General features: G+C 39.8%; 107 protein-coding genes, 15 tRNA genes, 3 rRNA genes and 3 pseudogenes (2 of these 128 running past the window's edge). 91 read left to right on the top strand and 37 right to left on the bottom strand.

Translation table 11 applies throughout. The features are described from left to right. The 3 genes in view from A5N88_RS12060 to trpA are tightly spaced (at most 2 nt apart) and all read left to right on the top strand, a layout consistent with a single transcriptional unit that may run on beyond the window. Positions 1-580: the 3' portion of a phosphoribosylanthranilate isomerase gene (locus A5N88_RS12060; RefSeq protein WP_066266318.1), read on the top strand. It extends 56 nt beyond the left edge of the window; only the last 580 of its 636 coding nucleotides appear in the window; its start codon lies off the left edge, out of view; the stop codon is at positions 578-580. Then, positions 577-1,785: a tryptophan synthase subunit beta gene (trpB, locus tag A5N88_RS12055; RefSeq protein ID WP_066266317.1), complete on the top strand. Its 1,209-nt coding sequence runs from the start codon at positions 577-579 to the stop codon at positions 1,783-1,785. The genes A5N88_RS12060 and trpB overlap by 4 nt, the downstream gene beginning before the upstream one ends. A 2-nt stretch (positions 1,786-1,787) precedes the next feature. After that, entirely contained in the window at positions 1,788-2,576 is a 789-nt protein-coding gene (trpA, locus tag A5N88_RS12050) for a tryptophan synthase subunit alpha (protein ID WP_066266313.1), read from the top strand. A 274-nt stretch (positions 2,577-2,850) separates the two neighbouring features. Here the strand turns inward: trpA and A5N88_RS12045 are convergent, their stop codons facing one another. The 3 genes from A5N88_RS12045 to A5N88_RS24370 form a co-directional block, all read right to left on the bottom strand. Further along, on the bottom strand, positions 2,851-4,122 hold the full coding sequence (locus A5N88_RS12045) for a helix-turn-helix domain-containing protein (protein ID WP_066266311.1): 1,272 nt from the start codon (positions 4,120-4,122) through the stop codon (positions 2,851-2,853). An 801-nt stretch (positions 4,123-4,923) separates the two neighbouring features. Continuing rightward, complete coding sequence (locus tag A5N88_RS12040) at positions 4,924-5,082, bottom strand: YfhD family protein (protein ID WP_232317573.1); 159 nt, start codon at positions 5,080-5,082, stop codon at positions 4,924-4,926. An 89-nt stretch (positions 5,083-5,171) separates the two neighbouring features. After that, positions 5,172-5,294, bottom strand: a complete 123-nt coding sequence (locus A5N88_RS24370) for a YfhE family protein (RefSeq protein WP_083953132.1) — start codon at positions 5,292-5,294, stop codon at positions 5,172-5,174. Positions 5,295-5,639: 345 nt separating this feature from the next. Between A5N88_RS24370 and recX the strand changes: the two genes are divergently transcribed. Continuing rightward, positions 5,640-6,455 carry a recombination regulator RecX gene (gene recX, locus A5N88_RS12035; protein ID WP_066266309.1) on the top strand — a complete coding sequence of 272 codons (816 nt, stop codon included), beginning with the start codon at positions 5,640-5,642 and terminating at the stop codon, positions 6,453-6,455. 179 nt (positions 6,456-6,634) lie between these two features. Here recX and A5N88_RS12030 read toward each other — a convergent pair whose 3' ends face one another. Then, positions 6,635-7,315: an SDR family NAD(P)-dependent oxidoreductase gene (locus A5N88_RS12030; protein WP_066266307.1), complete on the bottom strand. Its 681-nt coding sequence runs from the start codon at positions 7,313-7,315 to the stop codon at positions 6,635-6,637. A 276-nt stretch (positions 7,316-7,591) separates the two neighbouring features. On the opposite strand from A5N88_RS12030, the gene A5N88_RS12025 reads away from it, so the two are divergent. Next, positions 7,592-7,915 carry a YfhH family protein gene (locus A5N88_RS12025; protein ID WP_066266304.1) on the top strand — a complete coding sequence of 108 codons (324 nt, stop codon included), beginning with the start codon at positions 7,592-7,594 and terminating at the stop codon, positions 7,913-7,915. Between the two features lie 228 nt (positions 7,916-8,143). Here the strand turns inward: A5N88_RS12025 and A5N88_RS12020 are convergent, their stop codons facing one another. The 4 genes from A5N88_RS12020 to A5N88_RS12010 all read right to left on the bottom strand — a co-directional run bounded on the left by A5N88_RS12020 (position 8,144) and on the right by A5N88_RS12010 (position 10,508). Further along, complete coding sequence (locus A5N88_RS12020; protein WP_083953301.1) at positions 8,144-8,785, bottom strand: GNAT family N-acetyltransferase; 642 nt, start codon at positions 8,783-8,785, stop codon at positions 8,144-8,146. 239 nt (positions 8,786-9,024) lie between these two features. Further along, positions 9,025-9,180, bottom strand: coding sequence for a YpzG family protein (locus A5N88_RS24365; protein ID WP_083953131.1), 156 nt, complete (start codon positions 9,178-9,180; stop codon positions 9,025-9,027). Between the two features lie 46 nt (positions 9,181-9,226). Further along, positions 9,227-9,400, bottom strand: a complete 174-nt coding sequence (locus tag A5N88_RS12015; RefSeq protein WP_066266299.1) for a small, acid-soluble spore protein K — start codon at positions 9,398-9,400, stop codon at positions 9,227-9,229. A gap of 127 nt (positions 9,401-9,527) precedes the next feature. Beyond that, positions 9,528-10,508 carry a metal-dependent hydrolase gene (locus A5N88_RS12010; protein WP_066266294.1) on the bottom strand — a complete coding sequence of 327 codons (981 nt, stop codon included), beginning with the start codon at positions 10,506-10,508 and terminating at the stop codon, positions 9,528-9,530. Positions 10,509-11,062: 554 nt separating this feature from the next. On the opposite strand from A5N88_RS12010, the gene mutY reads away from it, so the two are divergent. Continuing rightward, positions 11,063-12,175, top strand: a complete 1,113-nt coding sequence (gene mutY / locus A5N88_RS12005) for an A/G-specific adenine glycosylase (protein WP_066266292.1) — start codon at positions 11,063-11,065, stop codon at positions 12,173-12,175. Between the two features lie 290 nt (positions 12,176-12,465). Here mutY and A5N88_RS12000 read toward each other — a convergent pair whose 3' ends face one another. After that, positions 12,466-13,911, bottom strand: coding sequence for a glutamate synthase subunit beta (locus tag A5N88_RS12000; protein WP_066266290.1), 1,446 nt, complete (start codon positions 13,909-13,911; stop codon positions 12,466-12,468). 54 nt (positions 13,912-13,965) lie between these two features. Beyond that, the gene (gene gltB / locus A5N88_RS11995) at positions 13,966-18,558 is read right to left on the bottom strand and encodes a glutamate synthase large subunit (RefSeq protein WP_066266288.1); all 4,593 of its coding nucleotides are present in this window, start codon (positions 18,556-18,558) and stop codon (positions 13,966-13,968) included. A 133-nt stretch (positions 18,559-18,691) separates the two neighbouring features. On the opposite strand from gltB, the gene gltC reads away from it, so the two are divergent. After that, positions 18,692-19,597: a glutamate biosynthesis transcriptional regulator GltC gene (gltC, locus tag A5N88_RS11990; RefSeq protein WP_066266284.1), complete on the top strand. Its 906-nt coding sequence runs from the start codon at positions 18,692-18,694 to the stop codon at positions 19,595-19,597. 464 nt (positions 19,598-20,061) lie between these two features. Here gltC and yfhS read toward each other — a convergent pair whose 3' ends face one another. Continuing rightward, positions 20,062-20,247 carry a mother cell protein YfhS gene (yfhS, locus tag A5N88_RS11985; protein ID WP_066266278.1) on the bottom strand — a complete coding sequence of 62 codons (186 nt, stop codon included), beginning with the start codon at positions 20,245-20,247 and terminating at the stop codon, positions 20,062-20,064. A gap of 336 nt (positions 20,248-20,583) precedes the next feature. Here yfhS and fabL point away from each other — a divergent pair, with 336 nt between their 5' ends. The 5 genes from fabL (at position 20,584) to A5N88_RS11955 (ending at position 25,551) form a co-directional block, all read left to right on the top strand. Further along, a complete protein-coding gene (gene fabL / locus A5N88_RS11980; RefSeq protein ID WP_066266277.1) occupies positions 20,584-21,333 on the top strand; it encodes an enoyl-[acyl-carrier-protein] reductase FabL in 750 nt (249 codons plus the stop codon). A 326-nt stretch (positions 21,334-21,659) separates the two neighbouring features. Continuing rightward, a complete protein-coding gene (locus tag A5N88_RS11975) occupies positions 21,660-21,953 on the top strand; it encodes a gamma-type small acid-soluble spore protein (protein ID WP_066266276.1) in 294 nt (97 codons plus the stop codon). A gap of 317 nt (positions 21,954-22,270) precedes the next feature. Beyond that, on the top strand, positions 22,271-22,522 hold the full coding sequence (locus A5N88_RS11970) for a YgaB family protein (protein WP_066266275.1): 252 nt from the start codon (positions 22,271-22,273) through the stop codon (positions 22,520-22,522). 532 nt (positions 22,523-23,054) lie between these two features. Continuing rightward, positions 23,055-23,585, top strand: coding sequence for a nucleoside tri-diphosphate phosphatase (ntdP, locus tag A5N88_RS11960; RefSeq protein ID WP_066270474.1), 531 nt, complete (start codon positions 23,055-23,057; stop codon positions 23,583-23,585). Between the two features lie 217 nt (positions 23,586-23,802). Further along, a complete protein-coding gene (locus A5N88_RS11955; protein WP_066266269.1) occupies positions 23,803-25,551 on the top strand; it encodes an ABC transporter ATP-binding protein in 1,749 nt (582 codons plus the stop codon). 62 nt (positions 25,552-25,613) lie between these two features. Here the strand turns inward: A5N88_RS11955 and A5N88_RS26280 are convergent, their stop codons facing one another. From A5N88_RS26280 to A5N88_RS11935, 5 genes are all read right to left on the bottom strand, one after another. Further along, positions 25,614-25,859, bottom strand: a complete 246-nt coding sequence (locus A5N88_RS26280) for a CBO0543 family protein (protein ID WP_302467003.1) — start codon at positions 25,857-25,859, stop codon at positions 25,614-25,616. A 423-nt stretch (positions 25,860-26,282) separates the two neighbouring features. Beyond that, positions 26,283-26,492: a hypothetical protein gene (locus tag A5N88_RS11950; protein WP_066266267.1), complete on the bottom strand. Its 210-nt coding sequence runs from the start codon at positions 26,490-26,492 to the stop codon at positions 26,283-26,285. A gap of 120 nt (positions 26,493-26,612) precedes the next feature. Continuing rightward, positions 26,613-27,101 (bottom strand): hypothetical protein, encoded by a 489-nt coding sequence (locus A5N88_RS11945; protein WP_066266264.1) that lies wholly within the window; start codon positions 27,099-27,101, stop codon positions 26,613-26,615. Between the two features lie 150 nt (positions 27,102-27,251). Continuing rightward, the gene (locus tag A5N88_RS11940; RefSeq protein WP_066266262.1) at positions 27,252-28,334 is read right to left on the bottom strand and encodes an FUSC family protein; all 1,083 of its coding nucleotides are present in this window, start codon (positions 28,332-28,334) and stop codon (positions 27,252-27,254) included. A gap of 241 nt (positions 28,335-28,575) precedes the next feature. After that, the gene (locus A5N88_RS11935; RefSeq protein WP_066266259.1) at positions 28,576-29,862 is read right to left on the bottom strand and encodes a glutamate-1-semialdehyde 2,1-aminomutase; all 1,287 of its coding nucleotides are present in this window, start codon (positions 29,860-29,862) and stop codon (positions 28,576-28,578) included. Between the two features lie 176 nt (positions 29,863-30,038). Between A5N88_RS11935 and A5N88_RS11930 the strand changes: the two genes are divergently transcribed. From A5N88_RS11930 to perR, 5 genes are all read left to right on the top strand, one after another. Beyond that, positions 30,039-30,461 carry a potassium channel family protein gene (locus A5N88_RS11930; protein ID WP_066266257.1) on the top strand — a complete coding sequence of 141 codons (423 nt, stop codon included), beginning with the start codon at positions 30,039-30,041 and terminating at the stop codon, positions 30,459-30,461. Between the two features lie 62 nt (positions 30,462-30,523). Further along, on the top strand, positions 30,524-31,006 hold the full coding sequence (bcp, locus tag A5N88_RS11925) for a thioredoxin-dependent thiol peroxidase (RefSeq protein ID WP_066266249.1): 483 nt from the start codon (positions 30,524-30,526) through the stop codon (positions 31,004-31,006). Between the two features lie 304 nt (positions 31,007-31,310). Next, positions 31,311-32,261 (top strand): D-2-hydroxyacid dehydrogenase, encoded by a 951-nt coding sequence (locus A5N88_RS11920; protein ID WP_066266247.1) that lies wholly within the window; start codon positions 31,311-31,313, stop codon positions 32,259-32,261. 2 nt (positions 32,262-32,263) lie between these two features. Beyond that, on the top strand, positions 32,264-32,812 hold the full coding sequence (locus A5N88_RS11915) for a cob(I)yrinic acid a,c-diamide adenosyltransferase (RefSeq protein WP_066266243.1): 549 nt from the start codon (positions 32,264-32,266) through the stop codon (positions 32,810-32,812). A gap of 98 nt (positions 32,813-32,910) precedes the next feature. Further along, a complete protein-coding gene (gene perR, locus A5N88_RS11910; RefSeq protein WP_066266241.1) occupies positions 32,911-33,354 on the top strand; it encodes a peroxide-responsive transcriptional repressor PerR in 444 nt (147 codons plus the stop codon). A 224-nt stretch (positions 33,355-33,578) separates the two neighbouring features. Here the strand turns inward: perR and A5N88_RS11905 are convergent, their stop codons facing one another. Next, on the bottom strand, positions 33,579-33,935 hold the full coding sequence (locus A5N88_RS11905; protein WP_066266240.1) for a YgzB family protein: 357 nt from the start codon (positions 33,933-33,935) through the stop codon (positions 33,579-33,581). 148 nt (positions 33,936-34,083) lie between these two features. On the opposite strand from A5N88_RS11905, the gene A5N88_RS11900 reads away from it, so the two are divergent. From A5N88_RS11900 to A5N88_RS11805, 21 genes are all read left to right on the top strand, one after another. Next, positions 34,084-34,959, top strand: coding sequence for a nucleotidyltransferase-like protein (locus tag A5N88_RS11900; RefSeq protein WP_066266238.1), 876 nt, complete (start codon positions 34,084-34,086; stop codon positions 34,957-34,959). A gap of 255 nt (positions 34,960-35,214) precedes the next feature. Then, positions 35,215-36,767, top strand: a 16S ribosomal RNA gene (locus A5N88_RS11895). 176 nt (positions 36,768-36,943) lie between these two features. Continuing rightward, positions 36,944-39,881: ribosomal RNA gene (locus A5N88_RS11890) — 23S ribosomal RNA — on the top strand. Positions 39,882-40,147: 266 nt separating this feature from the next. Then, positions 40,148-40,264 (top strand): 5S ribosomal RNA (gene rrf / locus A5N88_RS11885). Together the 16S, 23S and 5S rRNA genes with 15 tRNA genes alongside form the textbook arrangement of a ribosomal RNA operon. A gap of 9 nt (positions 40,265-40,273) precedes the next feature. Further along, positions 40,274-40,348 (top strand) — tRNA-Asn (locus A5N88_RS11880). Positions 40,349-40,355: 7 nt separating this feature from the next. Continuing rightward, positions 40,356-40,447: transfer RNA gene (locus A5N88_RS11875), tRNA-Ser, on the top strand. A gap of 12 nt (positions 40,448-40,459) precedes the next feature. After that, positions 40,460-40,534: transfer RNA gene (locus tag A5N88_RS11870), tRNA-Glu, on the top strand. Positions 40,535-40,558: 24 nt separating this feature from the next. After that, positions 40,559-40,634: transfer RNA gene (locus A5N88_RS11865), tRNA-Val, on the top strand. A 9-nt stretch (positions 40,635-40,643) separates the two neighbouring features. Next, a tRNA-Met gene (locus tag A5N88_RS11860) sits at positions 40,644-40,717 on the top strand. Between the two features lie 3 nt (positions 40,718-40,720). Beyond that, a tRNA-Asp gene (locus A5N88_RS11855) sits at positions 40,721-40,796 on the top strand. A gap of 31 nt (positions 40,797-40,827) precedes the next feature. Next, positions 40,828-40,903 (top strand) — tRNA-Phe (locus A5N88_RS11850). Between the two features lie 5 nt (positions 40,904-40,908). Then, a tRNA-Thr gene (locus A5N88_RS11845) sits at positions 40,909-40,984 on the top strand. A 9-nt stretch (positions 40,985-40,993) separates the two neighbouring features. After that, positions 40,994-41,077 (top strand) — tRNA-Tyr (locus A5N88_RS11840). Positions 41,078-41,081: 4 nt separating this feature from the next. Further along, positions 41,082-41,155, top strand: a tRNA-Trp gene (locus tag A5N88_RS11835). Between the two features lie 8 nt (positions 41,156-41,163). Beyond that, positions 41,164-41,239 (top strand) — tRNA-His (locus A5N88_RS11830). Between the two features lie 35 nt (positions 41,240-41,274). Next, positions 41,275-41,346 (top strand) — tRNA-Gln (locus A5N88_RS11825). A 26-nt stretch (positions 41,347-41,372) separates the two neighbouring features. Then, a tRNA-Gly gene (locus tag A5N88_RS11820) sits at positions 41,373-41,447 on the top strand. 5 nt (positions 41,448-41,452) lie between these two features. After that, a tRNA-Cys gene (locus A5N88_RS11815) sits at positions 41,453-41,526 on the top strand. A gap of 9 nt (positions 41,527-41,535) precedes the next feature. Continuing rightward, positions 41,536-41,617, top strand: a tRNA-Leu gene (locus A5N88_RS11810). Positions 41,618-41,750: 133 nt separating this feature from the next. Beyond that, positions 41,751-41,909: a hypothetical protein gene (locus A5N88_RS24930; protein WP_157090669.1), complete on the top strand. Its 159-nt coding sequence runs from the start codon at positions 41,751-41,753 to the stop codon at positions 41,907-41,909. Positions 41,910-42,408: 499 nt separating this feature from the next. Continuing rightward, positions 42,409-42,906, top strand: coding sequence for a DinB family protein (locus tag A5N88_RS11805; RefSeq protein WP_066266236.1), 498 nt, complete (start codon positions 42,409-42,411; stop codon positions 42,904-42,906). On the opposite strand, the pseudogene A5N88_RS24355 reads toward A5N88_RS11805, so the two are convergent. Next, positions 42,906-43,132 (bottom strand): annotated as a pseudogene (locus A5N88_RS24355) (transposase); the annotation flags it as partial. The gene A5N88_RS11805 and the pseudogene A5N88_RS24355 sit on opposite strands and share 1 nt — an antisense overlap. A gap of 81 nt (positions 43,133-43,213) precedes the next feature. Here A5N88_RS24355 and A5N88_RS26140 point away from each other — a divergent pair. From A5N88_RS26140 to A5N88_RS11755, 12 genes are all read left to right on the top strand, one after another. After that, on the top strand, positions 43,214-43,345 hold the full coding sequence (locus A5N88_RS26140) for a hypothetical protein (protein WP_260525555.1): 132 nt from the start codon (positions 43,214-43,216) through the stop codon (positions 43,343-43,345). A 103-nt stretch (positions 43,346-43,448) separates the two neighbouring features. After that, positions 43,449-43,961 (top strand): GNAT family N-acetyltransferase, encoded by a 513-nt coding sequence (locus tag A5N88_RS11800; RefSeq protein ID WP_066266232.1) that lies wholly within the window; start codon positions 43,449-43,451, stop codon positions 43,959-43,961. 1,388 nt (positions 43,962-45,349) lie between these two features. Then, on the top strand, positions 45,350-45,607 hold the full coding sequence (locus A5N88_RS24925) for a hypothetical protein (RefSeq protein WP_157090668.1): 258 nt from the start codon (positions 45,350-45,352) through the stop codon (positions 45,605-45,607). Positions 45,608-45,664: 57 nt separating this feature from the next. Next, a complete protein-coding gene (locus A5N88_RS11790) occupies positions 45,665-46,147 on the top strand; it encodes a hypothetical protein (RefSeq protein ID WP_066266230.1) in 483 nt (160 codons plus the stop codon). A 434-nt stretch (positions 46,148-46,581) separates the two neighbouring features. Next, on the top strand, positions 46,582-47,664 hold the full coding sequence (locus A5N88_RS11785; protein ID WP_066266227.1) for an alpha/beta fold hydrolase: 1,083 nt from the start codon (positions 46,582-46,584) through the stop codon (positions 47,662-47,664). A gap of 693 nt (positions 47,665-48,357) precedes the next feature. Next, a complete protein-coding gene (locus tag A5N88_RS11780; RefSeq protein WP_066266226.1) occupies positions 48,358-48,903 on the top strand; it encodes a hypothetical protein in 546 nt (181 codons plus the stop codon). A gap of 409 nt (positions 48,904-49,312) precedes the next feature. Further along, a complete protein-coding gene (locus A5N88_RS11775; RefSeq protein WP_083953128.1) occupies positions 49,313-50,704 on the top strand; it encodes a glycosyltransferase family 2 protein in 1,392 nt (463 codons plus the stop codon). A 432-nt stretch (positions 50,705-51,136) separates the two neighbouring features. Beyond that, positions 51,137-52,540 (top strand): glutamate decarboxylase, encoded by a 1,404-nt coding sequence (gene gad, locus A5N88_RS11770; RefSeq protein WP_066266225.1) that lies wholly within the window; start codon positions 51,137-51,139, stop codon positions 52,538-52,540. A 275-nt stretch (positions 52,541-52,815) separates the two neighbouring features. Further along, on the top strand, positions 52,816-53,052 hold the full coding sequence (locus tag A5N88_RS11765; protein ID WP_066266223.1) for a hypothetical protein: 237 nt from the start codon (positions 52,816-52,818) through the stop codon (positions 53,050-53,052). A 180-nt stretch (positions 53,053-53,232) separates the two neighbouring features. Further along, entirely contained in the window at positions 53,233-53,364 is a 132-nt protein-coding gene (locus tag A5N88_RS26135) for a hypothetical protein (RefSeq protein ID WP_260525554.1), read from the top strand. 71 nt (positions 53,365-53,435) lie between these two features. Next, the gene (locus A5N88_RS11760) at positions 53,436-53,642 is read left to right on the top strand and encodes a hypothetical protein (protein WP_066266217.1); all 207 of its coding nucleotides are present in this window, start codon (positions 53,436-53,438) and stop codon (positions 53,640-53,642) included. Between the two features lie 127 nt (positions 53,643-53,769). Further along, a complete protein-coding gene (locus A5N88_RS11755) occupies positions 53,770-55,044 on the top strand; it encodes a M20/M25/M40 family metallo-hydrolase (protein WP_066266216.1) in 1,275 nt (424 codons plus the stop codon). Positions 55,045-55,148: 104 nt separating this feature from the next. Here A5N88_RS11755 and A5N88_RS11750 read toward each other — a convergent pair whose 3' ends face one another. Then, positions 55,149-56,327 (bottom strand): ROK family transcriptional regulator, encoded by a 1,179-nt coding sequence (locus A5N88_RS11750; protein ID WP_066266212.1) that lies wholly within the window; start codon positions 56,325-56,327, stop codon positions 55,149-55,151. A gap of 193 nt (positions 56,328-56,520) precedes the next feature. On the opposite strand from A5N88_RS11750, the gene uxaC reads away from it, so the two are divergent. Next, positions 56,521-57,930, top strand: a complete 1,410-nt coding sequence (gene uxaC / locus A5N88_RS11745; RefSeq protein WP_066266210.1) for a glucuronate isomerase — start codon at positions 56,521-56,523, stop codon at positions 57,928-57,930. Positions 57,931-58,226: 296 nt separating this feature from the next. On the opposite strand, the gene A5N88_RS24920 is transcribed toward uxaC, so the two are convergent. After that, positions 58,227-58,433: a hypothetical protein gene (locus A5N88_RS24920; RefSeq protein WP_157090667.1), complete on the bottom strand. Its 207-nt coding sequence runs from the start codon at positions 58,431-58,433 to the stop codon at positions 58,227-58,229. Between the two features lie 360 nt (positions 58,434-58,793). Next, positions 58,794-60,041: an AraC family transcriptional regulator gene (locus tag A5N88_RS11740; RefSeq protein ID WP_066266208.1), complete on the bottom strand. Its 1,248-nt coding sequence runs from the start codon at positions 60,039-60,041 to the stop codon at positions 58,794-58,796. Positions 60,042-60,216: 175 nt separating this feature from the next. Between A5N88_RS11740 and A5N88_RS11735 the strand changes: the two genes are divergently transcribed. The 15 genes from A5N88_RS11735 to A5N88_RS11665 all read left to right on the top strand — a co-directional run bounded on the left by A5N88_RS11735 (position 60,217) and on the right by A5N88_RS11665 (position 78,980). Further along, positions 60,217-61,107: a sugar phosphate isomerase/epimerase family protein gene (locus A5N88_RS11735; RefSeq protein ID WP_066266206.1), complete on the top strand. Its 891-nt coding sequence runs from the start codon at positions 60,217-60,219 to the stop codon at positions 61,105-61,107. Next, complete coding sequence (locus A5N88_RS11730) at positions 61,107-62,267, top strand: Gfo/Idh/MocA family protein (protein ID WP_066266205.1); 1,161 nt, start codon at positions 61,107-61,109, stop codon at positions 62,265-62,267. The genes A5N88_RS11735 and A5N88_RS11730 overlap by 1 nt, the downstream gene beginning before the upstream one ends. A gap of 64 nt (positions 62,268-62,331) precedes the next feature. Beyond that, a complete protein-coding gene (locus A5N88_RS11725; RefSeq protein ID WP_066266203.1) occupies positions 62,332-63,342 on the top strand; it encodes a Gfo/Idh/MocA family protein in 1,011 nt (336 codons plus the stop codon). Position 63,343: 1 nt separating this feature from the next. After that, a complete protein-coding gene (locus tag A5N88_RS11720) occupies positions 63,344-64,207 on the top strand; it encodes a sugar phosphate isomerase/epimerase family protein (RefSeq protein ID WP_066266199.1) in 864 nt (287 codons plus the stop codon). Positions 64,208-64,565: 358 nt separating this feature from the next. Beyond that, the gene (locus A5N88_RS11715) at positions 64,566-65,834 is read left to right on the top strand and encodes a nickel pincer cofactor-dependent isomerase, group 22 (RefSeq protein WP_066266197.1); all 1,269 of its coding nucleotides are present in this window, start codon (positions 64,566-64,568) and stop codon (positions 65,832-65,834) included. A gap of 19 nt (positions 65,835-65,853) precedes the next feature. Next, positions 65,854-66,624, top strand: a complete 771-nt coding sequence (locus A5N88_RS11710; protein WP_066266194.1) for an SDR family oxidoreductase — start codon at positions 65,854-65,856, stop codon at positions 66,622-66,624. A 71-nt stretch (positions 66,625-66,695) separates the two neighbouring features. Continuing rightward, positions 66,696-67,505: an ATP-dependent sacrificial sulfur transferase LarE gene (larE, locus tag A5N88_RS11705; protein WP_066270470.1), complete on the top strand. Its 810-nt coding sequence runs from the start codon at positions 66,696-66,698 to the stop codon at positions 67,503-67,505. Between the two features lie 190 nt (positions 67,506-67,695). Next, a complete protein-coding gene (gene larB, locus A5N88_RS11700) occupies positions 67,696-68,469 on the top strand; it encodes a nickel pincer cofactor biosynthesis protein LarB (RefSeq protein WP_066266190.1) in 774 nt (257 codons plus the stop codon). Next, on the top strand, positions 68,450-69,364 hold the full coding sequence (gene larC, locus A5N88_RS26130) for a nickel pincer cofactor biosynthesis protein LarC (RefSeq protein WP_066266189.1): 915 nt from the start codon (positions 68,450-68,452) through the stop codon (positions 69,362-69,364). Before larB ends, larC begins: the two co-directional genes overlap by 20 nt. Positions 69,365-69,396: 32 nt before the next feature. Further along, the gene (gene larC2 / locus A5N88_RS26125) at positions 69,397-69,873 is read left to right on the top strand and encodes a nickel pincer cofactor biosynthesis protein LarC2 (protein WP_066266187.1); all 477 of its coding nucleotides are present in this window, start codon (positions 69,397-69,399) and stop codon (positions 69,871-69,873) included. A 92-nt stretch (positions 69,874-69,965) separates the two neighbouring features. Next, complete coding sequence (locus A5N88_RS11685; RefSeq protein ID WP_066270468.1) at positions 69,966-70,970, top strand: HoxN/HupN/NixA family nickel/cobalt transporter; 1,005 nt, start codon at positions 69,966-69,968, stop codon at positions 70,968-70,970. A 434-nt stretch (positions 70,971-71,404) separates the two neighbouring features. Further along, positions 71,405-75,079, top strand: a complete 3,675-nt coding sequence (locus A5N88_RS11680; RefSeq protein ID WP_066266185.1) for an alpha-amylase family glycosyl hydrolase — start codon at positions 71,405-71,407, stop codon at positions 75,077-75,079. A 161-nt stretch (positions 75,080-75,240) separates the two neighbouring features. Then, complete coding sequence (locus A5N88_RS11675) at positions 75,241-76,203, top strand: bile acid:sodium symporter family protein (protein ID WP_066266183.1); 963 nt, start codon at positions 75,241-75,243, stop codon at positions 76,201-76,203. Between the two features lie 410 nt (positions 76,204-76,613). Further along, positions 76,614-78,146 (top strand): PAS domain S-box protein, encoded by a 1,533-nt coding sequence (locus A5N88_RS11670; RefSeq protein ID WP_066266181.1) that lies wholly within the window; start codon positions 76,614-76,616, stop codon positions 78,144-78,146. Positions 78,147-78,206: 60 nt separating this feature from the next. Beyond that, a complete protein-coding gene (locus A5N88_RS11665) occupies positions 78,207-78,980 on the top strand; it encodes a TatD family hydrolase (RefSeq protein ID WP_066266173.1) in 774 nt (257 codons plus the stop codon). A 575-nt stretch (positions 78,981-79,555) separates the two neighbouring features. On the opposite strand, the gene A5N88_RS11655 is transcribed toward A5N88_RS11665, so the two are convergent. Beyond that, complete coding sequence (locus tag A5N88_RS11655; protein WP_066266165.1) at positions 79,556-81,010, bottom strand: MFS transporter; 1,455 nt, start codon at positions 81,008-81,010, stop codon at positions 79,556-79,558. A gap of 125 nt (positions 81,011-81,135) precedes the next feature. On the opposite strand from A5N88_RS11655, the gene A5N88_RS11650 reads away from it, so the two are divergent. The 5 genes from A5N88_RS11650 to A5N88_RS25540 all read left to right on the top strand — a co-directional run bounded on the left by A5N88_RS11650 (position 81,136) and on the right by A5N88_RS25540 (position 85,758). Then, on the top strand, positions 81,136-81,549 hold the full coding sequence (locus A5N88_RS11650) for a MarR family winged helix-turn-helix transcriptional regulator (RefSeq protein WP_066266163.1): 414 nt from the start codon (positions 81,136-81,138) through the stop codon (positions 81,547-81,549). Between the two features lie 216 nt (positions 81,550-81,765). Continuing rightward, positions 81,766-83,148, top strand: a complete 1,383-nt coding sequence (locus tag A5N88_RS11645) for a purine-cytosine permease family protein (RefSeq protein WP_066266156.1) — start codon at positions 81,766-81,768, stop codon at positions 83,146-83,148. A gap of 267 nt (positions 83,149-83,415) precedes the next feature. Beyond that, a complete protein-coding gene (locus A5N88_RS24915) occupies positions 83,416-83,580 on the top strand; it encodes a hypothetical protein (RefSeq protein ID WP_157090664.1) in 165 nt (54 codons plus the stop codon). 473 nt (positions 83,581-84,053) lie between these two features. Next, entirely contained in the window at positions 84,054-85,535 is a 1,482-nt protein-coding gene (gene xylB / locus A5N88_RS11640) for a xylulokinase (protein WP_066266154.1), read from the top strand. Positions 85,536-85,599: 64 nt separating this feature from the next. After that, on the top strand, positions 85,600-85,758 hold the full coding sequence (locus tag A5N88_RS25540) for a hypothetical protein (RefSeq protein ID WP_198160250.1): 159 nt from the start codon (positions 85,600-85,602) through the stop codon (positions 85,756-85,758). Between the two features lie 104 nt (positions 85,759-85,862). On the opposite strand, the gene A5N88_RS11635 is transcribed toward A5N88_RS25540, so the two are convergent. Beyond that, the gene (locus A5N88_RS11635; RefSeq protein WP_066266151.1) at positions 85,863-86,579 is read right to left on the bottom strand and encodes an SDR family oxidoreductase; all 717 of its coding nucleotides are present in this window, start codon (positions 86,577-86,579) and stop codon (positions 85,863-85,865) included. Between the two features lie 433 nt (positions 86,580-87,012). Here A5N88_RS11635 and A5N88_RS11630 point away from each other — a divergent pair, with 433 nt between their 5' ends. Together A5N88_RS11630 and A5N88_RS11625 are read left to right on the top strand one after the other, a co-directional pair. Then, positions 87,013-87,783, top strand: a complete 771-nt coding sequence (locus A5N88_RS11630; protein WP_066266149.1) for an alpha/beta hydrolase — start codon at positions 87,013-87,015, stop codon at positions 87,781-87,783. 63 nt (positions 87,784-87,846) lie between these two features. Beyond that, on the top strand, positions 87,847-88,629 hold the full coding sequence (locus A5N88_RS11625) for an alpha/beta hydrolase (protein WP_066266145.1): 783 nt from the start codon (positions 87,847-87,849) through the stop codon (positions 88,627-88,629). Between the two features lie 94 nt (positions 88,630-88,723). Here the strand turns inward: A5N88_RS11625 and A5N88_RS11620 are convergent, their stop codons facing one another. The 5 genes from A5N88_RS11620 to A5N88_RS11600 all read right to left on the bottom strand — a co-directional run bounded on the left by A5N88_RS11620 (position 88,724) and on the right by A5N88_RS11600 (position 92,550). Next, positions 88,724-89,263: an NAD(P)H-dependent oxidoreductase gene (locus A5N88_RS11620; RefSeq protein WP_066266141.1), complete on the bottom strand. Its 540-nt coding sequence runs from the start codon at positions 89,261-89,263 to the stop codon at positions 88,724-88,726. Between the two features lie 152 nt (positions 89,264-89,415). After that, positions 89,416-90,063, bottom strand: a complete 648-nt coding sequence (locus A5N88_RS11615; RefSeq protein ID WP_066266138.1) for an SDR family oxidoreductase — start codon at positions 90,061-90,063, stop codon at positions 89,416-89,418. Between the two features lie 53 nt (positions 90,064-90,116). After that, the gene (locus tag A5N88_RS11610) at positions 90,117-90,548 is read right to left on the bottom strand and encodes a MarR family winged helix-turn-helix transcriptional regulator (RefSeq protein WP_066270467.1); all 432 of its coding nucleotides are present in this window, start codon (positions 90,546-90,548) and stop codon (positions 90,117-90,119) included. Positions 90,549-90,760: 212 nt separating this feature from the next. Continuing rightward, a complete protein-coding gene (locus tag A5N88_RS11605; RefSeq protein WP_066266134.1) occupies positions 90,761-91,501 on the bottom strand; it encodes an acetoacetate decarboxylase in 741 nt (246 codons plus the stop codon). Between the two features lie 164 nt (positions 91,502-91,665). Then, positions 91,666-92,550, bottom strand: a complete 885-nt coding sequence (locus tag A5N88_RS11600; RefSeq protein WP_066266133.1) for a LysR family transcriptional regulator — start codon at positions 92,548-92,550, stop codon at positions 91,666-91,668. A gap of 148 nt (positions 92,551-92,698) precedes the next feature. Between A5N88_RS11600 and A5N88_RS11595 the strand changes: the two genes are divergently transcribed. Further along, positions 92,699-93,463 (top strand): 3-hydroxybutyrate dehydrogenase, encoded by a 765-nt coding sequence (locus A5N88_RS11595; protein ID WP_066266128.1) that lies wholly within the window; start codon positions 92,699-92,701, stop codon positions 93,461-93,463. 161 nt (positions 93,464-93,624) lie between these two features. Here the strand turns inward: A5N88_RS11595 and A5N88_RS26395 are convergent, their stop codons facing one another. Then, positions 93,625-93,765, bottom strand: coding sequence for a TetR-like C-terminal domain-containing protein (locus A5N88_RS26395; RefSeq protein ID WP_198160349.1), 141 nt, complete (start codon positions 93,763-93,765; stop codon positions 93,625-93,627). 692 nt (positions 93,766-94,457) lie between these two features. On the opposite strand from A5N88_RS26395, the gene A5N88_RS11590 reads away from it, so the two are divergent. From A5N88_RS11590 to A5N88_RS11580, 3 genes are all read left to right on the top strand, one after another. Next, a complete protein-coding gene (locus A5N88_RS11590; protein ID WP_066266126.1) occupies positions 94,458-94,847 on the top strand; it encodes a CidA/LrgA family protein in 390 nt (129 codons plus the stop codon). Then, the gene (locus A5N88_RS11585) at positions 94,822-95,523 is read left to right on the top strand and encodes a CidB/LrgB family autolysis modulator (RefSeq protein WP_066266124.1); all 702 of its coding nucleotides are present in this window, start codon (positions 94,822-94,824) and stop codon (positions 95,521-95,523) included. The genes A5N88_RS11590 and A5N88_RS11585 overlap by 26 nt, the downstream gene beginning before the upstream one ends. Positions 95,524-95,957: 434 nt before the next feature. After that, a complete protein-coding gene (locus A5N88_RS11580) occupies positions 95,958-97,040 on the top strand; it encodes an alpha/beta hydrolase family protein (RefSeq protein WP_066266122.1) in 1,083 nt (360 codons plus the stop codon). A gap of 355 nt (positions 97,041-97,395) precedes the next feature. Here A5N88_RS11580 and A5N88_RS11575 read toward each other — a convergent pair whose 3' ends face one another. Further along, positions 97,396-98,001: a TetR/AcrR family transcriptional regulator gene (locus A5N88_RS11575; RefSeq protein WP_066266121.1), complete on the bottom strand. Its 606-nt coding sequence runs from the start codon at positions 97,999-98,001 to the stop codon at positions 97,396-97,398. Between the two features lie 181 nt (positions 98,002-98,182). Between A5N88_RS11575 and A5N88_RS24910 the strand changes: the two genes are divergently transcribed. Continuing rightward, positions 98,183-98,362 carry a hypothetical protein gene (locus A5N88_RS24910; RefSeq protein WP_157090663.1) on the top strand — a complete coding sequence of 60 codons (180 nt, stop codon included), beginning with the start codon at positions 98,183-98,185 and terminating at the stop codon, positions 98,360-98,362. A 420-nt stretch (positions 98,363-98,782) separates the two neighbouring features. Beyond that, positions 98,783-100,126 carry a GntP family permease gene (locus A5N88_RS11570; protein WP_066266118.1) on the top strand — a complete coding sequence of 448 codons (1,344 nt, stop codon included), beginning with the start codon at positions 98,783-98,785 and terminating at the stop codon, positions 100,124-100,126. 254 nt (positions 100,127-100,380) lie between these two features. On the opposite strand, the gene A5N88_RS11565 is transcribed toward A5N88_RS11570, so the two are convergent. Both A5N88_RS11565 and A5N88_RS24345 read right to left on the bottom strand, forming a co-directional pair. Beyond that, positions 100,381-100,902, bottom strand: coding sequence for a GNAT family N-acetyltransferase (locus tag A5N88_RS11565; protein ID WP_066266115.1), 522 nt, complete (start codon positions 100,900-100,902; stop codon positions 100,381-100,383). A 209-nt stretch (positions 100,903-101,111) separates the two neighbouring features. Then, positions 101,112-101,632, bottom strand: a pseudogene (locus tag A5N88_RS24345) (transposase); the annotation flags it as partial. Positions 101,633-101,900: 268 nt separating this feature from the next. Between A5N88_RS24345 and A5N88_RS11555 the strand changes: the two are divergent. The 7 genes from A5N88_RS11555 to A5N88_RS11525 all read left to right on the top strand — a co-directional run bounded on the left by A5N88_RS11555 (position 101,901) and on the right by A5N88_RS11525 (position 107,872). After that, a complete protein-coding gene (locus tag A5N88_RS11555) occupies positions 101,901-102,581 on the top strand; it encodes a response regulator transcription factor (protein ID WP_066266110.1) in 681 nt (226 codons plus the stop codon). Then, complete coding sequence (locus A5N88_RS11550) at positions 102,578-104,047, top strand: sensor histidine kinase (protein ID WP_066266107.1); 1,470 nt, start codon at positions 102,578-102,580, stop codon at positions 104,045-104,047. Before A5N88_RS11555 ends, A5N88_RS11550 begins: the two co-directional genes overlap by 4 nt. 318 nt (positions 104,048-104,365) lie before the next feature. Then, complete coding sequence (locus A5N88_RS11545; protein ID WP_066266105.1) at positions 104,366-104,746, top strand: VOC family protein; 381 nt, start codon at positions 104,366-104,368, stop codon at positions 104,744-104,746. Between the two features lie 337 nt (positions 104,747-105,083). Next, positions 105,084-105,530, top strand: coding sequence for a GNAT family N-acetyltransferase (locus A5N88_RS11540; protein ID WP_066266103.1), 447 nt, complete (start codon positions 105,084-105,086; stop codon positions 105,528-105,530). A gap of 24 nt (positions 105,531-105,554) precedes the next feature. Further along, a complete protein-coding gene (locus A5N88_RS11535; protein WP_066266102.1) occupies positions 105,555-106,136 on the top strand; it encodes a GNAT family N-acetyltransferase in 582 nt (193 codons plus the stop codon). Positions 106,137-106,257: 121 nt separating this feature from the next. Next, entirely contained in the window at positions 106,258-107,088 is an 831-nt protein-coding gene (locus A5N88_RS11530; RefSeq protein WP_066266098.1) for a hypothetical protein, read from the top strand. A gap of 94 nt (positions 107,089-107,182) precedes the next feature. After that, positions 107,183-107,872 (top strand): DUF2711 family protein, encoded by a 690-nt coding sequence (locus A5N88_RS11525; RefSeq protein ID WP_066266095.1) that lies wholly within the window; start codon positions 107,183-107,185, stop codon positions 107,870-107,872. Positions 107,873-107,947: 75 nt separating this feature from the next. Here A5N88_RS11525 and A5N88_RS11520 read toward each other — a convergent pair whose 3' ends face one another. Beyond that, complete coding sequence (locus tag A5N88_RS11520) at positions 107,948-108,547, bottom strand: O-methyltransferase (protein ID WP_328006904.1); 600 nt, start codon at positions 108,545-108,547, stop codon at positions 107,948-107,950. 416 nt (positions 108,548-108,963) lie between these two features. Here A5N88_RS11520 and A5N88_RS25840 point away from each other — a divergent pair. From A5N88_RS25840 to A5N88_RS11500, 3 genes and pseudogenes are all read left to right on the top strand, one after another. After that, positions 108,964-109,826 (top strand): annotated as a pseudogene (locus A5N88_RS25840) (AraC family transcriptional regulator). 412 nt (positions 109,827-110,238) lie between these two features. After that, on the top strand, positions 110,239-110,397 hold the full coding sequence (locus A5N88_RS24905) for a hypothetical protein (RefSeq protein WP_157090662.1): 159 nt from the start codon (positions 110,239-110,241) through the stop codon (positions 110,395-110,397). 500 nt (positions 110,398-110,897) lie between these two features. Beyond that, complete coding sequence (locus tag A5N88_RS11500) at positions 110,898-111,122, top strand: hypothetical protein (protein WP_066266089.1); 225 nt, start codon at positions 110,898-110,900, stop codon at positions 111,120-111,122. Between the two features lie 230 nt (positions 111,123-111,352). Here the strand turns inward: A5N88_RS11500 and A5N88_RS24900 are convergent, their stop codons facing one another. Beyond that, on the bottom strand, positions 111,353-111,496 hold the full coding sequence (locus A5N88_RS24900; protein ID WP_157090661.1) for a hypothetical protein: 144 nt from the start codon (positions 111,494-111,496) through the stop codon (positions 111,353-111,355). A gap of 302 nt (positions 111,497-111,798) precedes the next feature. Here A5N88_RS24900 and A5N88_RS11495 point away from each other — a divergent pair, with 302 nt between their 5' ends. Continuing rightward, positions 111,799-112,320 carry a DUF6241 domain-containing protein gene (locus tag A5N88_RS11495; RefSeq protein ID WP_066266083.1) on the top strand — a complete coding sequence of 174 codons (522 nt, stop codon included), beginning with the start codon at positions 111,799-111,801 and terminating at the stop codon, positions 112,318-112,320. A gap of 196 nt (positions 112,321-112,516) precedes the next feature. Continuing rightward, positions 112,517-113,155, top strand: a complete 639-nt coding sequence (locus A5N88_RS11490; protein WP_066266080.1) for a pyridoxamine 5'-phosphate oxidase family protein — start codon at positions 112,517-112,519, stop codon at positions 113,153-113,155. A gap of 105 nt (positions 113,156-113,260) precedes the next feature. Here the strand turns inward: A5N88_RS11490 and A5N88_RS11485 are convergent, their stop codons facing one another. The 3 genes from A5N88_RS11485 to A5N88_RS11475 form a co-directional block, all read right to left on the bottom strand. Further along, entirely contained in the window at positions 113,261-113,503 is a 243-nt protein-coding gene (locus tag A5N88_RS11485; protein ID WP_083953127.1) for a spore germination protein, read from the bottom strand. Between the two features lie 221 nt (positions 113,504-113,724). Beyond that, on the bottom strand, positions 113,725-114,624 hold the full coding sequence (locus tag A5N88_RS11480; RefSeq protein WP_066266077.1) for a hypothetical protein: 900 nt from the start codon (positions 114,622-114,624) through the stop codon (positions 113,725-113,727). 603 nt (positions 114,625-115,227) lie between these two features. Beyond that, positions 115,228-115,343: the 3' end of a YeiH family protein gene (locus A5N88_RS11475; RefSeq protein WP_066266076.1), read on the bottom strand. The gene runs 922 nt beyond the window's last position; 116 of the gene's 1,038 nt are visible here — the last part of the coding sequence; its start codon lies off the right edge, out of view; its stop codon occupies positions 115,228-115,230.

Genomic DNA, 115,343 nt, shown 5'->3' with positions numbered 1-115,343 from the left:
GGCAGGAGCAGATTTTATCGGGTTTGTTTTTGCAGAGAGCAAACGCCGTCTATCACCTGAACAGGCTGCCGAAATTGGAAGGGTCATTCCAGCTCATGTGAAAAAGGTTGGTGTGTTTGTAAATGAGTCTCCTTCAGTTATCGAAGAAATTGCCGGTACAGCGGGGTTGGATGTAATCCAGCTGCACGGAGATGAAACAAAGGAGTTTCAAGAAAAAATATCGCTTCTCACAATAAAGTCCTTTGAAATGAGTGAGGACAAAGATCTTAAAAAAATAGAGGCATTTTCCCCAACATATTATCTGCTGGACAGCCCGGTCGGCAAGTACCGAGGAGGAAATGGAACCGCATTTGAATGGAGTCTGACAGAGCAGCTGTCTATACCAAAAGAAAAAATAATGTTAGCCGGAGGGCTAACAGTCGAGAATGTAGCTGATGCCATTCTTACAGTAAAGCCTGGTGCAGTAGATGTTTCTAGCGGAGTCGAAACAAACGGAGAGAAGGACTTGGAGAAAATTAAAGCGTTTATAAAAAATGCAAAGCAATCTTTTCAACTTTTAAAGGAGAGTGAAGGAAAATGACAACAACTGCTTCTACTTATTCACAACCGGATGCTAAAGGGCATTATGGCGCTTTTGGAGGCCGATATGTACCTGAAACTTTAATGCCAGCTGTTTTAGAATTAGAAAAAGCTTATACAGAAGCGATGGCTGATCCAGCGTTTAAAAAGGAATTAAACTATTATCTCACTCAATACATCGGCCGTGAAACACCGCTTTATTATGCGGAAAACCTCTCAAAGCACTTTGGCGGCCCAAAAATCTATCTTAAGAGGGAGGATTTGAACCATACTGGTGCTCATAAAATCAACAATACCATCGGGCAGGCGCTTTTAACACTTAGGATGGGAAAGAAAAAGGTAGTGGCAGAAACGGGAGCTGGCCAGCACGGCGTAGCAACTGCAACTGTTTGTGCACTTCTCGGCCTGGAATGTGTGGTCTTTATGGGGGCTGAGGATATTAGAAGGCAAAAGCTGAACGTTTTCCGTATGGAGCTATTAGGGGCAGAAGTCCGCAGCGTGGAGCAGGGAAGCGGAACATTAAAGGATGCAGTAAATGAAGCACTCCGCTACTGGGTAACACATGTGGAAGATACACATTATATTTTAGGTTCGGTCGTAGGACCTCACCCATTCCCGCAGATTGTCCGTGATTTCCAGAGTGTCATTGGAGAAGAGACACGCAGGCAGATGCTTGACCAAACAGGAGAACTCCCGGATGCAGTCATTGCCTGCATTGGAGGCGGAAGCAACTCAATGGGGATGTTTTATCCTTTTATAAAAGATGAAACGGTTAAGCTTTATGGCGTTGAAGCTGGAGGATCCGGCATTGAGAGCGGAAAACATGCAGCTGTGCTGACGGACGGAAAGCTTGGTGTCCTTCATGGGACTATGACGTATTTGCTGCAGGATAACCACGGTCAAATTCAGGAGGCGCACTCTGTTTCTGCAGGATTGGATTATCCGGGCGTTGGTCCTGAACACAGCCATTTAAAGGAAATTGGACGTGTCCACTATACATCAATTACAGATACTGAGGCACTGGATGGATTTAAATTGCTGGCACAAACCGAAGGGATTATCCCTGCTCTAGAAAGCTCTCATGCCATTGCGTATGCACAGAAACTGGCGAAAGAAATGAACGAGGATGAAACGATTGTCATTTGTCTATCAGGACGCGGTGACAAGGATGTCGAAACGGTAAAAGGCTTATTGGGAGGGAATTGAAAATGGGAAAAAACCGAATTGATCGAGCATTTCAAGCAGTGTTGGACCGTGATGAAAAAGCATTTGTCCCTTACATTATGGCAGGGGACGGAGGCCTTGAGATATTGGGAGAAAGGCTTACGTTTTTAGAGGAAAGCGGAGCGACAGTGGTGGAAGTGGGGGTTCCTTTTTCCGACCCTGTTGCGGACGGCCCTACGATCCAGGCTGCTGGAATTCGTGCACTTGAAGCAGGAACAACCCTGAAGGGCATACTGGCAGAGCTTACGGCTAGTAAATCCACTAGAAGCATTCCTATTGTCATGATGAGTTATTTTAATCCTATTTATGTGTATGGAGCGGAGATATTTGCGCAGGAATGTGTAGAAGCAGGGGTGGATGGTTTAATTATTCCAGACCTGCCGTATGAAGAGGAGGAAATTATTGCAGATGAACTGGATAAATATGGTATCTCCCTTATCCGATTAGCTGCTATTACCAGCCCGGATGAACGCTTAGAAAAACTGGCTAAACAAACGGAAGGGTTTTTATACGCAGTAACTGTGACTGGAATTACTGGGGCCAGAACGTCCATTCGTGAAGGAATTGCACTCTACTTGAAAAAGCTTAAGCAGTACTCGAAAGTCCCAGTTCTCGCTGGATTTGGAGTATCCACACCAGAACAGGTCAGGGAGCTTGGAGATGCCAGTGATGGAGTTGTGGTAGGAAGCAGAATCATTGAGTTGTTTCAAAAGAATGATCTCGAAGCCATTCAGGCATTGATTCAGGCATCGAAAGGACTTGAAGTGAAATAAGGGTGAAACTGTCTTTATCGCAATAGTCAAGATTGAGGAGTTTTGCGGATTAAAGTACTAAAGGGGTCTGACCCCTTTTGTGCTTTAAAGCAATAAAAAGGATCCTTGCTTTTAAAATGCAAGGATCCTTTTTTATCATCATTTTCTTTCAAAAATTGATTCCTTCACCGTTAATTGGTGGATACTGCTCTTCCCATCCAAGTTGGTATGTCTCTTTTTTCCCTAGGGCATGGAAGTTAACAACTGCTTTTTTACCTTTCAATGTCCCAGCCTCCTAAAGTGCAAGTATTTTTTCATATGCTGAATTTGCAAGTGCAAAGGATGCAGCCGCCTCTTTATACAATTCCCGATTATTATAATAATCCCCCAGTGTTTTTGAATAGAGGATTAGGAGATGATATTTCTTTATTTCTTTAAAATACGGAATTGCTTCTTCCAACACAAAAACATCAAAACCAGAAGGAAAACCGTCGGCAATATACTTGTAAAATTTCAGTTCAATCATTTGCTGTTTATAGTCCTCATGGTCCAGCACATGCCGGAAACCTTCATCCAGCCACTTGTTTACTTGTTCAAAACAGCCAATAATGTAGTATTCTTTAATGATATTAAGAATAGTATTCAAGGTATCCTGTCTTTTAGGACGCTTAGGATCAGATGGATGCTCAAGGCTTCTTAGAAAGAAAGAAATGGCCTGGCTGGAGTTTCCTTCTTGTGACTTAAGGATGCCCAGGTTGTTATCAATTTTAGGAAGAATAGACATATATCCAGTAGATTCAGCCAGCTCCCTGGCCCAGTTATAATGTTTTGCAGATTCAAAATAATCCTGAACTCTTCTATAAGCCAAGCCCAGTAAGAGGTGGCAATCGGTGCAGCGTTTGAATTGGTAGGTCCCTTGAAATAAGGAGAGCGCCTCTTCAATATAATAGATGGTCAGCGTATTCTTTCTCATCCTCGATAGTACCAGACCATACATATAGTAAAGATCAGCCTGCTCTTCTTTTAAATGGCTTCGAATTGAAATTAAATACTTTTTAGCATGGCTAAAGGCTTGAACTGCTTTTGTATACTTTTGGTGATAATAAAAATAATTTCCGCAGCATTTATGAAAGGCAAATTTCAATTCATCAGGCAAGTCAAATTGAAAAGGCTTTAATTGCTCGATTAGTTCAAGGGCCTCTTCCAGATTGGAATGAATGAGATGGTAACGAATTAAGTAGGTATGGTACGTTAAGATAAGTTTGAATTCATCCTGGTCAGAAATGGATTTGAGAATAGACTGATGCAATTCATCTGCCTTTTCTTTATGATTAAGGACCAAATATCGCCTCCATCTCTCTAACAGTTCTATTAAAGTTTCATTTACATTTGTCATAAAGGGAATCTCGAGCTTATCGCAAAGACCGCTCATTAATTCAATAGGTGGGGTCTGCTCATTTTTTTCTATTGATTTGAGGTATGCGACGGTCGTAATGCCTTCTGCCAGCTCGGCTTCAGTCATTCGTTTTTTAAGACGGTAAAAGTGTATTCTAGTGCCAATGTTCATAATACTAGCTCCCTAATATAGACTGCCCTTTTATTATAATTAAATTTTTTAAAAAGTGGAATAAGTTTCAAGTAGGCAAATAGTCCGAAAAATAAGTTTAAAATAATTGGCGAATGAAAGGAAAAAGACGAAGATTCAAATAAATATTTCATTTGCTTTCGACAAATACTTATCCACAAATAAAACGACCAATTTTTAAAAATTTGAACAAATAGACTTTTCTAAATTGATGTTAATAACAGTATCCACATAGTTATCAACAGTTTTGGTGGTTAAATCCCTTGGTTTTGATTAGTTATACACAGTATTAACAAGTGAAACGTGCGACTTATCCACCATTTCAAAACGCACCTTTATAAACAAAAACTAATGAAATTTACAAGTTTTTGTCGCAAATTATCAATTTCTACCATAGAAATTTATCTTGATTTTAAAAGTCCCATGTCCTAATTATAGGGAAATTGGTTGATATAGCAGTAGGAAATGATGCTGAAGCTAGAAAGAGACTACATTGGTAAATTTCTTATTTTCTATGATCTGTTCATTCTGCTGGGTTGATTTCTACTGAAGGAATTCGCTTTCCACGAGCTTCCTGGTCGCATTATTCTGCGGGGTCTCCTCTAATACGCTTTTCTAAGCAGCAGTCTCGTGTATTCACTCTTCCAATCAACATAGGTTTACAATTAACAGTGTTCTTTAATAACAGAGGCATTTTAAAAAAGAAACGCCCCTGAAAACAGAATTCAGGGGCGACTCTTTATACCGTTTTTAGTACACTGTTCCAAAAGATTCATACAGACACTATTGTTTTCTTTTTTTAGCGCGTTTATCTGCGGCTTCAGAGCGAGCCTGGGCTTCGAGGTCATCGTGATCGGCCAGCTCCTGGGAGTATTCTACATCCCGTCCGTCCGACTTTAAGTTCTTGGGTACTTGAGGAAGGCTTCGTTTATCTTTTGCCAAAGGAAAAACCCCTTTCAAGTATAGTGCGATAACCTGTAATCGGTCCGCACTAATAGAGTACTCTTGAAAGGGAATTTTCAAACAGGTAATTATTTGCGATAATCGTCAGCGTACCCGCCTGCACGGTCAGCTTTTTTAAACTCATGGGAATATGTAACGGATTGCATAGCAGTTAAGTTGCTTTTACTTTTTACTCTTTTGTCTTTTGGCATTTCTATCATCCTTTCAGCACAGATTCATCTTCTAGTATTTCCTATGGAAAGTGAAAAATACTTTAAAAAAGCCTAAAATAGAGCTTCTTTTTATAAAGGATCTTTTCGTAACCTTTGTTGATATATGACACACTGAAAAATGATTGAAAATCCAGGTTCAGTAATAGCTCGTGACTAGTTGCGACAAGATGCCACGAAGACAGATAATATATGGAATTCCACTTTGTACGTAAAGCAACAATCTATGTGGAAACATTATTTTTACAACCTGGCTGTTAATGAAGCTAAAGGAAGCATTAATAAGAACCATTCATGTTAAAATAGAGAATGAAGGGGGAAGGTGAAATGCCGATCATAACCAAAATTTCTGCTCAGAAAACTAATACAGAACGTTTTAATCTTTTTATCGATGAAAAGTATGCATTTAGTGTGGATGCCGATGTACTGGCAAGATTTCAATTGTCAAAAGGGAAAGAATTAAGTGCCCTGGATTTAACAGAAATTGAATACCAGGATGATATCCGCAAAGGGGTAAACAGTGCTATTCAATTTCTTTCCTTTCGTATGAGGTCAGAGAAGGAAGTGCGGGATTACTTAAAGAAAAGTGAACTGGATGAAGCCATTATTCAAGAGGTTATTCACAAGTTATTCAAACGAAACTATTTAAATGACTTGGAATTTGCAAAAGCATATGTCCGTACTCAAATGAATACCGCTAAAAAGGGACCGGTTATCCTTAAACAGGAACTGCAGGCAAAAGGGATAAATGTGCATGAAATTGAGCTTGCACTAGAAGAATATTCAAACGAACTGCAAGTAGAGAATGCAATGGCTCTTGCAGTAAAAACGATAAAGCAAAATCGAAAGCTTGCTGAAAAAATGGTTCAGCAAAAAATGGAACAGGTGCTTGTACGCAAGGGCTTTATGCATCATACCATAAACATTGTCCTTGAAGAGGCAGCATATGAAAAAGGAGAGGATGAACAATGGGAGGCTATAATGGAACAGGGGAGAAAGGCTCATCGCCGATTTCAAAAGTTCGAGGGCTTTGAGTATGCACAGAAAATGAAACAAGCTCTTTATCGCAAAGGCTTCCCTATTGAATTGATCGAACGTTTTATTGAAGAAAATGCTCAGGTGGATGACCGGGAGGTAGATTAAATCCCCAGAGCCATTGCTGATCATGCAAAGGCTCTGGTAAGGCATCCAATATCGAGGCTAAAAGGCTACCGGACATCCCATTTATACACTTCGCAGCTTCCATATCAAATTTTACTTCCCCTTACGTCTGTTTTTCCCTGACCAGATTGTCTTATTCTCATTCAGCAGTAGACATCCTCTCATTTTTTCGATTCAATGACTATTTCATCCGTCACTTGACTTTGCTCATATATTAATTGGGCAACTTCTGATGGTGAACGAAGACGGCTTTTGTCTGAGATGTGATCATTTGTATCCCAAAAAGGAGTGTCCATTCCGCCCATATAAGCAGGGATTATCCGTAAATCTGTTTCTTCTAGTTCTTTTTTCAGGCTTTCTGTAAAGCCTCTTACAGCAAATTTACTCGCCGCGTAAAGGGATTCATTTTTTTTCCCTCGCAGTCCAGCTGTAGAGATAATATTAAGTATGGTTCCTTTGTTATTCTTCTGCATAATAGGGAGAATTGCTTTCGTCATGTAAATGGTTCCGAAAGTGTTGGTTTCAAACAAGAGTGTTAAATCCTCTTCCTTTGATTCCAGAAAAGGGCCAAAGCGGCCTGCTCCTGCGTTATTAATAAGAAGGGTAACATCATGGTCCTGAGGAATCGACTTTACAAAATTTTCAATCGCTGTCATATCTCTGATATCAAGAGAAACAGCTGCTGCAGAGCCTGTATTTTCTGTTTTTATTTCCTCACATACAGTGTCGAGGCTTGACTTCGTTCTCCCTATAAGATAGACAAAGAAGCCTTCCTTTGCATAAAGCTTTGCCAGTTCAGCTCCCAGACCTGTTCCTGCGCCTGTTACAATTGCTGTCTTCATCGTGTTAAACTCCTTTAGTTAAGTCGTTTTTACTGTTTTAATTTTCCGTGATTTTTCAAACTCGCCCAGTCTGTCCGCCGCTAAACGGCATCTTCCACTTTTCTCTGTCCAGCTCCAAGCGCCACCGGCTCTAGGTCATAAGCCAGCCTGGCCAGAAGGTTAAAGACCGAACCTTCCAGCCAGGCTGTCTTATGCTGGTCGCCGGTAATCGGGCGCTTTCCGCTTTTCTATTACCGCAGAGTTCATTATACTAGAAGAGGACAAGGTGGTGTCAAAATGGAAAGAGAAAAAAGATATAGTGAAATGTCGGAATATGAATTAACACGAGAAATTGCAGGTTTAACTGAAAAAGCCCGCAAGGCGGAACAACTGGGCATTGTGAATGAGTATGCAGTGCTTGAAAGAAAAATTATTATGGCAAAATCATACCTGCTTAATCCGGATGATTTTCATGCTGATGAAGTGTATCGGATAAAAGGGGACCCAGGAGCATACTTTAAAATTGATTATATCGATGGTGTTTTTGCCTGGGGCTACAGAATGACCGGCGGACAAAACCAGGAAGCTTTGCCGATATCGATGCTTATAAAATTAACATAACCAGATAAGCCAGAAATAAAAGGCAGTCATTGCTGACAGTGTGAAAATTATTTTTTATTAATTGTGTTAAATTTTAGTGTTGATAACTGCTCGTTTTTTAGCTCATTCGTGTGAAACGGCCGTTTCATACGAATGAGCTAAAAAACAACAGTGTCCATTAAGCCTTTTTATTAGATAAAAACTTGGTAAAGATTGTTTAACAACACAAAGCATGGAGGGGGGAATCCTCTATTCTGCTTTGTGTTGTTTACTGATTAGCGTATTCGAGGAAAACAGAGACCGAATGGCATGATTTTTACAACTCCACTTATCTTGGTTCCATTTGATTATTTTTTTCCACTCTGGCTGTAAAAGTGAAAAGATGAGGGCATCATTTGAACGATTATGCTGATAAAGGTATCCCCTTAAAAGTCCTTCCTGTTGAAAACCAAGGCGGATGAGAAGAGATTGTGAAGCATTGTTTTCCGGAAAGGTCACAGCGCCAATCCGATATAAATCTAAATCCGAAAAAGCGTATTGCAAAATGGCTTTTACTGCTTCTGATGTATATCCTTTTCTCCAATAATCAGGATGGAGTTCATAGCCGATTTCTGCCCTTTTATTTTTCAATTGCAGATTATTCAATCCAGCAGTACCTATAAATTCATTCGTTTCTTTTAAAAAGATACCAAAGCGTATGGCCCGATTTGCTTCGTATAATTCAGCGAGCGATTGAATGAGTGCAGCAGCTTCTTCTTCTGTTTTTAAACTTTCCATTCCATAAAACTGAGTTACAGCATCCAGTTTCATTATATTGAAGTAGGCTTTTGAGTCCTTCAGAGTAATCTCCTTTAAAAGGATTCTGTTTAAATGAAATTCAGGAAATTCCATACTATTACGCTCCTTTGGTTTTTTATTTATCTGTGTATGTATCCCCTGATACTCCTCGTTCAAGGGCATTAGATTTCGAATCCTCCTCTTTGTAAAATCATTTCCTATGATCAAACACTTTTTGATAATGTCTAAAAATTCTATGGAGTATTTAAATTAAGAATAATTCGATTATTTGAGTTTGTACAGAAAAATAGAAAAAGGAACCGGAGAAATGTCCGATTCCTTTTCTAACCCTTTTACGCTTGTTTTCGTGTTTGACGCTTGAGGATAATCAAGTTTTGTGTCTGGGTTGTTTGGCCATTTGCCTGTGAATACCCGTGCTTTGGCCTGTACCATCCCCTGTTAAAAGGACTGGCACTTCTGTTTAAGTGAGTGTTTTGCTCTCTGCCCATTGCAAAAGCCCCTTTCCATCAAGTGTGTAAGTTCTTCGGAAAATACTTAAAAAAGATCTGCCGAATCTTGATCACGCTGGCTGGATGCTCTCATGCGTTCCTGAGGATGGGTATTGATGGAACCATCTGCCCGTTTGGATGCATACTCTGCTTTTGCACGCGGCTCGCCTTCAAACTTGTTATCGTTCCCATATGGAAAGCCCTTAGCTTTGTTCCTCATGAAGAAACCTCCTAAAAGTTTATCCATATCGCGAAAAGGCGGTTGCATTGACACCTTTCCGCGTAAAAATAGTATTTGCATTTAGGGCGAAATTCTACCCGTACAGTTTTTGGACGATTTGGCAGAATTAACGCGGTGCAACGTCAAGTTTTTTCTTCAGCTTATCGGAATTATAGATCCAGCCTGTGTAAGAGCCGGTTATAGTTAAATCCTCATTCAAATTGACTACAGCGACAAATGGGTAATGGCCGTTGCTTCGATAGCGCAAATCAATAAATCGTACTTCATACCCATCCTTCCGTTCATTTACTTCCCATCGGTAAACAGGGGAGAAGGATAAAAAAGCTGAAATATTTTTGTCTTTTTTTGCTGCTTGAAAAATAGGGGTGTTCGGAACGGGCTTTCGCTTAAAGGTATCCAAAATCGTAACAGATTCTTTATAGCCCCTTCCAACGTAAAAAGTATCTTTTGACGTAACTGCAATTCTCCAGTGGGAATATCGCATCGTCGGTGCAATGATTATGGTTTCTGCCTCAGGAATAATCTCCAGTACTGACAGCCGTATTTTTGATTGAAAATAAAAACGGGACAGATAATATAAGAAAATAATGAAGTACATGACCAAGAAGGTAATTCCGGGATTTGCGCCCTCAATCCACAAAAACAGTCCTACAACATGGATGCTGAAGATGTAAGGGTCAAAGGTATTAATTACACCCAATGCCACCCACCTGGAGGAAAAAGGGCGGAGAGCCTGTGTTCCATAAGCATTAAAAATATCAACAAAGACATGTAAAAATACTGCGATAAAAGACCACATCCATAGATGGGCAAAGTTTGCTTCCGGCACAATCAAATGAATAAAGATTGAGATTAAGATTGGCCATAAAAGCACTGCAGGTACGGAGTGAGTGACCCCTCGATGATTTCTTATATAAACTGCATTGTTTTTAAATTTTAAGACGGTATCAATATCTGGAATTTGCGAACCAATGACAGTTGCAGCGAGAACAGCATGGAAATTCACCGTACTGTCAGCAATAACAGGATCTAACGTTGCCAGGCCGCCTAATGCAAATCCCATAACCAAATGGGTTCCTGTATCCAAGGTAGTTTCCTCCCTTATTTAGCATCCCTATTTAATCCTTATTTAAGAATTTTCAATTTCAGGTAAGGCTCTTTTTGTAAACTTTGTTGTTATTTGAGTCAAAATGCCGCGAACACAGACAACATACTAATTATTCTTTGTATGTAAAGCAGCAATGCAATAGCAGCCTTATATAAAGCGAAAAGGACCATTCTAAATTATTTATTCACTGTAAGAATGCTGGTTATTAAATGATTCCCTGTTAAGGAGAATGACAATCCTTGTATAATAGTGCATTTATCTTGTTTTCGACTAAAAACATGTTATGGTAATAAGGTGATAAACGCGACACTTTTTTATTTCTGTTATCTGGCTGGAATCGCCTTGATTTTAACATTAATAAAGTTTCGTATCCACTTAATTTTTATATTCAGCCTGTTTAGAAAAGGGATGAATCAATTTAAAACATATCCTTGTAAATAAAAGGACATATAGGTTCTTTAAAATGTTCAATTTCAAGGATACTAAATATTATTCCCAAAAAAACAGGCCTTCTAACATATGGAGGAATGTTTGTGTCCAATACACCGTTAAACCATTTACAGGATTTTAATATAACAGCCTTTCAAAACGATTTAATTGGATGGTTCAGCAGGGAACAGCGGGACTTACCATGGAGAAAGGACAAAGATGCCTATAAGGTGTGGGTATCTGAAATTATGCTTCAGCAAACAAGAGTTGATACAGTGATTCCTTATTTTGAACGATTTATGGAAAAGTTCCCTACAATTGATGACCTTGCCCTTGCGGATGAGGAAAGCGTTTTGAAGGCATGGGAGGGTCTTGGCTACTATTCACGTGTCAGAAATCTCCATTCAGCAGTGAAAGAAGTCCGCGAACTTTATGGAGGGATGGTTCCTGATTCACCAGCCGAGATCTCCAGGCTTAAAGGGGTAGGTCCTTATACCGCAGGAGCCATTTTAAGCATTGCTTATAGCAAAGCAGAGCCTGCAGTAGATGGAAATGTAATGAGGGTGCTGTCGAGGATATTATCCATTTGGGAGGATATAGCCAAGCCTTCTGTGAGAAAGGTCTTTGAAGAAGCAGTACGTGCTCTTATTTCACATGAAAATCCTTCTCATTTCAATCAGGCATTAATGGAGCTGGGGGCATTAATTTGTACGCCAACATCACCATCCTGTCTGCTGTGCCCGGTGCGCGAACATTGTCATGCGTTTGAGGAAGGAACGACTGGAGAGCTGCCTGTAAAAACGAGAAAGAAATCAACCAGACATGTGGATTTGATAGCAGGGGTGCTAAAAAATGATGAGGGGAAAATTTTAATTCATAAGCGTCCCCAAAACGGCCTTTTAGCGAATCTGTGGGAATTCCCCAATGTGGAAAAAAACACGATTATTTCGCCGCGAACAACTTTAAAAGGCTATTTATCAGATGAATATAAAGCAGATACAAAGATTGAAACAGGCTCTTTCACAAGTATTGATCATGTATTTTCGCACTTAACCTGGAATATTGAAGTTTTTGCGGGTACATTGCAGGGGGACGTGGAAGAAACGGATACCGTGAAGCTTGTTACACCGGATGAATTAACAGAGTATGCCTTTCCAGTCTCTCATCAAAAGATGTGGAGAGCCTATCAAGCACTTCAATTGGAAATGCCGTCATAAAAGATTTAAAAAAGCTTGGTTTGGCCAAGCTTTTTTAGTAAATCTGACTTTTGGATAAGAATGAAATTCTTTATTAAAGGCTTTTTTTAAGGCCTCTTTTTGTTCAGTTTTAACAGAGAATTTTAATAGTCTGGCTCCAGCTCCTATTGGCCAGCTGGTTTAACGAAGTTATTCTATCAGTATTATATAAAAAAAGTACGAAACGAGCTTTTAACCCGGCTCACAAACATATAACCTTTTTAAAATGTCACTTTGTTAAAGGCTCTTTTCGTATTATTTAACATAACAATCTATGCGAGAACAGTCTTGTTAAAAAGGAACTCTTCCATTTCCTGTGCTGCTTTTTTCCCTTCCTGCATGGCCCATACGATTAAACTTTGCCCTCTGCGTGCATCACCTGCAGCGAAAACACCCTCTACGTTTGTCTGATAACTGTTGTCAGCTGTTTTAATTCGATTGGATCGCGTTTCGATAGCCGAAAGGTTTTCTGATACAGTCCCTTCAAAGCCAATAGCAATAAGAACAAGTTCAGCTTCCCAAATACGGCTTGCAGCATCGGACGTATCAAATCGATTAAACGGAATTGTTTCCAGAGCGGCAACTTCGCCATTTTCGTTTCCGATAAAGGCTTTTGTTTGAATAAAATACTGGCGGGGATCTTCTCCCAAGACGTCCTTTGCTTCTTCGTAAGCATAATCAAGCGTAAAGACCTGGGGGTTTTCGGGCCAAGGGTTATGTGCTTCCCTGGTGGTGGAAAGCTGGCCGTATTTACCAAACTGTGCAACGCTTTTACAGCCTTGTCTAATCGCCGTTGCCACGCAATCTGCACCAGTGTCCCCGCCGCCTATTACCACCACTCGCTTTCCTTTGGCGCTGATAGCCGGCTCTTCTTCGGACTTGTTTAAATAATGCTTTGTGCTTAAAGTTAAATAATCCATAGCCGCATATATTCCTTTTAAATGGCTGCCTTCTATGCTTAACTCGCGGGGTTTTTCTGCTCCAATACATAAAAGAACAGCATCGTAAGCAGTCTGTAATTCTTCAAGCGAAATGTCCTTGCCAATTTCAGTGCTGCCTATAAATTGGATTCCTTCCGCTTTTAAAAGCTCTATGCGGCGCTCAACTGAGTTTTTATCAAGCTTCATATTGGGGATGCCATACATAAGCAGCCCGCCAAACCGGTCTGCTTTCTCATAGATAGTGACAGAATGACCTGCCTGATTTAAATCATCTGCTGCTGTTAAACCGGCAGGTCCGGACCCGATGACAGCAATTTTTTTGCCTGTTTTCAGCTTTGGCTGTCTGGGAGTGACCCATCCTTCTTGAAAAGCCTTATCAATAATGGCTTTCTCAATACTTTTAATGGTCACTGGATCGCTCGCCAGGCCGGCAGTACAGGAGCCTTCGCAAGGAGCAGGGCAGGCCCTTGATGTAAACTCAGGGAAATTGTTGGTTTTGGCAAGCCTGAGATAGGCTTCGTGCCATTTGCCTTCATTTACAAGCTGGTTCCACTCGGGTATCAGGTTATAAAGAGGGCATCCGCTTGTGCCGGACTGCAGGACAGTGCCCATCTGGCAGAAGGGAGTGCCGCAATCCATGCACCTGGAAGCCTGCTGCTGCAGTTTGAAGGCAGGCAGAAGTTTTTGATACTCCAGCCAATTCTGTACACGTTCCGCGGGAGGAGCTTCCTTGAAATTTTCTCTTTTTATGTCTAAGAAGTTCGTATTCGCTGCCAATTTCTTCACTCCTTTATTAGGTTAAAGCCAGCTTGCAAGGAACATCCCTGCAAACTAGCCCTTCAGTTCTGTACTGAGGCTTTCAGCTTCTTCAACCGGATCCAGAACAACATTGCTTTGTTTTAATCGAAAAGCCTCAAGCTCAGCTTCTGATGCGGACAATCCACGGTTGTGAAGGATATCGATCATATTCGTCATACTCTTATATTCAAGTGGAATCACTTTTAAAAATTGGTTTAAGGCTGTACTCCAATTTCTCAAAATTTCACCGGCTATGGGGCTGGAGGTATAGTGGTAATGCTTTTCAATCATTTGATAGAGTTCAACGCAATCCTGATCCGTTAAGCTGTCCTCAACGCTGACCATCTCACGGTTAATTTTATCAAAAGTGTCACCAGCTTCTTGGCCTGTATAAATATAAGCGACTCCGCCGGACATACCTGCAGCAAAGTTCTTGCCGACAGGGCCCAGGACAGCAACACGGCCACCAGTCATATATTCGCATCCGTGATCGCCGACCCCTTCTACAACTGCGTATGCACCACTGTTTCTAACACAGAAGCGCTGTCCTGCACCTCCGCGTATATAGGCTTCGCCTGATGTCGCTCCGAAAAAGGTCGTGTTTCCAATGATGGTATGGGCATGAGATAAGTCCCACTTGCTTCCAGGCTTGATAATAATTGTTCCGCCGGACAGCCCTTTCCCTACATAATCGTTTGCATCGCCTTCAAGGATAATGCTCAAGCCTTTTGGAATAAATGCCCCAAGACTCTGCCCTGCTGATCCTTTTAAAACCAGTTCAATCGTATCCTTTGGAAGGCCGGCTGCTCCAAATGCCTTTGAAATGCTATATCCCAGAGTGGTACCGATTGTCCGGTCCGTATTTCTGATAGGGAAGGTGAATACTGCCTTTTGTCCGCTTGATATCAGTTCTTCACAAACAGGAAGGAGGTTTCTTTGGTCAAATCGTGTATCCAGTTGATGCTCTTGCTCCTGGGCTTTATAGTAAAAGCTTCCTTCTTTTAAAAGAGGCTTGAAAAGCAAATCCTCAAGGTTCAAATGTTTCGCTTTCCAATGTGATTGTACTTCATCTTTTATGCGGAGGAGCTGAGTCTGCCCTACAAGCTCGTTTAAGCTTCGATAACCCAATTCAGCTAACAGCTCACGAATTTCTTCTGCAATAAACGTTAAATAATTTACAATATGGTCAGGACTGCCCATAAATTTTTCCCTCAGCTTAGGATTCTGTGTAGCAACACCTACTGGACATGTGTCCAAGTGGCAGGCTCTCATCATGATGCAGCCCAATGCAACGAGAGGAGCAGTTGCAAATCCATATTCCTCAGCACCAAGGCATGCAGCGATGAGAACATCCCGTCCTGACATGAGCTTTCCGTCGACTTCAAGGGTAACCCGATCTCGCAGGCCATTTAACACCAGCGTCTGGTGAGCCTCTGCCAGCCCGAGCTCCCAAGGTACACCTGCATGCTTTATGCTGGAACGAGGGGAAGCTCCTGTGCCTCCATCATGGCCGGAAATTAAAATGGTATCAGCCAGCCCTTTTGCTACGCCTGCTGCAATGGTTCCAACACCAGCCTTTGCCACAAGCTTTACACTGATGCGTGCGTATGGGTTGGCGCTTTTCAAATCATGAATCAGCTGAGCAAGGTCTTCAATTGAGTAAATATCATGGTGGGGAGGAGGGGAGATAAGCCCTACTCCTGGTGTGGATCTCCTTACTTCAGCAATCCAAGGATATACTTTGCTTCCGGGGAGCTGGCCGCCTTCACCCGGCTTTGCTCCTTGTGCCATTTTAATTTGAATTTCATCGGATTCTGTTAAATAGTGGCTTGTAACACCGAAACGGCCCGAGGCAACCTGTTTAATGGCACTCCGTCGAGAGTCTCCATTTTCATCGAGTGTATAACGGCTATCCTCTTCGCCGCCCTCGCCGCTGTTACTTTTTCCTCCGATTCTGTTCATTGCGATGGCTAATGCTTCATGTGCTTCTTTACTTAAAGAACCATATGACATCGCTCCTGATTTAAAGCGTTTAAAAATGACTTCAATCGACTCTACTTCCTCCAATTCGATTGGCTGTCGGCTGCTCTTTAAAGTAAGTAAGCTGCGGATGGTCGTAAAAGGACCGGTTTGCTGCATCTCTGTAAATTTCTTATAAACTTCTTTATCATTGGTACGTGCGGCACGCTGCAGTGTATGAATGATTAAAGGATTGAATTGATGATGTTCGCCTTCCTTCCGCCATTGAAGCTCGCTTCCTGTTTCTAATGCTGGGTCAGCAATTTTAAAACCATTTAAAGCCTGCTGATAGCGGGAGAGTGATTCGGCGGCAATTTCATTCAATCCAATCCCGCTTATTTGGCTCGGGGTTCCTGTGAAATAGAGTTCCGTAACTTCGCTTGATATTCCAATGGCTTCAAAGGTTTTAGCACCACGATAGCTTTGGATGGCCGAAATGCCCACTTTGGACATAATTTTTACAACACCGTTTAATACAGCATGGAGATAATGCTGTACTGCCTCTTTGTACGAACAGGACAAGTGCTTCTCCTGGACAAGACTTCTAAGTGTTTCAAACGCTAAATAGGGGTGGATGGCATCCGCTCCGTATCCAAGCAGCATGGCCATATGGTGTGGATCGCGGGGCTCCCCGGAATCCAGAATTAAGCTTGCCTTTGTCCGTAATCCTTTTTTTATTAAATAATGATGGAGGGCAGATGTTGCAAGTAAAGCCGGCATTGGAACGTCCAGCGTATCATTCAGCCGGTCTGATAAGATAAGAAGGGCAGCGCCTTTTTCAATCGCTTCTTCTGCCTGCGTAAAGAGCTCTTCTAATGCAGTTCTTAAACGGGTTTCTCCATCAGCTGCTGAATAGGCTATCTTTATTTCAGCTGCTTTAATTTGTTTGTTTTGGATTGCAAAAAAGCTCTCGGTATCAAGGAATGGGTGTTCCAATAGAATGCGTTTATTGTCCATTTCACTGCGACGAAGAAAGGAGGACTGTGCTCCCAGCCACGTTAAAGTGGAAATGACACATTCTTCTCTTAGGGCATCAATTGGCGGATTTGTAACCTGGGAGAATCCCTGTTTAAAATAATGATAGAGAAGCTGCGGCCTCTCTGACAAAACAGCTAAAGGTGTGTCCAGACCCATGGAACCAGTGGCTTCCTTCATTTCCTCTGCCATAGGTTTAATGGATTTTGTCACTTCTTCATACGTATATCCAAACACCCTTTGAAGGTATAGGAGCTGTTCTGGCTGATGTCCGGGAAGAGCGGCAAGGCGTTCTTTTTTGCTGTTAAGGGTGAGAACGGAGCTTTCGCTGTATTCACTGTATGGTTCTTGAGTACTGACAAGGGTTTTGAGTTCTTCATTCGAAAGAATACGTCCCTGCTCGGTGTCAACAAACAGGAGTTCTCCAGGCTTAAGGCTGCGCCTTTCCAGAATCATCTCATCGGGAATGTCGACTACCCCCACCTCAGAGGAAAAGATCACCTTATCATCCTTTGTTAGATAATATCTTCCTGGACGCAGCCCATTCCGGTCGAGTGTTGCCCCAATTTGTTTTCCATTTGTAAAGCCGAGTGCCATTGGTCCGTCCCACGGCTCCATCAATTGGCTGTGATACTGGTAAAAGGCTTTAAGGAAAGGGGGCATATCATTTTGCTGCTCCCATGGCTCCGGCACCATCATCATGATCGAACGGGCCAAAGAAATCCCATTTAGAGTGATAAATTCCAATACATTATCGAACATAGCGGAATCGCTTCCGCCAGGCTGTATGATAGGGGTGATCTCTTCAATTGGAAGGTCTGTAAGTTCTTCTGCCAATAAAGCTGTCTTTGCATTGAACCAGTTTTCATTTCCTTTGATGGTGTTAATTTCACCATTATGTGCCAGCATCCTGTTGGGGTGTGCACGGTCCCAGCTGGGAAAAGTGTTCGTGCTGAAGCGCGAATGAATTAATGCGATGGAAGAACTAAATAATTCCATGCCAAGATCAGGATAAAATAAAGGCAGCTGCTCGGCAGAAAGCATCCCCTTATACACAATCGTTTGATTGGAAAGGCTCGCTACATATAAAATAGAAGGAAACTGCTTCTCTACCTTTTTCCTCAACAGATAAAGCTTCTTCTGAAAAAGTGTTTCTTCTAGTGCTGAACATGGCTCCAGGAAAACCTGAGTGATCTGCGGCTGGGCTTTCCTGGCGGCTGTACCTATTACATTGGGATTTACAGGCACTGCTCTTTCACCTATAAAAGAGAGCCCTAAAGAGCCTGCTTCCTTTTTCCAAGCGGCTAAAATGTCCTTCTGCAGTTGGTAATCCTGCGGCATAAAAAGCATTCCAGCAGCATAGCTGCCTTGTTCGGGGAGTGGAAAGGGGCAGGCTTTGATGAAAAATTCGTGAGGAATCTGCAGAAGAATTCCTGCTCCGTCACTGCTTTCATTGTCTGAGCTTTTACCGGCACGGTGATCCAGCCTCGCAAGCATTTCCAGAGCAGTCGTAATAATTTCATGAGAAGGACGTCCTTTTATATCTGCATAAAAGCCAATACCGCAGGCATCATGCTCATATTGTGGACGGTAAAGCCCGGTGGTATGCTGATTTTGTAAGTTTAGTCTCATTTCAAACATTCCTTCCATAACAAATTCTGTCCGAAAAGTGTGATGATTCAAATTTTACTTTATGTTAATTAATCTATACAATATATAATAAAGATGAAAACAATCTAAAGATTAGAACGTTTGAGGTGGAGTAGTGGAATTACGCCAATTGATATACTTTATTGAGGTAGCAAAGCGTGAGCATGTAACGAAGGCTGCTGAAGAAATGCATATAGCACAATCGGCGGTGAGCAGGCAAATCTCTCTGCTCGAAGCAGAGCTGGGAGTCACGCTTTTTTACAGGGAAGGCAGAAATGTCCAATTAACGCCAATCGGCAAAACCTTTCTTGAACATGCGGAGCTGGTATTACTTGAGCTGGATAAAGCCAAGAAAAAAGTGGAGGAATATTTAAATCCTAATGCAGGAGTATTAAAGCTGGGATTTTCAACAGGTTTATCGGTTCAAACCTTTTCTATGGTATTTTCACAATTTAAGGAAATGCATCCTAATTTGCAATTTCAGCTGCTGCAAGGGACGCAAGGCTACCTGTTAAAGCTGATGGAACGGGGTGAAGTTGATATTGCCTTTGCAGCTCCTGTTCCCCAGGATGAGCCATTAGTAAAAGGGGATATTTTATTTACTGAAAAAATTCTGCTTTTAATGCCGGAACATCATCCTCTTGCACAGCAGCATTCTATCCGAGTTGGGCAGCTGCGTTCAGAACGCTTTGTGACTTTCCGAGCGGGTTTGCCCATTCGCCAATTTCTTGATAAAGCGTGTGAGCAGGCAGGATTTGAACCTGCCATTGCTTTTGAAGGAGAGGATATGGATACAATTAAAGGGTTGGTTTCAGCAGGAATCGGAATTGCTATTCTGCCAGAACTTGCGCTTGCCAGTCATTTGCCTGGAGGTGTTGTAACTGCTGAAATTAGTGATGCAAAATTTGCACGATCTGTAGGTCTCATTACCCCGAACACAAGAAAACTTGCCCCCTCCGAACAGCTCCTTTACCAATTCTTAAAAGCCTTTTATGACCGTCTATACAGATTTCAGCTTTAAATCTGGGCGCTACGATATTGTATTTGGGCTCCTTTCAATGGTGCATGGCCAATGAAAGGAATCTAGATAAAAAAAATTCTTAGCTTGCCAGCTATTGATAGGAATTAGATGTGATTAATGGAAATCACGATAAAATCCTTCTTATTTATTAGGAGTTTATTTCCAATAATTATCTGTTAGTCTGCAGTTTAAAGTGCATTCGTGTGAAACTATCGTTTCACGCCTTTCAGCTTAGCTGAAAGGCGTGAGCTAAAAAACAACAGTGTCGTTTAATGAAGACTTTTTTTGAAAATTGTTTAACCAATTTAATCTTTGTCCAGCTTTAGCGCCTATCGGATTTCTACGTCTCCTCCCTACGATAAGTCAACATCAGCTTGTGAAAAGCCTCGCTGTGTTTCCTTTATCTCAGTTGAAGACTAGGAAATCCGTACGCCGATGGTCAAGGCGCTTCCGCTTTTCTTGACTTAACCGTGATTAAATCCTCCCCGCTTTTCAATTTCCTCTATTATTTCCCTGTGAATGGTTTGGCCTTCTGCATTCAGATAAGGAACCATCTGCTGCAGGGAATAATGAAAGAAGGAAAGCTCTTCCTCAGACCAATCCGTTATTGAAATCATTGATAGCTCCGTCATATCGCGTCCATCATGCATATTGAAAACTCCTTTCGGGCCTGATCATGGCCTAAGCTGATTAAATTAAAGGCTCTGTTACAGATTAATGTTAATTTGAGACATATGTTGATTGGAGATGAAAAGCGAGACTCCTGGTTAGGGGAATCGTTTTAGGTGGATACCTCTCAGAAGCATGCAAGAAGAAGGCTCCCCTGCTCCTGAAGCGAAATTCAAAAGGCAAGATTAACACGGCAAAATTAAAAGGAAAAAGCATATGTGAACGGTTTTTCTCTGTTTATATTCCCTCAATGTTTGTGATTCATTCCTTCTATCTGTACAATAGAACTATTTAAAAGTGAAGGATGGTGTGTATAAATGACAAACAAAGTGGCATTGGTAACGGGAAGCAGCCGTGGAGTAGGGAAAGCCATTGCAATTGAATTGGCTAAGGAAGGCTATGACCTAGTAATTAATTATGCCCGCAGTAAATCGGCAGCCCTTGAAACAGTGGAAGAAATTGAAAGGATTGGAAGAAAGGCGCTGCTGGTAAAAGCAAATGTAGGCGATGTCGATAAAATTAAACATATGTTTGAAGAAATTGAAAATACATACGGCAGGCTGGATGTGTTCATTTCGAATGCTGCATCAGGGGTTTTGCGCCCAGCAATGGAGCTTGAAGAAACACACTGGAATTGGACGATGAATATTAACAGTAAAGCGTTGTTATTCTGTGCACAGGAGGCAGCCAAGTTAATGGAAAAGGGCGGCGGAGGCAAGATTGTCAGCCTAAGCTCGCTGGGCTCAATCCGCGTCCTGGAAAATTATACGACAGTTGGCGTTTCCAAGGCAGCTGTAGAGGCATTAACCCGCTACCTTGCTGTTGAACTAAGTCCTAAAAATATAGTGGTAAACGCAGTTTCAGGAGGTGCCCTTGATACAGATGCTCTGAAGCATTTTCCTAATCGTGAGGAAATGTTGGAGGATGCAAGAAAAAATACACCAGCAGGACGTATGGTTGAAATTGATGACATGGTGAAGGCCGTGAAATTTTTAATATCGGAGGATGCATCAATGATCAGAGGGCAGACGATTATTGTGGACGGAGGAAGGTCGCTCACTCTCTAGAAAAGGTTTCTTTTTTAAAAAATAGGCTATGTTAAAGTTCTATGTTGAAAACTGCTCGTTTTTTAGCCATTCGTGTGAAACTGCCGTTTCAGACGCCTTTCAGCTCAGCTGAAAATACAGTAAAGAGAAAGGAAACCAAAGCAAACAAGTTTGCTTTGGTTTCCTTTCTTTAATGTAAAATGAACTAAAAAACAACAGAGCGTTATAACGAAAGCCTTATTCTTTCAGCAAGTAACAATTCCCAATTTATTCTTTTTATTTTTTGTCGAAAAAACACATAAGCACCTCCGGCTTTGGTTACATTAATTTACGTGGAGGTGATTACAATGGCAAAAGAAATGGGAAAAACTCAAGCAGGTACTAACGTATCAAAAGTAAAACAACAAAATGCACAATCTTCACAAGGCGCTCAAGGCCAATACGGAACTGAGTTCGGAAGTGAAACAAACGCTCAAGAAGTAAGACAGCAAAACGCTCGTTCTGCACAAGGCCAACAAAAATCTCAAGGCCAATACGGAACTGAGTTCGGAAGTGAAACTAGCGTTCAAAAAGTAAAACAACAAAACCAACAAGCTGAATCTCGCAAGTCTCAAAATGCTGGCAAATTCGGCCAACAATAAGCATGAAGAAAGGGCACCTATCAGATGGTGCCCTTTTAATGTTTGTCTAGCTCCAGCGTCTATCGGCTAGCAGATTTCTACGTCTCCTCCCTACGATAAGTCAATGTCAGCTCGTGAGCGGCCTCGCTTTGATTCCTTTATCTCAGTCGAAGACTCTGAAATCTGTACACCGATGAGCAAGGCGCTTGCGCTTTTCTTATTGCCAGATTCCTATTTCGACAAAAGCATTATTTTTATGACATAACTAGTCAAAGGGATTTTTTATTTCTGAGCGAATTGATGTATAAAAGGGCTAATGAAAAGGGTGGTTTGTAGCAATGAAAGCATTCAATGAGCTTGTCTCGGACCAAATGAAAACGATGGAAAAGCTTTTGTACTTGCAATCCGAGATTGAACGATGCCAAGAGCTTGAGGGAGAACTTCAGGAGCTGGAGGAATCCGCAAGGCTGGACAGCATTAAAAAGGAAATTATCTTAATGAAAAATGAACTAAAAGAAATACAAAAAACCTTTGAAATGCAGACGGATGAAGTGATCCGCTCCTATCATAAGCAAAAGCTATTCGCTTAAAGTCTTTACAGGATCATTATCTGGATAATTCCTTGGGGCATCTCTTTTCGTCATATATTGAAATAATGCTGAAAATTGTATTGCACCGGTAAATAAAGCAGTTGAAGAAGAGATTTTTGCTTAGTGCCCTTTTTGTAAATTTTGTTGCTTTTTATACAAAAAACCAAATTCAGAATAAAACTTGTGAACTGCTTACGAAAAGATGCCGAGAAGACAGACAACAAACGAAACTTTTCTTTTTACTTAAAGCAACAATCTACGCGAAAACAGATTTGCTTAGAGAGCCCTTGGGAAATGGGCTCTTTTTGTTTTAAAAATCCTTGAAAACCGTTATAATAGTAAAAACTTTATGATTTAACAGGAACGGATTGAATTACCTGTTTTAAAAAAGGGAAAAGCTTTAGAAACAGGTATTATACATATTATTAAGGAAAAAATGGTACTACACATACATAACCAGCTTTTCGTACTAAAAATTGGATTGGAAGCGGGGCCTCCTATAAAAATAAATAAAGAAAGAAGGGGAGAAGAAATGGGGATTCCAGTTGAAGGTAAAAAAATACAAATACATAGTTATAAACATAATGGCCTGATACATCGTATATGGGAGGAGACTACCGTTTTAAAGGGGTCCAAGTCTATCGTTATCGGGGGAAACGACAGAACGCTTGTAACAGAGTCGGACGGAAGGACTTGGATAACAAGGGAGCCAGCCATCTGCTACTTCCATACGGATCACTGGTTCAATATCATTGGCATGATACGGGAAGATGGTATATATTATTATTGCAATCTTGGATCCCCATTTGTATATGACAGTGAGGCATTAAAATATATTGACTATGATTTGGATATCAAGGTTTTCCCTGATATGACCTATACCCTTTTGGATGAGGATGAATATGAGTATCATCGCAAACAAATGGGGTATCCTGATGTTATAGATCATATTTTAAAACGGAATGTTGACAACCTTGTCAGATGGATAAGGCAGCGAAAAGGCCCGTTTGCACCTGATTTTATTGATATCTGGTATGAGCGTTATTTAACTTATCGCCAATAGTGTTTTTGTGTTTTTTTATAAGCAATAGTTCACCTTTTAAATGGAGATTCTGCCTGTTGGTGTTATGGTCAACAGGCTTTTTTGATGGACAAGTATAAAATTTAGTATGAGCATTTGTTCATCGTGCGTGAGTAGAGTTGGAGAAGGGATCCACAGACGCAATGGTAGAGGAAGTACAATATAGAAGAAGGATTGGAGAATATCGGAGGTTTTTAGAGTGGGAAGTATGAGAAGGTATTTGCAATTTGTAAGACCATTTAGAATTCAAATCATTGGAACGATCATTATTGGAATTATTAAATTTGGGATTCCATTATTGATTCCGCAGCTGATTAAGTATGTCATTGATGACATCATTAATAATCATCATATGACTATTGCAGAAAAGTCATCCAAGCTTGTATTGGTGATGACCGTTATGCTGGTTATTTTTATTGTTGTAAGGCCGCCGGTAGAGTACTATAGGCAATATTATGCACAGTGGACTTCAAGTAAAGTTCTTTATAATATCCGTGATAGTCTTTTTACTCATTTGCAAAGGCTGAGCTTTAAGTTTTATGCCAATACCCGTGCAGGTGAAGTGATTTCAAGGGTAATCAATGATGTGGAGCAGACAAAGGATTTTGTCATTACAGGATTAATGAACGTTTGGCTTGATTCTATTACCATTATCATTACGATCATCTTGATGTGCAGGATGGATATAAGATTAACGTTGATTTCTGTTATTGTTTTCCCATTGTACGGAGGATCCGTTAAATACTTTTTTGGAAATCTCCGTAAATATACAAGAGATCGGTCACAGGCTCTCGCAGAGGTTCAGGGTTTTCTGCATGAAAGGGTTCAGGGGATGCCGATTATAAAGAGTTTTGCAATTGAAGATCATGAACAGGAACAGTTTGCGTTAAAGAACAGCAACTTCCTGGATAAGGCACTTACGCATACCCGTTGGACAGCCAAATCGTTTGCTGTAGTAAATACGATTACAGATATTGCCCCGCTCATTATTATCTTTTATGCTGGATATCAGGTTATCCATGGGCATTTATCAGTCGGAACTTTGGCAGCTTTTATCGCTTATATTGATAATCTGTACAGTCCGCTGCGCCGTCTGGTTAATTCTGGTACAACCCTTACGCAGGCATTTGCTTCTATGGATCGTGTGTTTGAACTAATTGATGAAAAATACGATATTGATGATAAGCCTGGAGCAGTTGAATGTAAACATGTAAAAGGGGAGCTGGACTTTCAGCATGTAAGCTTTTCCTACGATAAAGAGGAGGATCCTGTTCTAAAGGACGTGGACTTAAAGGTTCGAGCGGGTGAAACTGTAGCATTGGTGGGTATGAGCGGAGGCGGAAAGTCTTCTCTGGTTAGTTTGATCCCCCGTTTTTATGATGTTACACAGGGGAAAATTGTATTAGATGGAACGGATATCCGTGATTTCAAGGTCAGAAGCCTAAGAGACAAAATCGGAATGGTTCTGCAGGATAACATCTTATTTAGTGAATCGGTAAGAGCGAATATTATGCTGGGAAGGCCAGGAGCCACAGAAGAAGAGGTAATTGCTGCTGCCAAAGCTGCAAATGCCCATGAATTTATTTTGAATCTCCCAGACGGCTATGATACACAGGTGGGTGAAAGGGGTGTTAAGCTTTCCGGGGGGCAAAAGCAGCGGATTGCTATAGCCAGGGTATTTTTAAAAAACCCTCCTATTCTGGTTCTTGATGAAGCTACATCGGCCCTTGATCTGGAAAGTGAGCATCTGATACAGGAGGCGCTAGAAGAACTGGCTAAGGACAGAACAACCTTTATCGTGGCCCACCGTCTATCGACTATAACGCATGCCGATCGTATCATTCTGATTGAGCATGGCAGAATTGTAGAAATGGGAAGGCATGAAGAGCTAATGGGAAAACAGGGAAGTTATTTTCATTTGTTCCAAATCCAGCAGCTGGATGTCTAGGCCAAGTAGCCATATAAAAAGGACGTGAATAGACTCACGTCCTTTTTATATGGCTTTTTTTCCTAAGAAATAGAGAGAGTTTTATTATTTATTTTTCGAATAACGGCGATTACAAGCCGGCAAAGCAAAAACTTAATAGCCAGGCTCGTAAACGAGTGGTACCAAGTCCAGCCCTTTTTCCATGTGATTAGATTCGACTTTCGTTCGGCAATCGTTTCAATAATCACTTCCGGAATTGCGAAAGGGAGTATTTTGAGGAATATCCCCAACGGCTTGCTGTTAAGTGTCCATTGATTGTAATAAAGCAATAATAACGGGTAGAAAATCCAATCAAAGGGAAGGTGGTGGGAAAACAATTTTGGGAAGGCCGTATTTTATATTCCAAATATCCCTTGGATACAAGATAGCGATCTGCAAGGGAATTACCAATAACACTCACAAGATACACAATGATCCAATCCTTGAAGGGACGTTTTATGATGGACAAAGGAAGAAGGAATAAGGAAATCATTGTAGTGATCGTTAAAAAACCGACTTCATGTTTTTTTCCAAAATCTAAAGTACCTCCATTTGCGTTAGTGTATCTCCAATCTGGTTGTGTTCGGAAGAAGGCAGATGAATTGCTCCTGAGGATAAGATGAGAAAGGAATAATAAGAGACAGGGGTTGAAATAATGTTTCAAAACCAGAAGGGATAGCCTGCTCACCAAGAAAAAAGTTGAGTTAAACTTTTTAATGATACTTTTGAGCAGCTTTTTCAGTGTCTCTTTTAATGCGGAGGATGAGGTACTCTGTTTGAAGCTGTGACCAAATAAATCCCCCTAGCATTAACTTAAAGTACAATTTTCGATCCTGTCTATTTTCTTTTTTCCGATTCAATCGAATCGAGAGCAATGTCGTGAAAATTTGAATCATAATTGTCACGTAAAAAAACTTTTTCATGAAGCAGCTCCCTCTTTTAATTAATGGATTGTGTGGTATACGAAAGCAGCGGAAAATGTATGATTGTGCATTTCTGTCTATTTAAGCGAAAAATCCCAAATGCTTCAAAGTGATAAGTGTTCAATCATCCGGCAAAGTCGATTTTGATTTTGGTCTGGTAAATAATTTTTCGAATAAGAATTGAAAGCCGTACATTGAAATGGACTTTATTAAGAAAATCATTGAAAGTTGGAATTTTTTTAGCCTAACCAGTGAAGCGTAATTAATTTTTTTAAAATAAATAAGAACCAGGTAAATAAAAAAAGAGTCGACTATCGTATTAACTGCCATATATCGCTTGAATTTACCGTAAGTGTATTTTAGTATCCAAAGGGAGCCGATGAAAAAGGGACCAATAATTAATGGAATTTCTCCCAGGACATTTGGCTTGTACTTACCAAAAAACCTCCACCATCTCTTCTTTTCAGCAATAAGTCCTTCTGCCAAAAGAAAGCAGCTCATAAACAAAGCTCCAGGAAGATAGCGTTTAATCGATCTGACTCCAAGAAACGGGAGGGAACACCAAGGGAGAACTACCATTAACAGAATGACCTTCTTTTTTCCCAGCATCCTCTAAAACATCCTTTGCATTATTCTTAATCAATATTCTTCCTCCGTTTCCCTAATATATGTATGAATGAAAAAGGGAGAAAAAAGAGAACGCCAGCTTTCGCCGGCGTTCTCTTTTTCTTATATAATCCATTAACAATACAGCTGTCTTTACTCATCCATTCCTTCTTGTATCTCCACTTCGTTTTTTCCGTGATGGTAGGTTTGGAAGCTGTCAATGAGGATTTCCAAATGTCTAAGTTCATCCTGGTATTCCACGATGGTGGATAGCAGTCTCATCAGATGGTATGTCTGTACCTGATCCTGTATATGATGCTCTTTAATCTCAGAAATAAAAAGATTCATCAAATCCTCACTTTGGCTCATCTCTAAATTTGACTCGGTTTCAGTCAAAGGCCGAACTTTTCCCAAAAACATGAGCAAAAGCTTTTCATGCTCATTTGAAAGAGAATCTACACGTTCCTGTAGGAGATACTTCATGTTTTCAGACATCTGGCACAGATCGTTTTCAAAGCGGTGCAGCATTTTTAAAATGCTGAAGCTCAGCTGCAATACAAATACCATTTGTTTGTATATAACAAGCTTTCGTTTTTTGTCTTTATTTACTCTTTGGAAATAACCCCGTTCCTCGTTATAAAGAGTATAAAATTCATTTACTTTGTTTAAGCGCTCTTTAAATTTCTTAATATCATTTTTTAATAAATGGTAATCCGATTCCTGTCGGGAGGTCAAACGCATCCATTTCAGAACGTCTTCTGTCATATTGGAAATTCGTAAATATAACTTATTTTCGTACTTTGGTGGCATGAACACGAGATTAACGATAAAAGAAGAAAGAATTCCTAATAATAGCGTCGAAAAGCGTATTCCGGCAAACTGCAGGAAATGCTGGCCGGGTGATTCCATAATGGCAATCATGGTAACGAGTCCCAAGCCAATTGTGTTTTCCAGCCTAAGCTTTAACATAATAATGATCGTCAAAATGGCTCCAAGACCAACGATTAAAAAGTGATTGCTAAAAAATATTACCAGGACAACGGCAATAACAGCCCCAATCACATTTCCCTGTATCTGTTCAACAATGGACAGATAAGAGCGATAGATAGTGGGCTTTATGGCAAAGGTTGCAGCAATACCAGCAAACATAGGAGAAGGTAAATGGAGCAGCTGGGCTAAAAATAAAGCTAATGTTATTGCTATCCCCGTTTTTATAATGCGGGCGCCAAGCTTCATAATTTATATATTCCTCTCTATACTTTAAAAATCTTCAGAGTCTAGTATTACTTCCTATATCCAAATGAAGGGTGTATAAAACAATCATGAAATACTAAACAATAATGTAGTAATATACAGTGTCTTTTCCAGAATTTCAAGCCTAAATTTTTCCCTTTCCCTTGAAATCATATTCTTTTCCAATTAAAAAAGTCCTGCAATATCGCAGGACTTTTCAGGTTTTTAAAAACGTATCTTACGTTTATAGCTGTGAAAACGCATGATCGACAGCCTGAAGCGTTTCTTTAATATCTTCTACCGTATGGGCGGTTGTGATAAACCAGGCCTCATATTTAGACGGGGCAAGGTTAATTCCCTGATGCAGCATCAATTTAAAAAACCGTGCAAAAATTTCACCGTTTGAAGCTTCCGCCTGCTTGTAATTTTCTACTTTTTCGTCTGTAAAATAAATGGTCAAAGCACCCTTTAAACGGTTAAGGGTAATGGTCACATTATGCTTAGCAGCAGCAGCTCTGATGCCTTCTTCAAGCATAGCGCCAAGTCGGTCAAGCTTTTCGTAAATTCCTTCTTCCTTCAGCACCTCAAGGCATGCAATACCAGAGAGGATGGACGCTGGATTACCCGCCATGGTTCCTGCTTGGTATGCAGGTCCAAGCGGGGCAACTTGCTCCATGATTTCTTTTTTCCCGCCATAAGCGCCAATCGGAAGGCCGCCCCCGATAATTTTTCCTAATGCAGTTAAGTCAGGTGTAATACTAAGCAGGTCTTGAGCACCGCCATACATGAAACGAAACGCAGTAATGACCTCATCATAAATGACTAATGCTCCTGCCTGATGGGTAAGTGCATTCACTTCTTCTAAAAAGCCCGGATTTGGCTCTACAATCCCGAAATTGCCGACAATCGGTTCAACCAGAACAGCTGCAACCTCATGCCCCCATTTTTCAAGAGCTTCTTTAAAAGGTTTAATATCATTAAATGGTACCGTGATTACTTCTTTTGCGATGCTCTTTGGAACCCCTGCTGAATCCGGAGTCCCAAGAGTAGATGGGCCGGAGCCTGCCGCTACAAGCACAAGGTCTGAGTGTCCGTGATAGCAGCCTTCGAATTTAATGATTTTATCTCGGCCAGTATAAGCTCTTGCCACACGGATGGTCGTCATAACGGCTTCAGTGCCTGAGTTAACGAAACGGACTTTGTCCATGCCTGGAATTGCTTCTTTCAGCATTTCTGCAAATTTTACTTCGAAGGGAGTCGGCGTGCCGTATAGTACGCCATTTTCAGCCGCTTCTTTAATGGCTTCAGTAATATGCGGGTGGGCGTGTCCTGTTATGATGGGACCGTAAGCGGCAAGATAATCAATATAACGGTTATCATCCACATCCCAGAAATAAGCGCCTTTTGCGCGCTTCATGGCAACCGGAGAACCGCCGCCAACTGCCTTGTAGGAACGGGAAGGGCTGTTGACGCCTCCTACAATGTGTTTTTGTGCTTCATTATGTAAAAGTTCAGATTGCGAAAAATTCATAGAATAACCTCCTATTGAGAAACTCAAACTTCATTTTATGCCTTCCCCATAGTGATGTCCAGTAGCCGCTCTTTTTCTGGAAAACGTAAAACGATTCCAAATAATACAAGGTTTTCTTCATATAACGGTCAGTGGAATCGTAAGATAAATTAATTGGAAAAAAGGGAGAACAGCATATGGTGTATGGTTTGATGTTGTGTGTCATTCTTTGTATTGCAATGAGCATTCGAACTTTATTTATGCCTGCTAAGCTTAGGTACAAGCTTTTCTCATTCGAAAATTTTCTTTTTCTTGCTTTTACTTACAGCATCATTATGATGGGCTTCGGCCTGTTATACATGCTTTGTGAAGTAAAAGGTATGCCGATTATTACGGAGCATAATGCGCCATTGGAAGGCAATTTTCCAAGCAAATTCGGCACCTGTCTTTATTTGAGTGCTATGACACTTTTCTCAGTAGGATTTGGCGATATTATCCCGCATGGGTTTGGGAGATTCCTTGTAGTGCTGGAGGCATTGCTCGGATACACTTTGCCAGCGGCCTTTGTGGTTAAATCCATGTTTGGTTATGAGGAAAGCCCAGTTAGTAAAAAGCAATAATTTGCCTTCCTTTATTGATTCCGTTACGCTTGTCTTATAACGAATGAAGGAGGATATTTACTATGACTTCAATACAAATTGGCAAGCAGGCACCAGATTTTGAATTGCATGCAAGCAATGGGGAAACAGTGAAGCTGTCTGACTATACAGGCAAAAAACACGTAGTTCTTTATTTTTACCCGAAGGATATGACGCCTGGGTGTACAACTGAAGCCTGCGATTTTCGGGATCAGCATGAGCGGTTTTCAGAATTGGATGCCGTCATTTTGGGGGTAAGCCCAGATCCTCTTGAACGGCACGGAAAATTTATTGAAAAGCATGGTCTGCCATTTTTACTTTTAGCAGATGAAGAGCATAAAGCTTCTGAAGCGTATGGTGTATGGAAACTTAAAAAGAATTTCGGCAAAGAATACATGGGAGTTGAACGATCCACCTTTATTATTAATCGTGAAGGCGAGCTTGTGAAGGAGTGGAGAAAAGTAAAAGTGGATGGCCATGTAGAAGAGGCACTTCAGTTCATAAAAGAGAACCTTTCTGAAAAATAAAGCCTATTTTTACTTATATGCGGCATTTGTCCATTCAAAAGGTCGCTAGTGACATACCTTATACTAGGGCATACCTCCTCAGATAGTCTAACATTAGGGACCGAGCAATCGGTCCTCTTTTTTTGGATAATGATGTGTTAATATTTAATGCTGATAACTGCTCGTTTCACGCGAATGAGCTAAAAAACAACAGTATCCTTTAACAAAACCTTGGATAAAAAGCATGGAGTAAAATCATTATTTTCACAATATTGCCTTCAATGGTAAGATAAAAGTAAGAATGCAACGGAAGAGAGGCAGACAAATGAAAGCGGTATGTACGTTTAACCCCCCAGATGAAATAAAGAACGATATTCAGCAGTCCTTCCCAGATACAGTGTTTACTTTTATAAAAAAGAGGCATTTTAAAACAAGTGATATCAAGGATGCCGAGATCCTCATTACGTTTGGGGAAGACTTAAAAAATGAGGATATAGATTCAGCCAAAGACCTTAAATGGATTATGGTCACCTCCGCCGGACTTGAAAAAATGCCGTGGAAAGCCATTAAAAAACGAGGAATCATGATAACAAATGCGAGAGGAATTCATAAAATTCCGATGGCCGAGTTTACCTTTGGATATATCCTTCAGCATGAAAAGCAGTTCCGCACTATTTGGGAGCAGCAAAAAAAGTCAGAGTGGAACACTCACCTACCTCTTCAGGAGGTCCATGGTAAAACGTTGATGGTGGCAGGTGCGGGGGCAATTGGACAGGAAATTGCCAGGCTGGCCAAAGCCTTTGGCATGCATACGCTGGGAATGAATAGTAATGGGAGGGAGACGGCTAATTTTGATGAAATGTATACAGCCGAAACGATGAATGAGGGTTTGAAAAAAACCGATTACCTTGTTTCCATTTTGCCAAGTACAGCCCAAACCACTCACTTTTATAAGATGGAACATTTTGAAGCGATGAAAAAGACGGCTGTTTTTATTAATATTGGCAGGGGTGATGCAGTAGAGGAAAAGGTTTTGCAAACGGCTCTTGATAACGGGGAAATTGCACATGTTTTTTTGGATGTGTTTCAGGAGGAACCGCTGCCCGCATCACATCCATTTTGGAAAATCGAGAATTTAACGATTACACCTCATATATCAAGCCACAGCCAGAATTATTTACCAAGAGCATTTGAAATATTTAAACACAATCTACATACATATAGTAATAAAGAGGGCCAATTTAAAAATGTAGTGGATCAGGAGAAGGGGTATTAATAATGAGAATCTATACTAAAAGCGGAGATAAAGGAACTACCTCATTAGTTTACGGTGAAAGAATCGCAAAAAATGATATCCGTGTAGAAGCGTATGGGACCTGTGACGAGGCCAATTCAATGATTGGACTGGCTCTAAGCTATGTAAAGGGCACCGCCTTAGAGAATGACCAAGCATTTTTGGAGATTTTCCACAGAGTGCAGACAGCTCTTTTTCACGTTGGAGCAGAACTATCCACCCCGGCTGGGAAAGAAGTCAAATGGAAAATTACTCAGGAGGATATAGATACACTGGAGAAAACCATTGATGAATGGGATGCAGAATTAGAACCCCTAAAGAACTTTATTTTGCCTGGAGGGCATCAGGCTGGTGCAGGCCTTCATTATGCGAGAACTGTCGTGAGAAGAGCAGAAAGGTGTGCCGTCACTCTTGATGAAGTCAATCCTCTTGCAATTGCCTATTTGAACCGCCTTTCAGACTTCTTATTTGTTGCTGCAAGGATGGTGAATGCTCGTCTCGGCACAAAGGAAAATAATTTACATCAGGCTTAGGGCTTACATTTCAAATCATTGACATATATTCAGGTCATGAGTAAACTTATTATAACAACTTTTAATTTAGAATAAATATTTAATAAGAAAAGAGGTGCATGGCGGTGTCTGAACATCAAATGAAAGAAGCAATTGATACGTTGAAGGAAACGGGAGTCCGCATTACTCCTCAGCGTCATGCCATATTAGAATACCTTATTCAATCTATGACCCATCCAACGGCTGATGAAATTTACAAGGCACTTGAGGGCAAATTCCCTAATATGAGCGTGGCTACTGTCTACAACAACCTGCGGGTGTTCCGAGAGGTTGGGCTGGTAAAAGAGTTGACTTACGGAGATTCCTCCAGCCGATTCGATTTTGTGACAACAGAGCATTACCATGTTATTTGCGAGGGCTGCGGAAAGATTGTTGATTTCCATTATCCAGGACTGGATGAGGTGGAGCAACTAGCGTCTCATGTTACCGGTTTTAAGATCAGCCATCATCGCATGGAGATTTACGGTACCTGTCCTGAATGCACCAGCAAAGCCGTACATTAAGCATGCGGATTTTTTGAACGCCATGCTAAAAACGTTTAGTAAATTTAGCTGAACATGACCGATTTCCATACAGATTAGAAAAAAAGAATTGCGTGGACAGCAATTCTTTTTTTGTGGGCTATGTTTAATTTCAATGTTGATAACATCGCGTTTTTTAGCTAACACGAATGAGCAAAAAACAACAGAGTCCTTTAACAAAGCCTTTTTGTGAAATGATTTCCTATTTATTGCTGCTGGCTGCTTTTTCGATTATAGCTTTGATCAAAGTCCTTGCCTTCTAAATTTTTGTCCAGGGTCAATGGTTCGTTACAGTGCATGCACATATCCACTCTGCCCAATATTTTTGTTGGCTTTTGGCAATTGGGGCAAACAACTTGAATGGCTCTCGTAGACAGCATTCCGATCCAGAAATAGACCCCGGTACTGGCCAAAATGGCGAGAACCCCTAAAATCATAACGATGCTCATAATGATTGGATGGCTTTTAAAAAAGAGGCCGATATACATGATTACAAATCCTATAAATACAAGGCTGAGAGCAAAGGTGCGGATCTTATTAATTTTGCTAGAATACTTTGCCACATGAGTCCCTCCTCTATGTAACTATAACACAAAATTCGAAAAATTAAATCTAAATCAAAAGTGCTGAAAATGGACTTTTCAAATAGGAGGAAATACTTTATCATTGTCGAAGTATATCTTACATTAAGGATATGTTGGAGGAATGAAGATGGAGGACATCCTTCGGCCCATTTATCAAGAAAGGGCGAGCCAGGCAAATACGCTGTCAATATTAAGCATTGAAAAGAAGCTTCACGAGATAACCATTACAGATACGTTTGATACAGTTCTTTTAGTTATCGTAAAAGAGCTTGAAACACCTTACTTTATTAAGAATTACACGTATGATAACAAAAAAGCAGCTTTGCATATTGTCCGGGAAGACCAATTAAAGGAATGGATGCTACTTGGTTCTAATCGGAAGATTGTAGAATGGATTACCCAAGGCAAAATTCTTTTTGACCGCAATGAGTATATGACTGGATTAAAAAATGAATTAAGAGACTTTCCGTTTTATGAAAGAAAAATAAAAATTGGTTTAGAATTTGCCAAGCTCGTACGCCGGTATATGGAAGGCAAAGCCTTTTTTGAAAATGGACAGCACTTGGATGCGTATAACTATGTGGTTCATGCTCTCCACCATCTTGCACGTCTAGCTGTAATTGAAAATGGCTTTCATCCTGAAATTACGGTATGGAACCAGGTCAGGCAGATTGAACCTGAAATATTTAAGCTGTATGAGGAGCTGCTTACAAGCGAAGAATCTCTTGAAAAAAGACTTGAGCTTCTATTTATAGCAAGTGAGTTTCTGATTCATTCCCGTACAAGCTTCGGTGCTGCACACCTGCTTGAGGTTATGGAAGATCATGATGAATGGACGATTAATGAGCTATTAAATCATCCGGATCTTGAGCATTATAATGTGGATCTCAGTATTCTTTTGGAGTTTTTAATAGAGAAAAACTTTGTGCAGGTTATAAATGTGACGACAAAAGGCCCTGGGATTTTCCATAGACATTATAGGGTATTGAAAAAATTATCTTAAAATATCATTTTTGTGTTGACGATAGGTGAATTACTTGTTATATTTATATACGTCGCTGCTGAGCTAAACCAAAAGCAGCGGCGGAAAAATAAAAATGAAAAAAGTTGTTGACATAGCGATTTGGAAATGATAAGATTAAAAAGTCGCTGTCACAAAAGCGAATGCATAGTTCTTTGAAAACTAAACAAAACAGAAACGTCAACGTTAATTCTTTGTCTTAATATAGACAACAACTTTAAGAGCTATATCAACTCTTTTTTGGAGAGTTTGATCCTGGCTCAGGACGAACGCTGGCGGCGTGCCTAATACATGCAAGTCGAGCGAATCAATTGGGAGCTTGCTCCCTTTTGGTTAGCGGCGGACGGGTGAGTAACACGTGGGTAACCTGCCTGTAAGACTGGGATAACTCCGGGAAACCGGGGCTAATACCGGATAACTTCTTCCTCCGCATGGGGGGATATTGAAAGATGGCTTCGGCTATCACTTACAGATGGACCCGCGGCGCATTAGCTAGTTGGTGAGGTAACGGCTCACCAAGGCAACGATGCGTAGCCGACCTGAGAGGGTGATCGGCCACACTGGGACTGAGACACGGCCCAGACTCCTACGGGAGGCAGCAGTAGGGAATCTTCCGCAATGGACGAAAGTCTGACGGAGCAACGCCGCGTGAGTGATGAAGGTTTTCGGATCGTAAAACTCTGTTGTTAGGGAAGAACAAGTACCGTTCGAATAGGGCGGTACCTTGACGGTACCTAACCAGAAAGCCACGGCTAACTACGTGCCAGCAGCCGCGGTAATACGTAGGTGGCAAGCGTTGTCCGGAATTATTGGGCGTAAAGCGCGCGCAGGCGGTTTCTTAAGTCTGATGTGAAAGCCCACGGCTCAACCGTGGAGGGTCATTGGAAACTGGGAGACTTGAGTGCAGAAGAGGAGAGTGGAATTCCACGTGTAGCGGTGAAATGCGTAGATATGTGGAGGAACACCAGTGGCGAAGGCGACTCTCTGGTCTGTAACTGACGCTGAGGCGCGAAAGCGTGGGGAGCGAACAGGATTAGATACCCTGGTAGTCCACGCCGTAAACGATGAGTGCTAAGTGTTAGAGGGTTTCCGCCCTTTAGTGCTGCAGCTAACGCATTAAGCACTCCGCCTGGGGAGTACGGCCGCAAGGCTGAAACTCAAAGGAATTGACGGGGGCCCGCACAAGCGGTGGAGCATGTGGTTTAATTCGAAGCAACGCGAAGAACCTTACCAGGTCTTGACATCCTCTGACAACCCTAGAGATAGGGCTTTCCCCTTCGGGGGACAGAGTGACAGGTGGTGCATGGTTGTCGTCAGCTCGTGTCGTGAGATGTTGGGTTAAGTCCCGCAACGAGCGCAACCCTTGACCTTAGTTGCCAGCATTCAGTTGGGCACTCTAGGGTGACTGCCGGTGACAAACCGGAGGAAGGTGGGGATGACGTCAAATCATCATGCCCCTTATGACCTGGGCTACACACGTGCTACAATGGATGGTACAAAGGGCTGCAAGACCGCGAGGTTTAGCCAATCCCATAAAACCATTCTCAGTTCGGATTGTAGGCTGCAACTCGCCTACATGAAGCCGGAATCGCTAGTAATCGCGGATCAGCATGCCGCGGTGAATACGTTCCCGGGCCTTGTACACACCGCCCGTCACACCACGAGAGTTTGTAACACCCGAAGTCGGTGAGGTAACCTTTTGGAGCCAGCCGCCGAAGGTGGGACAGATGATTGGGGTGAAGTCGTAACAAGGTAGCCGTATCGGAAGGTGCGGCTGGATCACCTCCTTTCTAAGGAAAATGAAGCTTCGCTTCATAAAAAGACGTTTCTGTTTTTGTTTAGTTTTGAGGGAACTATCTCTCAAAACATTGTTCCTTGAAAACTAGATAAGAGAAATAACCAAGCAAATAACCGAGAATCGCCACTTTATGGATTTTTTCCATTTTAGTAGTAAAAACCTTTTATAGGTTAAGTTAGTAAGGGCGCACGGTGGATGCCTTGGCACTAGGAGCCGATGAAGGACGGTACTAACACCGATATGCTTCGGGGAGCTGTAAGTAAGCTTTGATCCGGAGATTTCCGAATGGGGAAACCCACTGCCCGTAATGGGGTAGTATCTTTACCTGAATACATAGGGTACTGAAGGCAGACCCGGGGAACTGAAACATCTAAGTACCCGGAGGAAGAGAAAGCAATTGCGATTTCCTGAGTAGCGGCGAGCGAAACGGAATTAGCCCAAACCAAGAGGCTTGCCTCTTGGGGTTGTAGGACACTCTATACGGAGTTACAAAGGAACGAGGTAAATGAAGAGGTCTGGAAAGGCCCGTCAAAGAAGGTAACAACCCTGTAGTTGAAACTTCGTTCCCTCTTGAGTGTATCCTGAGTACGGCGGGACACGTGAAATCCCGTCGGAAGCTGGGAGGACCATCTCCCAAGGCTAAATACTCCCTAGTGACCGATAGTGAACCAGTACCGTGAGGGAAAGGTGAAAAGCACCCCGGAAGGGGAGTGAAAGAGATCCTGAAACCGTGTGCCTACAAGTAGTCAAAGCCCTATGCATTTATGCAGGGTAATGGCGTGCCTTTTGTAGAATGAACCGGCGAGTTACGATTTCATGCAAGGTTAAGCTGATAAGGCGGAGCCGCAGCGAAAGCGAGTCTGAATAGGGCGAATGAGTATGAGGTCGTAGACCCGAAACCAGGTGATCTACCCATGTCCAGGGTGAAGGTAAGGTAACACTTACTGGAGGCCCGAACCCACGCACGTTGAAAAGTGCGGGGATGAGGTGTGGGTAGCGGAGAAATTCCAATCGAACCTGGAGATAGCTGGTTCTCTCCGAAATAGCTTTAGGGCTAGCCTCAAGAGAAGAGTATTGGAGGTAGAGCACTGTTTGGACTAGGGGCCCTCATCGGGTTACCGAATTCAGACAAACTCCGAATGCCAAATACTTATTCTTGGGAGTCAGACTGTGAGTGATAAGATCCATGGTCAAAAGGGAAACAGCCCAGACCACCAGCTAAGGTCCCAAAGTATACGTTAAGTGGAAAAGGATGTGGAGTTGCTTAGACAACCAGGATGTTGGCTTAGAAGCAGCCACCATTTAAAGAGTGCGTAATAGCTCACTGGTCGAGTGACTCTGCGCCGAAAATGTACCGGGGCTAAACGTATCACCGAAGCTGTGGATTGACACCGTAGGTGTCAGTGGTAGGAGAGCGTTCTAAGGGCGTTGAAGCTAGACCGTAAGGACTGGTGGAGCGCTTAGAAGTGAGAATGCCGGTATGAGTAGCGAAAGAAGGGTGAGAATCCCTTCCACCGAATGCCTAAGGTTTCCTGAGGAAGGCTCGTCCGCTCAGGGTTAGTCGGGACCTAAGCCGAGGCCGAAAGGCGTAGGCGATGGACAACAGGTTGATATTCCTGTACCACCTCTTTTCCGTTTGAGTGATGGGGGGACGCAGGAGGATAGGGTAAGCACGGCGCTGGATTGCCGTGTCCAAGCAGTTAGGCTGATGATGAGGCAAATCCTTATCATTAAAGCGGAGCTGTGATGGCGAGGGAAATATAGTACCGAAGTTCCTGATTCCACACTGCCAAGAAAAGCCTCTAGCGAGGAAAAAGGTGCCCGTACCGCAAACCGACACAGGTAGGCGAGGAGAGAATCCTAAGGTGAGCGAGAGAACTCTCGTTAAGGAACTCGGCAAAATGACCCCGTAACTTCGGGAGAAGGGGTGCTCTGGTAGGGTGCAAGCCCGAGAGAGCCGCAGTGAATAGGCCCAGGCGACTGTTTAGCAAAAACACAGGTCTCTGCGAAGCCGCAAGGCGAAGTATAGGGGCTGACGCCTGCCCGGTGCTGGAAGGTTAAGGAGAGGGGTTAGCGCAAGCGAAGCTCTGAACTGAAGCCCCAGTAAACGGCGGCCGTAACTATAACGGTCCTAAGGTAGCGAAATTCCTTGTCAGGTAAGTTCTGACCCGCACGAAAGGCGTAACGATCTGGGCACTGTCTCAACGAGAGACTCGGTGAAATTATAGTACCTGTGAAGATGCAGGTTACCCGCGACAGGACGGAAAGACCCCGTGGAGCTTTACTGCAGCTTGATATTGAATTTTGGTACAACTTGTACAGGATAGGTAGGAGCCTTTGAAGCCGGAGCGCCAGCTTCGGTGGAGGCGTCGGTGGGATACTACCCTGGTTGTATTGAAATTCTAACCCGCACCCCTGATCGGGGTGGGAGACAGTGTCAGGCAGGCAGTTTGACTGGGGCGGTCGCCTCCTAAAGAGTAACGGAGGCGCCCAAAGGTTCCCTCAGAATGGTTGGAAATCATTCGCAGAGTGTAAAGGCACAAGGGAGCTTGACTGCGAGACCTACAAGTCGAGCAGGGACGAAAGTCGGGCTTAGTGATCCGGTGGTTCCGCATGGAAGGGCCATCGCTCAACGGATAAAAGCTACCCCGGGGATAACAGGCTTATCTCCCCCAAGAGTCCACATCGACGGGGAGGTTTGGCACCTCGATGTCGGCTCATCGCATCCTGGGGCTGTAGTCGGTCCCAAGGGTTGGGCTGTTCGCCCATTAAAGCGGTACGCGAGCTGGGTTCAGAACGTCGTGAGACAGTTCGGTCCCTATCCGTCGTGGGCGTAGGAAATTTGAGAGGAGCTGTCCTTAGTACGAGAGGACCGGGATGGACGCACCGCTGGTGTACCAGTTGTCTTGCCAAAGGCATCGCTGGGTAGCTATGTGCGGAAGGGATAAGTGCTGAAAGCATCTAAGCATGAAGCCCCCCTCAAGATGAGATTTCCCATAGCGCAAGCTAGTAAGATCCCTGAAAGATGATCAGGTTGATAGGTTCGAGGTGGAAGTGTGGTGACACATGGAGCTGACGGATACTAATCGATCGAGGACTTAACCAAATAGAAAAGCGAAAGCGACTGTTTAGTTCCGACAAGCATAAGATGGATTGCGGCGTGGCGCCTTTTGCCACAGAGCAATACAGATTATGACCTCGAGGAACTAGGAGTAGGAAGGTTTGCTTTTTAACCTTCCACTGTAGCTGGACAATATAAAAGACGATTCAACGTTATTACTTGGTTTCTCATATCTAGTTTTGAGAGAATAATTTTCAAATTTATACTTGATATTTTCTCACAAACATGTATAATAATATATGTCTTAAAGGTTTGGTGGCAATAGCGAGAAGGTCACACCCGTTCCCATCCCGAACACGGAAGTTAAGCTTCTCAGCGCCGATGGTAGTTGGGGGCTGTCCCCCTGTGAGAGTAGGACGTCGCCAAGCTGATATTATTCCGCAGTAGCTCAGTGGTAGAGCTATCGGCTGTTAACCGATCGGTCGTAGGTTCGAGTCCTACCTGCGGAGCCACTTATATGGAGAGCTGTCCGAGAGGTCGAAGGAGCACGATTGGAAATCGTGTAGACGGTCAACGCTGTCTCAAGGGTTCGAATCCCTTGCTCTCCGCCATAATATATTTATGGCCCGTTGGTCAAGCGGTTAAGACACCGCCCTTTCACGGCGGTAACACGGGTTCGAATCCCGTACGGGTCACCAATTAATTAATTTAATAGATACATTGGAGGATTAGCTCAGCTGGGAGAGCACCTGCCTTACAAGCAGGGGGTCGGCGGTTCGAACCCGTCATCCTCCACCATGATATTATCGCGGGGTGGAGCAGTCTGGTAGCTCGTCGGGCTCATAACCCGAAGGTCGCAGGTTCAAATCCTGCCCCCGCAATCTGGTCCCGTAGTGTAGCGGTTATCACGCCTGCCTGTCACGCAGGAGATCGCGGGTTCGATTCCCGTCGGGACCGCCATTTATAAAATACATATTGCTGGAAATCATTTGGCTCAGTAGCTCAGTCGGTAGAGCAAAGGACTGAAAATCCTTGTGTCGGCGGTTCGATTCCGTCCTGAGCCACCATTCATGCCGGCCTAGCTCAATTGGTAGAGCAACTGACTTGTAATCAGTAGGTTGGGGGTTCAAGTCCTCTGGCCGGCACCAGCATTATTTGGAGGGGTAGCGAAGTGGCTAAACGCGGCGGACTGTAAATCCGCTCCTTCGGGTTCGGCGGTTCGAATCCGTCCCCCTCCACCATTATAGGGGTATAGTTTAAAGGTAGAACGAAGGTCTCCAAAACCTTTGGTGTGGGTTCGATTCCTACTACCCCTGCCAATATTATGGCGGCTGTGGCGAAGTGGTTAACGCATCGGATTGTGGTTCCGACATTCGTGGGTTCGATTCCCATCAGCCGCCCCATATGATATAATACAGAACATATAATATCTTATTGATGGGCTATAGCCAAGCGGTAAGGCAACGGACTTTGACTCCGTCATTCGTTGGTTCGAATCCAGCTAGCCCAGTCCTCAGGAAGTATTTTTCCTGAAACGCGGAAGTAGTTCAGTGGTAGAACACCACCTTGCCAAGGTGGGGGTCGCGGGTTCGAATCCCGTCTTCCGCTCCAATGTTGGCGGCATAGCCAAGTGGTAAGGCAGAGGTCTGCAAAACCTTTACCACCGGTTCGAATCCGGTTGCCGCCTCCATAAACATATGCCGGTGTGGCGGAATTGGCAGACGCGCACGACTCAAAATCGTGTTTCTTCGGAAGTGTCGGTTCGACCCCGACCACCGGTATCATTTATAAGGTAGCCAAGCCTTATATCAAAAGACTTTCAACACTTTGTTGGAGGTCTTTTTTTGTTATCTTGCATACGACTATTTTGAAGAAAATCATACGAGATGAATCGTACGAAGTGGAGGGATTAATTTGAGACGTTCAAATGAACTTACAGTTGAAGAAAAGAAATTATTAAAAAGGTCGCTCACAGATGAAGAGGCTATAGAAAAGTTTGAAAGACATTGTATGTTGAAAAAATTAAAACTTGCTACTATTGAATACTGCAGAAATGTGTTTTCCTCTTTCTAAAAAGCGATGGATGGAATTGGGCTTGAAAAGCAGAAAATTGATTTGACACAATCAGATATTGAAAATATTATTTTGTACTTTAAAGAGAGAATAAAGATCGTAGTCAAGTACATGATGAAGGAATTTAAACTGGATGAGTAGAATAAGTCCTAGTGAACTTGGTTTTGTTGTATTCTCAAAATAAATGATTGGAGGATTTCATTGAGAACATTTTTTCGTTATATTGACGACAGTAGTAAATGAAGATGATTTTGATGCGTATGAATGGTTGTTTTCGAAATCGATTGAGGATTATTGTTATCGTCACCCGGAAGATTGGGATTAGCCTGCCATATTGGAGAGAATTAGAAGCTGGAGAGAAATGTATCTGCAATATGGAAGGGATACGCTTGGTTTTGGTTTATACCTTTTTAGTAACGATTAATTTATACTATAACTCAGATTTTTTCATGTCTTTTAACTTTGAAAGATTACACTAAACAGTGAGGAGATTGGTTTTATGCAAGTTGTAGCCAAAATGTTTTTAGAACAACTCGACATGCATTGCTATAAGAATGAGTGGTTTGCATCCATGGATCAGGCGCTTCATGGAGTCATCGCAGCTGAGGCAGCATGGACAAGTTCGGGAATCAGCAATTCGATTTGGCAGATTGTCAACCACTTGATATTTTGGAATGAAGACGTGATCCATCGAATTAAGGGCACAGAGAATCCGCATAAAGCAGAAGGCAATGATGAAACCTTTGGAAACCCGGGGAATCCAGAAGACGAAATTGGGTGGGACCAGACAGTGCAGCGCCTTTATGAAGTCATGAATAAATTAAAAACGGTCATTGCGGACCTTGACGATGAAAAGTTAACAGCTCCGTATGCAGCTAACAGTTACTCTATTGAGCGTTTACTCAGCAATATCATGATGCATGATACGTATCATCTCGGCCAAATTGTTCTGTTGCGAAAGTTGCAATCCTCTTGGAGCGGCGTTGATTGGTCCTAACGAAATGAATGAGCTGTTTCCGTTAATGCAGAACTTAAATACTTGTTTCCTTTTTTGGTCTTGGCTGATTTCCTCTTACCTGCACTTTCATTCTGGTCTGGTACAAGGTCGGCTCGGCCCAGGAACACATATGGGCTGCACTCGGAAACTGGGCTTTCACATTGGTTTCTACTTCCAACAGAATCTGTTCGGCCATTCTCCTTACGGTTTCGGGAATTGAATAGAGGACTCGTTTGAATTAATAAAATATTGATTTTATATTTACAAATTCGATCACCAAGATATAAAAGTATCGAGGTGATTTTTTATGCTGCCAACTAAAGAAGAACTAGAAAAGAATTTGTTAGACAAAATGACTAATCAAGATATAGCTAAGATTTATAAAATTACATTTCTTATCCTGGCTAAAAATCCTCTTTTTAATGATATGGTTGTTTAACTAACCTCCCCGTTCTGCACAAAAAGAAAGAGCTGCCAAACAGTGACCGGCAACTTATGTAAAGAAAGAGTAAATAATAAGTGGTGAAGGGGATGAAAAAAATTTGGAAGCAAGTAATCATAGCATTCAGATAAAGACATGGGAGGATAATGACCTTGATTTACTTTTTCTTATAAACGCTCCAGAAATGATGCAGCATCTTGGAGGTCCTGAGAGTAAAGAGCAGATTTTAAATCGACATAAACGATATCTTGAACTGGGAAATAGAGGACGTATGTTCAGCATTAAATTGTTACCAGAATTAGAACCAATAGGTTCTGTAGGGTATTGGCAAGCTACTTGGAATGATGAAAATGTATATGAAACTGGTTGGAGCGTTCTACCCTCTTATCAAGGGATAGGAATAGCTACAAAAGCGGTAAGGTTAGCAATTGTAGAAGCATCTAGTGAGAACAAATATAAATACATCCACGCATTCCCATCGATTGATAATCCTGCTTCTAATGCAGTTTGTCGGAAGCTTGATTTTCAGTTTATCTCTGAATGCGAATTTGAATATCCTCCAGGAAGCTTTATGCGGTGCAATAATTGGCGTTATAATTTAATTGGACAATAGCTAATTTTCCGGTTAGTTCTTAATTGCCATAAATTTTGTGAGGAAATGTACTTCAACAAACGGGTGAGTTGAACTAGGACATTCATTTGATTAACAAGAAAAACACCGCTAACGTGAAAAGTTTGTTATTTAGTGTACTTTTTTTGCTTTCTTTTTTGAGGTTTGTACTTTTACTAGTTTACCCTGGTCATGGTCATATACCCAGGAGCAGTTCCAGGGATTGTCGCCTGCATCTCAAGGAAGAGGTGCCTTTGCTCCCATAATAAAATGATAAGGATTAACTCCTCCCTGTATAACTGTATAACTCTATTAAAGGAGCTTTATTGGTAGACAGATTACCCTTCGTATTTTCCCCTGCTTCATTCAACAGCAGATTGAACAAGCTTTACATAGCTTAGCCTTCCAAAAATACACTTCTAATTAGGTCACGGTGCCCTTGGAATGAAATTGCATCATCGTTCTCCTTTCTCCGAATAGTCCTCCAATGCTTCTTGCAGCATGTGGATCTAGCTTATCAGGCACTATTCATTAATTAAATCTTCTTTATAAAAATATATGTTGCATAAACAGCCTTTTTTTCAGGTTCTGCCTTACAATGCCGATTTCCAAGCTGATTATTCTAAAAAGGATATTTGTCAAAGAAAAACTACTCCTGAAAAAGAGCAGTTTTATTTGTCATATTTCTTAAAAGGGCTTTATTAAAGAAATCTATTGTTTTTTAGCTCATTCGTGTGTAACGGTTGTTTCACACGCCTTTCAGCATAGCTGCCAGGCAAACTAGTTACAGCATTGCAGCTTAATATTATATTGTAAGATAACTATAAAATGAAAGCGAGTAAATTGATCATTAGAAAAGGAATTCAATCTTTTCCCGCCTTACACATTTTTTATTTATTTAAAAAGTTTGTTTAATGGATATAATAACCAATATATGTATTGAAAATATATCAATTTTGAATCTATACCCCTCTGTTATATGGTAAAATGAATAAAAAAGGAAAAATATGGGGGTATTATGATAAGCAGTAAGAAATTGTTTTATATAGCTGTAGCTTTTTTAGCGGCTGCGGACCTGTTAGCCCTTACATTTCCTAATTCGGCTCCTTTGGGCGTAGCTATTTTTACCCTTTTGCACATCCCGCTGGAGTATAAATCATTTACAGATTACGGGGATAACTGCACTGTTCCTGCTCATTGCAGGGCTTATTCTTTTGGTTAACTCTCTGGATCAATATATATTCAGAACGACTATCCTCGCTTTTATTCTTGTTTTATTCTTGCCGTCTGCTCTAATTACAGTGTATCAGAGAAGCTTTGCTAATGGAATTTATGCACTCTCCTATAATAGATCCAATAGTCATTGCCCATTTGGAATGAGGCATAAAGATATGATGACTGGAATTTGCCAGCTTCCGATTGTCAATTATAGCCGTAAAAATGTGAGGTTTACAATTGAGTTTTATGACAGCAAAGAATATAACGATCACGTATTATTCAATAGTCTGATGAATTATTATCACCCTCCATACGAGGTTACACTAAAAGAAAAAGAAAAAAAGAATATTACCATTCGTACTAACATCAACGTCTCCCATATAAGAGTTATGCAGAGGGCGGCGAATCGAATGGTGTCACTATTATCTTAAGGTCAGGAAAGCTTGTAAGGAAGCTATAAAATATCTGAACAGAAAGGAGGAAATTAGGTGATTGGGTTATTGATTTCAGTTTTGATAGCGGCTTATCTCTTTATGAAATTTCATGCCCGATTAACCCCTAATCAAATCCTCCATATTTGGGTATTTTCATTTGCTTTCCACCAATGGTTTGATGTGGTTGTATTAATCAAACATCAGGGATATTGGTACTTTAGTAAAGAAGCAATCGAATGGAAAGGGCTGATTCCTTATATTTTCTTAGTGCCGCCAATCAACATTGTTTATTTAAATCAATTTCCTTTTCAAAAAAGCTTACTTCGAAAAGTATTCTATATATTTCTTTGGACTATCTGCATTTTTCTTTATGAACTGTTTACCTTATTACCAGAGCCTTGGGGTTTTTTCCATTATGGCTGGTGGAAGTGGTGGTACTCAATTCTGCTGGATCCTATATTATTATTCATTGTATTGATGTACTATCATCTCATCCAAAGAGTAGAAAAGGCAGGAAGAAGACAAGATTTCGAATAGAATGATATAGGTATGAACTGAGAATATGTGCTATTTGTTCGGTGAGCTCTCCTTTTTATATCAGAACGAAAGGCAAGAATTCGATACTCAAATAAAAATACACTTGAGGGATTTTTATTCCAGCACAGGCGTGACTACAAGCTAAAAGCCATCTTTTTAAACATAAAGGTAGTGTGTTAAATACACTTAGGGAAGTATCTAATACATTCATATCTTCATATGTAAGCTCTGTTAAAGCTCAATAGTGTTCTAAAAGCTGGCGAATATAATAAAAAGAACATCTCCTTTATCCTCCAAACTATGATTAAATTGCATTCATAATATTCTTTTTATGTATTTTACTCGTGCAAAACTGGGCGGTAGAATTTAAATAGCAGAAGATAATAACTTGAGGAGCAGATCATAATCGTTTTTAGGATGTAGGAGGTTTTTTTATGATAATTCAAAAACGTACTTTTAGCATGAATGAATTTACATTTGAAGCGGGAGTTAGCTTACCGATACAGATAGGATATGAAACCTATGGGACACTTAACGAAGATCGTTCAAATGCCATTTTGATTTGCCATTTTTTCAGCGGAAGCAGCCACGCTGCCGGTAAATATGCCAATGAACCAGAGAATGGAGAAACCGGCTGGTGGGATGGACTGATTGGTCCTGGAAAAGCCTTCGATACGAATCGCTATTTTATTATCAGTTCTGATGTACTGTGCAATGTTAATGCTAACAATCCTCATGTGATTACAACAGGTCCTTCCTCTATAAACCCAGACACCGGGAAAAAATATGGTCTTATATTTCCAGAGGTGACTATACGTGATTTTGTCAGGGTGCAGTATGAGCTTTTAAAATCTTTGGGCATAGAAAAACTATATTGCGTTGCCGGTCCATCTATGGGAGGAATGCAGGCAATACAATGGGCTGTTGATTATCCTGACATGATGCAGAAGGTGATATCTGTAATAAGCGGACCGCGAATTTCTGCTTATACAGGTGTGATGCCGCTTCAAATGGGGATAGATGCTATTCGAATATCGCCTGAAGAAGGACTACGAATGGCTATTAAAATGATGACCTTTCAAAACAGATCCTTCGAGGCTGCTACACAGCAATGGGGACATCCTTTACCGATTTCCGGTCCGCTTACAAATTGGGACTGGGAAAAACAACCGCATACCTATTTTCAAGAACTTGATCATTCAATTGACAGCCGGATAGGAAATATAGATGCTGAACATTGGACTTATATTACAAGGGCTATTCAATTGTTCAATATTGAAATTGGTTACGGCTCCTACGAACAAGCATTAGAAAGAGTGCAGGCAGAGGTATTAGCGATGCCAGTATCAAGCGATCTGTTATTTCCTCCTCAAGAAAGCAGGGATATGGTAGAGCGGCTGCAAAAGCTTGGAAAAACCGCACACTATAACGAGGTGATGACCGATTGCGGCCACTTGGCAGCGCTTTTGGAATATGAAGATTTTATAGACCCTATAAAGCAATTTTTAGAGAAATAAACAGTTATAACTTTGATTCCCTTTCTTATGTTCAACGTATATTTTAGTGGTAAAATTATAGACTCATTTTTTAAAAAGGCAGAAAAAATTGCATGCTACGTCAAAGAAAGAATGATTTCGGTCATTCTTTCTTTTTTAATAGTCTTTGATAAATTATAAATGGGCTCACCTTTTATAGAAGCTTCATTATTCACCATTTAATAAAAATGAAATTTAGTTTAAGATTAATGGTGATAGAACTTACTCCGCTTTAATTTGAAATAACATCTTTAGGTTATGGGAGATTTTGTTCTTTACAATGATGAGAAAACTTTCTTACCAAAAAAGATAATATCCATGGCCAAGATAGTACTTTTCACTAAAATATGTACTTGTTGAAATTTTTACAGAAGAATTTTATTCGATAAATCAGCTTGCAGTCGTGATCTATTCTGCAGGAAGCCTCAACCTTATTTTTAATAGGCTGTTTTCGCATATATTGTTGCTTTTCGTAAAAGTGTTAAATCCGTAATAAGTGAGGCATCGTGGCATCTTTTCGTCTTCAGTCATTTTGTTTTCAATCCTGAATCCTGTGTATTCTAGATTCATTAATACAAATAGCAACAAAGTTTACGAAAAGAGCCTTAATGAATTTAAGGGTTCTGTGCAGAAGTGCGAAGGTCAGAAAAAAAATAAAAGGAGAAAATAGGCAGCATGGATGTAGCAAAAATGATTAAGACAGAGTTGGATAAAAAGGGAAAGCCAGCTAAGTGGCTGCATGATCAATTAGTGCTGACAATCCCTGTCAGCATTGGGGATTATGATGCTTTTGAATTCAGACTGAAGGAAAATAAGCTGACAGCCATCGACCTTGTGTACATTTCAGCTATTTTGGAGATTGATCTTAATGAATTAACAGCCCGTGCCAGGAATGCATGGAAAATGAAGGCACAAGAAGATTTGGAAAGACAAAAACAAATTCTTCGAAAGAGCAGTTTTCAAGAAAAGGGGGTGGCAACCTCTTTTCACCGCAGCAATTCAATTGTGTATTTATTGACTACAAGTTCCTATCAGAGCTTCGTAGCCTTAGAAGAGTATAATAATGGTGTCCTGAATACATTGGTTCTTCATGAAGGAGTAGATGATTCCATAACAGTAGGAATGAACAGGGATGTATTGTTTGAGCTTTTGATGGAAGGGCTGCGCACCAAACAAATTCATGATTTTATTAAATGGAAATATCCACGCAATGGCCGTTAAATGAAGGAATGTTAGAGCGGGAGCAGCGGTTTCTTCCGCAATTGGCTTTAATACTGTTTCTCAAATCAATCAATTGTAATCATTTAATAACAGAATAATTTTTAAATAACCGTTTCTCAAAGTATTGGGAAACGGTTTGTTTATGTTTGTGCCCTTACGTTCTATCCTTTTTCAAAACTTCTTCTTTTTGGGGGAAAGTTTGTTAACCTTTTAGCAGCTTCCATGATGTTTTTGCTGAATAATTATAATGGCCTTCGCAAAAAATAAAAAAGGTCTTACATGAGTATTTCAGCTGTGTATTCAAGTTTTTCACTTATGTTCGCTTCTAGCAAAGGCTTATTAAAGAATCAAGGCAGCCATTTACATAGCAGAAGGCCTATAACTTCTAAGAAACAGAGGTGCTTTACGTATGATTTTATTATTGTTGCTATTTTGTCTCGCCCTTACTTTTATATATGGAATATTCACAGCGGGATGGACAGAAGCCATACAGAATAGTGTGTATTTCTTTCTGCTCGGAGTCCAGCTTGTCTCCTTATTCTTCGTAGGGTATCAAACTGCAATGAGCTATGCAGGACTGCGCAAGTTTAAAAAAACAGAGATAAAAGAACCCAAGAACAAATTTGCTGTTCTGGTGGCAGCTCACAATGAGGAAAAAGTGATAAGCCAGATTTGTAAAAACCTGAAGAATCTAAACTATCCAAAGCATCTCTATGATGTATATGTTATATGTGATAATTGTACAGATGGCACGGCTGACGTAGTAAGAAAGACAGGCGTGACTGCCATGGAAAGGAATGTACCCGAAAAAAAGGGAAAGGGACATGGCCTTGAATGGATGTTTGAAAGACTTTGGGAGTTTGAAGAAAAGGGCATTTTTTACGATGCCGTGGCTATGTTTGATGCGGATAATTTGGTAGGAAAAGACTTTTTACAAATTATTAATTCTAAACTTATGGAAGGCCATGAAGTGATACAAGCTTATTTAGATTCGAAGAACCCTACCGATACATGGGTAACGAAATCTTATTCCTTTGCTTATTGGTCTACAAATAGAATTTATCAGCTTGTCAGGGAATATCTTGGATTGACTGCTCAGCTGGGCGGTACAGGTGTAACGGTCGCTACAAAGGTATTAAAGGAAATTGGCTGGGGTGCGACATCACTGACGGAAGATCTTGAATTTACACAGCGATATATCTTAAAAACAGGCAAGAGAGTAGCCTGGGCCCACGATGCAAAATTATATGACGAAAAACCCCTTGGATTTAAACAATCTTTTAAGCAGAGAATTCGATGGATGCAAGGCCATTTTGATTGTATGACGAAATACACGGTCCCTTTGATAGTGGAAGGGATTAAAAAAAGAAAGCTGATGCTGATTGATTCAGCTATCTATCTGCTTATGCCATCAAGAGCTGTGCTTACTCTCATTTTAATGATTACCGCTTTCCTTTCTATTACCGGAATTTATAAGGCGGATGGGCTGTTAGGCGATATCATGGACCGGTCATTATTGTTTAACGGGTGGGTGTATGGTGTTTTTGTGGCTGCTTACTTATCTTTACCGATTGTTGCTATGCTTCTGGAGAAGAAAGGCAAGAAACTTCATTGGTTTGTTTTCTCTTATCTTTTTGGCTTATCATGGATACCTGTGACCATTATTGGGTTTATTAAAAAGAACCAGCGTGAATGGAGCCATACTGCTCATACAAGATCAGTCGAAATTGAAGAAATTGAAAAGGAACCAGGAGATGTTCTTGAAGCAGCTCAAATATTAAAACCTGATATCCAGGAATAATCACATCCTGATAGCCAAAAGCCCAAGCAGATGTTCTTGGGTTTTTGCTTTATGCTCTGCTTGTAAATCTCTACGAATCCATACAGTGGACGGCATTATGATTATAGAAATATCCAGAAGTGCGGAACTGACCCATTTCATATTTGGAATGAAAATGTCATTTGAGGTTCATATTAATAGAGGATGAAATTTCTAGAACTTTCCGTCTTCCGCTTTAAAAAGATGTTTTGGCGGCGAATAAGTTCTATCTGGGCAGTACATATGGGGGAGGGGTCTCTTTTAGTTCATGCAAAGCTAGTTGCCCAATATTTCACAAAACGAATTTGGCGGTACTGCCACAATTATGGCCAAAGAGGGGTTATCTGCTTTTTAAAATTTGCCTGTATTTGAGGGAACATTTGCATTCATATTCATTGAAGGAGAGGATACATTATGCCACAATGGCACCCGCATCGCTCGCAATTAGAGCTGCCTCACGAATTTTCTGTAAATCCGCTGTTTTCCCGCCAAGGAGAACAGGCCATTTCTCGTTTTAAAATGCACAATCAAGGGATGCTGCCCGAAACGGCATATCAAATAGTTCGCGATGAAATTTCTTTAGATGGAAATGCCCGTCTGAATCTTGCTACTTTTGTTACGACCTGGATGGAGCCTGCGGCTGAGCGCCTATATAAAGATGCTTATGACAAAAACATGATTGACAAGGATGAATATCCGCAGACAGCCGCAATTGAGGAACGCTGTGTGCGGATTTTAGCAGATCTTTGGCATTCACCTCAGCCGCATACGACACTGGGCGTATCGACGACTGGATCTTCCGAAGCGTGTATGCTTGGAGGGCTTGCATTAAAACGCCGGTGGCAAAAAGCACGCAAGAGCCAAGGAAAGCCGATTGATAAACCTAATATTGTCTTTAGTTCTGCTGTTCAAGTTGTTTGGGAGAAGTTTGCAAACTATTGGGAAGTGGAACCTCGATATGTTGATGTTAGTCCTGAGCATCCTTACTTGGATCCTGAAGGGGTTCTTAGTGCTGTAGATGAAAATACAATTGGTGTGGTGCCCATTCTTGGTGTGACCTACACAGGGGTTTATGAACCGGTAGAGGCAATTGCGAAAGCTTTAGATGATTATCAGGAGCGTACTGGCATAGATATCCCAATCCATGTGGATGCTGCTTCGGGAGGATTCATTGCACCTTTTCTCCAGCCGGATCTTGTGTGGGATTTTCAAATACCGAGAGTAAAGTCCATTAATGTATCAGGGCATAAATATGGATTAGTCTGCCCAGGACTCGGATGGGTAATTTGGAGAGAAGCGGAAGACCTTCCTGATGATCTTATCTTCAGAGTATCCTATCTAGGGGGGAACATGCCCACCTTTGCTTTGAATTTCTCCCGCTCAGGGGCACAAGTACTCCTGCAATATTACAATTTTTTACGATTAGGTAAAGATGGGTACTATGAGGTGCAAAAAACTTGTCAGTTGATAGCAAATTTTCTAAGCAAGGAAATTCAAGAGATGGGGCATTTTGAAATTCTTACAAATGGTTCTGATATTCCCGTGTTTGCTTGGAAGCTGAAAGAAGGGGACACACCAAATTGGAATCTCTATGATTTATCCCGCCAATTGCGCACCTATGGCTGGCAAGTGCCTGCGTATCCGCTGCCGCCGGGTATGGAAGAAGTTACGGTTATGCGGATAGTGGTTCGGAATGGCTTTTCCACGGATCTTGCACACTTATTTTTAATGAATCTCAAACAAGCCATTGAATATTTGGATTCGGTAGAGGGATCTTTGCCGCATCAGACCAAGCACGATAATGGTTTTCATCATTAAACGTTGGTGACAACGAATATTATCTTAAAAACGATTAAAAACACAGCTGTTTTTTCCAAAGCAAAATTGGAATCAGAAGCTGTGTTTTTTTGCATTTTTTACTTATTTTTATATACAAATTAATGTGGATTCGCAGGAAATTGACTGTAATTGTCGAATTAACAAAAAGAAAATTATGGATACTATTGTTTTAGGCTCATGGTTATTTGTGGGAAAGGAGCGGGTCTCCTTCTGTAAAAGCGGATTACATACTATACAATTGGAGAAGTTAACGAATGGAAAAATTTACGGACAAGGCATTAAAATTCTTTTTTGAACACATCCGTCTTTGGATTGTGATTTCTTTTCTCTCATTAAATTTTGGCTCCTTTACCGTTATTTTAACGATTTGGAAGCACGAAATGGAATTTATGGAAGACAGTCTCTTTTCATGGTTCACGTTATTCATGTGTTGGACGTTTTTAAGAATACTAAAGTATCAGTATGATAATAAACAACTATTTAAAGATTAACGGAGGGCGTGGACAAGAAGTTGACGAAGAAATCCCTTGCCTGGCTTGGCCTGTTGAACAGGCGGCAGAGCAAAAGAGATGTGTGTTAAAATGAAAAGAGATTCTATTAGCATCTGAAGATAAAGCATGAAAGGGGAGAAATGCCGTTCTAAACCATGCAGACGTAGGAGGGGCAGTAAGTTGAAAAAAATAAAAACATTAGCAGTGGTCGCTCTCTTAGCCATTCTGTTAATTTATGCAGGTTTTTTATTTTTTAGTGCGTATAAATATGAGCTTTATGATAAAAAGATCGAGCGGCAAAAAAATAATTAGAATGAGCAGGAATAAGGAAGAGGAAATGAACTTGTTTTGTTGAATGATTAAGTAAAAAGGGAGGATATCTGATGAACAAAGACTATAGTGAAGTAGTAAGTGGGGGAGATCAGATGAGAATGGATGCTTTAGAAATGATGATGGTAAAAGCATCTGAAGCCCGAAAGGAATATATCATTCAGCTAGAGCAAGCGGAAAAAGGAAACTACACGAAAAAAGCAACATATCTAAAAGGAATTATTGCTGGAATAGATATGTTTTTAGAGCCATTAGATTGAAACAAAGCATCCTGCGGGGTGTTTTTTAATTTGTAATGAATGAAAAGAGGGGCAAGAGCAATTTCTTGTTAAATTTCAAGAATTATAAGAATATATGATTATACATTTATTTTTAGGAGGCAAATAAATGGGAATCAGTTCAAATAGCAGACAGGGCAATTCTGCAGAGTTAATATCTGAAAGAACAAGATCGGTTTTTGAGGCATTAATGAAAGACCCGAATGTAAAAATAGGACTTAACTTTCTTGAAAAGGATAACGATGATACTACCTTGGAGCAAATCGCCATAACAGAAATCTCGGCTCCTACATTTCAGGAAAGGGAGCGCGGATTGGATTTTCAAAAGAGATTAATAGAATATGGGCTTGAAGAGGTGGAAGTGGACAAACAGGGAAACGTATTTGGAATTCGCCGGGGCAGTGGAAATGGGCCTAAAGTGGTTGTTTGTGCGCATCTTGATACAGTGTTTCCAGAAGAGACATCTGTAAAAGCGGAAATAAAGGAGGGCAAAGTATTTGCACCAGGAATATCAGATGACGGCAGGGGGCTCTCCTCTGTTCTTACACTGTTACGGGCCATTGAAATAGCAGATATCCATACAACAGGGGATATTTTATTTGGTGCAACAGTTGGAGAGGAAGGATTGGGCGATTTAAATGGTGTAAAGGCATTATTTGAAAATAACAAGGATATTGCTGGCTTTATTTCCATAGAGCCTGGCAGTCCGGAAAGAATTACGTATCTTGGAACAGGGAGTAAAAGATACCATGTTACCTATACAGGTCACGGCGGACACAGCTTTGGGGATTTTGGAAAGCCAAGTGCCATCCATGCACTTGGGAGGGCTATTGCAGCCATAAGTAATATAAAAACTTCAGCAGATCCCAAAACAACTTTTAATGTGGGGACTATAGGTGGCGGAACATCTGTCAACACCATTTCTGCTCATGCTGAAATGCTGATTGATATGCGTTCCGTTTCGACTGATTCCCTTATTCAATTAGAAGAGAAAGTAAAAGATATCCTAAAAAAATCAGCTAATGATGAGAATAAGCGCTGGGAAACCAATGAAATCCAAGTGCATATCAAACAAGTGGGAGACAGGCCGGCTGGGTCGCAGCCTAAGGACAGTGTGATTGTGCAGGCAGCTTTGGCATCTTCTGAAGTACTTGGATTTGAGCCTGCCTTGGAAGAACCGAGCAGCACTGATGCAAATGTACCCATCAGCCTGGGAATACCGGCGGTGACGCTCGGAGGAGGAGGGGAATTTGGCGGCTGTCATACACTTGGAGAATACTATGATCCAAAGGATGCCTTTTATGGGGTGCAAAGAATCTTTTTAACTTTGCTAAGCTTGGTGGGCATAGAGAATGTATGCCAGCCTCTTTTAAAGAATATATAATGACTTACATCATGTCTCTCTAAAGTAAGAATGGTTGTTAAGTCACCATATATATAAAATAAAAGTGATTTTCTTCTTTTTTATAAAAAGAAGAAAACCACTTTTTATTTTAGACTCATTTCTTCACTATAAGATAGATTTAATATAGGCACATCAAAAAATTGTTTAATGGCAAGGGCACAAGCACCTAAGACACTGGATTTTTTACCTAATGTTGATATCACCATATCTCGGTAATGGCTGACAGATGATGTTAGGTTTTCTCTAATTTTTAATAAACTTTGAGGATACATTCGCAGGAGTTCACTATCGAGCACCACTATTTCAGGATTGTATATGTTAATCAAATTATTTAAACCTATTGATAAATAATAAATGGTTTCTTCCATAAGCTGTTGAACATTGCTATCCCCTTCATCAATCCATTTCTGAATATGTTTGTAGGTTAAATTGTCTTTATTCATTTTTTGCGAGAGCTTCTGGAATATACTTGATTCAGAGGCGTATTTTTCCCAGCATCCTTTATTTCCACAGCTACAAGCTATGCCGTTAGGTACAATGATCATATGTCCTGCTTCACCTGCAAATCCATTTTGGCCATGGAACAGTGTATTATTCATCATAATACCTACGCCAATTCCCGAGTAAAGGGTTACAGATACTAGGTTGTCTGTTTCGTGATGCACAAAAACCCGCTCAGCAAATGAACAAACATTTGCATTGTTTTCTATATAGATTGGTACACAGATTGATTTTTGAAGATCTTTTTTTAAGTCAACGTCATACCAATTTAATCGGGGAATAAAATGTATGGTTTCATCTTTATTCACTAAGCCGTGAATGGCAATTACTATACCAACCAGTCCGTATCTGCTTTCTGAGGATTGAAGCTCATATTTCTTTATATAATCAGTTAAAAGTTGAATGACAGAGGAATAGTTCTTTGTATCTGTTTCAATTGTGTCAGTAGAAACAAGCTGCCCTTTAAGATCTGACAAGGCAAAAGAAATATGACCATAATCTAAGTCAATTCCCAATGCAAAGCCTGCTTTATCATTTATAGACAACATAATCGGTTTTCTTCCAACAAAATTATGTTCCTGCTGTGATTCTACGATCAGCCCATCTTCTAACAGACTCGCAACTTGCGCAGAGATGGTAGCTTTTGTTAGTTTTGTGATATCGGATAAATCCGCTCGTGATATCATTTCTTCTTTAAAGATGGTCTGTACAATTTGAGAGCGATTTATTTTTTTTATGTAAGCCGCATCGCCAATAGCCATTTAAGTCCTCCATTTCAAACACTAATAATCTTATTATACCAGTTTAGCTGTTAATGCAAAAATTACAAAAATGTTCATTGACGCAGGTATTTAAAAGTGATAATTTAGTTTATATATTTAATTTGTTTAGTAAACGAATTAATTAGACGTCTTTTTGTAAGGGTTTACATTACGCGTATGGAGGAGAATATTTATGAAAGCCTTTTTGGAGCACGACTTTTTGTTAGAGTCTGAGACTGCCCTAACATTGTATGAAAAGGCAGCAGCAAGAGCACCCATTTTTGACTTTCATTGTCATCTGGATCCGCAAGAAGTGTGGGAAAATAAACCGTATCAAAGTATTACTCAGCTATGGCTTGGAGGAGACCATTATAAGTGGAGAGTAATGCGGATGCAGGGCATTGGAGAAAGATATATTACGGGTAATGCTGATGATTGGGAAAAGTTTAGAGCGTGGGCAGAAACAGTACCAAATTTAATTGGTAATCCTTTATATCATTGGACTCATCTGGAATTGAAAATGTTTTTTGGAATTGAAAAAATACTAAATTCTAAAACTGCACGCGAGATTTTTGAGGAATGTAATGAAAAACTGCGAAATCAAGAATTCCGGCCAAGAGCATTTATTGAAAGGTCAAATGTTAAATTTATAGGGACAACCGATGATCCAAACTCTCCTCTTGAATTTCATCAACTATTAAATCAGGATACCTCATTCAAACCAACTATTGCACCGACATTCCGTCCAGATGGAGCACTTTTTATTGAACGTCCCAGCTTTAAAGACTGGATTGGAAAGTTGGAGGAAGTATCAAACGTAAAAATTAATTCTGTAGAAGTATTTTTGGAGGCTCTTAAACAAAGGGTTTATTTCTTTCATGAAAATGGTTGCCGGGCAGCGGATCATGATATTCAAAAGATGGAGTATATAGAGCCGAATAAGAAAGAGATTGAAGTTTTATTTAATAAGCGATTAAACGGTGAAGAGCTGTCATATAAAGAATTAGTAGCATATCGATCGTTTTTATTAAAAGAGCTTGGGAAAATGTACGCAGAAAAGCAATGGGTAATGCAGCTCCATATGGGTGCAATGCGCAATAATAATACAAAAATGAGAGAGCTTATTGGATCAGATATTGGCTTTGATTCAGTTGGAGAAGCGAATATCGCAGAGGGGTTATCCCATTTTCTCGACGCTTTGGATCAAGAGCAAGCCTTGCCAAGAACAGTTCTTTTTAATTTAAATCCAAAGGATAATGCTGTACTAGCTGGAATGACAGGGAATTTCTATGAAGAAGGAATACCTGGGAAAATTCAATTTGGTTCTGGCTGGTGGTTTAATGACCATATTGATGGTATGGAAAAACAAATGAAAGATTTGGCGAATGTTGGTCAATTAAGTCATTTCATTGGTATGTTAACTGACTCTCGGAGCTTTCTTTCTTATGCTCGCCATGATTACTTTAGACGAATACTCTGTAATATTCTTGGCGAATGGCTAGAAAAGGGATTAATGCCTTTCGACATGGAATTGGCGGAAAATATGGTTAAAAATATCAGTTATTATAATGCAGAAAGATTCTTTATGGAAAGATCAAACTAAGGATAAATTTGAATTACACTATACTAAATACTTAATTTACAGTTGCAGGAGCAGAACAATGCCTATGTTGATTTCCGCGGCAGGCGCTAGGCACCTACCGCAGAAATTAACAGTCAAGATTAACAGAAATAAATAATAATAGCGCTTACATTTTATATTGACGCTTTCTATAGATGATGTTATGCTACCAATAATAATTAGTTAGTTTGATAAACTAATTAAAAAAATATCAAATATTTTCGAAAAATAAAATTAGAAGACTGAATCCTTGATCTTCCTGCTTGTTATTTTCGGCTTCAAGCACTCACTCCAATTAACTCTGAATTCAAATCAGTAATGGGATTATACAAAGACATGGTTGTGCTCTGTTTTTCCTGCAGGTTGATTTGCGCTGCAGGCTCTCGCATTCCGCGGGGCGGCCAGGGAGCCTCCTCGTCGCAAGCTCCTGCGGGGTCTCCGCAAACACGCTGGATCCCGCAGGAGTCTCGTGCCTTTCGCTCCAATCAACTTTGGTATCAATTCAACATTGAATTTTACATAGTGATTGATTGTGCCTTGATCTTCCTGCTTGTTATTTTCGGCTTCAAGCACTCACTCCAATTAGCTCTGAATTAAAATCTGTAATGGGATTATACAAAGACATGGTTGTGCTCTGTTTTTCCTGCAGGCACTCGCTTTCCGCGGGGAGGGTTGCTGAGCCTCATCATAGCAAGCTTCTGCAGGTTCTACTCCTAACTAGCGTTTTCACAGGAGTCTTGTGCCTTCCGCTGCAGTCGTCCGCTTGTGTGCAGAAGGAGTCCCGCATCTGCCAGCTCCACCAATATGGGTACCAAAAATTAGCTCATTTAAATTATAAAATGAGTCTATTTGTTTTTTCCGTTTCGATACTGTGAGGGTGTTAGACCAGTGATTTTTTTGAACACTTTTGTGAAATAATTCCCATCATTAAAACCAACTATTTGAGAGATATCTGTAATAGAGAGATTTTCATTCTCCATCAGCTTTAGGGATTCATTTATTCTAAGTTTATTAATGTACTCTGTAATCGACTGACTTGTTTCTAATTTAAATTGTCTAGATAATTTAAAAGGGCTTGATTCAACGGCACTGGCTATATTTTCTAGTGTTAAATTTTGATCCAGATTCATTCTGATAAAATCAATTGCTTTTATGATAACTCGATTATACTTCTTAATGGAAAGCTTACGAACAGCCTTGCAATATTCAATATACATTTTATTTCGCAGCTCAGTTAGCTGCTGAATGGTAGTTGTTTTTTCAATTTGAATGGCAAAGTTTCTAGAGATGCTATCAATGTAAACTGGATGAAGTCCGCCATTTTCAGCAGCTATTCTTAATACAGTATTGGTTACAAAGGACAAGTTTTTTCGAGATCGTAAGGGATCATTCGGTATTCGATCAGGAACTTTTGAGAAAAAGTACATTTCTTTGGCCATTATTTTTTCTAATTTCTCCAAATCTCCACTCTCAATGGCAAACATCATGTCCTTTTCTGAACGATATCTTGCATTAATATGAGCAATAGAGTGCTCGTTATTCTGCTTTATAGAATCTGGGATTAAAGTGTATTCTCTTTGAGAATTATAGTTTATATCTGTAAAACTAAGGACCTTGGAAGGAGCTTGTGGCATGTTTACAGCAAGATACCCTAAAAATTCAGCGATGTTCTTAGCTTTAAATGTTCCTACTATCGGGAGGGACATATAATATTGTTCCATTATAGGCATTAATGAAATAGATAATTGATTTTCTAATAAAATATCCCGAACCATTAGAGCTGAAGGTTCTTCTAAAAGATAGGGCCCTACAACAATACTTCCAATATAGTTCTGCTCTTCAAATAATTTCGCAGAGATAAAGCTGAGCTTATACGGGGTTGAATGGAATAAAATATCGTCTGAGAACTTGTCATCATGAAGATGTAAGCGCAGCTGCATATTCTCAAAAAAATACATGAGAGGTTTTGGCACTTGATGATAGGAATAATCCCATTTTATTTGAGAGTGTGAGTCGATAAAAAGAGTGTCTAAATTTGAATAATGAAAGGCAAAATTACAAATCTTATTAATTTCCTCTTCTATGTGATTCATGAAAAACACTCCAAATCTGTGAATAGTTAATTTCTGTTTTAGGAAAAGAAAATTATATTAGTAATTTTACTGTTTATCGCAAAAATTTACGAGTGAAAAAAAGCGTTATCATTTATGATGAAATCGTGATTGTTCATTTCTTTTTAGCTGAACTTACTGAGAGGAGCAGGCGTAAATGAATAATAATTTGATAATTTCGGGATTCTCAGATGAAATTTCATCTGATTTTAACGTACAACTAGAGGTTGTTGCCAATTTGGGAATGCGCTACATTTCATTACGTGGCATTGATGGGAAAAATATTGGTGATTTTTCGTTAGCTGAAATCAAAGATCAAGTATTGCCAAGGCTTAAGAAAGCGGAGATTGGTGTTTCTTCTATTGGTTCCCCCATAGGAAAAATATTAATTACTGACGAAGAAGCGTTTAACAAGCAGAAGGTTATGCTTGAGAGCCTTTGCCAAATAAGTAATCTGCTAGATTGTAATTATATTAGGATTTTCAGCTTTTTCATTCCGCAGGATGATAATCCAGATGACTATAGGAATGACGTTATCAGAAAGCTAAAAGAATTTTCAGCGATTGCAGAAAAGCACAATGTTATTTTATTACATGAAAATGAAAAAGACATATTTGGAGATATTGCTAGAAGGTGTAAAGATATTTTGAAAGAGGTAGGCTCTGCACGCTTTAAAGCTATTTTTGATTTTGCCAACTTCATACAATGTGGTGAGGATCCCCAGCTATGCTACGAGCTGTTAAAGGACGAGATTGAATATATACATATTAAGGATGCAGTTCTAACGGACGGTCAGAATGTTGTGTGCGGACAAGGTGATGGGAAAATACCGGAAATACTTAGTCAGGCAGTTCAAAGCGGATATAAGGGATTTTTAACACTTGAACCACACCTTGTCCTCTTCGATTCTTTAAAGGATTTAGAATTAGAGGAAGCACCAGAGTATATTAAAAATCTGAACGGACTGAATGGTGCCAGTGCATATAAAATTCAATATGAAGCGTTACTGAATATACTTAAAACAATTGAAAGCAGGGAGGAATTTTGATGGCTGACGTTAGAATGGGTGTTATTGGACTTGGAGCACAAGGGGGAACCTATGCGGGCTTTTTAGTAGAAGGGAAAGTGGAGAACATGGTACTTGGAGCTATTTGTGACAGTGATCCTGCTAAAAAGGCTCTTGCTGATGAAAAGTATCCGGATATTCCATTCTATGATCATTATATCGACATGCTCGAGAGCGGGGATGTTGATGCAGTGGTTACTTGTGTTCCTCACTATCTGCATCCTGAAATGGGGATTGCAGCTTTAAAAAGAAATATTCATGTATTAGTAGAAAAGCCGGCAGGTGTTTATACAAAACAAGTTCGCGAATTAAATGAATTTGCAGCAACTAAGCCGGAACTGACATTCGGGATTATGTTTAATCAACGTACCAATCCACTCTATCAAAAAGTGAAAAAGATCATTGATAGTGGCGAAATAGGACAGATCCGCCGCACAAACTGGATTATTACTACGTGGTGGAGGCCGCAGGGATATTATGACCAAAGCGCATGGAGAGCAACATGGGAAGGAGAAGGCGGTGGTGTCCTTGTCAATCAGGCTCCTCACCAAATAGACTTACTTCAATGGATCTGCGGTATGCCTAAAAAGGTCTATTCCAATATTAAGTACGGTTATCAAAGAAACATATCTGTGGAAGATGAAGTCACTGCTATGCTTGACTATGGAAATGGGGCCACAGGAGTCTTTATTACGTGTACACATGATGCAGTAGGTACAGACCGCTTTGAAATTTTAGGAGACAAAGGAAAAATCATAGTCGATGATAGCAGAAAAGTGACAATCAAACGTCTTGCTAAACCTGAATCTGAAATGAGTGACAGCATTAGCTGGGCAGAAGCTGCCAAGATATTTAGCGGTGCAAATCTGGATGATGTGTACAGCGAAGAAGTCATTGAGTTTGAAAGCGTTTGGGGAAGCCAGCATATTGGGGTTTTGGAAAATTTTGCGTCAAATATCGTTCATGGGACTCCTTTATTAGCACCAGGCAGCGATGGCATCCATGGAGTAACACTTGCAAATGCTATTCATTTGTCAAGCTGGTTAGGGAAAGAAGTAGAGATTCCTTTTGATGAAGAATTATATCTTAAAGAATTAAATAAAAAGATTGCGGAAGAAAAGAAGGCCCCAATAAAAATATAGAATAGAATGAGCTCTAACCCATGGCTTCTTTTGCCATGGGTTAGCCTATAAGGGAGAGGATACGATGTTAAAGGTAGCGGTGATAGGACTTGGAGATATTTCAGGTATTCATCTTGCAGCTATACAAGCAAACCCGAATGCCTATTTAGCAGCGGTTTGCGATATAAATGAAGGCTTAAAGAATGGTTTTGATCCTAAAGTAAATTTTTATACTGATTATCAGCAGATGCTTGAAAGTGAAGCTTTGGATTGTGTACATGTTTGTTTACCGCATTACCTGCATTATCCCGTAACAAAAGCCTGTGTCGAAAAAGGCGTTCATGTAATTCAGGAAAAGCCATTAGCTTTAAATACGGATGAAGGAATGGAACTTTTAAAATTGGAAGAAGAGAATTCAAATGTAAAAATTTGTGTTTGTTTTCAAAATCGCTATAATGAATCATTTGAAACGCTGCTTAAAATTGCAAGAAAAGGAATTTATGGCACCGTTTTAGGTGTAAAAGGACTAGTAACCTGGTTTAGACCGAGAGAATATTATGAGGCTAAACCGTGGAGAGGAATAATGAAATATGCCGGCGGAGGAGTAATGATTAATCAATCTATCCATACCTTGGATTTAATGCAGCTCCTCGGGGGAGATATTGAGGATATCAGAGGAACAATTAGTCAATTATTGCAATATGACATTGAAGTAGAGGATACAGCTTCATCCCATATTCAATTTAAGAACGGAGCAAGGGGTTTATTTTTTGCTACTATTGCGAATGCAGAAAACTCCAGCGTTGAATTGGAGATTCTTTTTGAGAAAGCTAAGTTTTCGATAAAAGACAGTATATTAACGAGAATACATGAAAACGGCGAAAGAGAAGATCTGGCGGAAGATATCAAATTGCCTGGTTCAAAATTTTATTATGGAGCAAGTCACGTAAAGTTAATTAATCGCTTTTATGACTGCATTATTCAAAATGCTCATGACTATGTGCATGTGAAGGATGCTCTTCCTTCTATAAAAATGATTGACGCCATTCGCAAGTCTTCTGAACAGAAAAAAGAAATCATAATGGAGGTTTTTTAAGATGACAATCAAAGGTAAAATCGGTGTGCAAATGTTTAATCTTAAAAACAAGGTAGCTGAAATAGGCGCATATGAAACCATGAGAAAAATAAAAGAATTGGGATATAATTATGCCGAAGTAACTCAAATACCAATGACCTCAGAAAATGTATCTGAACTAAAAAGAGCCAGTAAAGATTTTGATATCAAGATTACATCGATTTCGGCTCCTTTAGATACAATGCCAGGGATGCCAGGTGAATCATTAAAAAGTCATTTCGAAAAAATTGTTAATGACTGTAAAGCCTTGGATTGCAAATTTATTCGTATAGGTATGATGCCGGTAAATTTAATGGGGCATAAAGAGAAAGTGATGACATACATACAAGATGCAGAGGCAATGGCAAATAAATTGGCGGAATACGGAATAGAATTATATTATCATAATCACCATATTGAATTCGAGAAATATGATGGAGCATGCTTATTGGACATTATGAAAGATAATACATCCAAACTCGGTTATGAGCTGGATGTTCATTGGATTCAACGAGGCGGACAAAATCCCGTCGAGGTTATCAAACGATTTGCGGGGCGTGTCTCACTTATCCATTTAAAAGATTATCGGATTGGTCACATGGATTTAACCGAAGAAGACATGAGTGATCATACTAAATTTAATCAAAAATTTACTAACATTATTGAATTTGCAGAGCTTGGTGAAGGAAACCTCAATATAACAGAAATAATGAAAGCAGGCCTAGAGAGCGGAGTACAGTACTTTTTAGTAGAACAAGATGATACATATGGAAGAGATCCTTTTGACTGTTTGGAGATATCCGCTAATTACTTGAGAGAACAAGGGTATGCAGAATGGTTTAATTAAAAAACAATTAATCTTGTCTGTTGATTTCTTCGGCGGATGGGAGAGGAGCTTCCTAAACACATGCATCTGAAGGGGGCCCTTAACCCAAAAATTTCTAGGCAGGAATACGCGCTTGCCGTTTTAATTTTTATTAGCCATAAAAAGCAGGTTGAAATTAGTGGCCTGGCTTCAGTAGATGAATAGAGGGTTTGGAATATTGACGGAAAGTAACCATGATGATAAGATACTGATGATTATTAATTTGTTTAGTAAACGAATTAATAAATCAGGATGAGAAGTCCTCTTATTTACTTTGTAATGAAAGGGATTACATTTGGTCTGTAGGTGCTAAACTTTTTGATAAAAGGGAGTGTTGTCAGTGGGTATTCTCCAAGAGCTGCTCAAAGATGTTCCTATTCCAAAAATGGCAAAAGTAAAAGTAAACTTTGATGATAGAAAAATTGATGATCTTGATTTGATATTAAATCAGAAATTACATCAACAACATATTAAAGATAAGATTCACCCAGGAATGGAAATTGCAATTGCAGTTGGAAGCAGGGGACTCGATCGTATTGTGGAAATTGTAGCGGTTACTGTGAAATTCTTAAAGGAATTAGGGGCAAAACCATTTATTGTACCGAGTATGGGAAGTCATGGCGGTGCGACGGCAGAAGGTCAGCGTGCTGTTCTAGAACATCTTGGGATCACAAAAGAAAGTGTTGGAGCGGAGATTCGTTCATCCATGGAAGTTGTAAAAGTAGGTGAATTGCCAAATAAGCTCCCTGTCTATGTAGATAAGTTTGCTTCAAAGGCAGATGGAATCATCGTGATTAACCGAATAAAACCACATACCGCTTTTAGAGGCCCTGTTGAAAGTGGAATCATGAAAATGATTAGTATCGGTTTAGGAAAGCAAAAAGGTGCTGAAGCATGCCACCAATTGGGATTTAAGTATATGGCAGAAAATGTACCAGCTATGGCTAAGGTAATAATGAAAGAAAAACCTTTGCTTTTTGGCGTGGCAACTATTGAAAACTCATTTGATAAAGTGGCCATCGTAGAAGTACTTTCTCCAGAAGAAATTATCGAAAAGGAACCTGAGTTACAGGTAAGGGCAAAGGCATTACTGCCAAGGCTTTTCTTTGAGGAATTGGATGTTCTGGTTATAGATGAAATTGGAAAGAATATCAGCGGAGATGGGATGGATCCCAATATAACAGGCAGATATCCAACTCCATATGCTTATGGAGGACCCGAGGTAAATAAAATGGTAGTACTTGATTTAACTCCTCAATCAGAGGGGAACGCAAATGGGGTTGGCACAGCAGATTTTACCACACAGCGTTTAGTGGACAAAATGGATAGAGAGGGTACATATGCCAATGGGCTGACATCAACAGTAGTAGCCCCAACTAAAATCGCAACCACCCTGGCCAATGATCGTGAAGCAATTCAAGCTGCTATTAAAACTTGCAATATCTTAGACTTTGAAAATGTAAAGCTGGTACGTATAAAAAACACATTAGAAATAAGTGAAATAGAGGTATCGGAAGCAATACTTGAGGAAATTGGTAAGCATGAGAATATGGAACAAATTTCAAATCTTTATGAACTTTCCTTCAATAAAGCGGGAAATCTATTTTAGCTAATAAGGAGAAGAGGATATGACAGACTTATTTGACCTGACAGGAAAGACAGCAGTGGCAATCGGCGGAAACAGTGTACTGGGATCAGCCATGGCAAAAGGTTTAGCGCAGCAAGGTGCAAAAGTTGCGATTGTTGGGCGTAACGTGGAAAAAGCGGAGGAAGTAGTAAAAGAAATCACAGCCGCAGGAGGAGAAGCAAAATCTTTTCAAGCCGACGTCAGCTCAGTGAGTTCACTGGAAAAGGCAGCGGATGAAATTGAGAAATGGTCTGGCGGCTGGGATATTCTTTTAAATGCACCTGGTAAAAATAGTACCACTCCATTTTTTGATCTTGGTATGAACGAATGGGACGACATTATGGAAGTGAATTTAAAAGGGATTGTGATAACCTGCCAAATATTTGCTAGAAAAATGATTGAACAAGAACGTAAAGGCAGCATCATTAATATTTCTTCTGTGTCTTCAACTATTCCCTTATCAAGAGTGTTTACTTATTCTGTCTCAAAAGCAGGGCTTAACAGTGTAACCCAGTTCTTGGCTCGGGAACTTGCTCCAAATGGCATAAGGGTAAATGCTATTATCCCAGGTTTTTTTCCTGCTGAACAAAACAGGAAAATCCTTGACGAAGAACGAATAGAATCCATTATGAGGCATACCCCTATGGACCGTTTTGGAAATCCAGAAGAATTACAAGGCGCTGCTGTGTGGCTTGCATCTGAAAAAGCTTCTAGTTTCGTTACAGGTACGTTGGTTCGCGTTGACGGAGGATTTGGAAGTATGACCATTTAAATGAAATGGAAAAGAAAACTGTCAAATTGAGAAACAAAAATAAAAGGTTAATAGAAGGAGGAGCAAAGACCATGCTAGCAGAAAAATACGAAAAACTATCCTCAATACTTCGAGAGATGGGGTCTGTTGTCGTTGCCTTCTCTGGAGGAGTCGATAGTACCTTCTTATTGAAGGCAGCTGTAGAAGTGCTCGGTACCGAACACGTGCTTGCTGTAACAGCAGACTCTGAAACCTATCCGTCAACTGAGCTGGAAGAGGCAAAGGTACTTGCAAGAGAAATCGGAGTCACTCACAAGGTAATCGAAACGTCTGAGCTTACTATTCCGGGTTATGCAGAAAATAATAAAAATCGCTGTTACTTTTGTAAGAGCAGCTTATTTAATCATATCATTCCTGTGATGGAAGAGAACGGGTTTCAGAATGTCATTTATGGAGTTATCGCAGATGATATGAATGAGCATCGACCCGGTATGCAAGCGGCAAAGGAAAAGGGCATACGAGGACCTTTGCAAGAAGCTAACCTTTTTAAAAAGGAAATAAGAGAGCTATCGAAAAAATTTGGACTATCGACGTGGGATAAACCATCGTTTGCCTGCCTTTCATCAAGAATTGCCTACGGTGAGTTCATTACGAAAGAGAAGTTAACAAAAGTCGAAAAAGCAGAGGCTTTTCTAAAGTCACTTCAAATTCGCCAAGTCCGTGTGCGAACCCACCAAGATATTGCAAGAATTGAAGTGGAGCCAGATGATATGGAAATTATACTGAAAAATCATATTACAATAGCAAATCAGCTTCAAAATTATGGTTATAAGTATATTACTTTGGATTTAATTGGCTATCAAAGTGGAAGTATGAACAAAGTATTAGAAGGTGTCAAATAAAAATTTTAGTAGATGGAGTTTATAAAAAAGGCTTTGGAATGAGTCCAAGGCTTTTTCTATTAAGGATTTATATAAATAGATTGAGGCTTTTTTGGCCGGTTTCAACCCATTAAAGCTGCTAATTTATTTAAGCAATGGTGAATGGATTGGGAAATAGAGGAGAAAAAGATTTCAGCAGGAGGCAGTGGATATGCTCGAAGAGATATTAATACAAGTTCAGAATGGATCCCTTAGTGTCCAGGAGGCAAAGGAGAAACTGGCTGCATATGAAGACTTAGGATTTGCAAAAGTGGACCATCATCGAAAAAAGAGGCAGGGGTTTCCAGAAATAATTTACGGAGAAGGTAAGACGCCTGAACAAATTATTCCTATTATTGGTGCATTAAGTTCAAGGGGAAATAAGGTGTTAGTAACACGAATCTCAAAAGAAAAAGCTCATTCTGTCCAGCAAACGTTCCCTGAATTAATATACAATGAAACGGCCCAAATATTATTTCGAAATGATCCTGCTGAAAAAAAAGAAAGTAATAATGGGTATATTGCCGTCATTTGTGCTGGCACGTCTGATTTAAGAGTGGCAGAAGAAGCAGCTATAACTGCAGAAGTTCTAGGAAGTAATGTTCATCGCATTTATGATGTAGGTGTAGCAGGGATACACCGTCTCTTGAGCCATCTAGAAGAGATAAAGAATGCAACAGTATCGGTGGTTGTCGCAGGAATGGAAGGGGCACTCCCGAGTGTAGTGGGAGGGCTGGTTTCGCATCCTGTTATTGCAGTACCAACCAGCATTGGGTACGGGGCAAATTTTAATGGTTTATCGGCTTTGCTGACGATGTTAAACTCATGTGCTTCAGGAATCAGCGTGGTAAATATTGATAATGGCTTTGGCGGTGGATATAACGCAGTACAAATTCATCAATTGGCACAAAAAGGGGCAGAGAAAAATGAAAACACTGTATTTTGATTGCTTTTCGGGAATGAGTGGAGATATGGTTATTGGTGCATTAATTGATGCAGGAGCAGATCCTTCGTATTTAGAAGAAGAATTAAAAAAACTTCAAATAGAAGAAGAGTATGAGATTGAATGGAAAAGAGTAATAAAAAATGGAATCAGCAGTACTAAGTTTGATGTACGTTTAATTAATAATTCACAGCTTCATCATCATGAACTAGACAAAGAACATGACCGCAATCATCACCACCAAAGCCATGAAGAGGTGGAAATAGCAAAAGCAGAGAATAAACAATCTAATCAGAACGGGCAAGCCCGCCATGATGATGATCATCATCATGACCATCACCATCATGAACAACACCAAGGTCATCATCATGGTCATCATCATGGTCATCAGCACCGTGCCTATCAGGATATTGTAAATTTAATTCATCAATCTGAGCTCTCGGATCAAGTCAAGAACACTGCCTTAAAAATATTCAAAGTGATTGGGGAATCAGAAGGTCGCATTCACGGAATTCCATTGGAAAAGGTACATTTTCATGAGGTAGGAGCGGTTGATTCAATAATAGATATTGTAGGGGCTTCTATTTTACTTCATCAATTAGAAATATCCAGTATTAAATGCTCTCCAATTCCTGTAGGTACTGGGAAAATTCACATTGATCATGGTATTTACCCCGTCCCTGCCCCAGCAACACTTGATCTATTAAAAGGGATACCTATTGAAAGCTCTGAAATTAGAGCTGAGTTGACAACACCAACCGGGGCAGCAATTGCAGCTGTTCTTGCCGAAGAATTTTGTTCAATTCCTTCTATGAGGATAACATCCATTGGATATGGAGCGGGTACAAAGAGCTTTCCACAACACCCAAATGTACTGCGCGTTATTATTGGTGAATAACAATTATTGTGATAAGAAAGGGGAAATGAATAATGGTTTTTCATCACCCGCCAGACAATGAACACCTCGACGGGCATATGTTAAAAATGGAAGTTAATCTCGATGATATACCTGGGGAATGGTTAGGGTTTGTAATGGATTTGTTGCTTGACGCTGGAGCAAACGATGTTTTCTATACACCTATTTATATGAAAAAAAATAGACCAGGTGTTTTGCTTCAGATGCTATGTTCCATAGAAAAAGTGAATGAAATGAAGGAAATCTTATTTAGGGAAACTACTACTCTGGGAATCCGGTATTATCCAATAACCGTGCATCGGTTAGAAAGAGTACGAAGAGAAATTATAACAGAATGGGGAACAGTCAGGGTCAAAGAGGGAATTCATAATGGGCAATTGGTTCAAACCGCTCCTGAGTATGAAGACTGTAAGCTTATCGCAAAGAACCATCAAGTCCCTTTAAAGAAGGTATATGAACAGGTTTGGAAGGTATTAGGCAGAGAGTGCTGATTTTGAAAGCTTTAAAATTGTTTTCTAATTGGAGTTACTGGAAAAGCAAAGAAAGATTATATGGATGTGTTGATTTGGGCATTTTGAAAAAGATGATAAAAACAAGCTGGGTTTTGTATGGCACAATGGTCTTTTTATTACATATAATAGGTTTTATTTTTTTGGCGGCTGGGTCGAAAAGTCATCCTTTCCTTTTCGGAATGGGCTTTATTGCTTATACGCTTGGCTTAAGGCATGCATTTGATGCTGACCATATTGCTGCAATTGATAATACGGTAAGAAAATTAATTCAACAAAAGAAAAATCCAGTTGGAGTTGGATTTTTTTTCTCTTTAGGTCATTCGAGTATTGTTTTTTTAATGTCTGTTCTTCTCGGGATATCTGTTCAGCTGGCTCAAAAGGAGCTGCCTCAATGGAAAGAAATGGGCGGGATTATTGGTACAGCAGTTTCTGGGTGCTTTTTAGTGATAATAGGTATTCTAAATGCTTTTATTCTATTTGATTTGCAAAAAGCTTTTATTAGCATGCGCAAAGGCACCTATAACAAGGAGAAAATTGAGCAGCTCTTACTTAGCCGTGGCTTATTGGCACGCTTTGCAGGTCCGCTTTATTCTTTGGTCAAGAAGAGCTGGCATGTTTTCCCCATCGGTTTTTTGTTTGGTCTCGGCTTTGATACGGCAAGCGAAGTGGCACTGCTAGCCATTTCTGCTGGAGCAGCCAAAAGTACATTGCCATTTATTGGGATTCTCTCTCTTCCGATTCTTTTTGCTGCGGGGATGAGCTTAATGGATACTGCGGATGGCATCTTTATGACTCATGCGTATCACTGGGCCTTTTCAACACCATTGCGCAAAGTATATTACAATATAACGATTACTGCTATATCAGTAGTAGCAGCATTAATCATTGGTCTGATAGAACTAGTTCAAATTTTTTTAAAATTTTCAAATTTGGATAATACTCGCTGGCGATGGATTCAATATTTGGATATTAGCTGGATGGGTTATATTTTGACAATTATTTTTCTTTTGGCCTGGGGACTTTCATACGCAATTTGGAAGGTATTTAAAATTGAAGATCGTTATGGAAAAACGTAACTAAATGGGGAAGTTTTTTTAAGCAATAGATGAAGATTGCGAAAAGAACCTAGTAATTTAACCAAACAATAAGAGAAATACCCTCTGTTTTTGATCGTTGTATTTTTACCAAGCAGAAGGTATTTCTTTTTTCTATTAATCTATAAAAAAACGCTTGATTGAAAGTTCTAAAAATTGATGCTAAAATTAAGCGACACAATATGAAACCGCTTACTAATGTCATTGATTTGTGCAAACGTTTTCTTAATTCGTTTATTTAAAGGAGAGTGATTGCTGAAAAATAGGTTTCTTTATTGATAGTGAAAGAGTTATGGGCTTCATTGATTTGTGCAAACGTTTTCGCAATGAAATGAAAGAAAAAGGAGTCAGTACTGGCCATTCACTGCTCTGTTTGATATTTTTTAAAAAAACGTGTTTTAAGAGGAGGATTTTCGTTGGGGAACGCTAAAAGAATAGTAAGGTGGTTAATGGTTTGCTTGCTTATTATAAGCCTTGTTCCTTATTTTGGAATGAAAGAAAGGGCGGATACAATGCTTAGTGCCAGTACGACAGTAAATGCGGACCGGTCTGTTGTTTTCCATTATCAAGGGGACAGCTCAGTGAATTCCGTGAATTTAGCTGGGGATATGAATGGATGGAGCGTAACGGCATCACCCATGACAAAGGATGCTAACAATCTATGGAGTGTAACAACACCTCCAGTAGCTCCTGGAAAGCATGAATACAAATTCGTGATAAATGGTTCAAATTGGACGGTTGATCCGGGAAATCCGAATCAATCAGCAGGCGGGAATTCGCTTGTATTTGTTCCTGGATTCTACTCTGTCAGTGTTCCCAGCCAAATACAACAAGGAGGCACGGTGAATGTCCAGGCTGTCGGATTAAAGGCAGATGGCAGCGATGAGAATCTGACCGGAGTTAGCTGGAGTGTTTCGCCAAGCAATGCAGCGGACATTGATGAAAATGGTGTATTAACGGCTAAGGCTCTACCTGCAGGAGTAGATCATTTGTCCATTACCATTACAGGACAGAAAGATGGAGTCACAGTCACAAAGGATGCAACAATCGTACAAGCCCTTACAGAACAGCCCGGGGGGAAGGAAGTCGTTCTGGTGGGGGATATTCAGGCTGCGGTCGGAGCGAATGCCTGGGCTCCTGACGATACAAGGACAAGAATGTTGTACCAAGGCAATGGCCTGTATAAAATTACGCTAAAAAATGTTCCTGCAGGGAACTATCAGTACAAGGTAGCATTAGGTGGTTCATGGGCAGAAAATTATGGGGCGAATGCAGCTCGTGATGGAGCGAATATTGCTTTGTCAGTACCAAAATCTGAGGATGTAACCTTTTATTATTCTGATACGACTCATAATATTGTGGACACCACTACGTATACTGTAGCGGCTCCGGTTTTAACAGGTACTGGTGTTCCGGTAAACGCGGTTCTTGAAGATTATAATTTAACCGGAGTCTACAGCTATACCGTTACATTGCCAGCGGGAGACTATAACGATTTTGTTATAAGCGATGGCAGCAAAACGATTAAGGTCAATCCCTTTAAAATTACGGATGCCTCCAAGGAAGTCACGATAAGCTATGATGCTGTGACAGGAATTGTATTTAATAATTTATCTTCCCAAAAGATTGATGGTTCCAGCTTATTTTTCAATTCCAAGGATGCAGCCTTTAAGAGTATTTATGGAGCCATTGCTTCTAATAAAAAGGTCACTTTTAATCTGCAGGCAAAAAAGAACGATGTAACAGAAGCAAAGCTCATTGTATTATCCGGTAATGGAGCCCAGGTTCTTGATATGCATAAGAATGGTACGTTTGCTCCTGACAAAAAGGGTCAATACGACAGGTGGACGGTTGATTATAAAACAGGTGCCATCGGACTATACCAGTATTACTTTGCCGTAACCAATGGATCGGACGTAAAAGCATATGGGGATGACGATGGCTATTACGGTCCGGGCATGGCAGGAGATATTGGAAAAGTCGGCAAGTATGACATGACAGTCTATGATCAAAGCTTTAAGACCCCGGATTGGATGAAGAATGCTATTATTTATCAAATTTTCCCTGACCGCTTTTTCAACGGGGATACAGGCAACGATTATGCAGATAAACTGGCAAGAGGTACGACTCCTTTTGAATTTATTAGAAAATGGAACTCAATACCGGAAGATCCAAATATAGAATATGAGAGAGATGCGAATGGCAACATTGTAAAGGATTCCAATGGGAATCCGATTATTGACCCGAACTACAAGGCCAATGTAGGCGATGGCATTTGGAATAATGATGTGTTTGGAGGAGACTTGAAAGGAATAGAGGATAAGCTATCCTATTTAAAAGCATTAGGTGTGAATGCTTTGTATCTTAATCCAATTTCCGAAGCCAGCTCCAACCACCGTTATGATACAAGGGAATATCAGGTGGTGGATCCTATGCTTGGCCATATGGATGACTTTATGAATCTTGTAAAAGTGGCACATAAGCTGGGCATGCATTTAATTTTGGATGGCGTATTTAACCATGTATCGGATGACTCCATCTACTTTGATCGTTATGGAAAGTATGTGCAAAAAGGCAAACCGATTGGTGCCTATCAATATTGGTCAAGAGTGTACGACCTGATGAATGCAAATAGCGGGATGTCGCAGCAGGCTGCCGAAAATAAAGTGCAGTCGAATCTGAAAGCTATGGGAATTACTGATTTCCATTATAAAGACTGGTTCATTATTCAAAACTCGAAGGACGCTTCCGGCGTGTACAAATACAATGGATGGAATGGTGATAGCAGCTTACCCGAAATTCAAGCTTTGAATAACTCGGAGCATAATGTTTCTTCATGGGCGAAGGATGTGATCGACGGCCCGAATGCTGATTCAAAATACTGGTTAAAAAAAGGTACAGACGGCTGGAGGCTGGATGCGGCAGACAGTGTATCGGATGACACCTGGCAGCATCTTAGACCGGCTGTGAAAGGGTTGGATTCCAATGACGTAATCATCGGGGAAATTTGGGGTGACTCCTCCAAATATCTTCTTGGAAATATGTTCGATTCTGTAATGAACTACAGGTTCAGAGGAGCCGTACAAGAGTTTGTTACAGGTACTGGCGATGCAGTTAAAGCCATGAATGATCTGGAAAAAATGAGAGAACAATATCCAAAACAGGCATTTGATGCACTGATGAATATAGTGGATTCGCATGACACTGAAAGAATCATTTCAGATCTTGATGGAATTGGTAACGATAAAGCTGTAGCATCAAATCCTTCTGCAGCTGCTCTTGCGAAAATGAAACTGGTACCGCTTATTCAAATGACTTATCCGGGAGCACCGACCATTTATTATGGAGATGAGCTTGGAATGCCGGGTGCGGGGGACCCTGATGACAGACGCCCGATGGAATGGGGAAAAGGAAACCAGGACTTAGTCCAATGGTATGCGAAGCTTGCGAATATAAGAAGTGCTTATTCTGTCCTTCGAACCGGAGACATCTCTCCTCTTCAGGTTGACAGCAGCCATTCAAAAGACGTACTAGCTTACACAAGAGACAGCGGCTCTAGCCATGCGGTTATTGCAGTCAACAGAGCAGCGGCTTCAATTAAGGGCCTTACACTTCAGGTTTCTTCAAATTTAAACGGTACAATTTTTACAAATGCTTTAAATAAAGCAGAGAAATATAAAGTCCAAAATGGTTCAATTACGGTGAATGTGCCGGCACAATCAGGAGTCATACTTGTCAATAAGTATACTTCTGTTAATATTAATAAAGAAAAATTAAAGGATGCATATGATTCTAAATATATTGTAAAGGACCGTACAGCTACAACAGGAATCACTCTTGATCCGGCTGTCACGCTAACGGTTGGGAAAACGGCTGTGCTAAAAGCCATTGTGTCACCAAAGAATGCAACCTTGCGGACAGTGACATGGTCTTCCAGTAACGAGCATGTTGCTAAGGTAGATGCAAAAGGTAAAGTGTTTGCTATAGGGGCAGGGATAGCTGTGATTACTGCTACGACAGTAGATGGCGGATTTTCAGCGACAAGCAAGATAACAGCAGTAAAAGCAAAAACATCCCATAAACATTACTAGCAAATTAACAGAGTGTAATAGTAACAAATATTAGAGCATATTTTGGCCAGTGGTCAATATATGCTCTTTTTCACATATAACTCAATTGAATTATTTAATTATTGAGAAATTTATATATTGTAGTAAAATTATATTTATTTCATAAAAAACAGGAGGCTATTATGAAAACAATAGAGAAAATCAGTCGTTTTGCAGGCACGACATTTACTTTTTGGGTGATTCTAGTAGCGGTTTTAGCTTATTTGGTACCCTCCGACTTTAAATGGATTGGGGCGTATGTCGTTCCATTATTAGGAATAGTGATGTTCGGAATGGGACTGACCCTCTCCGCTTCAGATTTCAAAGAGGTGTTTCGAAGGCCGAAAGAGGTCGCTATTGGGGTAGTCGGACACTTTGTTATCATGCCATTATTGGCCTTTTTATTAGCAGTAGGTCTTCATTTGCCAAAAGAAGTAGCGGTAGGCGTTATATTGGTAGGCTGTTGTCCTAGCGGGACATCGTCCAATGTAATGGTATTTTTGGGAAGGGGAAATGTGGCGTTAGCCGTTTCAATTGCTTCCGTTTCAACCATCCTCGCGCCGATTGTCACGCCGTTACTCATTTTATTATTTGCGAGTAAATGGGTCCATGTCAGTGTGGAGTCTCTATTCTTATCTATCGTTCAAGTCATTATTGTTCCCTTATGCCTTGGGTTTTTAATAAAGAAACTCTTCGGGAGACAGGCTTCAGCTGGTACGAAGGCGATGCCGCTGGTATCGGTTATAGCGATTGTGATGATTGTCTCGGGAGTAGTTGCAGGCAGCCAGCCTCAGATCGCCAAAACTGGACTGCTAATATTTGCTGTGGTTGTTTTACATAATATTTTTGGTTATTGTCTTGGCTTTTTCTTTTCACGCCTGTTCGGAATGGATTTGGCTAAGCAGAAAGCAGTTGCGTTGGAAGTAGGTATGCAAAATTCAGGTTTGGGAGTAGCGATTGCCTCCGCAAGTTTTTCCCCCCTGGCAGCTGTCCCAAGTGCAATTTTCAGTGTGTGGCACAACATATCAGGCTCCATTCTAGCTTTTATATTTAGTAAAGTGGATGATAAGAAAGGCAGCCAGAAAGATGAAAAGGTGGCTGTATAAATAAGATGCTATGGAAAATGTCCCGTATGATAATGCTGGTTGAGAAGAAGCTGTTGGGGGGAGTCCCAGCAGCTTTTCTCTGTTGTTAGGATTTGTTAATGGTTGTTTTCACATAGATTGTTGCTTTTCGCAAAAGTGTTAAATCTTAATAAGTGAGGAATCGTGGCATCTTTTCGTCTTCCGTCACTTTGTTTTCAAGCCTGAACAATGTGTATCCTAGATTCATTTATACAAATAGCAACAAAGCTTACGAAAAGAGCCTTGTTAAAAAACGAGCAGTTATGGAGACATATGTCTTAAAGAATTCATTCTCATTTTTTAGGGGAACTATAAAATATTTCCATGATTTTAATGCTAAAATTTCCACTATAATAGAGATAATTAGAAAATGCAGAAGTCGGTGAGATACTTTGGAAGACGGAAAGTCTGAATATAATCCAACAAACATCAAGCTGCTTGATGAAATGGAGGAGTTAAAGCAAGAAAATGAAAAGCTTATATTACAGCTGAATGCTTACCAGGAAAAAATTAAAAATTATACAAAAAGCGAGAAAAAGTTCGAACAGCTGTTTAATAATATTTCAGATGCAGTCTATTATTTGAAACTTGACGATGACGGGAATGCAGGTGAGTTTATTGAAGTAAATGAGGTTGCATACAGAAGGCTGGGCTATACTCGGGAAGAAATGCTGCGAATGTTTCCTTCTCATATAGATATTCATGAAAAGGAAGAGCTTAGGGATATTCTTAAGCGTATAAACAGCAATGAATCGATTACTTTTGAAACGATGCATATTTGTAAGGATGGAAGCCGTATACCTGTCGAAATAAAGACTCATATCCTTAGAGTCGATGGAGAAAAGTTTACACTTTCAGTTTGCAGGGATATTTCGGAAAGAAAACAGGCTGAAAGAGTCATTCAGAATACTAGAAAGCAGTATCAGAGATTAGTTGAATCCTCAACGAATGGGATTGCCATTTTACAGGATGAACGATGGGTTTTTATAAACGAAGCGGGAAAGAAATTATTTGGGGCTGAAACAAAGGAACAGCTTTTGGGGAAAAGTGTTGATGATATGCTTCTGCCAGAGTTTCATGATGATTATAGGAGGCTGGCCATAAAAGCATGCGAGCAGACTAGATTTATCAGTGTTTGGAAAACTCTTGATGGCAGAGAAATACATACTGAAATGGTTTTAATCCCTATTATTTATAAAGGGAAGCTCGCAGACCAACTCATTATCCAGGATTTGACGGAACGCAAAAAAGCGGAGGAACTTTTGATTCAAGCAGAAAAGATGAACCTCGTCAGTCAGCTCGCTGCTGGAATCGCTCATGAAATCCGGAATCCTTTAACCTCGTTAAAGGGGTTTGTCCAGCTATTTCACTCTGGAACGGTGCCTAACAGGCAATTCCTGAAAATCATGAAAAGCGAATTAGATAGAATTGATGTTATTTCCAGTGAGTTCCTGGCACTTGCTAAGCCTTATAATTCAGATTTTACCACTATAAATATGCAAGACCTATTGGAAAATGCAGTTGCACTCCTAGACCGTCAAGCATCCAAGAGTTCTGTAAAGATCGTAACAAGGCTGGCAAAGGAAAGAATGATGGTGAGAGGGATAAATACAGATCTGAAAAAAGTATTTATAAATCTTATAAAGAATGCCATTGAGGCCTCCTCCTGCGGTGGAACAGTTACCATCAAAGGTGGAAATAAGGATGAAGCAGTAAGAATTTCTATTCAGGATAAAGGGATAGGGATGGCTGAGGAGCAGTTAACGCATTTGGGTGACCCCTTTTTTACCACTAAAGAAACAGGTACAGGGCTAGGGCTTATGGTTACTTATAAAATTATTGATAACCACCATGGTGATGTAAGGGTAAAAAGCAAGGTGAATGAAGGCACTACTTTTACCGTCATACTGCCTGCTGCAAATTAAGGTAAGAGCCGCTAGAAAATTAAGCATTTACCAAAGTAAAATAAGGGGAAGTTGAAAAGAATGAGATTGATTGATGCACATATACATCTAGACCACTATACAGATCAGGATGCTGCAGGCATAATAGAGAACTCTCCATTTATTGATGCCCTTATTTCTGTGTCATGGGACCTGCACTCGTGTAAAAAAAACTTCGAATTATCCCAAAGATACAATAAGGTTAAGCCTGCATTTGGTTTTCACCCAGAGCAGGAGCTGCCTTCCCCCTTGCAAGTGGAACTGCTGCTGGTTTGGATTGCTGAGCATCATAAAGATATGGCGGCAGTTGGAGAGATTGGCCTTCCCTATTACCTAAGAGAGCAACAGAAGGTTACTAAGCGGCAATATGATGAATACCTTCACATACTCGAGATGTTCATTAAATCAGCAAAACAGTGGGATAAACCGGTTGTCCTTCATGCAGTCTACGAGGATGCTCCAATTGTATGTGAACTTTTGGAAAAACACTCAGTAAAAAAAGCCCATTTCCATTGGTTTAAAGGAGATAAAAAAACGATAACCAGAATGATACATAATGGATATTATATTTCAGTTACACCAGATGTTGTTTATGAAGAAGAAATCCAGCAATTAGTTCACGCCTATCCGTTAGAACAAATCATGGTCGAAACAGACGGGCCATGGCCATTTGAAGGGCCCTTTCATGGGAGAATGACTCACCCCGCTATGATGGAAGAATCCCTTAAAATAATTGCAAAATTAAAAGATATACCGGTGGAAGTAGTGGCAAAAACTGTGCTGGATACGACAAAGCTTTTTTACCAAATAGATTAAGCAAATTTTTTATAAGGTCTTTATTAGAGGCTGTTTTCGCATAGATTGTTGCTATACGTATAAAGGATTATTCCGTATGTTGTATGTCTTCATGGCATCTTTTTGTGTGCTATTCACAAGTTTTACTACTGGAAATATATTAAAATGATATTTTTTTATCCAAATAACAACAAAGTAAACGAATAGAGCCTTATTAAAAGAAAAACGTCTGCAGCGGACGCGAAAAGTCCTTCATGAGGGTGATGAAGGACTTTTGAGTGTGCGATGTCTCGTCAACCCAGCAGGTTAGCCAGAACGCAGCTTAAATCTAAGTACAATCCTACATTTAATTTAACTCAAAGGTTGATTGGAGAGGAAGGTGCGAGACTCCTGCGGGATCAACAGGCCATAGGAAGACCCCGCAGGAGCTTGCAACGAGGAGGCTTCCGGCCGCGCCCGCGGAAAGCGAGTACCTATAGCGGAGATCAACCCAGCATGACCAACAGAGCACAGTCAATATCGATAATAGGTGGAAATATATATAAGAAGCCCAAATCACAAGCGGTTATGGGCTTCTTTCTTGTTTTAGTTTTAGACTAAGAAGGAACAGAATTTTTCTTATATAAGCGCCATCCTGTTAATAAAGCGGATACCAGACAAATGGAAGCAGATCCAATAAACACAACATGCATTCCTGCCAGGAAAATATCAGGACGATGCGGAATCATGCTTGTTACACGATGGCCAGCCTTTTGGCTCATTACACTGAACAGGGTGGTAGTGGCTAATGAAATTCCCACTATCATCCCAATATTGCGCACCAGCGAATTGACACTTCCGGCAATCCCTAACTTTGTACGAGGGACAGTAGACATCACCAGCGAATTATTAGGGGATTGAAACAGCCCGCTGCCTAAGCCAAGCATGGCTACTAAGACTCCTACAAAGATGACCGGGCTCCCGTTGTGAAGAGTAGCCAGTCCGATTTGGGCCATGACCATGACCAGCAAACCTAAAAATGTCAGAAGCTCCGATCCAATCCGGTCTGATAATGCGCCGCTAAGCGGGGCAGTAACTGCCATCGTAATCGGAAAGAGCATTAATAAGCAACCGGAGCTAAGCGGAGAAAGCTGTAAAATATTTTCCGAATAAAAGGGTGAAATGATATTAAAACAGAAATTTGCTACAAATACTAAAAACCCGCACAAAATGCTTACTGTAAACAAGGGGTTTTTAAATAAGGGCAGATGGAGCATCGGTTCAGCTTTATGCCTCTCAACCAAAAGGAAGATGAGAAAAGCAATGAGGGCAAGGGCGAAACTGCTTATAATCAATGGGTTGGAATAACCTGTCTGCTGTCCTAAAAGAAGACCGGAAAAAAGCGAAATAACAAATACCGCAAATAGTAAACTCCCCTGAATGTCGATTTTTGTTTTAAGCATAGTTAAATCTTTAGGGAGCAGCTTCCATCCTAAAACTATGGCTATTATGCCAATGGGAACATTAACCCAAAAAATATATTGCCACCCTAGAGCAGAGACAATGCCCCCTCCTAGACTCGGCCCGGCAATACTTCCAAGAGAAACGAATGTTCCAATGAGCCCCAAAGCTTTTCCGCGCTCTCGGGAAGGAAAGATATCGGTAACAATTCCCTGACTATTAGCCATGGTCATGGATGCGCCTAGTGCTTGGATAACACGGAAGATAACCAGCATGGAAAGCGAGGAACTAAAGCCGCTTAGCAGCGAACCGACAATAAAAATGAGAGTCCCTATTCTAAAGACTTTAATTTTTCCCAGGATGTCACCAAGCTTTCCGAAAAAAAGAATAATGGTACAGATGGCAATTAAATAGCTGCTGACGATCCATTCTGCTTTCGCAATTGGCAGGCTCAAATCCTTAGATATGACAGGCAGGGCAATATTGACAATACTGCCGTCCAGCGTTGACATAAAGACAAATAAGTTCAAAATAATAAGAATTTTCCAGCGGTTTTTTTGGATATTTTCATCCTCTTGATACGTTAGTCCAATCGAGCTCAAGCTGAACACCTCAGTCCGTTAAGTTAGTTGCGAATGCAACTATTTGATAATAATAGTGTAATGAACAATTGTTGCAGATGCAACTAATTTAAGCTAGAATTTTTTTTAGAACACTTTCTTAAGGGAGATCGAACATGGAAAAAGAACCAATCGGAAAATGGATATCGCTTATCAGCCGTCAGAATCAAAAAAATCTAGTAAAGGAACTGAAGCCCTTTCAAATTGGAGGAGGCGGACAGCATAGTTTTTTAAAAGCGATTTTTGCGCAGCCTGGAATCAATCAGGATCAATTAACACAGGATTTAAAATTCGATAAGGCTACAACAGCTCGCGCAGTCAAGCACTTAGAGGAAGCAGGTTATATCAAAAGATTGATTGATGAGAAGGACCGGCGCTCATACCGCCTGTATCCTACCCAAAAGGGACTTGAATTCCGTCCCATTCTCCAGGCTATTTTAGATAGAGCCAATGAACACTTAATAAGAGGATTAACGGAAGAAGAAAAGAATCAGCTCATTTTTTTGCTCAAAAAAATGAAAACAGAATAAAAGAAGGGACCAGTAGAGCTGGGGGTTTTTGAAAACGTAATTTTAAGATAATTCGGTCAATAATTGTTTAAATGAGTGTACTGTAGATGGTAAGATATACATAAGTTTCAGAAAATTGTTTTAAGCCTGATTAAAGGTAAGTGCTTTTAAAGTAATCAAAAATGAAAGCGCTTGCTCGTAGCCGGGTGAACATTTTACAATGAGGAGGGATGCTTGATGAATATTGAAAAACGCACAATCGATTTTATTCCCGAAGAAGAAAGGCATGGCAATGTTCGCAGTTTGTTTACCATTTGGTTTAGCGCGAATATGCAGATTACTACACTTGTCACAGGGGCTCTTGCTATTGAGTTCGGTTTGAGCCCATTCTGGGGCATTGTTGCGGTTATTGCAGGGAATCTTCTTGGTGCTATTTTTATGGCCTCGCACTCGGTTCAGGGACCCAAACTGGGAATCCCTCAGATGATCCAAAGCCGTGCCCAATTTGGTGTGGTAGGCGCTGTACTTCCGCTTTGTGTAGTGATCCTTATGTATATTGGATTTTTTGCAAGCAGCGGAGTTCTAGGTGCCCAGGCCATTAGCAGCGCTTTTTCCATCCCGGTAAATGGGGGCATTGTCCTGTTGAGTATCATAGCACTTGTCATTACCCTTTTTGGCTATGATTTGATCCACAAAATGGAGAAATATTTTGCTATTATATTTGCCGTCGTGTTTGTTTTTGTAACAATAGAAGCGCTTCGTCTTCCTATGCCAGCACATCTTTGGTCTCCGGGGCATTTTACACCGGGCACATTTTTATTAATGGTCAGTATTGCAGCTACATGGCAATTAACCTATGCACCATATGTAGCGGATTATTCTCGATATCTCCCAAGTAATACTCCATCATTAAAAACATTTGCGTATACATATGCAGGTACAGCGATCGGAACGATTTGGATGATGACCCTAGGCATTATTCTGACTGCCCTTATCCCTAAATTCTTAAGCAATTCCAGCCTGGGCCTTGCCAATCTGATTGGTCTTCATTTCTCGGTGATTATGTATTTGGTCATCGTTCTGGGCGTTTTAGCAGTCAATGTGCTTAATCTATACGGGGCATTTATGTCCATTACTACAACATTGGAAGCATTTACGAAGCTAAAGGCAACGACAAAGGTTCGATTCTGGCTTGTTTTAACTGCTGCCATTATTGGCACTGTCTTATCAATCTGGGGTAATGGCAACTTCCTTAACAATTTTGAGAATTTCATTCTGCTGCTTTCGTATTTTATGGTGCCCTGGACAGCCATTAACTTAATAGACTACTATCTTTTGCGGCAGGGTGAATACAGTGTTTGGGATGTATTTAATCCAAATGGGCAATACGGAACATTTAATTGGATAGCCATCTTTGCTTATTTGGTTTCGGTTGTACTTGAAATTCCCTTTGTAAATACAACCATTTATGTAGGGCCTGTCTCAAAAGCACTGGGCGGTACGGACATTGCATGGATTACAGGGCTGGTTATTCCTCTTATTCTTTACTATTATCCTATGAAAAAAAGAGTGAAGGCTGATTTGCCTATTCAAGAAGTAGTGAGGAAGGAAGTTCGTTAGGAATTAAAGGTGTTTGCAGGAGTTTCTGATGGCTGAAGCATAAATCAATCAGCAAAAAGGCATGGTGTGCCCACTTTTCAGCTCAATCCCATGTAGATATACAATCAACATTGACTGAAGCATTTGTTGAATCAATGAATAAAACAGGTCTGTCCACTGGGCAGATTTTTTAATTTATTAAACAATTCATAAACATACTCTTAATAATAGGTGGTTATATTTAGTAAAGAAGGGTATAAAGGGATCCAATATTAAGGGGGTATATGAATGAGAGACATTTTAAACATAGGGGACAGATCCTGCCCAGTTTGCGGACAGGAAACTTTGATTGAGGAAGGTTTATCCACTTGGATTTGTCTTAATCCAGACTGTAAAGAGGAATATAGTTATGAAGAGCTTGATGCTGACACAGAAATTGAGTTTGGAGATTGAAACGGATATAAGTTTTAAGAAGAGCTGCTATTAAACCAGCAGCTTTTTTTGTTACTTAGGAAATTATGAACTGCTAAACCTGTGGATATTTTTCTTGTCTAGCTTCAGCGCCTATCGGCTATCGGATTTTTATGTCCGCTCACTAAGATAAGTCAACATTAGCTCGTGAATAACCTTGCTGTGTTTCCTTTATCTCAGCTGAAGACTCGGAATCCGTACGCCAATGAGCAAGGCGCTAGCTCTTTTCTTGTGTGCATGTAAGATTACAGAGAATATACAGTCCTTTGTGATCGCTCCAGTCGTTTAAGTAGTATAACTAAATTTTAACATATTTTATTTTTTGAAAGGTGAATAGTCCTCTGGTAAAGAGGAGAGATTAATTTTTCCCTGTGACGTTCCATTCTTCCATGTAATCAATTTATAATTGAAGAAAAGAAAGTCATACAAAACGTAAAATTGGCAGGGAGAAGAAGATGAATTATTTAATTGGAATTGACTTAGGAACATCGAGTGTAAAAGCTATTTTGATGGACAGAGAGGGGAATATTCTCTCACAGGCACAGAAATCATACCAAATTGATGTTCCTGAAATAGGGTACGCAGAGCAATCACCTGAGCTTTGGTGGTCATCTACAAAAAATGTACTTAAAAAAATACTGGAACAAAACATCGATCCCTCACGGATAGGCGGCATTGGCTTTTCTGGACAAATGCACGGGCTGGTCATGGTGGGTAAGAGGGGAGAGAGTGTCAGACCAGCAATCATCTGGTCTGATCAGCGTTCAAAATCCCAAGTAGAAAGAATTAATCGTCTAATTCAAGAAGAAAAAGCAGCTGGTAAAATGCTAAACTCCGTTTCAACCGGCTTTGCTGTTGCTTCTTTACTATGGGTAAAAGAAAATGAGCCGGAAAGCTATGGTAAAACGGATAAAGTTCTCCTGCCAAAGGACTATATTCGCTTTCGTTTAACAGGAAAACTGGCCGTAGAAGCGACCGATGCCTCCAGCACACTTGCCTTTAATGTGGCAGAAAGGAAATGGGCGGAATGTTTAATCGATACATTAGATTTAAAAAAGGAATTATTTCCTCCATGTTTTGAACCGTTTGATATTGCGGGAGAGGTGACGGAGCGTGCTGCCAGAGAAACCGGACTGCCAGAAGGAATACCGGTTGTGTTTGGAGGCGGTGATCAGTTTATGCACGCAGTAGGAAATGGACTTGTGTATCCGGGAATGGTTTCCTCAAACATTGGTACAGGCGGACAAATTGCTGCAATGACGGATCAGCCTTTATATGATTCAAAACTTCGGACCAATACATTTTGCCATGTTAAACCGAATACATGGAATATACAAGGGTCAAGTTTAAATAGCGGACTGTCCTTGGAATGGCTCAAAACAAATATTTTGAAAGAAAAGGACTTTGGAACAATGGAGGCAATGGCAGCAGGTGTGCCTCCTGGTAGTGACGGACTGATTTTTTTGCCGTATTTGACAGGTGAAAGGACGCCACACTTAAATCCTAATGCAAAAGGAATTTTCTTTGGGCTAGCTTTTGGCCATCGAAGTGAGCATCTGGTCAGAGCGGTGATGGAGGGCGTTGCTTTTTCACTAAAGGATTCACTTGAAATCATGGAGTCTCTCGGGATAAAAGCAGATAAAGTGATGGCATCCGGAGGCGGTGCAAAGAGCAGGCTTTGGCTTCAAATTCAGGCAGATGTCTACAACAAGCCTATTTATACAACCAAAACAAGGGAAGAAGCCAGTTTAGGAGCGGCCATTACGGCAGGTGTCGGCATCGGTTTGTATCCATCTGTGGAAGAGGCCTGTGAAAAGGTGATTCACACCCATGCAGAAATCATAGAGCCAATTAAAAAAAATAGCAGCTTGTATGCCGAGCGCTATGAGGTATTTAAAGAGCTGTACAGGAGAAATAAAGATCTCTTCCTATTATGAAATGCTTTTTAAGTGAAACAATATGTGAAAAATGGTCATCCTAAAGGCAAAAGGAGGAGATATGATGGATAAAGCACCAAAAGATGAATCCAATGAAGGGCTGAACCAGCTTTTTGAAATCATCAATGCTAAAGGTGACGAAGGCGGGCTTAGAGAAATTGTCAGCAGGAGCAGTGAAAAAAATAATCACAAAAAACAAGAAAATCGGGAAAATAAGTATTAACTATTGAGAGGGATTTTAAAAGTAATGTAATTTTAGGATTCCAATAAAAAACAGGACTGCCATAAAAGTTAGCGGGCGGTCCTGTTTTGTTTTCAATAGGTGGGTTATATCAAATGGGCTCCGCCATCGATCAGGACGGTAGTCCCCGTTGTAAAACCGTTTTTCGCCAGGTATACGTATGTGGCAGCAATATCCTCCGGCTGTGCGACTCGACCAACAGGTAATTGCTGACTCATAGAGTTATACATTTTATTGCGCTGTTCTGCAGGCATTCCTGAATAGATCGGGGTATCCACGATACCTGGTGAAACAACGTTTACCCGAATTGGAGCAAGGTCGACTGAAAGCCCGCGGACTAATCCATCAACGGCTGAATTTATGGCTGCCAAAGTGCTGGCACCCCGCGGCGGCCGTAAACCATAGACGCCGGAAGTTAACGTGATGGAGCTTTTGTTATTTAAGTATGGCAGGGCAGACTTGACTGTGATATATTGACCCCAGAATTTGCTGTCAAAGGCCTCTCTTACAGCGGCAACAGGAAGTTCACTAAAGTGCCCCATTGCACCTTCACCTGCGGTAACAACTAGGTGGTCAAATTCACCAACCTTACTAAAGAAGTTTTTGGCTCCTTCTTCACTCCGAAAGTCAATTTCATACCCTTCCACATCAGAGCCTATTTCAGCTTTTGCTTTCGTTAACTTCTCAGATGAACGGCTGGCAATAATGACATGAGACGATTCTTTCACAAAGGCCTTTGCAGCAGCCAGGCCGATTCCTGATGTTCCCCCTAAAACCACCACACGCTTTCCTTCTAATGACATAAACCAAACCTCCTTGAAATAAATACTTTTAGCCTTTCCTTCTGTGTAGAATATGTTACTTGAGGAAAATACATTTCGCACGTAATATGCTTAAAGCGCTTATTAACCATCTTGGCGACTCAGGAGTACCTATACGAAGTATTAAAATAATCATTTTGTCAAACTTTTCTAAAAATTAAAAGTGAAAAGCGATAATAGTGCTAGCTTTTATCAGTTCAGCCTTTGTTGAGTTTATTAACTTCGTGTTGGAGAAGGAATTTTTATATATGACGAAGAATGAGTTTAGGAAAAGAAAGATTGGCAGATGGAATAGAAAGCCAATTTATTAAAATAAGCCAGAATATCTGCAGCAGAATATCGAAGCGTACAAACCAAAATGGATCTTATCCTAAAAAGGGGCAGATACCTTAATAAATAGGGAGGCCATCAAATTTTGTTGGACATTTTTTCAATAAACATCTCTGCATTTCAAGAAGAAAGGCGTATTAGAGTCTACTTGCCTAAAAACTATGATAAGCGAGACAAAAGATATCCCGTTTTGTATATGCATGATGGACAAAATGTTTTCAGGGATGAGTGGGCGGTTGGAGGCGTGTCTTTGGGCTTGGAAGATTATTTGAATGATAATGAAGTAGAGGTTATAGTGGCTGCCATCGATCAAAATAGCAAGGAACGGATAAATGAGTATTGTCCATGGGTGAATGGCAAACATAGTGAAAAAATATTGGGTTACAGGAGCTCAGCTGGAGGAAAAGGAAAACTATATATTGACTTTATCGTGAATGAATTGAAGCCGTACATAGATTCCACTTATAGAACCATTACAGATTGTACAGCCATATCGGGTATCTCTTTGGGAGGATTAATTTCAACCTATGCGGCGTGTGTGTATCCTGATATCTTTAAACATGTTGCAGTCTTGTCTTCTGCTTTTTGGCGCAATCAGGAGGATATTGAAAAGTTTGTAATAGAATCAGATTTATCAGGGATTCAAAGCTTTTATATGGATTGCGGAGACAGAGAAGGAAAAGGAGAATTCATTCATAAAGAATTTTTAGCATCTAACGAAGCGGTGGCTGATGTTTTGGCTGAAAAGCTCCCTAATAGAATCTTTAAAGTGGTTTACGGAGCAGAACACCATTATCAATTTTTTAGAGAGAGGGTACCTCATTTATTCAGATTCCTGGATTCTTTAGATGCCTAAATGCATTCGTTTTTAGTCCGATAGATTTATGGAAGTAAAAATAATAATAAAGTAGGGATATATATGGCTTTTATCAAGTGTGAATTTTTTTCAGAGGTATTGGAGTTAAGTACCTCAATGACTGTGCTTTTGCCTCAGCAAACGAGAACACAAATTGGGATGCAAAATAAAGCAGCAGGAGATAAGCATCCGACATTATATCTTTTGCATGGATTGAGTGATGATGATTCCATTTGGACAAGACGGACATCTATTGAGAGATATGCTGCCCCGCTTGGATTAGCGGTTATTATGCCTCAGGTTCATCGAAGTTTTTACACTGATATGAAATATGGAAATAAATATTGGACATTTTTAACAGAGGAACTGCCGTTTCTTGCAAGGTCCTTTTTTCCGCTGTCCGATGCAAGAGAGGATAACTTTGTTGCAGGGCTTTCCATGGGGGGATACGGAGCTTTTAAATGGGCATTAAATCATCCTGACAAGTTTAGTGCTGCGGCGAGCTTATCAGGGGTAACGGATATTGTGAGTCTCATGAAAACCCCGGAAAGGGAGGCAACCTTCCATTTAGTGTACGGAGATGACGATATAGCTGGAACAGAAAATGATCTATTTAGTATGGTAGAAAAAACACATAGGAATGAACAAAAGCCTTTATTATATCAATGCTGTGGTACAGAGGATTTTCTATATGAGGATAATCTCCGTTTTAAAACAATGTGTGAAAAAACAGAGTACGATTTGACCTCGAATTTCGGTCCTGGTGAACATGAGTGGGGCTATTGGGATAAAACGATACAGGATGTATTATCCTGGCTGCCATTAAGGAATAAAGCAGAGCTTTAATAGTGAGGGGAATACAAAAATACAGCCATACAAAAGGGGATGGCTGTATTTTTGTTTAGTATAATTGTGAGGCAGGTTTGGCCTGCTGGATTCTTTAACGCACTGTTCGCAGGTTTGGATTTGTTATATAGGCAACAAGTGCTTCTTTGCTCTCTTGTAGTTTTTCTTCGGTAAGAGTCATCATACCCTGTAAGAGAAAAGAAGGAAGGAAATGCATGCCGCAAAGGTTCGCTGTCGCTTGGAATGGGCGCGTCAACTCACTTATAGAATAATGATTATAGCCTCCAGCCTGATAAACCTCAGCTGGACCGCCAGTTGAAATAGCCAGCATCAGCTCTTTTCCATGCAATTTATTCCCCTCTGACCCATAGGCAAAACCATATGTTAATACAGCATCCTGCCATTCTTTTAATAAAGCAGGAGAGCTGTACCAATAGAAAGGAAATTGGAATATAATGCGGTCGTGCTCTAGTAATAACTGCTGTTCTTTCTCTACATCTATTTTAAAATTAGGGTAGTGGGCATATAAATCATGGACAGTAACATCTTCTTCTTCCTGGAGACGCTGCATCCATGCTTTATTTACCTTCGATTCTCCAAGGTTTGGGTGCGCTGCAATAACTAACGTTTTCATTTTATTATCACCTTTCTATCCTTTGTTTCTTTTTATTGATGATGAGTTTAACAAAATTATAAGCTCTGTTAATCTTACTGATGATTTCCGCTTAATCAATATGCGTGTAAAATCAACATTGATCTTTAACAGGGCAAAATTATAAGAAAAGCTTATTCACATTCAAAAATAAACTCAATCTCTTCTTGTTTTTCATACATATGATAAAAGGCTTCGGCAACATAATGGGACGAAAAATAGGTATCCTCTTGAACAAACCCTTTAATCGTCAATGTTCCCACATAAATGCCTTTCTCGCTTAATTCCTGATGAAGGCAGTATGCAAGAGAGCGCAGCCCCGCTTTACCGATGGATAATGAAACAAGATCTCCGTAAGGATAGAGGGCCATTCCTCCGCCTGTCAGCAGGATGCTGCCTTTATTCATATGCGGCAGGACTTCTTTTACACTTGTAAGTGCACCTGCAACACTGACTGAAAAATCCTGGACCAAGTCTTGAGCTGTTAATTCCGTTGGTTTTCCCGATTTTGCTGAAGCAGCATTGTAAACAAGAACGTCCACCTGCCCAAATGTTTGTATAACAGACTTAATCGCGGATTTTAAGGATACATCTGAGGATGCATCTCCAGGAAATCCTTTCGCTTCGATTCCTTCACGATGAAGGTCTTTTTCATATTGTTGTAATGCTTTTAAACTGCGGGCAATTAGGGCTACCTTAAATCCTTCTCTGCCAAATTTTTGGGCAGTGCTCAAACTGATTCCTGGTCCTGCCCCTACAATAAGCAGAATCTTTTCTGACATTATGAACCTCCATGGTGTATTGTTTGTATATGCAAATGAAGATGATGATAGCATTACAGTTCTTTTTCCAGCTTGCTGCTTGCTTCAGAAAGCATTTTGCTTAATTCCAAACTGAATTCCCTGCCTAGTATTTGAGAGTAGCCTGAAAATAATTCCTTTAAAGAATCTCGAAATTGTTTGTTGACTGCTTCTCCATCTGTAGTTAAAGAAATCATTGTTTCTTTCCCATTAGTTTTTCTGATTGCAAGCTTCAATTTTTCAAGCTTATCAATAAATCGTGTACTTGTTGAAGGAGCAATCGAAAGTCTTTGGCATAGTTCCTTTTGAGTTATATTTGGGTGAAAATGAATGGTCATAATCATATACAAATAGGAAGGAGCAAGACCATCTATATCGAACGTTTTTTCTGCTAATTTGGTCATATTGCGTGCAAAACGGCTTGCAGTAAAATATAAACAATGAATGAGCAATTGTTCTTCTTCCATCAATTAATTCAGTCCTTTTATTCATTTGCGTATACAAATTAACATGAAAATAAAATGGAGTCAATCTTGAGTGACAAAATAAGAGTGAGAAAAAATTAGAAGTGATTAACATAGATACCTAACGGAGAGCCTAAAATATTTTTAATCAAATGAAAAAAGTCTATTACCTGAAAGAAGGTCTTAATCTTTCAAGTAATAAACCTTTTGCTGATTTATTTTTCATTAAGATAATTATAAACTGGAACTGCCGCTGAAAGGGTAAGATCCGTTAAAATGTGGGAGGCATGTACTACCTCTAGCACAGGAAGGTCCGCCATTGGAGCAAGTGCATGCTCGAATAATTGCAAACGGGCTGGGGCAGTCCAAGCGCCATGAATGGTCAAATCCGTAATCTGGGTTTGAACGAGTTCGCATACCTTAGGGGTTCCATCGAAATTTGGTACAATTTTAAGCATAAAGGTAGGCTTCGTGATTTCTTCTCGTGCTTTTTCAATATCAAGTGGATAATGCTTGTATCCCATCGTAGCGGTTGCTACACGCAGGCTTCCATAATCCAGTGTTCCGACCAATGTGTCAGAATCGATAAATAACCGGGGAGCTCCAAGTTTTTTTGGATAAGCACTAGCTTCACGTCCCCCAGCAATGGCAGGGTGATTATCTACATACATGGAATGTAAATATTCTCCTTCTACACCATTGAATTTAACCGGTATCACTTGGCCTGACTCTGTATAACAGCCTAGTCCGGTCACATCCGGCATATACATTATCTCAAATTTTACCAGTGGCTCTTCAATTTCAAGCGGTTCAGGAACTATCCGCCTTAAGGCATCTAAGTCTGTACGATACACAATGTTGAGGTATTCTCGGTTGTGAAATTTATAAGGTCCTGGGGGAAAAGCAGGCCCGCCTAATGGAGTAGTGATTTGTCTTCGGACATCTTTTTTCAGCATAATGTTTTGTTCATCCTTTCATATTATCGTTCTTTATCTACTCTACATCTATTGATCTTAGAGGTTAAATATATATAGAGAATGAAATTTATTCGTAATAGTTATAAATAGGGAAACATAAAGGTCAGCTGCAGCTGACCTCTTTAGTAAAATTATAAATTTGTTTAATTTTGAAATGTATTGCGGAAGAAATGAATAAATTCTTTGCTCACATAGGATAAATACTTATTTTTACGCCATATTAAGGCCAGATTCCAGGGAATGCCGGGATTCACAATGGATACAGCTTTGATCCGCTTTGAATCAAGTTTCTCACAGAGAGTGTCCGGGAAGATGGCTACTCCAAGCCTGTTTGCAACCATTTCACTAATAAAATCCCATTGTGAGCTTTCAAAAGAGATGGTTGGCTCAAATCCAGACTGTATGCAGGCCTCGGAAATTCTGTCATGTAAAGCAAAGTCTTCACGCATCAGTATAAAGGATTCATTCTTTAAATCAACAAGGGAAACCTGATTTAAATTTGCCAGAGGATGCTCTGGATGAACAATTAACTTTAACTCACGGGACGCAAAGGGGTATATCTCGAATAAACTTTCATCTACCGGTAAGAGAGCAACTCCAACATCCACAATACCTTCCTCTACGAATTTTTCTATTTTTTTTGCTCCTTTTTCAACCAGTTCCACTTCAATTTTGGGATATAACATTTGAAAATCACTTACTAACTTAGGAAAAAAAAGCGAACCTATGACAGGTGGAATTCCAATTTTAATGCTTCCTTTTTTTATTTCCATTACATCAGAAAGGTCAGAGGATAAATTACGAATAAGTTTCATGATCTCCTTTGCCTGTACAATAACCACTTTGCCTGCATCCGTAAGCTCCATTTTTTTTGTGGTACGATCAAACAAGACTGTACCTAATTCATCCTCAAGATTTTTTACCATTTTGCTAAGACTTGGCTGGCTAATATTTAGTTGTTCAGCAGCTTTTGAAAAGCTCATTTGTGCAGCGACTTCTATAAAATAACCAAGCTGACGAATATCCACTAAGAAGATCTCCCCTCAGTTTTTTATTTATAATTAATATGCATTAATTATATTCCTTCTATGTATTTTACTAATAAAACACCGAGCAGTACAATTAGAAATGATAAAAAAATGACCTTTCTAAGAACATGCTAAGGAGGAATAAGAAATGACTGAACACAAAGAGAGAACGGTAATTGTAACAGGTGCAGCTCGAGGAATTGGGTATGCTATTGCAGAAGCTTTTATTAAGAATGGCGATTTTGTTGCGATTGGTGATTTGAATCTTGAACAAGCCGTTGAAAGTGCAAAAAATTTAGGCAGCCAAGCAAAAGGCTATGAGGTGGATGTGGCGGATGATGAATCGGTTAAGCGATTTATTGATCAGGTGATAACTGACCGGGGAACCATCGATGTTCTTGTAAATAACGCAGGGCTTCAGCATATTGACAAGGTGGAGGATTTTCCTGTGGCAAAATGGAGACAGTTAATAGACATCATGTTAACGGGACCTTTCCTCTTAACCAAGTATATTGTTCCTTTTATGAAGAAACAGCAGTATGGAAGAATTATTAATATCTCCTCTGTTCATGGTAAAATGGCTTCTCCATTTAAATCAGCCTATGTTTCTGCGAAGCATGGGGTTGTCGGCCTAACACGTACGGTAGCCATTGAAACGGCAAACGATGGAATTACTGTGAATGCGATTATGCCGGGTGCAGTAAAAACAGAATTAGTGATGAAACAACTGGCTTCCTTAGCGAAAGAAGATGGAATATCAGAGAATGAAGCCCTTCATAAACATATTTTAGATCGACAGCATTTAAAAAGATTTGTTGAACCATCTGAAATTGCGGCGGCAGCTATTTACCTTGCATCCGATGGCGCAGCGGCTGTAACAGGAGAAACCCTTAGCGTATCGGGTGGTATGTAGCTTAAAGTGTTTAAGAATGTGTAAACTCTAATATTTTGACAATGATCAGTGAATGCTTAGAGGACGTCCCAAAGTAACTTTGTTTGGAACGTTTTTTTTCTGCAGTTTTAAATTTAGAAATGGATAATATCAGTCAGTCATGTTTTAAGGCTATTAAATGATCAAGGATTCCTATGTTGTTTTAATAATTGATAAGGACCTTGCGCATTCATTTGAATCATCTGTTCAGCCAGAGAAGAAGGGGAGCATGGCATATCATTTTCTAACCACCAAACGATTACCCCAATATAAGCAGCAGAAATATAACTAACTAACTAACTAACATCTCTTTTTTGACAGGAAGTTTATCTTCTTTCACGTCCGCTTCTGAAATGATGTGATCATCAAAATCAATCTTTTAAAAATTGAATGAAGTTTAGGATGCCTTTTTTTATTAACATTACGCAAGAGAAAAAGAAGTGCCTGAAGCGGAAATCAACAAACAAGAATAACAGAGCCTTTATTTAAAACAATTCATTTATAAAAAAAAGGAATAAATTATATTATTTTTATGTATTTTACGAATGAAAATTAATGAGTTACATTTGAAGTGTGAGCGGAATCCAGTAGAGAGCTGCTCCCCAATATGCTGTAACGTAGATTATAACTAAAACTACTGATTTTATTAGGCTCTTTTTGTAACCTTTGTTTCTATTTATGCTAAAAACTTCTTAAACAAAAGGTTCAAGCTGTATACTTTTGTTCAATGAACGAAAAGATGCCGCGACGACAAACGAATATGGATTAGTATCTCTACGAAAAACAACAATCTATGCTAAAACAGTCTTTATTAAGAGAGCTACTAACATATAAAAAAAGATCGGTACAAACCAATCTTAGACAAATTTATGGAAAGTGGATTGTAAAATTTAAGAGGCATCCATTGCTAGATGACTCTTTTTTTATATAAATACATTTGTGATTTATTTCACAATATAAAGGATGAGAATTTAAAATGAAGATTATCACAAAGATAATGCAGGTATGCTTTCTTTACATTCTTTTAATCATCGGTAATTTTCTGTCAAGTGTCCTGTATTTACCAATACCAGGAAGTATTATTGGGTTATTTTTATTATTTTTACTACTGTCGTTAAAAGTGATCAAAGTGGCGTGGGTGGATCTTGGCGCTACTTGGCTTTTATCTGAGCTCCTTCTTTTCTTTGTCCCTTCTGCAGTTGGCATTGTTCAATACAAGCAAATTATGGGGATTCAAGGAATTAAAATTGTATTAGTCATTATATTAAGCACCTTGGTGGTGATGGCATTTACTGGTCTTTCAGCTGAAATTTTATCTAAATTTAGAAGGGGTGGAAAACGTGGAACTGCTTCTGCCGATCGTTAGTATTATCCTAACTGTTGTTATATTTGTTTTATGTAAAAAGCTTTATAAAAGATGGAAATCTCTCTTGCTTTCGCCCATATTAATTTGCCCGATTGTCTTGATTATACTGCTAATGGCTTTTCATACGCAGTATCCAACTTACAATAGCGGTGCCAAGTGGCTCACAAAATTACTGGGTCCGGCAACTGTTGCATTTGCCGTTCCTATGTATAAACATTTTCAGCTGCTAAAAAAACATGGGGTTGAAATTATTGTTAGCCTGGCAGTAGGCTCATTTACAGCCATCGTTTCTTCATTCCTTATAGCATTGTGGATGAAACTGAGCCCAAATCTCATTAACAGTTTGGTTCCACGTTCCATAACCACCCCAATTGCAATGGATATTTCAAAAACCATTGGGGGGATACCGACTATGACGGCTGTATTTGTAATCATAACAGGGCTGACGGGGAGTATATTAGGACCAATATTAATTCGACTGATTTCAATCAGATCCTCAACCGCTAAAGGTCTGCTCCTTGGAATGGGTGCTCATGGAGCCGGAACTTCAAAAGCATTTGAAATGGGAGAGCTGGAAGGAACGTTTGCAAGCTTAGCTATGGTTGTAGCGGCCATCATAAGCATTATTCTTGCCTATACCTTTTTTCCAATTTTGCAGACGGAATTGACTCCTTAATCTATAAAAATATGTCTAAACATGAATATATCTAGAGCTCGTTAGTCTTATAAAACATGATTATTCTCTATTAAAATTCAGATAAGGAGAGTACCTGCTTTGGAATATACATGGATGCGCCATCTGGTTCTGGAGCGGCTTTGTCAACTGGTACATCTCTGAAATCCAGAAAATTGTTCCCGAGTGAGAAATGGTGAAGTGAGTCTATTTGCGAATGTTGCGTGATGGGTTAGTTGCTGCCAAAAAAAGTTCCAATAAAAAGTCTGCCCACATTGCAAGTGGGACATTTTTGTACTAGCACTTTATAGTTGGTTATCCCTTTTAAATATGAGAAACTTAAGAAGAATAGAAAAATTAGTGATAAGCTTTTCTGCTTAGTTCTTTTATAAAAATACTTCAAATACATATTTTATGTTTTTGGGAGGGAATTTTTTATGATCGTTAAAAAACGTGTTTTTAGCTTGGACGAATTCACTTTTGAAGCTGGAGTAAGCTTGCCAATCCAAATTGGATATGAAACCTATGGAACACTAAACGAAGACCATTCAAATGCTATTTTAATTTGCCATTTTTTTAGCGGGAACAGCCATATTGCCGGCAGATATGCCAATGAACCGGAAAATGCCGAACCTGGCTGGTGGGACACAATGGTTGGCCCTAGAAAAGCATTTGATACCAATCGCTATTTTATTATCAGTTCGGACGTACTGTGCAATGTGAATGCGAACAATTCTCATGTAATTACGACAGGCCCGTCTTCTATAAACCCGCACACTGGAGAAAAATATGGTCTATCTTTTCCCCAAGTAACCATACGGGACTTTGTGAGGGTGCAGTATGAACTTGTAAAATCCTTGGGCATAGAAAAAATGTATTGCGTTGCAGGGCCATCAATGGGTGGAATGCAGGCTATACAATGGGCTGTTGATTATCCAGGTTCAATGCAAAAGGTCATTTCTGTAATCAGTGGAGGACGTATGCCTGCCTATACCGGTGTGATACCGCTGCAGATAGGGGTGGATGCGATTCGTATTTCACCTGAAGCAGGGCTCAGATTGGCCGTAAAAATGATGACTCTTCAAAACAGATCATATGAAGCTGCGACTCAATTATGGGGGCACCCCTTACCTATTTCGGACCCGTTGGCCAAATGGGATTGGGATCAACAACCGCATAAATATTTTCAAGAATTGGATCATTTGATTGAAAGCCGGATAGGGGATGTAGATCCTGAACATTGGCTATATATTACAAGGGCTAATCAACTGTTCAATATTGAAAATGGCTACGAGTCCTACGATAAAGCATTAGAAAGAGTACAAGCGGAGGTATTAGCGGTGCCGGTTTCAAGTGATCTTTTGCTGCCGCCTAAAGAAAGCAGGGATTTGATAGAGCGATTACGAAGGTTAGGAAAAAAAGCACACTATTTCGAAGTGACAACCGATTGCGGCCACTTGGCAGCTCTTTTAGAATATGAGAAATTTGTAGATCCTATTAAACAATTTTTGGAGAACTAACTAGCCGTTTGAAAAAGGGATGAAGTCTCTAAATCTTTAATAACTCTTAACCTTTGGAATACTTGTTTTCCTGGATGGAATATACTCAGGCACAATGTATACACCTGCTTTAAAGCTTCACGACAAGTAGATAAGATAAGTAGTTTTATCGAGCATGAATAAAAAGTCAGCTATTTTGGAAATTAAAGATGTGAATATAATCCAGACACTCTAGGACACTAAGTGACAGCAAAAATACTGTTACTTAGTGTCCTTTGTTATTACAAGATTGGGATGATGGAAACAATTAAGAAAGAAGAAACAACTAAAAAAAAGAATTGGCAGCAAGGTCTTGTCAAAAAATCGAAATATCTCTTTACAAGTGCTTCTGCAGCCCATCGATGACGGTTTTTGTAAGTGGAATGGCTAACGATTCTAAACTGCGATCAGAGTCGTGTAACCCCCAATGGTAAATGATTCCCATTAAGCTTTGTATAATCAGTGTTGAGGTGTCATCTAGGGATTGATCTGTTTTAATGGTGCCTCGTTCCTTCGCTTCTTCAAGTAATAATCGAATAATTTGAAAGAGTGAGCGGTTTTGATCTAAAAAGTATGTATGCTCTTTTGAATCTAACGCAGAACTGTATATGACTTTCATAAGATCTTTGCCCATTTCTTCATCTAGAAATCTCATTAATTTCTGGATGAAAATAAATAGTTTTTCAAAAGAATCCATGTCATCAGGGAAAGAGTGGAATACTTTGCGATAGTAATCGTCGACTTCTGTGAATCTCACTAAGAATATGTCCGATTTTGCGGAAAAGTGTTGGTAAAAGGATCCTTTTGATGTGCCGCTTTTTTTTACTATTTCATCTACTGTCACTTTGTCATAACCTTTTTCACTAAAAAGTTTTAAAGATGTAATTAAAATTTTTTCGCGAGTTTTTTCGCCTCTGCGTTGCTTTTTTTTAGGTTCAAGCATTTTTTAAAAACCTCCAAAATAATTGTTGACAGAATATTTCTAGAATTATTAAAATTAGACTGTAGTCTGATTTGTTTCTTGAGTAAGGGTCTATTTAATTTAGCGTAGATAATAAATAATCACAACAGTTGATTATCATTTGAAATAAAAAGATAACGCTTACATTTGATGTGATTAACACATGAGAGGTCAAGTAGTATTTAAAGTCAACGAGTCTAATACAACTTTAAAGGGGGTGATGCATTTTTTAGAAAATGGCCTTGATTTTATAGACACACTAATAATGTTGTTAGCAGGAAAGCTTAAAGTTCAATATAGTTCAGAAACATCAGCTAAGCTGAAACAAACCCGTCAGCAATAATCACCAATAAAGCTAACGTTCTTAGGTATACCAACAACTGATAAAATTACAGCAATCACCCGAGTCTTAGTCCTTATTCCATCAACAATATGCGATGCAAGCTGAAGAAGTTAATCAATCCATATAATTTCACGATCAGTAAATTATCTGAAAAAATAGAATGGTATGTTAGGAAAAGAAATCCCAATGGTTGTCCGTTTCTAATCCATTAATATTAAATGAACGCCGTAATTTTTACGATATTATAACCGGATAAATTAGCGTTGACTGAAATGATTATACCGAACAAGAAGCCCTTAAATTGGCACACGACAAATGAAACACCCCAGATTGGGGAATTGCAATGAAGTTTTTTTTCTAATAACAAATGCAAATAAATAAAAATTATTGTTATTAAACTATTTTTAGGGGGATCCATAAATGGAGATTGTTTTGCTCGTGGTAGCACTTGGACTGCTAACCTGGATGACTTTACGAGGGATTAACATTATTATTGGGGCAATCATTGCGTCTTCTTTCGTTGCAGTAACGGGGGGACTAAATGTCGCAAAGGTTTTAATGGAAACGTATATGAAAGGGTTTACAGGATTCTTCGCATCATGGTTTATATTATTCTTACTCGGAGCTATATTTGGTAAAGTCATGGCTGATACGGGAGCTGCTGATTCCATTGCCAACGCACTTATGAAGTATCTGGGGAAGAAATGGGCAATACTTGCAACAGTGCTTACTTGTGCTATCATGACGTATGGTGGTGTATCGCTTTTTGTAGTTGGATTTTCGGTTTACCCAATAGCTGAATCGTTATTTAGGGAAGCAAATTTACCAAGACGTTTTATACCTGCTGCAATTGTGCTCGGATCAGTTTCCTTTACTATGACTATGCCTGGATCACCAGAAATTCAAAACTTAATACCCGGTACGTTTTTCCATACAACTCCATGGGCAGGCGGGGTAATAGGGATTATTGTAGCGGCGGGGATTGCTGTTGCAGGATGTACTTACCTTTTACATGCAGTGAAAAAAGCAGTTGCACGCGGAGAGCATTTTGAGGAACATTCCTCTGAAGTGAATATCTTAACGAATGCTCATCATGAAATGGCAGCAGCGGCAGAAACGGTTTCTTTTAAAAAAGAAAAACGGCCGAATTTTTTGGTGGCTTTGATTCCATTGTTAGTAGTTGTGATTAGTTTGGCTGTTTTGACAAATGGATATCATATTGAATCGTCAATCGCAGCGATTTATTCAATGGTTGGCGGTATTATCATGGCTTGGTTATTAATGTTTCCTTTCATTCGCCAATTTTGGGGTTCACTGGCAGAGGGCGCCTCGGAATCCATTACAGCAATTTCTAATACCTGTGCTGTTGTTGGATTTGGATCAGTTGTTGCAATCACGCAGGGCTTCCATCAGGTGGTTTATGCGGTCACTCACATTCCTGGGCCACCATTGTTGGGTCTTGGTATTGGAGTTACGGTGATTGCAGGGGTGACGGGTTCCGCTTCAGGAGGACTGGGAATTGCACTTCCAATTTTGACCCCTATTTATACCAAGATGGGACTTAATCCAGGCGCCATGCATCGTGTTTCAGCACTAGCTTCTGGCGGTTTGGATGCTATGCCTCATAACGGCTATGTAGTGACACTGATTCGTTCCATTGCAAAGGATACACATAAACGTGCATATTGGCCGCTTGCAGTAGTTGCCGGAGTGATAACAACTATTGGCATGTTAGTTGCTATTATTCTCTTTTCCATTCATTAAATTTCGAAAAATAAATCAATAAATATACTAGTTTTTATAGAGGCTTTTGCTAAATTTAGCAAGGGCTTTATTTTTTTGTTTCACTACTCCATGTCTCGCCCCTTGTAGAGCAATAAAAGTGGGTGAAATTTTTTTAAAAGGCTATGTTTTAAAATAGTGTTGATAATATATCAATTTTTAAGGGAAGCCATTCTGATTGCCCTTAATGTTAATTTTAAGAAGAATGCGTCTTAACCGCATTTGACAGCATATATTCAATCAAGTATTTTTTCAAAATATATGCTATCACACCATTTTCCATTTTTATAAATATATTTATTATAACGTCCAACAAATTGAAAGCCATTCTTAATTAATACTATTTGAGAACCTATGTTATCAGGTGATGTTCCTGCTTCTATTCTATGAAGTCTATGATTATTAACTGCTTCATCTAAAATAAGTTTTACTGCACTTGTTGCATACCCCTTCCCTTGATGCTCCTCACCAATTCTATAACCGAGTTCAGCCTTATTAAAGCTTCCTCTTACTATTGATACTAAATTTATTCTGCCAAGAATCACTCCGTTATGATTCTTTATCAAATACATACTTATTAATCCTTTCTCTTGTTCCTCGATTGACTCCTTTATTAGTGTATTGAAATTATTTAATTCATAATAGTTATCTCCTCTTGGGAAACCTACTCTTTCAAAAAAAGCCCTATTTTTAAGTTCGAATGTAAAAAGTTCCTGTGCATCTGACTCCTCAAGTAAATTGATTATAATATCTGACATAAAAGCCTCCTTAAAATCGTAGTAAAATACAAGATTGCACTAAATTATAGTTTATCTATAATGCTAGTGATAACTTTGATTTCCATATAATGTTATAATTAAACGAATATCGGCTGACTTTTTTTAAAATCAGTTATTATGAGCGTTGGCTACATTACATTGACCCATAAAGTTTTTGATTTTTGCTACTTTTCTGTTATTTTTAAATAACCTCTTTTACGAAATTTCCTTTTCATTTTAGAAAGATTTGTACCTTTAAAACTCTCTGCCAAGAATACTTCATCAGCCTCAACTATACCTTCAACGAAGCCTACACCAAAAAATCCCCTTATACAAACAAGTATTTTATGCCTCTAAAAGAAACTTGTTGCAATATTAATCTCTACAATTTTAGCACTCTTTCTAATAGAATAATCTGTAATCATACATTTAGCATATTTAAGCCATTTATCTAAAGTTTACTTACTCTTATAAGTAGCAGAGTTTGTAAAGTCAGTCTTATTACAGGATTTGCATATATATCGTTGTTTCCCTTTATACTTTCCGCTTCTGAACACAGTTTCAGCATTACAATGAGGGCAGACTTTTCCCTTGGCAAATCTAATTCCTTAACTTCCTGTGTAACTTGATTTACTTGTGAACCTATTACAAGAATTTCCTCCAAGTAACAAAATAATTGCTCATGCTGGGTTAGGGATAGTTTCTGAATATCTGAACTTAAAGTTGGTATACTTGCCTTTTATGACCTCCTATTCTATGAATGTGGTTTAATTATAGGATACCGCCAAAAAACATATCAATTTTTAACATTGATTTAAAACATAGCTTTTTTTAAAAAAGCAAGTGTAGTAGATTAACCGTAATGGAAGGAATGGTTAATCATTGTGCCCTTTAAATTTTCGGCTGGTTTTCAGCTTCCATTCAGTTCAGTTCAAGCCAAGAGTAAATAATAGAGATATAATAAGGTTAAAAGCTGCAAAATGAGGAGAACACGATTCATGCAAATAAAGGGAATTAAGATTTTGTTAATAGATGATGAACCATCCATACTGGAATTTTTGGAATTAGGACTGCAAAGTGAAGGCTTTGATGTACAGACTGCCCCGGATGGTCTGACTGGCGTTAACCTCGCAAAACAGTTCCAGCCGCATATCGCCATCCTTGATGTGATGATGCATGGAATGAATGGCTTTGAAGTATGTAAAATGCTTAAAAAAATGGGGAATATGGCAATCATCATGTTAACAGCCAAGGACGAAGTGGATGATCGTGTGAAAGGCCTGACACTTGGGGCCGATGATTATATGATTAAACCTTTCAGTTTTGAAGAATTGCTTGCGCGCATACATGCCCGAATCCGAAATCATTTTCCACATTTACTGGATGAAGTATTAATTGGCCCATTCCGTATCAACGACAGGCGGAAAGAAATTATTTATCAAAACAGAATTTTGGAGCTTTCTGCAACGGAATTTGTACTTCTCAAATTTTTAGTCATTAATCATGGGCTTGTTCTCTCAAAACCGCATATTTTAGATAAAGTATGGGGCTATGACTTTGGTGGTGAAGAAAATATTGTAGAAGTGTATATCCGTTCTTTAAGAGATAAGCTGAACGATAAGGAGCACCGATTGATTCGGACTCTCCGCGGTGCAGGGTATCGGGTGGATATTCCATGACAAGTGGAAAAACAGCAAAGGGAAGACGTTACGTTTTCTTTCAGTCACTCCGCCTGCAGCTCCTGTCACGTTCGTTATTTATCCTAGCGGGTTTATTGCTTCTGATCGGACTTTTGCAATTTATGTTCATGAAACACTTTTTATATCAAAATAAAGCGATGAGTTTACAAAGTCAGTTTTTTTCCATCCCTCAGATGATACTTATGGAAAACATTCTTTCTTCAGAGGAAAACAGGCCTAATCATCCAATGATTTTTTCTCCTGGTGTTAGCATGATGTATGTGAGTTCGGACGGGAGTGGAAAACGTATACTTTTAACAAAAAATCCTCAAGGCGACTCGATTCCTGCATTACCCAAACAGGATTATATGGATGTAAGCCATTCAAATCAAAAATTAATTTACAAGGTAGTAAAAGACAAGCAGGGACAGAATCAATTAATCGTTCTTCAGCCCCTAAGATTTCAGGGTAACCTGCAGGGTGTCATTCAATTGAGTTCTGATACAGGTCCATTGAAAGATATTCTGACCAGCCAAATCATCATTTATATATCCTTGTCCTGCATATCGCTCGTGCTGGGGCTGCTTACTTTTTTGCCTGTTCTGCGCCGTACGCTTATTCCTTTATCAAATATGGGAAACAAGGTAGAACAAATCAATTCAGGCAATTTAAATATAAGAGTGCCAGCCCATCAGGGACAGCTTGAAATTGACCGCTTGGCGGACTCCTTTAATGGGATGCTGGAAAGACTTCAAATCTCTTTTGAAGGAGAAAAGGAAGCAAAGGAGCAGATGCGGCGTTTCATCGCTGATGCTTCGCATGAACTTCGGACTCCTTTGACATCCATTCATGGATTTTTGGAAATTCTGCTTCGAGGAGCGGTTACCCGGCCGGAACAATTGAAAAAAGTCTTGAAAACGATGCTGGGTGAATCAGAACGTGTAAACAAATTGGTTCAGAATCTTTTATTATTGGCTAAGCTTGATCGCATTCCAGCCATTGAAATGGAGGAAGGATACCTGGATGAATTAATTAATGAAATGGAATCGCAGCTTCGATTGCTTGCAGGCGAAAGAAATGTGATCTTTTCCATTGCACCGCATGTAAAAATGAAAATGGATCGAGACAAAATGAAACAGGTTATTCTGAATTTGTACCATAATGCAGTGCAGCACACCAATCCGGAAAAGGGTATCATTATGATTACATTAAAAAAGGAGTCCAATGGTGTTGTCCTGGAGGTTGAAGACAACGGCAGCGGAATATCTGAGGAACATCTCTCCCACCTATTTGAGAGATTTTACCGGGTCGATTCATCACGCTCGCGCAAGTTCGGAGGAGCTGGACTTGGACTTGCTATAACAAAATCAATTATTGATATCCACAAAGGAACAATCCATGTAGAGAGTAAAATTGGAGAAGGGACAACCTTTCAGATCCGCCTCCCGCAAATTGACGAGAATTAGGGACGGTGCAAATCCTAATCAATTCTTTTGAGATACATCCTTAGTAAGAAATTTGCCAGCACCGTTATTAATAATAAGGCTCTGTTCTTCTTGTTAGATGATTTACGCTCCAGGTACTCGCTTTCTGTGGGCGTCCGGAAGCCTTCTTGCGGCGGGGTCTCCCTTTTCTGGCTTGACCCACAGGAGTCTTGGGAATCCATTCTTATCAACATTGTGCTTTAATAGTGCAATAGTATATAATAGGAAAAAATATTTAATAGCTTAGTTAAAATACAGCAGTTTATGAAAGCGGTTTAATATTAAGAACGGAGAGCTAAAATGATTAATAGAATTGGCCAGATAATGCTATATGTAAATGATCAGGATGAATCAATGAAATTTTGGATTGAAAAAGCGGGTTTTAGCTTGGTGACAGTTGAAGATAATGGGCAGGGGTTTAGATGGATAGAGCTCGCACCTTCAAAAGAAGCCGAAACGAGCATAATTCTTCACAATAAGGCACTCATTGCCGAAATGTCACCAGAACTTAATCTTTCTGCACCTTCATTATTGCTTTTTTCTGATGATCTGGACTCACTCTATAAAGATTTTTTAGATAAAAGTGTGACAGTAGGTGAGATTGTTACGATGCCATCTGGCAGGGTATTTAACTTCGCTGATAATGAAGGGAATTATTTCGCTGTTCTGGAAAGAAAGTAAATAACGTTCATTGTCATTTGGAAATGGAATACGCAATATATAAATGGAGGGCTGCGACAGAGCAGCCCTTTTCGTATAGGTGTTTACTAAAGAAAGAGGAATACGCCGCCTTTTTGAAGAATATGAAAAAAAACAAATCTTTATATGAGGTTTGTTAAATTCAACTCCAATCCTCCCTAAAAACTTATTTGGTTTGGAGGATGGAGTGAAGTTGTATAGGCATGAGGAAATAGATATGAGGTCTTTTCATTTGTTTTCTTTAAATGAGAAGAGGTATTTCTGTTTGACTTAATCAAAGCGTTTATCTAATTAAAAGAGAGAGGAATGGATACTATTTATGGATATAAGAAAACCAAACGAATACGAGCTTACACAAATTCTATCGCTTTCCCCTCAATCTCTGTATGAAGGCACGCTGGGACAAATAGAATCCAATCAGGAAAGACTGGAACAGATCATTCTAATGCTTATAGAAAAAGGAAGCTATTACTTAGCAGCAATAGAAAACCATCAAATCATGGGTTGGATTCTAATTGGATCAGTTAAAAACCAATTTAATGATGAAGTAAATGGATTTATTTATGAATTATATGTTCTTGAGGAGTTTAGAGGGAAAGGAATTTCCAAAAGGTTAATAGGAGAAGGAATTGATCATTTAAAAAATGAAGGATATGCGGAGATTCATTTAAATGCTTATGAAGGGAATCATGCCATTAAACTCTATGAAAAGTTAGGGTTTAATAGGAGGACAGTGATGATGAGCCTGCCACTAAAGTTTAATTAACCGTGAGCAAAGGGGGAGTGACGAGTGAGTGAAATAGAAGTCAGAAGACCTGTACTTGCTGATAAGGAAGATTTGTATCAATTCTTTAGTAAGGTGATCAGGGATACATTTGCCCGTGAAGGTTTATCAAAAATGAAGGAAGATATAAAAAACGAAATTGAAACCAAGAAAAGTTACTTGGAATCTGACTTTAAGAGTAATGGTAAGGATCGATTTTTTTGGCTGGCCAATGATTATAAAAAGAATAAAGTAATCGGCTGCATTGAGTATGGTCCTGCAAGTGAGTTGATTCTTGCATGCACAAATGGAGAGCTGAAAGGGTGGTTTGAAATCGGGACGGTATTTGTTGATCCAGACTACCAAAGACAAGGAATAGGGTCTCTCCTATTTCAAATCATGCAGCTTACCCTGCAAAGCCGAGGAATCCAATCATTTTGTTTGGACAGCGGATATTCCAATGCACAATATGTGTGGAAAAAGAAACTGGGTGAGCCGGAATATTTGCTAAGGGACTATTGGGGCAAAGGCAACAGTCATATGATATGGAGAAGGCATACAAATGAGTCAGCCGTAGTATTTGCGCAAATGAAGGCTGGTGGGATATAAGTGAAGAAATCCTCTAATTAAAGATTTTCTCAAGGCAAGAAAGGGAAGACCCAAATGATGTAAAAACCATTGAATCGCTTTCATACTACCATAAAATTCTACAGTAAAGAGGAGAAGAAAAGTGAAAAATATCATTCAACCGTTGTTTGCTCTGTCCGTCACAACCATGCTGTTAGCTGGCTGTACGACCACTGCCAACGAACAGGCATCCGCTCAGGAAAACACAACGAAGGCAAATGAAACAGCAAAGAATCATACAGCTGCATTGCAGCAAAAAACGCCTCTTTTAAAAGAAGAGGATAATGCAGAAAGCCAAATCATCACCGCTGAGGGATACATTGACCAGAAGAAATACGATGAGGCACAAAGAATCTTAGAAGGAGTTTTAGCAAAGACCAAAGGAAGTACGGGACTGGCAAAGGAAAAGAATCGAACAGAGGAGCTATTAAAACAAATCAAAACGTATAAAAACAAAGAAAAACAGACAAGAACAACGGCTAATAAAAATAATACCGTTAAATCAACGGTTTCTCTGCCAAACGGATTTACCTATAAAACATATTTTAATGGACGTTTCGGATTCACAGTACAATACCCTGATACTTTTAAAGAAGGTGCTGCTCCTGCAAATAATGATGGCAGGGAGTTTAGTGATGGAAATTGCACGATTACTGCATCTGGCATCAATGTGATGGAAGGAGATACTATAAAATCTGAATTCACACAAGCTCTTTCAGAGGCAGCGGGTTCTGTTTCTTACCAAAAAGTAAGCAGCAATTGGTTTGCCATTTCCTATAAAGCTGGAAGCAATATTGTATATAAAAAATCGATTATTCAAGATGGCGTTAGCTATGATGTGGTTATTGTCTATTCTTCTAGCAGCCAGAAAAAATATAATCCTATGGTAACGCACATCATTCGTACATTTATAGCAGGGCGTGGACAATACTAATCTTAAGATTTTCCATCTATAGGGGAGTTGAATAAGAAAGCTTTAAAAGGGATAATAGATTAGAGAATTTGAAAAGAAGGGAATTTAAACAGCGATGTTAGAGTATATTCAGTTCAATAATACATCATCAATTTTAAAACAGCTCCCCGAGCCCTTTGAATCTGCGGCAATTTTATTACATCCTTTTGTCAAAATGCCTGATGGCTGGGAAGACACAAAAAGGGAGTATCCTTATCAAATTATTTATCCCAGTGATGAAGAGATACTGAGTTTCGGTACTCCTGTTATGTGGAGAACGGTAATGGATAAATGCCAAATAAGCACGTATGAAGATATGGAGCTGGCACTGAAAACAGCGCTCGGGGCCCTTGGAAAAGAGCAGGCCAGAGAGGATTTAAAGGATCAACTAAACTCCATCTATAGGCCTAACCTTTATATCCCAGTGGAAGACAGCCTGCCAGCTCTATTATTAAAGGACATCCTGTCAGTTCTTGGCTCTAAAGAGGCTAAAACGATATTGTTCTCTGAACCAATCTACCACCGTAATGGAAAGTTGGTTATTCAGGATACGACTCCGTTAGAGATCTGTAATATTACAGACAGAGAGCTGCTGCTTACCGATGAAAATAACGATTTTGCCTTTATGAGTGTATATGATTCTTGTTTTACTCTATTTTTGGCTAAAGAAAAAAACATTAGCTCAATCATTGAGTCGATGAATTGGGAAGCCATTCTTTGTAATAAAGACACTTTTTTAGATTGGTTTTTGCCAAAGAGCATATAAAAAAATGGATGCAGGCGCCGCATCCATTTTTTTATATGCTTACAATCGATAAGGTCTTTTAAAAACAAAAATGTACTATTTTACGCGGCTAATAATAAAACCATCATACCCCTTCAGCCCGACTGTTTGAATCCCGACAGAATCAATACGCGTATCAGATGATAGGATGTCAATGAATTCCCTGATACCTTGAATATTAGCATCCTCGCTGTCTTCATTTACCACTTTTCCATCTCGGACGACATTATCAGCAATAATCAGGGCACCTGGAGAGGCTAGTTGAAGGACCCATTTTATATAGTGAGGATTATTGGGTTTATCAGCATCGATAAAAATGAAATCGAAGCCTTCCGCTTGTTTATGATGAAGGGTCGGCAAGGTATCAAGTGCAGATCCTTCTATTATTGTTACTTTATCCTCCACTCCAGCCATTTTAATATTTTCCTGAGCAACTTTTACATGAGCGGGATTAAACTCTAATGTAATAAGGCTGCCATCTTCAGGAAGAGCTTGTGCAAGCCAAATGGTGCTGTATCCTCCAAGCGTCCCAATTTCCAAGATGTTCTTTGCTCCCTTAATTTTTGCAAGCATAGATAGAAATTTTCCCTGGGTGGGTGAAACATCAATTTCAGGTAAATTATTTTTTCTATTGTTATAAAGAATCTTCTCAAAAATTTCACTACTCGGCTGTAATTGTATATAGAATGCTAGGAGATGGGAATCTATAGCATGTTTTATAAAGCAAAAAAGGAAAAAAGTTCATTTTGTCGAATATGATATATGTTTAATTGCTCTAAATATAGAGTTCGATCATAGATATACCTGCTGCTTCGGCGGCATTTTTTTATGGAGAAGTATAAATGGAACCCGTTAAGGACAAGTCTGATTTTAAATTTTATAGTGTTTGGAGCAGATAAACGATATTCCTGCTAAAACCGTTCATAAGAAATGCGATTAGCCAAATTATGAATGAACTAAAAAACAACAGCGTCCTATAACAGAACCTAGATTTAAAAAAAGGTCTGAACAAAGCATTCAATGACAGGTATTCAATGGCTTTGGCAAGTATTATATAAACAAGGAGGAGCTATATGGGAAGGGTTGAAGCTTTACAGAAGGCAATCAATTATATCGAAGACCACTTACTCGAAGATATCTCAATAGAGGATATTGCAAAACAAGCAAATTCATCTGCATTTCATTTTCAACGCACATTCACCATCTTGACGGATGTGACGGTTGGGGAATATCTGCGGAGAAGACGGTTAACCTTAGCAGCAAAAGAGCTAATGAACACAAATGACAAAATTATTGATCTGGCTTTAAAGTATGGCTACGACACTCCTGAAGCTTTTTCAAAAGCATTCCGCCGGCAGCACGGAATCACCCCTAGTGATGCCGCAGGAAAAGCGGAATGCTCAATTCTTGTAACCGCCTGGTTATCCAGGTGAGTCTGAAAGGGGCAGAACCGATGAGGTACAAAATTGTTGAAAGAGAGAGTTTTCAGGTAGTAGGGATAAAGAGGGAATTTTCAACCGTAAATGGTGAGAACCTAAACGGAATACCTAAAATGTGGGATGAGGCTCATTACGACGGTACAAACGATCTCCTTTTCAAACTCAACAATGGGAAGCTGCGAGGTGTACTTGGTGTGTGTGCAGCCAAGAAGGATGGTTCACCCGAACATCTAATGGAATATTGGATAGCGACTGAATATGACGGGCAAACTCCAGAAGGATTATCAATGCTGGATATCCCAGCTTCTAAATGGGGAGTCTTTGAGGTTCATGGCCCTATGCCGGATGCGATGCAAAACGCTTGGAAACAAATATTTTCAGAGTGGTTTCCATCGAATTCTTATGAGCACGCGGGAACTCCTGAATTGGAAGTATATTCGGATGAAGATCCTGCGAGCCCGGATTTATACTCTGAAATTTGGATTCCACTAAAGTAAGGACAATGAAACTGTACCTTTATGCCGTTTATTAAGAAAAATGCATCCAGGGCTATGTGGTCCTGGATGCTCATCATTCAAAATGTTGAATGTAAAATGAGTATTGTTGCAAAGAGTGGAAAGAATGTTGTGGAAAATAAAGAAAATGTTGTTAATGACGGATAATGCCAGACTTGCCCATAATTATGCAACGCCGTGACCGATCGATTAGAGTCGATCATGTATGAACACATCAACTTTTAACATAATACATTTATTATTGAAATAAATGCAGTAGCTTTTCAAAGGAATGCGGTGAAAATCTCATTAAATGCCGTAACTTTTTGGATAAATGCCTTAACTTGTCAAAACAGCTCTTATAAAAAAAGCGAAAATACCTCGTAACATCTCTCAGCCACTGTCTCAACAGAGAATGAGTGAAATTACCAGGCTGGATGAAGAGACCCAAGCAGATGTCATTTCTAAAGCCTTCTATGGATCAGAATCCCATGGTGCGACAGACGTGAGACTCCTTCGGGAAGGGTGGGTTAAGGAGGACCATGCTGGAGCACAACGCCGCGAAGGCTCCTAAACCACCATTATATAAATTTTCGGTAAACGAAACCTCAGCTTTAAAAACCTTCAAATTTCTTCCCGCTGGAACTTTTTTTCTTCCATGTCGGATCTCGGCTTTTCCAAGGTGAGGCTGCAGGCTGTCATCTGCAAGGGCATCCTTCATTATTAAATCCCATCAAACCATTTTAATCTCCGCATTCTTGGTGTTATCCTCTTTAGATTGAGACAGCTGATTCTATCCATATGACTTCTCCTTTAAGAAACGAGCATTTTTTACATGTTCATTGTCGATTTTAAAATCCCCAATTCACATTCACTAAGGACAAATCCCTTTCTTCCGAAGGTTTCAATAACTAAAAGGTAAAAAAGACTATCCGAATAATGCTACCGTCTAGCGTGTTAATAACCTAGGAATATTTGTATTATTGCTGGAATAATCTTTACATACAAAATGTAAACGCATACAAATTTAAAAGAGCTTCTTAGATTTCTATTCTAAGGATAGAGGGGATGTTTATGAAAAGCGTGAGGATTTTCCTGGCTGTACTCGTTATCATATTAGCCATTTATGGAATGCTTACGAATAGTGTGGAAATCATTCCTTACTTGATCTTTATTTTAGGTTCAATATCCTTGTTTAGAGGCATTTCAGAAATCTACTTAAAACGAATTCCCTATGCTATTATTTTTATCTTTACGTCTTGCTATATATTTTTTGTCTTATTTCAAATCATCCAATAAATAGTTAATGATAATTTTTTGAAAATGTTCATGAAACAAACTTTTTTAGCGCAAATAGCAACACTGAAAAAGCCTTAATTAGTGTTATTAATCCATTATAGCTCTCCTGATATTATGATCACAAAAAGGTAATGGGAAGTAATGAAAAGCTATTAAGGACTACCTTCAAATGACTCTTATTATTCCGGTTATAAAATAAGGGAACAGCCTATATAGCTGTTCCCTTTTCGCTATCTTCTATTTTCCTTGTCTTTCAAGCGGTTTTGCTCATCAGGATGCTGTCCAGGATTTTTAAGTTCATTTTCTTGTTTTTGATCGACTAATATCTTTTTTTCGTACTCCTCAAGGTCCTTATCCTTGTGATCGTTTGTCATTCAAATCCCTCCTGAAGACGTCATAATACTCTATTCCCTCAGAAAAAGTAAAAAAACAGAAGGGTATTCATTTATATATTTTTCCATATTTAAATTTTACTATAAATTATGTATCGTGGTCTCATTAAACCTTTTTCTCGGAAGAGTCCTGTTCTGCTGCAGGTGTTTGTTAAATAGCTATGAAATGATACAGAGTCGAATTTTTTAAAATTTTTTTTGAGTTTTATAAGGAAAATTAAAGAGCAGGGAGAATAATAGAAGTGTGATTAGGTTGAATTTTTTAGAGACAGGGGAGTGAGAGAATGAAAAAGTGGATGTACGGAATTCTGTCAGTCTTGGCCCTAGCGATCATTTTTGCAACTGTTTATTATGGATTTATTCATAATACAAACGTAGATAAAGCTGCTTCTTTTTCGAATGTAAAAGAAAAGAGCAAAGGTTTGAACAAGGAAAAGAAGCCTGCTGATTTAAATGGAGTGGAAAAAGCTTTAGGCATAAATGATCAATCCTCGGAGCAGGCAGTCGTGGAAGTGATGCATGAAATGACACATCAAAAAGTAAAGGCAGATGAAAAATGGGGAGCAGTTGAGATGGATCAGGATAATATTGATGCAGTACTCTCTGTATTGAAGTCAAGTGACTTTACTGATAAAGACCAAATGCTAAAGATCGCAGAGAACTGGAAAAAGGGGGATTTCTCGAATATTGTTGAGGATCATAACTACTTTTGGAAGCTGCAGGGGGGCAATGTAGGTAAAGCGTATGGCAAGCTGAGCAATAAAGAAGAAGAAGCTTATATTCAGAAAAATTTTAAAGATAAATAGAGTAGGTAGGATTATAATGGTAATGAAAAGGGTTGCAAATATTTAAGGCTTTTTTTGTGAAATTCAAGTTTAGTATTAAAGCTTTTGAGCAGCTTATGAAAAATATCATGGGGACAACCACATACTGAATGATCCTACATGTACGTAAAGCAACAATCTATGCAAAAACAAGCATATTTAAAAAGGCGTGAAGCATGTGGAAGCACGTAAAGTTTTTAAGAATGTAATAGAAACAGAGGAAGAATTGAGAGCATTGCTTGGTTTTCCAAGTGAATTGGTAAAAAACAAGGTGATTTCCAGCTTAGACGGCCATTGCCGGGATTTTATTTCAAAGTCACCCTTCTTAGTTTTATCCACTTCCGACAGCGATGGCCAATGTGATGCTTCTCCAAGGGGAGATTCACCTGGATTTGTCCTTGTTTTAGACGATAAATGGTTAGTGATTCCCGAAAGGCGGGGCAATAAAAAAATGGATTCCCTCCGCAATGTTGTCACCAACCCTCATGTAGGATTGCTTTTTTTGATACCGGGTCTTGGAGAAACGCTTAGAATCAATGGCAAGGCTGTTATCATAAAGGATGATGAATTGCTCGAAAAGATGGAGGTAAAGGGCAAAAGGCCCCTTCTTGGAATTGCTATTGAGGTAGAGGAATGCTTTATTCATTGTGCAAAGGCTTTTAAACGTTCTAAACTATGGGAGATGGATTCCTGGCTTGAGAATGGACTGCTGCCTTCTGCTGCAAAAATTTTATCAGATCATGCAAAGCTTCCCGGATATAATGATAGGGTGATTGCTGAAAGTCTTCAAGCGGGCTACAAAGAACGTCTCTATTAATATTTTTGGAATGGGCTTAAAAACGCGCAGTTATCAACATAGAAATTTAACAGTGCCTTTTGAATAAAAAAGAAGAGGTGCTCAATTAGGAGCGCCTCCGCTAATTTACAGATTTCCTACTGTAGGTTGATCAGCAGCGTTAATATCGAACAATAGATTATTAGAGCAATCATCCGTTACATTAATCGCTTTGCCTGTATTAAAGGCTCCTGCACCCGTCACGGTTTTCGAGGAGGTTTTTGGTGTAATGACTGCTATGTCCCCGAAGCCTGTAACGCCCCCGCTGAATACATTCCCGATACTTATGGATCCAACCACTCCTGGCATGCTTATCACCTTCTTCATCATATTTGCATTATCCTATGCAAAATGAGCCCAGTAAGACACTTTGCTTTATTTGTACCGCGATTAGGCAAGAAATGATATTTCCCGGCCAATAATATCAAGTGACGAGTACCTTCATTCAGAATCAAGTTCACTTGTTTATTTCTGCCTTGGCTTTGTAAAAGGACTCAGCTTTGCATAAAAAAAGAAAGCCTTTAATATGAGGCTTCCTTCAAAAGGTAAGTTTAAAAGGCTGTTGCAATTTTAAGGGCTGTCATAGCATCCTTAGTATCCGAAACTTCATAAATGACATTTTTATTTTGCCAGCTTATTCTTTGATTTCGGCTTGCCAGTTCGTCAGCAATAAATTCTCCAGCCCCTATATTATGTGGCGGAGGAAGCATTTCTTTCTCCAGGTAAGCAACAATTTGCCTCCCTGCCGTATGAAGGATGCTGCCATTGACGGTTCGTGCACGGACAGTAAAGGACCATCTGCCTTCATTCCATCCAAGATACTCAGAACCAGCCCCTGCATCAAAATAGCCTTTTATGCCATACCCCAAATTGGTAGAAGGATTCCCGCTTTCAAACTTCTTAAAGTCTTGGTAATTAATATAACTCCCTGCCTGGGCATCTGTCTTATAAAGAGTCCCTTTTACCGTACCAATTTTAATGGCATCGTTTCCGTTTGTCAGCTTGCTATTATTAATCGGAATCGGATTTTTTGACTCATAAAATGTCACAGAATAATGCGTCCTGTCAGACTCAGTTACTGCTGTAAGATGGTATCCTTTGTCCATGGGAAGTGCATTTGGCAAACGTACTGGTACTTGTGTTTTTAGTTGTTGTTCCGTCGCTTTGATTACCTCCTGCATCGTTAAAGTCCGATTAGAAGAGGTTTGTGCATTACTGGTGGAAGTTTGGCTACTGCTATTGGATGCCGTTTGGCTGCTTGAAGAGGACTGATTCGATCTGGAAGAATCCGATCCATTATTTTGACCTGTGCTTCCATTCTGGCTGTTGGCTGTTTCTGTTGATTTATTTTGGCTGGTTTTATCTGATTGGCTGCTCCCAGTTGATGAAGAAAAGCTGCAGCCCGCCAGTGACAATGCCAAAGCTGCAAAAAGAATAAATGCCCTTTTCACATTTTTTACCCCCTATAGTTGTTACCATTTATTTCCCTGAAATGTCTTTCTTAAACAGTTATATCATTAGACGCAATTGGATAACAAAAGTTGCGATTTTTCTTGAAAAATAGGCTTAAAATATGAAAAATAGGTCATTTATCATAGCTGGTATTATGCAAAATTTGATTTTTAGTTAGGCTTTGTTAGAGGGTTCTGGTGTTTTTAGCACGTTCATGTAATAGGGCTCTCATACGAATATGCTGAAAAAAGAGCAATCATCAGAAATTTAACAGAGGCGACCATGCTAAATAAATTGGCACCATCGCGCATGAAAATGTGTTCTTTTTTCTATAACGATAAGGCAATAAAGATTACCAGCGGGCAGTTATGGCTTGATGCTTCAAGCTCGTAATAATGTTATTTTTTGGGTAGTTTTTTGTTAAGGGTGTTTTCGCATTGATTGTTGCTTTACGTACAAGGACTCATTCCGTTGTTGTCTGTCTTCTTGGCATCTTTTTGTAACTAATACACATCTTTTAATATTAAATCCTGATTTCACATCATTTTCTTGTGTCAATTAGCAACAAAATTTACGAAGAGAGCCTTTGCTAAAACATCTTATTAAGCAATAAAGAAAGTAAGGATCGATAGCAAAATGGACGTTATCGTCATGGCAGCAAGTGGACGAAGGGCTCGTGTCCGCAAATCATTAAGGCTTACATTTAAACCAAGGCCTA

It is taken from the genome of Heyndrickxia acidicola, from assembly GCF_001636425.1.
GTDB lineage: Bacteria > Bacillota > Bacilli > Bacillales > Bacillaceae_C > Bacillus_AE > Bacillus_AE acidicola.
This window is presented reverse-complemented; position numbering and strand designations above follow the sequence as displayed.

Excerpts from the sequence above, each read along its gene's own strand:
- trpB (WP_066266317.1), top strand. The coding sequence starts at position 577 with ATGACAACAACTGCTTCTACTTATTCACAACCGGATGCTAAAGGGCAT.
- trpA (WP_066266313.1), top strand. The coding sequence starts at position 1,788 with ATGGGAAAAAACCGAATTGATCGAGCATTTCAAGCAGTGTTGGACCGT.
- A5N88_RS12045 (WP_066266311.1), bottom strand. The coding sequence starts at position 4,122 with ATGAACATTGGCACTAGAATACACTTTTACCGTCTTAAAAAACGAATG.
- A5N88_RS24370 (WP_083953132.1), bottom strand. The coding sequence starts at position 5,294 with ATGCCAAAAGACAAAAGAGTAAAAAGTAAAAGCAACTTAACTGCTATG.
- recX (WP_066266309.1), top strand. The coding sequence starts at position 5,640 with ATGCCGATCATAACCAAAATTTCTGCTCAGAAAACTAATACAGAACGT.
- A5N88_RS12030 (WP_066266307.1), bottom strand. The coding sequence starts at position 7,315 with ATGAAGACAGCAATTGTAACAGGCGCAGGAACAGGTCTGGGAGCTGAA.
- A5N88_RS12025 (WP_066266304.1), top strand. The coding sequence starts at position 7,592 with ATGGAAAGAGAAAAAAGATATAGTGAAATGTCGGAATATGAATTAACA.
- A5N88_RS12020 (WP_083953301.1), bottom strand. The coding sequence starts at position 8,785 with ATGGAATTTCCTGAATTTCATTTAAACAGAATCCTTTTAAAGGAGATT.
- A5N88_RS24365 (WP_083953131.1), bottom strand. The coding sequence starts at position 9,180 with ATGGGCAGAGAGCAAAACACTCACTTAAACAGAAGTGCCAGTCCTTTT.
- A5N88_RS12015 (WP_066266299.1), bottom strand. The coding sequence starts at position 9,400 with ATGAGGAACAAAGCTAAGGGCTTTCCATATGGGAACGATAACAAGTTT.
- gltB (WP_066266288.1), bottom strand. The coding sequence starts at position 18,558 with ATGAGACTAAACTTACAAAATCAGCATACCACCGGGCTTTACCGTCCA.
- yfhS (WP_066266278.1), bottom strand. The coding sequence starts at position 20,247 with ATGCATGATGGACGCGATATGACGGAGCTATCAATGATTTCAATAACG.
- fabL (WP_066266277.1), top strand. The coding sequence starts at position 20,584 with ATGACAAACAAAGTGGCATTGGTAACGGGAAGCAGCCGTGGAGTAGGG.
- A5N88_RS11975 (WP_066266276.1), top strand. The coding sequence starts at position 21,660 with ATGGCAAAAGAAATGGGAAAAACTCAAGCAGGTACTAACGTATCAAAA.
- A5N88_RS11970 (WP_066266275.1), top strand. The coding sequence starts at position 22,271 with ATGAAAGCATTCAATGAGCTTGTCTCGGACCAAATGAAAACGATGGAA.
- ntdP (WP_066270474.1), top strand. The coding sequence starts at position 23,055 with ATGGGGATTCCAGTTGAAGGTAAAAAAATACAAATACATAGTTATAAA.
- A5N88_RS11950 (WP_066266267.1), bottom strand. The coding sequence starts at position 26,492 with ATGAAAAAGTTTTTTTACGTGACAATTATGATTCAAATTTTCACGACA.
- A5N88_RS11945 (WP_066266264.1), bottom strand. The coding sequence starts at position 27,101 with ATGCTGGGAAAAAAGAAGGTCATTCTGTTAATGGTAGTTCTCCCTTGG.
- A5N88_RS11940 (WP_066266262.1), bottom strand. The coding sequence starts at position 28,334 with ATGAAGCTTGGCGCCCGCATTATAAAAACGGGGATAGCAATAACATTA.
- A5N88_RS11935 (WP_066266259.1), bottom strand. The coding sequence starts at position 29,862 with ATGAATTTTTCGCAATCTGAACTTTTACATAATGAAGCACAAAAACAC.
- A5N88_RS11930 (WP_066266257.1), top strand. The coding sequence starts at position 30,039 with ATGGTGTATGGTTTGATGTTGTGTGTCATTCTTTGTATTGCAATGAGC.
- bcp (WP_066266249.1), top strand. The coding sequence starts at position 30,524 with ATGACTTCAATACAAATTGGCAAGCAGGCACCAGATTTTGAATTGCAT.
- A5N88_RS11920 (WP_066266247.1), top strand. The coding sequence starts at position 31,311 with ATGAAAGCGGTATGTACGTTTAACCCCCCAGATGAAATAAAGAACGAT.
- A5N88_RS11915 (WP_066266243.1), top strand. The coding sequence starts at position 32,264 with ATGAGAATCTATACTAAAAGCGGAGATAAAGGAACTACCTCATTAGTT.
- perR (WP_066266241.1), top strand. The coding sequence starts at position 32,911 with ATGGCGGTGTCTGAACATCAAATGAAAGAAGCAATTGATACGTTGAAG.
- A5N88_RS11900 (WP_066266238.1), top strand. The coding sequence starts at position 34,084 with ATGGAGGACATCCTTCGGCCCATTTATCAAGAAAGGGCGAGCCAGGCA.
- A5N88_RS11805 (WP_066266236.1), top strand. The coding sequence starts at position 42,409 with ATGCAAGTTGTAGCCAAAATGTTTTTAGAACAACTCGACATGCATTGC.
- A5N88_RS26140 (WP_260525555.1), top strand. The coding sequence starts at position 43,214 with ATGCTGCCAACTAAAGAAGAACTAGAAAAGAATTTGTTAGACAAAATG.
- A5N88_RS24925 (WP_157090668.1), top strand. The coding sequence starts at position 45,350 with ATGATGACTGGAATTTGCCAGCTTCCGATTGTCAATTATAGCCGTAAA.
- A5N88_RS11785 (WP_066266227.1), top strand. The coding sequence starts at position 46,582 with ATGATAATTCAAAAACGTACTTTTAGCATGAATGAATTTACATTTGAA.
- A5N88_RS11780 (WP_066266226.1), top strand. The coding sequence starts at position 48,358 with ATGGATGTAGCAAAAATGATTAAGACAGAGTTGGATAAAAAGGGAAAG.
- A5N88_RS11775 (WP_083953128.1), top strand. The coding sequence starts at position 49,313 with ATGATTTTATTATTGTTGCTATTTTGTCTCGCCCTTACTTTTATATAT.
- gad (WP_066266225.1), top strand. The coding sequence starts at position 51,137 with ATGCCACAATGGCACCCGCATCGCTCGCAATTAGAGCTGCCTCACGAA.
- A5N88_RS11765 (WP_066266223.1), top strand. The coding sequence starts at position 52,816 with ATGGAAAAATTTACGGACAAGGCATTAAAATTCTTTTTTGAACACATC.
- A5N88_RS11760 (WP_066266217.1), top strand. The coding sequence starts at position 53,436 with ATGAACAAAGACTATAGTGAAGTAGTAAGTGGGGGAGATCAGATGAGA.
- A5N88_RS11755 (WP_066266216.1), top strand. The coding sequence starts at position 53,770 with ATGGGAATCAGTTCAAATAGCAGACAGGGCAATTCTGCAGAGTTAATA.
- A5N88_RS11750 (WP_066266212.1), bottom strand. The coding sequence starts at position 56,327 with ATGGCTATTGGCGATGCGGCTTACATAAAAAAAATAAATCGCTCTCAA.
- uxaC (WP_066266210.1), top strand. The coding sequence starts at position 56,521 with ATGAAAGCCTTTTTGGAGCACGACTTTTTGTTAGAGTCTGAGACTGCC.
- A5N88_RS11740 (WP_066266208.1), bottom strand. The coding sequence starts at position 60,041 with ATGAATCACATAGAAGAGGAAATTAATAAGATTTGTAATTTTGCCTTT.
- A5N88_RS11735 (WP_066266206.1), top strand. The coding sequence starts at position 60,217 with ATGAATAATAATTTGATAATTTCGGGATTCTCAGATGAAATTTCATCT.
- A5N88_RS11730 (WP_066266205.1), top strand. The coding sequence starts at position 61,107 with ATGGCTGACGTTAGAATGGGTGTTATTGGACTTGGAGCACAAGGGGGA.
- A5N88_RS11725 (WP_066266203.1), top strand. The coding sequence starts at position 62,332 with ATGTTAAAGGTAGCGGTGATAGGACTTGGAGATATTTCAGGTATTCAT.
- A5N88_RS11720 (WP_066266199.1), top strand. The coding sequence starts at position 63,344 with ATGACAATCAAAGGTAAAATCGGTGTGCAAATGTTTAATCTTAAAAAC.
- A5N88_RS11710 (WP_066266194.1), top strand. The coding sequence starts at position 65,854 with ATGACAGACTTATTTGACCTGACAGGAAAGACAGCAGTGGCAATCGGC.
- larE (WP_066270470.1), top strand. The coding sequence starts at position 66,696 with ATGCTAGCAGAAAAATACGAAAAACTATCCTCAATACTTCGAGAGATG.
- larB (WP_066266190.1), top strand. The coding sequence starts at position 67,696 with ATGCTCGAAGAGATATTAATACAAGTTCAGAATGGATCCCTTAGTGTC.
- larC (WP_066266189.1), top strand. The coding sequence starts at position 68,450 with ATGAAAACACTGTATTTTGATTGCTTTTCGGGAATGAGTGGAGATATG.
- larC2 (WP_066266187.1), top strand. The coding sequence starts at position 69,397 with ATGGTTTTTCATCACCCGCCAGACAATGAACACCTCGACGGGCATATG.
- A5N88_RS11685 (WP_066270468.1), top strand. The coding sequence starts at position 69,966 with ATGATAAAAACAAGCTGGGTTTTGTATGGCACAATGGTCTTTTTATTA.
- A5N88_RS11675 (WP_066266183.1), top strand. The coding sequence starts at position 75,241 with ATGAAAACAATAGAGAAAATCAGTCGTTTTGCAGGCACGACATTTACT.
- A5N88_RS11665 (WP_066266173.1), top strand. The coding sequence starts at position 78,207 with ATGAGATTGATTGATGCACATATACATCTAGACCACTATACAGATCAG.
- A5N88_RS11650 (WP_066266163.1), top strand. The coding sequence starts at position 81,136 with ATGGAAAAAGAACCAATCGGAAAATGGATATCGCTTATCAGCCGTCAG.
- A5N88_RS11645 (WP_066266156.1), top strand. The coding sequence starts at position 81,766 with ATGAATATTGAAAAACGCACAATCGATTTTATTCCCGAAGAAGAAAGG.
- A5N88_RS24915 (WP_157090664.1), top strand. The coding sequence starts at position 83,416 with ATGAGAGACATTTTAAACATAGGGGACAGATCCTGCCCAGTTTGCGGA.
- xylB (WP_066266154.1), top strand. The coding sequence starts at position 84,054 with ATGAATTATTTAATTGGAATTGACTTAGGAACATCGAGTGTAAAAGCT.
- A5N88_RS25540 (WP_198160250.1), top strand. The coding sequence starts at position 85,600 with ATGGATAAAGCACCAAAAGATGAATCCAATGAAGGGCTGAACCAGCTT.
- A5N88_RS11635 (WP_066266151.1), bottom strand. The coding sequence starts at position 86,579 with ATGTCATTAGAAGGAAAGCGTGTGGTGGTTTTAGGGGGAACATCAGGA.
- A5N88_RS11625 (WP_066266145.1), top strand. The coding sequence starts at position 87,847 with ATGGCTTTTATCAAGTGTGAATTTTTTTCAGAGGTATTGGAGTTAAGT.
- A5N88_RS11620 (WP_066266141.1), bottom strand. The coding sequence starts at position 89,263 with ATGAAAACGTTAGTTATTGCAGCGCACCCAAACCTTGGAGAATCGAAG.
- A5N88_RS11615 (WP_066266138.1), bottom strand. The coding sequence starts at position 90,063 with ATGTCAGAAAAGATTCTGCTTATTGTAGGGGCAGGACCAGGAATCAGT.
- A5N88_RS11610 (WP_066270467.1), bottom strand. The coding sequence starts at position 90,548 with ATGGAAGAAGAACAATTGCTCATTCATTGTTTATATTTTACTGCAAGC.
- A5N88_RS11605 (WP_066266134.1), bottom strand. The coding sequence starts at position 91,501 with ATGCTGAAAAAAGATGTCCGAAGACAAATCACTACTCCATTAGGCGGG.
- A5N88_RS11595 (WP_066266128.1), top strand. The coding sequence starts at position 92,699 with ATGACTGAACACAAAGAGAGAACGGTAATTGTAACAGGTGCAGCTCGA.
- A5N88_RS11590 (WP_066266126.1), top strand. The coding sequence starts at position 94,458 with ATGAAGATTATCACAAAGATAATGCAGGTATGCTTTCTTTACATTCTT.
- A5N88_RS11580 (WP_066266122.1), top strand. The coding sequence starts at position 95,958 with ATGATCGTTAAAAAACGTGTTTTTAGCTTGGACGAATTCACTTTTGAA.
- A5N88_RS11575 (WP_066266121.1), bottom strand. The coding sequence starts at position 98,001 with ATGCTTGAACCTAAAAAAAAGCAACGCAGAGGCGAAAAAACTCGCGAA.
- A5N88_RS24910 (WP_157090663.1), top strand. The coding sequence starts at position 98,183 with ATGAGAGGTCAAGTAGTATTTAAAGTCAACGAGTCTAATACAACTTTA.
- A5N88_RS11570 (WP_066266118.1), top strand. The coding sequence starts at position 98,783 with ATGGAGATTGTTTTGCTCGTGGTAGCACTTGGACTGCTAACCTGGATG.
- A5N88_RS11565 (WP_066266115.1), bottom strand. The coding sequence starts at position 100,902 with ATGTCAGATATTATAATCAATTTACTTGAGGAGTCAGATGCACAGGAA.
- A5N88_RS11555 (WP_066266110.1), top strand. The coding sequence starts at position 101,901 with ATGCAAATAAAGGGAATTAAGATTTTGTTAATAGATGATGAACCATCC.
- A5N88_RS11550 (WP_066266107.1), top strand. The coding sequence starts at position 102,578 with ATGACAAGTGGAAAAACAGCAAAGGGAAGACGTTACGTTTTCTTTCAG.
- A5N88_RS11545 (WP_066266105.1), top strand. The coding sequence starts at position 104,366 with ATGATTAATAGAATTGGCCAGATAATGCTATATGTAAATGATCAGGAT.
- A5N88_RS11540 (WP_066266103.1), top strand. The coding sequence starts at position 105,084 with ATGGATATAAGAAAACCAAACGAATACGAGCTTACACAAATTCTATCG.
- A5N88_RS11525 (WP_066266095.1), top strand. The coding sequence starts at position 107,183 with ATGTTAGAGTATATTCAGTTCAATAATACATCATCAATTTTAAAACAG.
- A5N88_RS24905 (WP_157090662.1), top strand. The coding sequence starts at position 110,239 with ATGAGTGAAATTACCAGGCTGGATGAAGAGACCCAAGCAGATGTCATT.
- A5N88_RS11500 (WP_066266089.1), top strand. The coding sequence starts at position 110,898 with ATGAAAAGCGTGAGGATTTTCCTGGCTGTACTCGTTATCATATTAGCC.
- A5N88_RS24900 (WP_157090661.1), bottom strand. The coding sequence starts at position 111,496 with ATGACAAACGATCACAAGGATAAGGACCTTGAGGAGTACGAAAAAAAG.
- A5N88_RS11495 (WP_066266083.1), top strand. The coding sequence starts at position 111,799 with ATGAAAAAGTGGATGTACGGAATTCTGTCAGTCTTGGCCCTAGCGATC.
- A5N88_RS11485 (WP_083953127.1), bottom strand. The coding sequence starts at position 113,503 with ATGATGAAGAAGGTGATAAGCATGCCAGGAGTGGTTGGATCCATAAGT.